The 113,844-nt window shown below is 64.5% G+C and carries 107 protein-coding genes and 3 tRNA genes (2 of these 110 running past the window's edge); 36 read left to right on the top strand and 74 right to left on the bottom strand.

The window, feature by feature from the left end; genetic code table 11:
* A protein-coding gene (locus ACIPY3_RS04125) for an acetolactate synthase large subunit (protein ID WP_400330389.1) crosses the window boundary here: on the bottom strand, positions 1–1,679 show its 5' portion. It extends 223 nt beyond the left edge of the window; the window shows 1,679 of its 1,902 coding nt (coding positions 1–1,679); the start codon lies at positions 1,677–1,679; its stop codon lies off the left edge, out of view.
* A 284-nt stretch (positions 1,680–1,963) separates the two neighbouring features.
* Positions 1,964–3,682 (bottom strand): dihydroxy-acid dehydratase, encoded by a 1,719-nt coding sequence (gene ilvD / locus ACIPY3_RS04120; RefSeq protein WP_400330387.1) that lies wholly within the window; start codon positions 3,680–3,682, stop codon positions 1,964–1,966.
* A gap of 185 nt (positions 3,683–3,867) precedes the next feature.
* On the opposite strand from ilvD, the gene ACIPY3_RS04115 reads away from it, so the two are divergent.
* From ACIPY3_RS04115 to ACIPY3_RS04100, 4 genes are all read left to right on the top strand, one after another.
* Positions 3,868–4,827 carry a hypothetical protein gene (locus ACIPY3_RS04115; RefSeq protein WP_400330384.1) on the top strand — a complete coding sequence of 320 codons (960 nt, stop codon included), beginning with the start codon at positions 3,868–3,870 and terminating at the stop codon, positions 4,825–4,827.
* Positions 4,828–4,864: 37 nt separating this feature from the next.
* Positions 4,865–6,007: a PQQ-dependent sugar dehydrogenase gene (locus tag ACIPY3_RS04110; RefSeq protein ID WP_400330381.1), complete on the top strand. Its 1,143-nt coding sequence runs from the start codon at positions 4,865–4,867 to the stop codon at positions 6,005–6,007.
* 117 nt (positions 6,008–6,124) lie between these two features.
* Positions 6,125–6,200, top strand: a tRNA-Lys gene (locus tag ACIPY3_RS04105).
* Positions 6,201–6,393: 193 nt separating this feature from the next.
* A tRNA-Lys gene (locus tag ACIPY3_RS04100) sits at positions 6,394–6,469 on the top strand.
* Positions 6,470–6,551: 82 nt separating this feature from the next.
* On the opposite strand, the gene ACIPY3_RS04095 is transcribed toward ACIPY3_RS04100, so the two are convergent.
* Positions 6,552–7,004 (bottom strand): MarR family winged helix-turn-helix transcriptional regulator, encoded by a 453-nt coding sequence (locus ACIPY3_RS04095; RefSeq protein WP_400330379.1) that lies wholly within the window; start codon positions 7,002–7,004, stop codon positions 6,552–6,554.
* An 85-nt stretch (positions 7,005–7,089) separates the two neighbouring features.
* Here ACIPY3_RS04095 and bcp point away from each other — a divergent pair, with 85 nt between their 5' ends.
* The 7 genes from bcp (at position 7,090) to ACIPY3_RS04060 (ending at position 16,120) form a co-directional block, all read left to right on the top strand.
* Positions 7,090–7,563, top strand: a complete 474-nt coding sequence (bcp, locus tag ACIPY3_RS04090) for a thioredoxin-dependent thiol peroxidase (RefSeq protein ID WP_400330376.1) — start codon at positions 7,090–7,092, stop codon at positions 7,561–7,563.
* A gap of 60 nt (positions 7,564–7,623) precedes the next feature.
* A tRNA-Leu gene (locus tag ACIPY3_RS04085) sits at positions 7,624–7,705 on the top strand.
* 132 nt (positions 7,706–7,837) lie between these two features.
* Complete coding sequence (locus tag ACIPY3_RS04080) at positions 7,838–9,505, top strand: ABC transporter substrate-binding protein (protein ID WP_400330373.1); 1,668 nt, start codon at positions 7,838–7,840, stop codon at positions 9,503–9,505.
* Positions 9,506–9,584: 79 nt separating this feature from the next.
* Positions 9,585–11,090 (top strand): malate:quinone oxidoreductase, encoded by a 1,506-nt coding sequence (locus ACIPY3_RS04075; protein WP_400330370.1) that lies wholly within the window; start codon positions 9,585–9,587, stop codon positions 11,088–11,090.
* A gap of 64 nt (positions 11,091–11,154) precedes the next feature.
* Positions 11,155–14,361, top strand: a complete 3,207-nt coding sequence (locus ACIPY3_RS04070) for an efflux RND transporter permease subunit (RefSeq protein ID WP_400330368.1) — start codon at positions 11,155–11,157, stop codon at positions 14,359–14,361.
* Positions 14,362–14,510: 149 nt separating this feature from the next.
* A complete protein-coding gene (locus ACIPY3_RS04065; RefSeq protein ID WP_400330366.1) occupies positions 14,511–15,635 on the top strand; it encodes an LLM class flavin-dependent oxidoreductase in 1,125 nt (374 codons plus the stop codon).
* Positions 15,635–16,120: a MarR family winged helix-turn-helix transcriptional regulator gene (locus ACIPY3_RS04060; RefSeq protein ID WP_400330363.1), complete on the top strand. Its 486-nt coding sequence runs from the start codon at positions 15,635–15,637 to the stop codon at positions 16,118–16,120. The genes ACIPY3_RS04065 and ACIPY3_RS04060 overlap by 1 nt, the downstream gene beginning before the upstream one ends.
* Here the strand turns inward: ACIPY3_RS04060 and ACIPY3_RS04055 are convergent, their stop codons facing one another.
* Entirely contained in the window at positions 16,121–16,927 is an 807-nt protein-coding gene (locus ACIPY3_RS04055) for a transglutaminase family protein (protein ID WP_400330360.1), read from the bottom strand.
* 65 nt (positions 16,928–16,992) lie between these two features.
* Positions 16,993–17,844, bottom strand: coding sequence for a hypothetical protein (locus ACIPY3_RS04050; protein WP_400330359.1), 852 nt, complete (start codon positions 17,842–17,844; stop codon positions 16,993–16,995).
* Between the two features lie 55 nt (positions 17,845–17,899).
* On the opposite strand from ACIPY3_RS04050, the gene ACIPY3_RS04045 reads away from it, so the two are divergent.
* Positions 17,900–18,580 carry a DUF1684 domain-containing protein gene (locus ACIPY3_RS04045; protein ID WP_400330356.1) on the top strand — a complete coding sequence of 227 codons (681 nt, stop codon included), beginning with the start codon at positions 17,900–17,902 and terminating at the stop codon, positions 18,578–18,580.
* Here ACIPY3_RS04045 and ACIPY3_RS04040 read toward each other — a convergent pair.
* Together ACIPY3_RS04040 and ACIPY3_RS04035 are read right to left on the bottom strand one after the other, a co-directional pair.
* A complete protein-coding gene (locus ACIPY3_RS04040; RefSeq protein WP_400330353.1) occupies positions 18,577–19,203 on the bottom strand; it encodes a PRC-barrel domain-containing protein in 627 nt (208 codons plus the stop codon). The genes ACIPY3_RS04045 and ACIPY3_RS04040 overlap by 4 nt on opposite strands.
* 3 nt (positions 19,204–19,206) lie before the next feature.
* Positions 19,207–20,421, bottom strand: a complete 1,215-nt coding sequence (locus tag ACIPY3_RS04035) for an SLC13 family permease (RefSeq protein ID WP_400330351.1) — start codon at positions 20,419–20,421, stop codon at positions 19,207–19,209.
* A gap of 116 nt (positions 20,422–20,537) precedes the next feature.
* On the opposite strand from ACIPY3_RS04035, the gene ACIPY3_RS04030 reads away from it, so the two are divergent.
* The 3 genes from ACIPY3_RS04030 (at position 20,538) to ACIPY3_RS04020 (ending at position 22,553) form a co-directional block, all read left to right on the top strand.
* Positions 20,538–21,101 (top strand): DM13 domain-containing protein, encoded by a 564-nt coding sequence (locus ACIPY3_RS04030; protein WP_400330348.1) that lies wholly within the window; start codon positions 20,538–20,540, stop codon positions 21,099–21,101.
* A 100-nt stretch (positions 21,102–21,201) separates the two neighbouring features.
* A complete protein-coding gene (locus ACIPY3_RS04025) occupies positions 21,202–22,050 on the top strand; it encodes a fumarylacetoacetate hydrolase family protein (protein ID WP_400330345.1) in 849 nt (282 codons plus the stop codon).
* A 17-nt stretch (positions 22,051–22,067) separates the two neighbouring features.
* On the top strand, positions 22,068–22,553 hold the full coding sequence (locus tag ACIPY3_RS04020) for a GtrA family protein (RefSeq protein ID WP_400330343.1): 486 nt from the start codon (positions 22,068–22,070) through the stop codon (positions 22,551–22,553).
* Between the two features lie 21 nt (positions 22,554–22,574).
* On the opposite strand, the gene ACIPY3_RS04015 is transcribed toward ACIPY3_RS04020, so the two are convergent.
* The 6 genes from ACIPY3_RS04015 to ACIPY3_RS03990 form a co-directional block, all read right to left on the bottom strand.
* The gene (locus tag ACIPY3_RS04015; protein ID WP_400330340.1) at positions 22,575–23,732 is read right to left on the bottom strand and encodes a cysteine desulfurase family protein; all 1,158 of its coding nucleotides are present in this window, start codon (positions 23,730–23,732) and stop codon (positions 22,575–22,577) included.
* On the bottom strand, positions 23,729–24,607 hold the full coding sequence (gene nadC / locus ACIPY3_RS04010; RefSeq protein WP_400330338.1) for a carboxylating nicotinate-nucleotide diphosphorylase: 879 nt from the start codon (positions 24,605–24,607) through the stop codon (positions 23,729–23,731). The genes ACIPY3_RS04015 and nadC overlap by 4 nt, the downstream gene beginning before the upstream one ends.
* The gene (gene nadB / locus ACIPY3_RS04005; protein ID WP_400330335.1) at positions 24,600–26,465 is read right to left on the bottom strand and encodes an L-aspartate oxidase; all 1,866 of its coding nucleotides are present in this window, start codon (positions 26,463–26,465) and stop codon (positions 24,600–24,602) included. The genes nadC and nadB overlap by 8 nt, the downstream gene beginning before the upstream one ends.
* Before the next feature lie 63 nt (positions 26,466–26,528).
* Positions 26,529–27,836, bottom strand: coding sequence for a quinolinate synthase NadA (gene nadA / locus ACIPY3_RS04000; RefSeq protein ID WP_400330332.1), 1,308 nt, complete (start codon positions 27,834–27,836; stop codon positions 26,529–26,531).
* The gene (locus ACIPY3_RS03995) at positions 27,833–28,543 is read right to left on the bottom strand and encodes an NrtR DNA-binding winged helix domain-containing protein (RefSeq protein ID WP_400330330.1); all 711 of its coding nucleotides are present in this window, start codon (positions 28,541–28,543) and stop codon (positions 27,833–27,835) included. The genes nadA and ACIPY3_RS03995 overlap by 4 nt, the downstream gene beginning before the upstream one ends.
* Before the next feature lie 110 nt (positions 28,544–28,653).
* A complete protein-coding gene (locus ACIPY3_RS03990) occupies positions 28,654–29,127 on the bottom strand; it encodes an Lrp/AsnC family transcriptional regulator (RefSeq protein WP_397322473.1) in 474 nt (157 codons plus the stop codon).
* Positions 29,128–29,303: 176 nt separating this feature from the next.
* Between ACIPY3_RS03990 and ACIPY3_RS03985 the strand changes: the two genes are divergently transcribed.
* The 5 genes from ACIPY3_RS03985 (at position 29,304) to ACIPY3_RS03965 (ending at position 34,052) form a co-directional block, all read left to right on the top strand.
* On the top strand, positions 29,304–30,689 hold the full coding sequence (locus ACIPY3_RS03985; protein WP_400330327.1) for an amino acid permease: 1,386 nt from the start codon (positions 29,304–29,306) through the stop codon (positions 30,687–30,689).
* Positions 30,690–30,827: 138 nt separating this feature from the next.
* Complete coding sequence (locus ACIPY3_RS03980) at positions 30,828–31,868, top strand: thiamine pyrophosphate-dependent dehydrogenase E1 component subunit alpha (protein WP_400330324.1); 1,041 nt, start codon at positions 30,828–30,830, stop codon at positions 31,866–31,868.
* On the top strand, positions 31,861–32,901 hold the full coding sequence (locus ACIPY3_RS03975; protein ID WP_400330321.1) for an alpha-ketoacid dehydrogenase subunit beta: 1,041 nt from the start codon (positions 31,861–31,863) through the stop codon (positions 32,899–32,901). Before ACIPY3_RS03980 ends, ACIPY3_RS03975 begins: the two co-directional genes overlap by 8 nt.
* On the top strand, positions 32,894–33,223 hold the full coding sequence (locus ACIPY3_RS03970) for a biotin/lipoyl-containing protein (protein ID WP_400269037.1): 330 nt from the start codon (positions 32,894–32,896) through the stop codon (positions 33,221–33,223). The genes ACIPY3_RS03975 and ACIPY3_RS03970 overlap by 8 nt, the downstream gene beginning before the upstream one ends.
* A gap of 4 nt (positions 33,224–33,227) precedes the next feature.
* The gene (locus ACIPY3_RS03965; protein ID WP_400330635.1) at positions 33,228–34,052 is read left to right on the top strand and encodes an alpha/beta fold hydrolase; all 825 of its coding nucleotides are present in this window, start codon (positions 33,228–33,230) and stop codon (positions 34,050–34,052) included.
* 19 nt (positions 34,053–34,071) lie between these two features.
* On the opposite strand, the gene ACIPY3_RS03960 is transcribed toward ACIPY3_RS03965, so the two are convergent.
* Entirely contained in the window at positions 34,072–34,485 is a 414-nt protein-coding gene (locus ACIPY3_RS03960) for a MarR family transcriptional regulator (RefSeq protein WP_400330318.1), read from the bottom strand.
* 86 nt (positions 34,486–34,571) lie between these two features.
* Between ACIPY3_RS03960 and ACIPY3_RS03955 the strand changes: the two genes are divergently transcribed.
* Positions 34,572–35,234 carry a phosphoribosyltransferase gene (locus ACIPY3_RS03955; RefSeq protein ID WP_400330632.1) on the top strand — a complete coding sequence of 221 codons (663 nt, stop codon included), beginning with the start codon at positions 34,572–34,574 and terminating at the stop codon, positions 35,232–35,234.
* 57 nt (positions 35,235–35,291) lie between these two features.
* Here the strand turns inward: ACIPY3_RS03955 and ACIPY3_RS03950 are convergent, their stop codons facing one another.
* Positions 35,292–36,626: an MFS transporter gene (locus ACIPY3_RS03950; RefSeq protein WP_400330316.1), complete on the bottom strand. Its 1,335-nt coding sequence runs from the start codon at positions 36,624–36,626 to the stop codon at positions 35,292–35,294.
* Positions 36,627–36,755: 129 nt separating this feature from the next.
* Here ACIPY3_RS03950 and ACIPY3_RS03945 point away from each other — a divergent pair, with 129 nt between their 5' ends.
* Both ACIPY3_RS03945 and ACIPY3_RS03940 read left to right on the top strand, forming a co-directional pair.
* The gene (locus tag ACIPY3_RS03945; RefSeq protein ID WP_400330314.1) at positions 36,756–37,493 is read left to right on the top strand and encodes an IclR family transcriptional regulator; all 738 of its coding nucleotides are present in this window, start codon (positions 36,756–36,758) and stop codon (positions 37,491–37,493) included.
* A gap of 123 nt (positions 37,494–37,616) precedes the next feature.
* Positions 37,617–38,411: a MoaF C-terminal domain-containing protein gene (locus tag ACIPY3_RS03940; protein ID WP_400330312.1), complete on the top strand. Its 795-nt coding sequence runs from the start codon at positions 37,617–37,619 to the stop codon at positions 38,409–38,411.
* Positions 38,412–38,484: 73 nt separating this feature from the next.
* On the opposite strand, the gene ACIPY3_RS03935 is transcribed toward ACIPY3_RS03940, so the two are convergent.
* Positions 38,485–39,960 (bottom strand): APC family permease, encoded by a 1,476-nt coding sequence (locus tag ACIPY3_RS03935; protein WP_400330310.1) that lies wholly within the window; start codon positions 39,958–39,960, stop codon positions 38,485–38,487.
* A 233-nt stretch (positions 39,961–40,193) separates the two neighbouring features.
* Here ACIPY3_RS03935 and ACIPY3_RS03930 point away from each other — a divergent pair, with 233 nt between their 5' ends.
* Positions 40,194–41,153, top strand: coding sequence for a helix-turn-helix domain-containing protein (locus tag ACIPY3_RS03930; protein ID WP_400330308.1), 960 nt, complete (start codon positions 40,194–40,196; stop codon positions 41,151–41,153).
* Positions 41,154–41,193: 40 nt separating this feature from the next.
* Here the strand turns inward: ACIPY3_RS03930 and ACIPY3_RS03925 are convergent, their stop codons facing one another.
* The 6 genes from ACIPY3_RS03925 to ACIPY3_RS03900 are packed head-to-tail and all read right to left on the bottom strand — an operon-like array spanning position 41,194 to position 47,995.
* Positions 41,194–42,804 (bottom strand): sulfatase-like hydrolase/transferase, encoded by a 1,611-nt coding sequence (locus tag ACIPY3_RS03925; RefSeq protein WP_400330306.1) that lies wholly within the window; start codon positions 42,802–42,804, stop codon positions 41,194–41,196.
* Complete coding sequence (locus ACIPY3_RS03920) at positions 42,801–43,682, bottom strand: ABC transporter ATP-binding protein (RefSeq protein ID WP_400330304.1); 882 nt, start codon at positions 43,680–43,682, stop codon at positions 42,801–42,803. The genes ACIPY3_RS03925 and ACIPY3_RS03920 overlap by 4 nt, the downstream gene beginning before the upstream one ends.
* Positions 43,679–44,458 carry an ABC transporter permease gene (locus ACIPY3_RS03915; RefSeq protein WP_400330302.1) on the bottom strand — a complete coding sequence of 260 codons (780 nt, stop codon included), beginning with the start codon at positions 44,456–44,458 and terminating at the stop codon, positions 43,679–43,681. Before ACIPY3_RS03915 ends, ACIPY3_RS03920 begins: the two co-directional genes overlap by 4 nt.
* The gene (locus tag ACIPY3_RS03910) at positions 44,458–45,231 is read right to left on the bottom strand and encodes an ABC transporter permease (RefSeq protein ID WP_400330300.1); all 774 of its coding nucleotides are present in this window, start codon (positions 45,229–45,231) and stop codon (positions 44,458–44,460) included. The genes ACIPY3_RS03915 and ACIPY3_RS03910 overlap by 1 nt, the downstream gene beginning before the upstream one ends.
* A 27-nt stretch (positions 45,232–45,258) precedes the next feature.
* Positions 45,259–46,251 carry an ABC transporter substrate-binding protein gene (locus tag ACIPY3_RS03905; RefSeq protein ID WP_400330298.1) on the bottom strand — a complete coding sequence of 331 codons (993 nt, stop codon included), beginning with the start codon at positions 46,249–46,251 and terminating at the stop codon, positions 45,259–45,261.
* Positions 46,252–46,267: 16 nt separating this feature from the next.
* Entirely contained in the window at positions 46,268–47,995 is a 1,728-nt protein-coding gene (locus tag ACIPY3_RS03900; RefSeq protein ID WP_400330296.1) for an amidohydrolase, read from the bottom strand.
* A gap of 228 nt (positions 47,996–48,223) precedes the next feature.
* On the opposite strand from ACIPY3_RS03900, the gene ACIPY3_RS03895 reads away from it, so the two are divergent.
* Complete coding sequence (locus ACIPY3_RS03895) at positions 48,224–48,835, top strand: TetR/AcrR family transcriptional regulator (RefSeq protein ID WP_400330293.1); 612 nt, start codon at positions 48,224–48,226, stop codon at positions 48,833–48,835.
* A gap of 1 nt (position 48,836) precedes the next feature.
* Here the strand turns inward: ACIPY3_RS03895 and ACIPY3_RS03890 are convergent, their stop codons facing one another.
* From ACIPY3_RS03890 to ACIPY3_RS03865, 6 genes are all read right to left on the bottom strand, one after another.
* Complete coding sequence (locus tag ACIPY3_RS03890) at positions 48,837–50,186, bottom strand: MFS transporter (protein WP_400330629.1); 1,350 nt, start codon at positions 50,184–50,186, stop codon at positions 48,837–48,839.
* Between the two features lie 87 nt (positions 50,187–50,273).
* Complete coding sequence (locus ACIPY3_RS03885; RefSeq protein ID WP_400330290.1) at positions 50,274–53,309, bottom strand: AAA family ATPase; 3,036 nt, start codon at positions 53,307–53,309, stop codon at positions 50,274–50,276.
* On the bottom strand, positions 53,306–54,481 hold the full coding sequence (locus ACIPY3_RS03880) for an exonuclease SbcCD subunit D (protein WP_400330288.1): 1,176 nt from the start codon (positions 54,479–54,481) through the stop codon (positions 53,306–53,308). The genes ACIPY3_RS03885 and ACIPY3_RS03880 overlap by 4 nt, the downstream gene beginning before the upstream one ends.
* 68 nt (positions 54,482–54,549) lie before the next feature.
* The gene (locus ACIPY3_RS03875; protein WP_400330626.1) at positions 54,550–55,455 is read right to left on the bottom strand and encodes an MIP/aquaporin family protein; all 906 of its coding nucleotides are present in this window, start codon (positions 55,453–55,455) and stop codon (positions 54,550–54,552) included.
* Positions 55,456–55,566: 111 nt separating this feature from the next.
* Positions 55,567–55,911, bottom strand: coding sequence for a DUF202 domain-containing protein (locus ACIPY3_RS03870; RefSeq protein WP_397322448.1), 345 nt, complete (start codon positions 55,909–55,911; stop codon positions 55,567–55,569).
* Positions 55,912–55,936: 25 nt separating this feature from the next.
* Entirely contained in the window at positions 55,937–56,293 is a 357-nt protein-coding gene (locus ACIPY3_RS03865; protein ID WP_400330286.1) for a YidH family protein, read from the bottom strand.
* An 80-nt stretch (positions 56,294–56,373) separates the two neighbouring features.
* Between ACIPY3_RS03865 and ACIPY3_RS03860 the strand changes: the two genes are divergently transcribed.
* Positions 56,374–57,429, top strand: coding sequence for an ADP-ribosylglycohydrolase family protein (locus ACIPY3_RS03860; protein WP_400330283.1), 1,056 nt, complete (start codon positions 56,374–56,376; stop codon positions 57,427–57,429).
* On the opposite strand, the gene ACIPY3_RS03855 is transcribed toward ACIPY3_RS03860, so the two are convergent.
* The 5 genes from ACIPY3_RS03855 to ACIPY3_RS03835 all read right to left on the bottom strand — a co-directional run bounded on the left by ACIPY3_RS03855 (position 57,419) and on the right by ACIPY3_RS03835 (position 61,176).
* The gene (locus tag ACIPY3_RS03855; RefSeq protein ID WP_400330280.1) at positions 57,419–57,958 is read right to left on the bottom strand and encodes a DUF4395 domain-containing protein; all 540 of its coding nucleotides are present in this window, start codon (positions 57,956–57,958) and stop codon (positions 57,419–57,421) included. The genes ACIPY3_RS03860 and ACIPY3_RS03855 overlap by 11 nt on opposite strands.
* Positions 57,959–58,024: 66 nt before the next feature.
* Positions 58,025–59,044: an exonuclease domain-containing protein gene (locus ACIPY3_RS03850; RefSeq protein WP_400330277.1), complete on the bottom strand. Its 1,020-nt coding sequence runs from the start codon at positions 59,042–59,044 to the stop codon at positions 58,025–58,027.
* Positions 59,045–59,156: 112 nt separating this feature from the next.
* Positions 59,157–59,843: a hypothetical protein gene (locus ACIPY3_RS03845; RefSeq protein WP_400269015.1), complete on the bottom strand. Its 687-nt coding sequence runs from the start codon at positions 59,841–59,843 to the stop codon at positions 59,157–59,159.
* Positions 59,840–60,778 carry an ABC transporter ATP-binding protein gene (locus tag ACIPY3_RS03840; protein ID WP_400330275.1) on the bottom strand — a complete coding sequence of 313 codons (939 nt, stop codon included), beginning with the start codon at positions 60,776–60,778 and terminating at the stop codon, positions 59,840–59,842. The genes ACIPY3_RS03845 and ACIPY3_RS03840 overlap by 4 nt, the downstream gene beginning before the upstream one ends.
* Positions 60,775–61,176 (bottom strand): GntR family transcriptional regulator, encoded by a 402-nt coding sequence (locus ACIPY3_RS03835; RefSeq protein ID WP_400330272.1) that lies wholly within the window; start codon positions 61,174–61,176, stop codon positions 60,775–60,777. The genes ACIPY3_RS03840 and ACIPY3_RS03835 overlap by 4 nt, the downstream gene beginning before the upstream one ends.
* A gap of 129 nt (positions 61,177–61,305) precedes the next feature.
* On the opposite strand from ACIPY3_RS03835, the gene ACIPY3_RS03830 reads away from it, so the two are divergent.
* On the top strand, positions 61,306–62,070 hold the full coding sequence (locus ACIPY3_RS03830) for a DedA family protein (RefSeq protein ID WP_400330623.1): 765 nt from the start codon (positions 61,306–61,308) through the stop codon (positions 62,068–62,070).
* A gap of 78 nt (positions 62,071–62,148) precedes the next feature.
* On the opposite strand, the gene rdgB is transcribed toward ACIPY3_RS03830, so the two are convergent.
* The 6 genes from rdgB to clpS form a co-directional block, all read right to left on the bottom strand.
* Entirely contained in the window at positions 62,149–62,808 is a 660-nt protein-coding gene (gene rdgB / locus ACIPY3_RS03825; RefSeq protein WP_400330270.1) for an RdgB/HAM1 family non-canonical purine NTP pyrophosphatase, read from the bottom strand.
* Positions 62,805–63,563 (bottom strand): ribonuclease PH, encoded by a 759-nt coding sequence (gene rph / locus ACIPY3_RS03820; RefSeq protein WP_400330267.1) that lies wholly within the window; start codon positions 63,561–63,563, stop codon positions 62,805–62,807. Before rph ends, rdgB begins: the two co-directional genes overlap by 4 nt.
* 41 nt (positions 63,564–63,604) lie before the next feature.
* A complete protein-coding gene (locus ACIPY3_RS03815; RefSeq protein WP_400330265.1) occupies positions 63,605–64,402 on the bottom strand; it encodes an MBL fold metallo-hydrolase in 798 nt (265 codons plus the stop codon).
* The gene (murI, locus tag ACIPY3_RS03810) at positions 64,399–65,394 is read right to left on the bottom strand and encodes a glutamate racemase (RefSeq protein ID WP_400330262.1); all 996 of its coding nucleotides are present in this window, start codon (positions 65,392–65,394) and stop codon (positions 64,399–64,401) included. Before murI ends, ACIPY3_RS03815 begins: the two co-directional genes overlap by 4 nt.
* A 103-nt stretch (positions 65,395–65,497) precedes the next feature.
* Positions 65,498–66,067: a DUF2017 domain-containing protein gene (locus tag ACIPY3_RS03805; protein WP_400330259.1), complete on the bottom strand. Its 570-nt coding sequence runs from the start codon at positions 66,065–66,067 to the stop codon at positions 65,498–65,500.
* Positions 66,060–66,422 (bottom strand): ATP-dependent Clp protease adapter ClpS, encoded by a 363-nt coding sequence (gene clpS, locus ACIPY3_RS03800; RefSeq protein WP_400330257.1) that lies wholly within the window; start codon positions 66,420–66,422, stop codon positions 66,060–66,062. The genes ACIPY3_RS03805 and clpS overlap by 8 nt, the downstream gene beginning before the upstream one ends.
* A 37-nt stretch (positions 66,423–66,459) precedes the next feature.
* Between clpS and ACIPY3_RS03795 the strand changes: the two genes are divergently transcribed.
* Together ACIPY3_RS03795 and ACIPY3_RS03790 are read left to right on the top strand one after the other, a co-directional pair.
* On the top strand, positions 66,460–67,788 hold the full coding sequence (locus tag ACIPY3_RS03795) for a nicotinate phosphoribosyltransferase (protein ID WP_400330254.1): 1,329 nt from the start codon (positions 66,460–66,462) through the stop codon (positions 67,786–67,788).
* Positions 67,788–68,414 carry an isochorismatase family protein gene (locus tag ACIPY3_RS03790; RefSeq protein WP_400330252.1) on the top strand — a complete coding sequence of 209 codons (627 nt, stop codon included), beginning with the start codon at positions 67,788–67,790 and terminating at the stop codon, positions 68,412–68,414. The genes ACIPY3_RS03795 and ACIPY3_RS03790 overlap by 1 nt, the downstream gene beginning before the upstream one ends.
* A 74-nt stretch (positions 68,415–68,488) precedes the next feature.
* Here ACIPY3_RS03790 and ACIPY3_RS03785 read toward each other — a convergent pair whose 3' ends face one another.
* From ACIPY3_RS03785 to ACIPY3_RS03750, 8 genes are all read right to left on the bottom strand, one after another.
* Positions 68,489–70,261: a DEAD/DEAH box helicase gene (locus ACIPY3_RS03785; protein ID WP_397322431.1), complete on the bottom strand. Its 1,773-nt coding sequence runs from the start codon at positions 70,259–70,261 to the stop codon at positions 68,489–68,491.
* A 26-nt stretch (positions 70,262–70,287) separates the two neighbouring features.
* Positions 70,288–70,626, bottom strand: a complete 339-nt coding sequence (locus ACIPY3_RS03780) for a DUF3039 domain-containing protein (RefSeq protein ID WP_387435896.1) — start codon at positions 70,624–70,626, stop codon at positions 70,288–70,290.
* Positions 70,627–70,634: 8 nt separating this feature from the next.
* Positions 70,635–71,417, bottom strand: coding sequence for a glucosamine-6-phosphate deaminase (gene nagB / locus ACIPY3_RS03775; protein ID WP_397322429.1), 783 nt, complete (start codon positions 71,415–71,417; stop codon positions 70,635–70,637).
* A gap of 82 nt (positions 71,418–71,499) precedes the next feature.
* Positions 71,500–73,071, bottom strand: coding sequence for a transporter (locus ACIPY3_RS03770; protein WP_400330248.1), 1,572 nt, complete (start codon positions 73,069–73,071; stop codon positions 71,500–71,502).
* The gene (locus ACIPY3_RS03765; protein ID WP_400330245.1) at positions 73,053–73,904 is read right to left on the bottom strand and encodes an ABC transporter ATP-binding protein; all 852 of its coding nucleotides are present in this window, start codon (positions 73,902–73,904) and stop codon (positions 73,053–73,055) included. The genes ACIPY3_RS03770 and ACIPY3_RS03765 overlap by 19 nt, the downstream gene beginning before the upstream one ends.
* A 41-nt stretch (positions 73,905–73,945) precedes the next feature.
* Complete coding sequence (locus tag ACIPY3_RS03760) at positions 73,946–75,046, bottom strand: NADH:flavin oxidoreductase/NADH oxidase (RefSeq protein WP_400330243.1); 1,101 nt, start codon at positions 75,044–75,046, stop codon at positions 73,946–73,948.
* Positions 75,046–76,032: a co-chaperone YbbN gene (locus ACIPY3_RS03755; protein WP_400330241.1), complete on the bottom strand. Its 987-nt coding sequence runs from the start codon at positions 76,030–76,032 to the stop codon at positions 75,046–75,048. Before ACIPY3_RS03755 ends, ACIPY3_RS03760 begins: the two co-directional genes overlap by 1 nt.
* Before the next feature lie 38 nt (positions 76,033–76,070).
* Positions 76,071–77,825, bottom strand: coding sequence for a hypothetical protein (locus tag ACIPY3_RS03750; RefSeq protein ID WP_400330240.1), 1,755 nt, complete (start codon positions 77,823–77,825; stop codon positions 76,071–76,073).
* A gap of 224 nt (positions 77,826–78,049) precedes the next feature.
* Between ACIPY3_RS03750 and ACIPY3_RS03745 the strand changes: the two genes are divergently transcribed.
* Positions 78,050–79,342, top strand: coding sequence for an AI-2E family transporter (locus ACIPY3_RS03745; protein ID WP_400330238.1), 1,293 nt, complete (start codon positions 78,050–78,052; stop codon positions 79,340–79,342).
* A gap of 111 nt (positions 79,343–79,453) precedes the next feature.
* On the opposite strand, the gene ACIPY3_RS03740 is transcribed toward ACIPY3_RS03745, so the two are convergent.
* Positions 79,454–80,248 carry an alpha/beta hydrolase gene (locus ACIPY3_RS03740; RefSeq protein WP_400330236.1) on the bottom strand — a complete coding sequence of 265 codons (795 nt, stop codon included), beginning with the start codon at positions 80,246–80,248 and terminating at the stop codon, positions 79,454–79,456.
* A gap of 19 nt (positions 80,249–80,267) precedes the next feature.
* Positions 80,268–80,600, bottom strand: a complete 333-nt coding sequence (locus ACIPY3_RS03735; RefSeq protein ID WP_400330233.1) for an ATP/GTP-binding protein — start codon at positions 80,598–80,600, stop codon at positions 80,268–80,270.
* A gap of 49 nt (positions 80,601–80,649) precedes the next feature.
* On the opposite strand from ACIPY3_RS03735, the gene nucS reads away from it, so the two are divergent.
* The 3 genes from nucS (at position 80,650) to ACIPY3_RS03720 (ending at position 83,117) form a co-directional block, all read left to right on the top strand.
* Positions 80,650–81,345, top strand: coding sequence for an endonuclease NucS (gene nucS, locus ACIPY3_RS03730; protein WP_400330231.1), 696 nt, complete (start codon positions 80,650–80,652; stop codon positions 81,343–81,345).
* Between the two features lie 44 nt (positions 81,346–81,389).
* A complete protein-coding gene (locus tag ACIPY3_RS03725) occupies positions 81,390–82,637 on the top strand; it encodes an N-acetylglucosamine-6-phosphate deacetylase (protein ID WP_400330228.1) in 1,248 nt (415 codons plus the stop codon).
* Positions 82,638–82,913: 276 nt separating this feature from the next.
* Entirely contained in the window at positions 82,914–83,117 is a 204-nt protein-coding gene (locus tag ACIPY3_RS03720) for a cold-shock protein (RefSeq protein WP_018776337.1), read from the top strand.
* Between the two features lie 176 nt (positions 83,118–83,293).
* Here ACIPY3_RS03720 and ACIPY3_RS03715 read toward each other — a convergent pair whose 3' ends face one another.
* The 25 genes from ACIPY3_RS03715 to argS all read right to left on the bottom strand — a co-directional run bounded on the left by ACIPY3_RS03715 (position 83,294) and on the right by argS (position 110,816).
* Positions 83,294–85,810: a bifunctional lysylphosphatidylglycerol flippase/synthetase MprF gene (locus ACIPY3_RS03715; protein ID WP_400330225.1), complete on the bottom strand. Its 2,517-nt coding sequence runs from the start codon at positions 85,808–85,810 to the stop codon at positions 83,294–83,296.
* Complete coding sequence (locus ACIPY3_RS03710; protein WP_400330223.1) at positions 85,792–87,090, bottom strand: alpha/beta hydrolase; 1,299 nt, start codon at positions 87,088–87,090, stop codon at positions 85,792–85,794. The genes ACIPY3_RS03715 and ACIPY3_RS03710 overlap by 19 nt, the downstream gene beginning before the upstream one ends.
* Before the next feature lie 5 nt (positions 87,091–87,095).
* Positions 87,096–87,527 (bottom strand): DUF2550 domain-containing protein, encoded by a 432-nt coding sequence (locus ACIPY3_RS03705; protein WP_400330220.1) that lies wholly within the window; start codon positions 87,525–87,527, stop codon positions 87,096–87,098.
* Between the two features lie 10 nt (positions 87,528–87,537).
* Positions 87,538–87,822, bottom strand: a complete 285-nt coding sequence (locus ACIPY3_RS03700) for a F0F1 ATP synthase subunit epsilon (protein ID WP_216923952.1) — start codon at positions 87,820–87,822, stop codon at positions 87,538–87,540.
* A gap of 1 nt (position 87,823) precedes the next feature.
* The gene (gene atpD / locus ACIPY3_RS03695) at positions 87,824–89,275 is read right to left on the bottom strand and encodes a F0F1 ATP synthase subunit beta (RefSeq protein WP_264962128.1); all 1,452 of its coding nucleotides are present in this window, start codon (positions 89,273–89,275) and stop codon (positions 87,824–87,826) included.
* Positions 89,276–89,358: 83 nt separating this feature from the next.
* Positions 89,359–90,249, bottom strand: coding sequence for a F0F1 ATP synthase subunit gamma (locus tag ACIPY3_RS03690; RefSeq protein WP_397322409.1), 891 nt, complete (start codon positions 90,247–90,249; stop codon positions 89,359–89,361).
* 76 nt (positions 90,250–90,325) lie between these two features.
* The gene (atpA, locus tag ACIPY3_RS03685; RefSeq protein ID WP_397322526.1) at positions 90,326–91,963 is read right to left on the bottom strand and encodes a F0F1 ATP synthase subunit alpha; all 1,638 of its coding nucleotides are present in this window, start codon (positions 91,961–91,963) and stop codon (positions 90,326–90,328) included.
* 83 nt (positions 91,964–92,046) lie between these two features.
* The gene (locus ACIPY3_RS03680; protein ID WP_397322408.1) at positions 92,047–92,874 is read right to left on the bottom strand and encodes a F0F1 ATP synthase subunit delta; all 828 of its coding nucleotides are present in this window, start codon (positions 92,872–92,874) and stop codon (positions 92,047–92,049) included.
* A complete protein-coding gene (locus tag ACIPY3_RS03675) occupies positions 92,874–93,422 on the bottom strand; it encodes a F0F1 ATP synthase subunit B (RefSeq protein WP_387435864.1) in 549 nt (182 codons plus the stop codon). Before ACIPY3_RS03675 ends, ACIPY3_RS03680 begins: the two co-directional genes overlap by 1 nt.
* A 55-nt stretch (positions 93,423–93,477) precedes the next feature.
* Positions 93,478–93,681 (bottom strand): ATP synthase F0 subunit C, encoded by a 204-nt coding sequence (gene atpE / locus ACIPY3_RS03670; RefSeq protein WP_009356484.1) that lies wholly within the window; start codon positions 93,679–93,681, stop codon positions 93,478–93,480.
* A gap of 78 nt (positions 93,682–93,759) precedes the next feature.
* Positions 93,760–94,560 carry a F0F1 ATP synthase subunit A gene (gene atpB / locus ACIPY3_RS03665; protein ID WP_397322406.1) on the bottom strand — a complete coding sequence of 267 codons (801 nt, stop codon included), beginning with the start codon at positions 94,558–94,560 and terminating at the stop codon, positions 93,760–93,762.
* 81 nt (positions 94,561–94,641) lie between these two features.
* Complete coding sequence (locus ACIPY3_RS03660) at positions 94,642–94,977, bottom strand: hypothetical protein (protein ID WP_400330217.1); 336 nt, start codon at positions 94,975–94,977, stop codon at positions 94,642–94,644.
* Positions 94,964–95,455 (bottom strand): hypothetical protein, encoded by a 492-nt coding sequence (locus tag ACIPY3_RS03655; protein ID WP_400330214.1) that lies wholly within the window; start codon positions 95,453–95,455, stop codon positions 94,964–94,966. The genes ACIPY3_RS03660 and ACIPY3_RS03655 overlap by 14 nt, the downstream gene beginning before the upstream one ends.
* A 120-nt stretch (positions 95,456–95,575) precedes the next feature.
* Positions 95,576–96,688, bottom strand: a complete 1,113-nt coding sequence (locus tag ACIPY3_RS03650; RefSeq protein WP_400330212.1) for an MraY family glycosyltransferase — start codon at positions 96,686–96,688, stop codon at positions 95,576–95,578.
* A gap of 243 nt (positions 96,689–96,931) precedes the next feature.
* Entirely contained in the window at positions 96,932–97,885 is a 954-nt protein-coding gene (locus tag ACIPY3_RS03645) for a glycosyltransferase (protein ID WP_400330209.1), read from the bottom strand.
* Complete coding sequence (locus ACIPY3_RS03640; protein WP_400330206.1) at positions 97,885–98,670, bottom strand: WecB/TagA/CpsF family glycosyltransferase; 786 nt, start codon at positions 98,668–98,670, stop codon at positions 97,885–97,887. Before ACIPY3_RS03640 ends, ACIPY3_RS03645 begins: the two co-directional genes overlap by 1 nt.
* The gene (locus tag ACIPY3_RS03635) at positions 98,667–99,548 is read right to left on the bottom strand and encodes an L-threonylcarbamoyladenylate synthase (RefSeq protein WP_400330204.1); all 882 of its coding nucleotides are present in this window, start codon (positions 99,546–99,548) and stop codon (positions 98,667–98,669) included. Before ACIPY3_RS03635 ends, ACIPY3_RS03640 begins: the two co-directional genes overlap by 4 nt.
* A gap of 12 nt (positions 99,549–99,560) precedes the next feature.
* Positions 99,561–100,433, bottom strand: a complete 873-nt coding sequence (gene prmC / locus ACIPY3_RS03630; RefSeq protein ID WP_400330201.1) for a peptide chain release factor N(5)-glutamine methyltransferase — start codon at positions 100,431–100,433, stop codon at positions 99,561–99,563.
* A gap of 17 nt (positions 100,434–100,450) precedes the next feature.
* On the bottom strand, positions 100,451–101,524 hold the full coding sequence (gene prfA / locus ACIPY3_RS03625) for a peptide chain release factor 1 (protein WP_400268983.1): 1,074 nt from the start codon (positions 101,522–101,524) through the stop codon (positions 100,451–100,453).
* Between the two features lie 322 nt (positions 101,525–101,846).
* Positions 101,847–104,000, bottom strand: a complete 2,154-nt coding sequence (gene rho, locus ACIPY3_RS03620; RefSeq protein WP_400330198.1) for a transcription termination factor Rho — start codon at positions 103,998–104,000, stop codon at positions 101,847–101,849.
* Between the two features lie 307 nt (positions 104,001–104,307).
* Positions 104,308–105,282, bottom strand: a complete 975-nt coding sequence (thrB, locus tag ACIPY3_RS03615; RefSeq protein WP_400330195.1) for a homoserine kinase — start codon at positions 105,280–105,282, stop codon at positions 104,308–104,310.
* Positions 105,283–105,284: 2 nt separating this feature from the next.
* A complete protein-coding gene (thrC, locus tag ACIPY3_RS03610) occupies positions 105,285–106,388 on the bottom strand; it encodes a threonine synthase (RefSeq protein ID WP_400330192.1) in 1,104 nt (367 codons plus the stop codon).
* Positions 106,389–107,705, bottom strand: a complete 1,317-nt coding sequence (locus ACIPY3_RS03605) for a homoserine dehydrogenase (protein ID WP_400330190.1) — start codon at positions 107,703–107,705, stop codon at positions 106,389–106,391.
* Positions 107,698–109,161 carry a diaminopimelate decarboxylase gene (gene lysA / locus ACIPY3_RS03600; protein WP_400330188.1) on the bottom strand — a complete coding sequence of 488 codons (1,464 nt, stop codon included), beginning with the start codon at positions 109,159–109,161 and terminating at the stop codon, positions 107,698–107,700. The genes ACIPY3_RS03605 and lysA overlap by 8 nt, the downstream gene beginning before the upstream one ends.
* 5 nt (positions 109,162–109,166) lie before the next feature.
* A complete protein-coding gene (gene argS, locus ACIPY3_RS03595) occupies positions 109,167–110,816 on the bottom strand; it encodes an arginine--tRNA ligase (protein ID WP_400330185.1) in 1,650 nt (549 codons plus the stop codon).
* Positions 110,817–111,061: 245 nt separating this feature from the next.
* Here argS and ACIPY3_RS03590 point away from each other — a divergent pair, with 245 nt between their 5' ends.
* The 3 genes in view from ACIPY3_RS03590 to ACIPY3_RS03580 are tightly spaced (at most 5 nt apart) and all read left to right on the top strand, a layout consistent with a single transcriptional unit that may run on beyond the window.
* Positions 111,062–111,544, top strand: coding sequence for a hypothetical protein (locus ACIPY3_RS03590; RefSeq protein WP_400330182.1), 483 nt, complete (start codon positions 111,062–111,064; stop codon positions 111,542–111,544).
* A gap of 5 nt (positions 111,545–111,549) precedes the next feature.
* Positions 111,550–112,422 carry an FAD:protein FMN transferase gene (locus ACIPY3_RS03585; protein ID WP_400330179.1) on the top strand — a complete coding sequence of 291 codons (873 nt, stop codon included), beginning with the start codon at positions 111,550–111,552 and terminating at the stop codon, positions 112,420–112,422.
* Positions 112,419–113,844 carry the 5' portion of an FAD-dependent oxidoreductase gene (locus tag ACIPY3_RS03580; protein ID WP_400330176.1) on the top strand. 74 nt of this gene lie beyond the right edge of the window, so only the first 1,426 of its 1,500 coding nucleotides appear in the window; its start codon is at positions 112,419–112,421; its stop codon lies off the right edge, out of view. Before ACIPY3_RS03585 ends, ACIPY3_RS03580 begins: the two co-directional genes overlap by 4 nt.

The following is a 113,844-nucleotide window of genomic DNA, read 5'->3' as shown; positions in this document are numbered from 1 at the left end:
ACGAAGTCCGGGATGCGGATGGTGTCGTGGCCGGTGTTCAGGTCCGTGTTGGAGTAGCGGCCTTCGTAGAACAGGGTCTGCCATTGGCGGACCATTCCCAGCGAAGAGTTGTTGATGATGGCAACCTTGATGGGAATGTTGTTGATGGCGCACGTGGCCAATTCCTGGTTGGTCATCTGGAAGCAGCCGTCGCCGTCGATGGCCCAGACCACACGGTCCGGCTCGCCCACCTTGGCACCCATGGCTGCCGGAACCGAGTATCCCATGGTTCCTGCGCCGCCGGAGTTCAGCCAGGCATGCGGGCGTTCGTAGTTGATGAACTGGGCTGCCCACATCTGGTGCTGCCCCACGCCGGCAACGTAGATGCCTTCAGGTCCGGTGAGTTCGCCGATGCGCTTGAGCACGCGCTGGGGTGCGCTCAGGCCGTCTTCGGGCTCGGTCCAGCCCAAGGGGTACGTTTCACGCAGGTTGTTCAGGAACGCCCACCACGAGTCCAGGTCCGGGGTCCCGCCCTGCTCGAACTGGGCCTTCACGGCCTCGGTCAGTTCCGGAATGATTTCCTTGACCGAGCCAACGATCGGGACATCCGCGGTGCGGTTCTTGGAGATCTCGGCGGGGTCGATGTCAGCGTGGATCACCTTGGCGAAGGGAGCGAACGTCTTCAGCACGCCCGTCACGCGGTCATCGAAGCGTGCCCCCAGGGTAATCAGGAGGTCTGCCTGCTGCAGCGCAGTGACAGCGGAAACGGAACCGTGCATGCCGGGCATGCCCACGTGCTGCGGGTGCGAGTCCGGGAAGGCGCCCCGGGCCATCAGGGTGGTGACCACAGGGGCACCGGTGGCCAGCGCGAGCTCCATGAGTTCGGCCGAAGCATGGCCCTTGACCACGCCGCCGCCCACGTAGAGGACAGGCTTGCTGGAGGCAGCAATCAGCTTGGCTGCTTCGCGCACCTGCTTGTTGTGGCCGCGCACCACGGGGCGGTAGCCGGGCAGGTCGATCTTCGGCGGCCAGGAGAAGGTCATCTGGCCAACCTGGGCGTCCTTGGCGATGTCCACCAGCACTGGACCGGGACGGCCAGTTGAGGCGAGGTGGAATGCCTCAGCCATGACGTGGGGGATGTCGTTGGGGTCCGTCACCAGGAACGAATGCTTGGTGATGGGCATGGTGATGCCCACAATGTCGGCTTCCTGGAAGGCATCGGTGCCAATGACACCACTGGCCACCTGGCCGGTGATGGCCACCATCGGCACGGAGTCCATGTGGGCATCCATGATGGCGGTGACGAGGTTGGTGGCACCGGGGCCCGAGGTGGCGATGCAAACACCAACCCGTCCGGTAACCATGGCGTAGCCTTGCGCGGCGTGGCCGGCTCCCTGTTCGTGACGGACCAGGATGTGATTCATCCTGGAGGCCATCAAGGGGTCGTAGGTGGGCAGGATCGCGCCACCGGGCAAACCGAAAATATCGTCCACGCCGAGTTCTTCGAGCGAACGGACAATTGCTTGCGAGCCGGTCATCACCGTTGGGGGTACAACGTTGTTCGGCCCAAGTACAGGAGAGAGAGGTGCAGCAGCGTCGACGACGGTGTCAGCCGTACGGTCGACCTTTTCCGGAGCTTTGGGGGCTCCAGTGGACTTTGCAGCCATCAGCGAGGGGCTGATCGGCGATCCTTTGCTCATCGGACTCTTCCTTAGTGGATCTTTGATGGGTCTTTGGGAATAAAAAAACCCCTCAGCCTTCCGGCTCTTCGAGGGGTTTGCGCGTGACAGTTCGTTACCAGTCGGGCTAAGCCACGCGCTTGGTAAGGACGACGACGCCGACGGTAACGAATGAGATCATGCGTTCAGTGTTCCCTCTAAGTGAGATGCGTGTCAATCGAGCACCATCGTATCCCACTATTTGGACAGCGGTGTCCAAGTGCCGGACTCCGCCACGGCTGGACGGGCGAAGTCCAGGCTTGCCGCTAGCCGCAGTAGGCGCCAGTGGAGGCGCTGTGCACCAGCTTGGCGTACTTGGCGAGGACGCCCTTGGTGAACTTCGCCGGCAGCGGCTCCCAGCCCACTTTTCGGGCCTCAAGCTCGGCCTCGTCCACCAAGAGGTCGAAGGACCTGGCGGCGATGTCCACGCGGATGCGGTCGCCGTCCTTCACGAAGGCGATGGGACCGCCGTCCACCGCTTCCGGCGCGACGTGGCCGATGCACAAGCCGGTTGTACCACCGGAGAAGCGGCCGTCGGTGAGGAGCAGGACATCCTTGCCCAGGCCTGCACCCTTGATCGCTCCGGTGATCGCGAGCATCTCGCGCATGCCGGGCCCACCCTTGGGTCCTTCGTAGCGGATCACCACCACGTCGCCCTTGTGGATCTCCCCATTGTCCAAAGCATCCAGGGCGCCTTGCTCACGTTCGAAGACGCGGGCAGTCCCTTCGAAGACATCCGCATCGAAGCCTGCAGTCTTCACCACGGCACCCTCTGGAGCCATGGAACCGTGGAGGATGGTGATGCCGCCGGTCTTGTGGATGGGGTTGTCCAGAGCGCGGATGATCTTGCCGTCGAGGTCCGGCGGATTGATGGACGCGAGGTTCTCCGCGAGGGTCTTGCCCGTCACGGTGAGGCAGTCACCGTGCAGCAGGCCGGCGTCGAGCAGTGCCTTCATGATGACCGGCACGCCGCCAATCCTGTCCACATCGGTCATGACGTACCGGCCGAAGGGCTTGAGGTCGCCCAGGTGCGGGATCTTGTCCCCGATCCTGTTGAAATCGGCCAGGGTCAACTCCACGTTGGCTTCCCGGGCGATGGCCAACAGATGGAGGACGGCGTTGGTGGAGCCACCGAAGGCCATGGTGACGGCAATGGCATTCTCGAAGGCTTCCTTGGTCATGATGTCGCGGGCTGTGATGCCGAGGCGGAGCAGGTTGACCACGGCCTCGCCGGACTTGCGCGCGAACTCATCACGACGACGGTCTGCCGAAGGAGGCGCCGCGGACCCGGGAAGAGACATTCCAAGGGCCTCCCCGATGCATGCCATGGTGTTGGCCGTGTACATGCCGCCGCAGGCGCCCTCGCCGGGACAGATGGCTTTCTCGATGCGGTTGAGGTCCTCGCGGCTCATCTTCCCCGCGGCGCAGGCCCCTACGGCTTCGAAGGCATCAATGAGGGTGACTTCCTTCTCGGAACCGTCCTCCAGTTTGACCCAGCCGGGCATGATCGATCCTGCATAAAGGAAGACGCTGGCAAGGTCCAGGCGGGCAGCGGCCATCAACATGCCCGGCAGCGACTTGTCACACCCTGCAAGGAGCACCGAACCGTCAATCCGTTCGGCCTGCATGACGGTTTCCACGGAATCCGCAATGACTTCGCGGGACACCAGGGAAAAGTGCATGCCCTCGTGTCCCATGGAAATACCGTCCGAGACGGAGATAGTGCCGAATTGCATGGGGAACCCTCCACCGGCGTGGACGCCTTCCTTGGCGCCCTGGGCAAGCCGGTTCAGGGAGAGGTTGCAAGGGGTGATTTCGTTCCAGGAACTGGCGACGCCGATTTGGGGCTTTTCGAAATCGTCGTCGCCCATGCCCACGGCGCGGAACATTCCGCGTGCGGGAGCGGCGTGAATGCCGTCAGTAACAACCCGGCTGCGGGGCTTGATGTCCGGCGCGGTATCTGCAATCTGGCTGGTCTCACTCATGCCCCAAAGTCTATGTGTCCACGCCCTCCCGGGAACCGGCCCAAGCCGGGAAAAACGCAAAAAGAAGAATATTTCCGGTAATCCCCCGGACACCCGAAGTGCTGGACAGTCAATAGGCAGCCACGTAACGTCGGAATCACGACTCACTGGAACGCTGCAAACCCCGGAAGCAGAAGGGCATCACCATGGATTGGTTGATTTGGGTCATTGTCATTGTGCTGGTTGTCGCCATTGTTTGGTGGCTTACAAGCCGGAACAACGCAAGGAATTCGGCGCCTGCCGCGAACGGCTCCGGAACCGGAACACCGGGGCAGCCCGGAACTACCCCGCCGGCCGCGATGGAACCCAGCAATGTTTCCACCATGCCTGACACCGCAGCCGCTGTTTCCGGCGTCGCAGGCATTGCGGGCGTCACCAATCTTGGGAAGGCTGCCGCCGAAGGCAGTGGACCCACCGAACCCGTCGCCGAGGAAGAGCCGGATTCGGCGTCAGCAGCAGATACCGGGGCCGGGACGGATACGGTCCCGGCCGGGCCTTCCGGAGCTGCCCGTGTCGATTCCACGCCGGAAACCGGGCAGACCGTTCCGAACGAGCCGGTGGTGGAAACTCCGGTGCTCGATGAGCCTGTAGTGGACGAACCGGTGGTGGACACCCATGCCACGGTGGCAACAGCCGATGCCGGAGACGTCGACGATTGGCAGTCAGGACCTACCGCGGACGACGTTGCACGCGCCGATGATGCCACGGTCAAAGACACCGCCGGCGAGGATGCAGCCGACAAGGACGAATGGGAATCCTCCTGGACCGACGCGGCCGGGGCTCCCCTCCACCACCACGAATACACGGATCCCCACTCCCCCACGCTTCCCGGGGCGGAAACGGCTGCTGCGGAAGAGTCCGATCAACCGCTTGCTTCCGCATCAGGACACCTTGCCGCCGACCATCCCTACGGCGTCGGCTCGGCGGGAGCAGCCGCGGATGGAACCGGCCCGGAGGGATACCCCGTCAAGGGCGATGCCACCACCATGACCTACCACGAAGAAGATGCCGCCAGCTACGCCGAGGCTCCGGCCGACGTCTGGTTCGAATCGGCCGCCCACGCAGAAGCGGCCGGGTTCCGCGCGCCCCGGCGCAACCGGCACTAGCCGGACAGCGGACCGTGAACTGTGCCCGGCACCTGAGATGAACGGGTCCAAGCCATCGCCTGCGCAACGCCTTTCCCTGAGGGTGCGTGCGCTGGCTTTGGCTTGCTCCCTGATGCCGGCCCTGGCCGCCTGCACGGGCAGCCCATCGTCTCCCGGAACTGCCGCGACACCCGGTGGTACGCAGCAACAAGGCGGTACGGCGTCGACGGCTACGCCGGCCAGCCCGCAGCTCAGGGACAAGCTCGACGTCGGGCTGCGGCTTCCGTGGTCGGTGGTGTTCCTGCCGGACGGCGCAGCCGTCATATCCGAACGCGATTCGGCCCTCCTCAAGGAAATCCGCGACGGCCGCGCCACAACCATCGGCGAGGTCCCCGGCGTCGAACCCGGTGGAGAAGGCGGTTTGCTGGGACTTGCCGTGTCGCCGGACTTCGCCTCCGACCGGTGGCTGTACGCCTACTTCACCTCAGAGGCAGACAATCGCATCGCCCGGATGAAGCTGACCCGGGACGCCGCTGGCCGACTGTCGCTGGGCGAAGCCGACGTTGTCTTCTCCGGAATTCCCAAGGCCTCCACGCACAACGGGGGCCGGATCCGGTTCGGCCCCGACGGATTCCTCTACGTTGGCACGGGAGACTCGCAGCGCCGGGACCAACCGCAGGACATCAAGGCCCTGGGCGGAAAGATCCTGCGGCTGACCCCCGATGGCAACCCGGCCCCGGGCAACCCGTTCGGCGACAACCCCGTGTACAGCTACGGGCACCGGAACGTCCAAGGACTCGCCTGGGACGCTGACGGACGGCTCTGGGCCAGCGAGTTCGGCCCTGACGTGGACGACGAGTTGAACCTGATCACCCCGGGCGGCGACTACGGCTGGCCCACCGTCACGGGAGCACCGGGCCGAAGCGGTCTCCTGGATGCCAAGGTGGTGTGGCCGTCGACGGCGGACGCCTCGCCCAGCGGACTGGAAATCGTCGAAGGCGTCGCCTATACCGGCGCCCTTCGGGGACAGCGCTTATGGGCGGTCCCGCTCAACGGTGAAACCGCAGGCACTCCTGTGGCTTTCTTCACAGCGGAATATGGACGGCTCAGGGATGTGGCGAAGGCCCCTGACGGCTCCCTTTGGGTGCTGAGCAACAACAGAAACCCTGACTTCGTGCTGGTTTTGGAGCCTCAGCCCTGACCAGCCATGCCATCCCACGGACGATTTCACAGTTCCGGGGAAGTCGTGTAGAGTTACTTGTCGTTGCGGAGATCGCCAAGGAACTAAAAGCCCCAAGGCCGATCGAAATCAACAGTTGCACCTCTAGCTCAACTGGCAGAGCAATTGACTCTTAATCAATGGGTTCCGGGTTCGAGTCCCGGGGGGTGCACCAAAGAAAAAGCCCCGAAGTGAATTTCACTTCGGGGCTTTTTGCTGTCCACTTTGGATCCTGGGAATGGAAGACTGTGCGGTCCGTCACTGTTTGTACAAAGTGGTCATCACCGCCGAAAAAGTAGTGTAGAGTTGTCTGTCGTTGCGGCGGTCAACGAGGAAAACAATTCCTCGAAGAAACCGAAACAACAGCTGCACCTCTAGCTCAACTGGCAGAGCAATTGACTCTTAATCAATGGGTTCCGGGTTCGAGTCCCGGGGGGTGCACCAAAAAGAAAAGGCTTCGACCGTCACAGACGGTCGAAGCCTTTTCTTTATGCCCAAAGCGCTCCTGGCCGAAGCCAGGAACCGCCTAGAGGTTGATGTCGTCAGTAGGTTCTTCTTTGATGGGGGCTCCAATGAGTCCGCGCACAACGATCCGCAGTTCGTCACGGAGCCTGGCAGTATCCACGGCCACCGGGGCCAGCACGTCCTGCTCGAGCTTCACGGCTTCCGAGAGGGCTTCCCTTCCGGCCTCGGTCAAAGTGACCACATGGCTGCGGCGGTCCGAGTCGCTACGGTGCCGGGTCACATGCCCGTGGAGTTCGAGCCGCGCCAGGGTGGTGCCCATGGTCTGGGCCTTCACGCGCGCTACTTCGGCCAGGGCGGCCTGGGTGATAGGGCCTTTGACCGCGAGTACCTGCATGGCAATAACGCCTGCATGGGTCAGTCCAATAGCTTTTAATTTTTCGTTCCACGAGATTTCCACGAGCCGCGCAGCGGTCGAAAGCAGTCGCGTCGTGGGCCATCTCTCCATATCAGGCATGCCGCCAGTATATGCGGCGGGCACCCGGTGCCGTGGCTTCCGCACACTAAACTGGGGAATCGCGAACGTTATCTAGGAGCAAATTGTGGCGGAACGACTCATTCCCGGGGACCCAGCCCCGGACTTCACACTGACTGACAAAGACGGCAGCAGGATCAGCCTCTCGGACTTTCGAGGCAAGAAAACAATCGTCTACTTCTATCCGGCGGCCTCCACACCCGGATGTACCAAACAGGCGTGCGACTTCCGGGACTCGCTGGCATCGCTCAAGGGTGCAGGCTACGAGGTCCTCGGAATCTCGCCCGACTCCTCCGCAGCCCTGGCCAAGTTCGCCACGGAAGAACACCTGACCTTTCCACTGCTCTCCGACGAGGACCACGCTGTCGCCGACGCGTACGCAGCCTGGGGAGAGAAGAAGAACTACGGCAAGACCTACATGGGCCTCATCCGGTCCACCGTGGTGATCGATCCCCAGGGGAAAGTGGAACTGGCCCAGTACAACGTCCGGGCAACCGGCCACGTTGCCAAGCTGCGCCGGGACCTCAAGCTCGATAAGTAGCGGGTAGACTGTAGCCCGATACACCGCCATGGCCTTCCCCGGGTTGGTCATGGCCACCCAGCGCGAGTGGTGAAATTGGCAGACACGCAGGATTTAGGTTCCTGTGCCTTCGGGCGTGGGGGTTCAAGTCCCCCCTTGCGCACAGTGGCACCCCCGGCACTTGCCGGGGGTGCCTTCTTCGTGGACCGGTGGCTCACAGGACGTTCAATTACACTGGAATGCGGTCTGGCCGAAGCCGGTCAGGACCACTTCCAACCGGCTTGAGGGGACAAGAGTGGCAAGCAGCAAGATACGGCGACTGGGCAAGCAGTGCGGTGCCGTCATCCTGGCCCTTGGATTGGCCGCCTGCACGGGAACGCCCGGGCCCCCGCCGTCTTCTTCCACGGGAAGTTCAGCCCCGGCAGCCCCCACCGCTACCTTCAACTTTGGCACGGCTTCCATGCCGCTGGGACTGGATCCCGCCATGACGTCCGATTCCGAGGCCTACAGGGTGACCCGGCAGGTCCTCGAAGGCCTCGTCGGCGTGGACGGCTCCACCGGGCAGACCACTCCGCTGCTTGCCACGGAATGGAAGGACAGCAACAACGGGCTGAGCTATGACTTCACGCTTCGCGAAAAGGTCGCGTTCCACGACGGCACGCCCTTCGACGCGACGGCCGTTTGCGCCAATTTCAACCGTTGGTTCACCTTCTCCGCGGACCTCCGCAAGCAAGCACCGGGAATCTCCTTCCAGGGCGTCTTCAAGGCCTACTCGGATGAGCCGGTGTTCTCAATCTTCAAGGACTGCAAAGTTGTTGCGCCCACCAAGGTGCAGATCAACCTGACACGTCCTTTCACGGGTTTCCTGCAGGCTTTGACACTTCCCGCCTTCGCGATCTCCTCCCCCAAGGCGCTGGAAGCCCAGAAGGCCAACGTCCTGGACACGACAAGGAACGGCCAGGCGATCTCCGCCTACGCGACCCACCCGGTTGGCACCGGCCCGTACACGTTCAGTGCATGGGACGAGCAGAAGGTCACCTTGACCAGCAATGAGTCCTATTGGGGCAACAGGGGCCAGATCGCCACGATCAACTTCATTCCTTATGACCGCGCCGAAACGAGGCAGCAGGCCTTGCTCGACGGCAAGATCGATGCCTACGACCTCGTGACGTCCGGCACCTTCGACCAACTGGTTAAGAAGGGCGTCCAGATCATCCAGCGTGATCCCTTTTCCGTGATGTACCTGGGCATCAACCAGGCCGTGGCCCCGCTGGACAAGCTTGAGGTGCGGCAGGCCATTGAGATGTCCATCGACAAGGAAACGCTGATCCGCCGCTTCTTCATCGACAACACGGCCCAAGCCTCCCAGTTCGTACCCCCGAAGCTCAGTGGCTTCAATAACAACGCTCCGTCGCTGGGCTACAACCCGGACAAGGCCAAGGAACTCCTGAAGAAGGCCGGCTATAACGGCGAAGAACTCAAGTTCTACTACCCCCTCAACGCCACGCGGGCCTACCTCCCGACGCCGGAGAAGGTCTACGCGGAGATCAGCCGTCAGCTGGTCGCCGTAGGGATCAACGTCAAGCCCGTTCCCATCAACTGGGAGGACGGCTACCTGCAAAAGGTCCAGTCCCCTGGTGACCACGCTTTGCACCTGTTGGGCTGGAACGGCTCCTATGCGGATGCCGACAACTTCCTGGGACCACTGTTCGGCGAGGCGCGGCCCGAGTTCGGCTACTCGGACGCGGAGGTGTTCCACAAGATCGAACGTGCCCGCGCGCTTCCCAACGGTGACGCCAGGAACACCGAGTACCAGTCCATCAACGCAGAGATCGCAGCGTCCGTACCCGCCGTGCCGATAGCCTTCCCGATCTCCGCCCTGGCGCTCTCCAACAAGGTGGAAAGCTACCCTGCATCCCCGGTCTTGAACGAAGTTTTCACAAACGTCCGCTTAAAGCCTTGACGATTCCCGGCAATTTCAGTATTGGGTGCGCACGGGGATATTCTGTGACAGCCAGTGCCGCCGCTATCGGAGATTGATTGTGACCTTCATTTCCAAGACTCAACATGCCGACGTCGTCCTTATTGGCGGCGGAATCATGAGTGCCACCCTGGGTGCGTTCATCAAGCAGCTTGAACCCACCTGGACCATCTCCCTGTTCGAACGCCTCGACGAAGCCGGGCTGGAAAGCTCCGGCCCCTGGAACAACGCCGGTACCGGCCATGCCGCGCTGTGTGAGCTCAACTACTCCCCCGCGGCCAAGGACGGCTCGGTGGATCCCGCCAAGGCCATCCACATCAATGAGCAGTTCCAGCTTTCGCGCCAGTTCTGGTCCCACCTGGTGGACAGCAACGTGATCGGCTCCCCCAAGGGCTTCATCAACACCGTTCCGCACATGAGCTTCGTCATTGGCGACGACCACGCGAACTTCCTCAAGACCCGCTACGAGGCCCTCAAGCCCAACACCCTGTTCCGGAGCATGGAATACACCGAGGACCAGGCGCAGATCGCCAAGTGGGCACCGTTGATCGTCAAGGGCCGCGACCGCAAGCAGCGGGTCGCTGCAACGCGCGCAGCTGAAGGCACCGACGTCGATTTTGGCGCCCTGACCCGCGAGCTGACCAGCTACCTGCGCAGCAGCGGTGCAGAGGTCAACTACGGCCATGACGTGACCAACATCAACCGCGCCGCCGGCGGCGGCTGGGACCTGTCCCTCAAGCACGCAAAGTCCGGCGAGCACGGCAGGATCCACGCCAAGTTCGTCTTCGTCGGGGCCGGCGGCGGCGCCCTCCACTTGCTGCAGGCCTCCGGCATTCCGGAGAGCAAGGGCTACGGCGGCTTCCCCGTCTCCGGACAGTTCTTCCGTTGCACCGATGAGGCCATCACGTCCCAGCACAGCGCCAAGGTCTATGGCCAGGCTTCCGTGGGGGCTCCGCCCATGTCCGTCCCCCACCTGGATACCCGCTTCGTGGACGGCAAGCGTTCGCTCCTCTTCGGCCCCTACGCAGGTTTCTCCACCAACTTCCTGAAGACCTCCAGCTACCTGGACCTTCCCTTGTCCATCCGCCCTGGAAACATCATTCCCATGCTGGCAGTGGCCAAGGACAACATGGACCTCACGGCCTATCTCATCAAGGAAGTGGCCAAGCGCCACGAAGCCAAGGTGGAATCCCTGCGCGAGTACTACCCCGAGGCCACCGGTGGCGACTGGGAACTCATTACCGCCGGACAGCGCGTACAGATCATCAAGAAGCACCCGCAAAAGGGTGGCATCCTGCAGTTCGGCACCGAGGTGATCGCTTCCCGCGATGGCTCGATCGGCGCCTTGCTTGGCGCTTCCCCGGGAGCCTCCACTGCCGTGCCGATCATGATCGAACTGCTGCAGAAGTCCTTCCCGAAGAACTTCAAGGGCTGGCAGTCCAAGCTCAAGGACATGATGCCGGGCTACGGCGTCAAGCTCAACGAGAACCCGGAGCTTGCCGCGGAACTCGAAGCCAGCACTGCGCGTTCCCTGCAATTGGACACCGCACCCGCGCTCCAGAGCTAGTATCCAGGGGCTGCGGCCGGTTCCCGTCAGCCGAACACTTCCGTAGACCTCAGGAGACAATGCAATGTTCCGCCTGGCCACGCTGTCCCTGGGAAACCGGGCCCTGATCGCGCTGATCACCGTCTTTGCGGCGGTGTTCGGCGTGATCACCATGGGTTCGCTCAAGCAGGAGCTCATCCCGTCCATTGAGTTCCCCCAGATCACCGTGGTCACCTCCATGCCGGGCGCGTCCCCTGAAGTGGTGGACAAGCAACTCAGCCGGCCCCTCGAAACGGCGCTGAACAGCGTGGAGGGGCTCGAGTCCACCACTTCCACCTCGCGCAACGGCGTTTCGCAGATCACCATGGTGTTCACCTATGGGTCCAACCTGGACAGGGCCAGGAACCAGATCGACCGGGCCATCTCCAACGCCAAGCGGGTGCTGCCCGCCGACGTCGAACCCCAGTCCATTGCCGGGAACATCAGCGATTTCCCGATCGTTTTCCTGGCGGTGTCCTCGGACAAGCCGTTGAGCGAACTGAACGCCGACCTCCAGCGCCTGAGTGTTCCGCGCCTCCAAAAGATCGACGGCGTCCGTGGCGCCGACGTGACGGGCGGCGCCACGCAGCACATCCTGGTCCAACCGCGGCCCGCGGACCTGGCAAGCTCCGGGGCCTCCGTCCAGTCCATCAGCGCTGCTTTGAAGAACAACGGCGCACTGGTTCCGGTGGGCACCATCGAGGACCAGGGCAAGACGCTCTCCCTCCAGCTCGGCAGCCCTGTCGACTCGCTGGACGTCATCAAGGGCCTTCCGCTGACAGGAGCCAAGGGCGCAGCAACCATTGGGGCAGTGGCCGATGTCAGCATCGAGGACGACGCAGCCACGTCCATCACGCGGACCAACGGCAAACCGACCCTTGCGTTGTCCGTCACCAAGAAACCCGAAGGCGATACTGTCGCCATCTCGCATGCCGTTCGCGACGCCATCGGCCCGATGCAGGACGAGCTCGGCAACAACGCGGTCTTCACCCCGGTCTTCGACCAAGCGCCGTTCATCGAAAAGTCCATCAAGGACCTCACCACAGAGGGCCTCCTGGGCCTGGGCTTTGCCGTGGCCGTGATCCTGGTGTTCCTGATGTCGGTCCGGTCCACCTTGGTCACTGCCGTTTCCATCCCGCTGTCCCTCCTGATCACCTTCATCGGGATCTCGGCCACGGGCTACTCGTTGAACATCCTGACGCTGGGTGCGTTGACCATTGCGATTGGCCGCGTGGTGGACGACTCGATCGTGGTCATTGAGAACATCAAGCGACACTTGAGCTACGGCGAGCCCAAGCTGACGGCGATCGTCACCTCCATCCGGGAAGTCGCCGGCGCAATTACCGCCTCCACCCTCACCACTGTGGCGGTCTTCCTGCCCATCGCCTTCGTGGGCGATCTCGCCGGCGAACTGTTCCGGCCGTTTGCCTTGACGGTCACCATCGCCCTGCTGTCCTCTCTGCTCGTTTCGCTGACGATCGTTCCCGTGCTCGCCTATTGGTTCCTCGCTGCGCCGGCCCGGGAAGCCGCGGAGCCAACCGCCACCACTGCCGAGCAGGCCAGGGAAGCCGAGCAGCGGACCCGGCTCCAGCGTGGGTACCTGCCCATACTTGCCAAGACGCAGAAGCACCCGGTCATCACCCTTACCGCCGCCGTCCTGATCCTCGTGGCCACCGCGGCGGCGTCTCCCCTGCTGGCCACGGACCTGCTGGGCCGGTCCGGAGAGAACAGCATGACGGTGCGCCAGGTCCTCCCGGCCGGCACCAGCCTTGAGGCGACCAGCCAGGAAGCCGGCAAAGTGGAGGACATCCTGCGGGGCACGGAGGGCATCAAGGACGTCCAGGTGACCTCCGGCAACGCGCAAACAGGCTTTGCGGCCCTGACATCCACCGGCGCTTCGAATTCGACCTTCACCATCGTCACCGACGAGAAGGCCAACCAGAAGAAGCTCCAGGACGACGTCCGGGCCAAGCTGGCCGATGCAGCGGGCAAGATCACCGTTGGCTCACAGCAGGGTGGCTTCGGCACGTCCTCCACGGTGGACATCACCATCAAGGCGGCCAATTCCGCCGATCTGCAAACAGCCAGCGACGCGATGGTGAAAGCAATGGACGGGGTGCCGGGAAGTACGGAAGTCTCCACCAACCTCGCAGCCAGCCAACCCGTGGTCCAGGTCCGGGTGGACCGGGCCAAAACCGTGGCCGCAGGACTGACCGAGGAACAGGTGGGAGCCTTCCTCGCCTCGACGGTCAGCCCCCTTCCGGCCGGTACGGTCCGGATCAGCACCAACGATTTCCCGGTCCAGATCGGCAAGGGCACCCGCTTTACGAGCATTGCCGCGGTCAAGGCGGTCCAGCTGCCCACGGCGCGGGGTCCGGTGGCGCTCGACTCCATTGCCGCCGTCGAGCAGGTGGACACTCCGGTGTCCATCACCAGCAGCAACGGCCAGCGCACCGCGAAGGTGACCGTGACGCCGTCGGGCTCCAACCTGGGCAGCGTCAGCGCCGCGGTGCAGGAGCGGCTGGCCTCCGTACAGCTGCCGGCCGGTGTCACGGCCGCCATCGGCGGGGCCACGACACAGCAGGCCGAGTCGTTCAGACAGCTGGGCATGGCCCTCCTGGCGGCAATCGCGATTGTCTACGTCATTATGGTGGCGGCCTTCAAGTCGCTCATCCAGCCCCTGATCCTGCTGGTCTCGGTGCCCTTCGCCGCAACAGGGGCCGTGGGGCTCCTGCTGTTGACGGGCGTTCCGCTGGGCCTCCCCTCGCTGATCGGCATGCTGATGCTGGTGGGGATCGTGGTGACAAACGCCATCGTGCTGATCGACCTCATTAACCAATACCGGAAACCGCACGATGGAAGGCCGGGGATGAGCGTCGCGGACGCCATCACCCACGGTGCCCGGCAGCGCCTGCGTCCCATCCTCATGACTGCCCTGGCCACGGTGTTTGCCCTGACTCCCATGGCCCTGGGCCTGACGGGCGGCGGGGGGTTCATTTCACAGCCGTTGGCCATTGTGGTGATCGGCGGCCTGGTTTCGTCCACGGCGCTGACGCTGGTCCTGGTGCCGGTCCTCTACAAACTGGTGGAAGGCCGACGGGAGAAGAAGGAGCTCCAGAAAGCCCTCCACCAGAAGCCTGAACCGGCAAAGGGCAACGGCGGAGACGGCGACTTCGGCGACTTCGGCGACTGGACCACGGGTGCCGTACCGCGGGTCACCGGCAGGCGGGCCGCCCACAACCCCGCGGAATAGCCGCATTCTCCAAGCAGGAAACAACAGGACAGGGCCGGGAACATTTCCCGGCCCTGTCCTGTTACAGGCAGTAATAGATGCAAATGCATCTAGTTTCAGGTACACTGTTGAGCAGGGCCCGGGACTTCGGGCAGGGAGAAAGGCACATCATGCAGATCGGCGTTTTCAGCGTCAGCGACATCACCACCGACCCCACCACGGGCCGCACGCCCACGGAGAACGAGCGCATCAAGGCCTCCGTGGCCATCGCCAAGAAGGTCGAAGAAATCGGCATGGATGTCTACGCCATCGGCGAGCACCACAACCGGCCGTTCTTCTCCTCCTCCCCCACCACCACGCTGGCCTACATCGCAGCACAGACCGAGCGGATTACGCTCTCCACGGCAACCACGCTGATCACCACCAATGATCCCGTGAAGATCGCCGAGGACTTCGCCATGCTGCAGCACCTGTCCGATGGCAGGGTGGACCTGGTCCTTGGCCGCGGCAACACCGCCCCGGTCTACCCTTGGTTCGGCAAGAACATCCAGGACGGGATCGAGCTTGCGATCGAGAACTACAGCCTGCTCCGCAAGCTGTGGGACGAGGACACGGTCAACTGGTCCGGCAAGTTCCGCACGCCGCTGCAGAACTTCACGTCCACCCCGCGTCCGCTCGACGGCGTGGCCCCCTTCGTGTGGCACGGTTCCATCCGCACGCCGCAGATCGCCGAAGTGGCCGCCTACTACGGTGACGGTTTCTTCGCCAACAACATCTTCTGGCCCAAGGAGCACTACCAGCAGCTGATTGGCCTCTACCGTGAGCGCTACGAACACTACGGCCACGGCAAGGCAGACCAGGCGATTGTCGGGTTGGGTGGCCAGTTCTTCATGAGGAAGAACTCGCAGGACGCCGTGAAGGAATTCCGCCCGTACTTCGACAACGCACCGGTCTACGGCCACGGTCCGTCACTGGAGGACTTCACCTCGCAGACGCCCCTGACCGTGGGCAGCCCGCAGGAAGTGATCGAGAAGACCCTCACGTTCCGGGAATTCTTCGGCGACTACCAGCGGCAGCTGTTCCTGATCGACCACGCCGGTCTCCCGCTGAAGACGGTCCTGGAGCAACTGGACCTCTTTGGCGAGGAAGTCCTTCCGGTGCTGCGCAAGGAGTACGCTGACTCGAAGCCGGCACATGTGCCCGACGCTCCAACCCACGCCTCGCGAGTGGCCGCCGCCTTGGAGGCCAGCGTCAGCGAATCCGCCCAGGCCGGAACCGCGGGACGGGAATCCTGATGTCCGGCCCAACAGCCACTGCTTCTTCGGCCGTCCGCCTCGCCGCCGAAACCTGGGAGTCCTTGTTCCGCTCCCAGGTGGCGGTGATGCGCAAGCTGCAATCGGGGCCTGCCTTCAAGGCGCTGCCCGTCAAGGAGTACGACGTCCTGTTCACCCTCTCGCGCTGCCCTTCGGGCCAGCTGCGCCAGAACGAGATCAACGACAAGGTCCTCTTGAGCCAATCCAGCCTCAGCCGGCTGATCGACCGGCTGGAGAAGCGCGGCCTGGTGGAGCGGACAGCAGCGCCCGACGACGGCCGGGGAGTCCTGCTCTCCCTCACCGAAGCGGGCAGGGAGTTGCAAAAAAGCATCGGCCGCGAGCACGTGCGGGACATTGCCCACCTGGTGGCCCCTGCCTTGACTGCCGAGGAACAGCGGGAGCTGCTCCGACTGACGGAGAAGCTGCGGGCGTCCGTGGCCGGCCATCCTGTGGCAGGCGGGAAGTAGTCAGCCCAAGGTGACGTGCTGCCCGGGGTCTTCCCCGGGCAGTTCGCCGTTAACCTCTGCACTGACCTTCAGCGTCTTGAGGGAGAGGCTGCCCCCTACCGTGGACAGGAACGCCGTGTCCGAGGAGTCCCTTCCGGCCGTAATCCGCACCATGGCTTCGCGCGGCGCCAGCCCTGTGGGATCGATGACCTGCCAGCCACCATCGATGTAGGCCTCGGCAACGGCGTGGAAATCCATGGGACTCAGGCCCGGGGCGTACACGGCCGCCAGACGCGCGGGCACGTCCTTGGACCGCAGGAGGGCGATGGCCAGGTGCGCGAAGTCGCGGCACACGCCGCGGCGGTGCAGGAGCGTCTCCACCGCACCGTCCGTGCCACGCGACGAGCCGCTGACGTAGCGCAGCTCCCCGTGGACCCAGTTGCGCACGGCTGAGAGGAGTTCCGTCCCGTGCAGGCCGCCAAACTCGGCATAGGAGGTAGGAAGCAGCCTGTCCGACTCCGCGTACCGGCTCGGGCGGACATAGCGGATCAGTTCCATCGGCCCGGAGGCATCGGGTTCCCCCCTGCCCACCACGGTGGCTTGGTAGTCCACAGTAACTTCGCTCGGCTCCGCGAACTCCATGTAGTGGAAGCGTCCGCCGTGATGGTCCGCAAGCTCGGCGAACGGGACATCATTGCCGTCGCTGGTGATGGAGAGCGTTTCGCTCAGGGATTCGTAGCCGGGGTTGCGGGCCACGGCAATGGCCATGGCAACCTTGGTGTTCGCGACGGTCTTGAAAACGAGCTTGGCAGCTACGTTGCGTTCCATTGATCTCCGGGATGGTTGCGGCGGGACACCCCATGCCGCCATGCGTGTATCGGCCAACAGCAGGACTACAGATTGACCTTCAGAGACAGTAGCATCCGCTGGACGTTTGCGAATTCGGCACCATGCGCCACGTACTTTGCGGCCAGGTCCAAGGTGTCGAAGGACTTGGCGGGCGCCACCTTCTCATCCACGGCGAACGCGTGCAGCGCGGTGACGTCCCCAAAAGCAATATCCCCCTTGCCGGCAGGACCCTGCACGCGGTTACGAAGCTCGCAGGACTGACCATCCGCGCCGGCCACCACATTGGTGATGCCGAACGAGCCGAAGAACTTGTACCCCTGGAGGACCCTGAACACCACGCGGGGTTCGATCGTGCCGGAACCCCCGGAGTGCGGCACATCGAGGGGAACGCTGCTGATCACCACATAGGGTTTGGCCTGCCCCACGGGGCAATCCGCGGGAGCAGCGGCGGGCAGACCTGTTTGCAGGGTTGCCACGTACTTTCCGGCGGCATCCTTCACCTCTACTTTCAAAGCACCGGGAAGGGAACCTGCATCCGGAGCCACTGATTGGACGATCCACTCTTGGGGTACCTCGAAGCTGACGCTTTTCGCCGGATCGGTGTAGGTCTTCCAGGACAGTGCTGTGGGTACGGCCTCCGGCGACGCGGAACCCCCGGGAGCAGCGGAAGGCAGGCTCCCTCCGGAAGGAGGTGCCGGCGTCGTGCTTTCGCCCGACGGCGACGCGGGCACGGTACTGGACTCCGAGCTGTTGGGCCGCGCCGTGGCGGTGTCCGAAACCTGGGGACCCTTGTTCTGGGCCGTGCAGGCTGTCGTCCCGGCCACGAGGACCACGACGGCGGCAGCCAGGGCGGCGATCCGGCCGGCGACGGTGATGGGTTTTGTCATCCCCTCCATGGGGAAAGCCTATCCGGCGCAGGTCCCGCGACACGCACAGGACTAGGCTGTGGACATGGCTCCCGAAAGTACCGACGAATTTTCCGAGTTCGACGACGACATCCCCACCCTGTCCGCAGTGGACGTCGCCGACTGGCGCCTGCGGACCTTCGCGCTGTACCACCATGTGCGGCAGTTGGCGGCGCACGATCCCTTCGACGCCCACAACTACTGGCGGCAGGAGCGGGACCGCATGTTCGCCACCCACCCGGCCTCGGCGCTGACGGATGACGTCAAAGCCTCCTTCTCCGGGCTGCGGACCGCCGACTACGATCCCGCCTTCCGTTTGTACGTTCCGTTGTCGCCGGAGGGCGAAGGACAGGAAATGAACGTGTCCACGGGGACGGACGGTGTCGTTCCCTTCGTCCGTATCGGCACATTCGAGCTTCCGGGACTCGGTTCCCTGGCCGCTTGGCGCCTGCGCAGTTACGGCGGCGGAATCTTCGTACCTTTCCGGGACGCCACTGCAGGGAAGGACGGTGGGAGCTACGGAGCGGGGCGGTACCTCCTGGACACCATCAAGGGAGCCTTCCACGGAGTCCGCCGCAGCGGCGAAGAACAGGAGTTCGTTGTGGACTTCAACTTCGCCTACAACCCCTCGTGCGCCTACAACGAAGCGTGGGCGTGTCCACTCGCGGGCCCGGCCAACCGGCTCGCCTCTGAGATCCCCGTCGGGGAGCTTTACGTACCCGCTTAGTGCTCGTGCAGCGGTCCGTGGTCCGGCGGAGGCGGCGGTGGACCGGGAGGTCCACCATGGCCATGCGGTGGTCGCGGCGGGCCGGGCACCGGTGGGGGTGGTGGAACAGCACCCGGCACGTGCTTGCGCAGATGCGGCGGCGGAAACGGGTGGCGCAGGGGTGGCGGCGCAGGGTGTCCTTGCGGCTGTACGGGCAGGCGATCGGCCGATTCCGAACCGTCCTTGTCGACCTCCGGCGCGGCTGCAGGTCCGCCGTCAGCGCCTGATGTCCCGGACGTCGACGCCGTGGCATCCTGGCCCGATCCAATCAAGGCAAAGTACTCGTAGAGTTCCTTCTCCTGGCCCTCAGTGATGACTCCCCGGTCGTTGTCGATCCTGGGTCCCTTTTCCACCTGGTCCTTGACCACGGCCAGCTTGATGGTGGAGTCCTCAACCTCGGCACCGGCCAACGGCGCGAACGATTCTGAGAGGCCGAAGAAACCCGTCCGAACCGTGACGAAGGCCGGGTCGCCCGACTCGCCACTCAGGAAAATCTGTTCCACCGAACCGATCTTCTCTCCGGCGGAGTCCACTACTGTCCCGCCGTTGGCCACAATGTTGTCCAGGTCCTCAAGACTGAGCATGGTTCATTGTGCCGCACCGAAGACCTGTGCCGCACCAACGGCGAGCGCCAAGAGTGCCACAGCTGCCACAACCGTCAACGGCGCCACGATCAAGCCGAACAACGCGTAGCCACGCCAGCTGATGAGGACATTCATCTTGGTGAGGCGGTCGTGCCACAACAAGGTGGCCAGGGAAGCCCACGGCGTGATGAGGGGCCCGGCATTGACGCCGATGAGCAGTGCACCCGTCCGCAACGGGGACCCGGCCAGAGGCTCAGCCAGCAGGTAGGCAGGGAGGTTGTTCACGATGTTGGACCCCAGGGCTCCCGTGGCGGCCAGCCTGAGCAGTTCCACGAAGCCTTCTCCCTGGCCGGAAAACTGTCCGATGAGCGCAGGCAAGCCAAGGTAGCGAGTGGCTTCCACCACCAGGAACAGGCCCGCGGCAAACAGGAGCAAGGACCACGGCACCAGCTGTATGGTGAGTGACCGGCGACGCCGGATGGCAAACATCACGAGCAGCACAGCGGCGGCCGCTGTCGCTGAGAGCCAGAGCGGAAGTCCCGAAACCAAGGCGGGAAGCAGCAGCGCCAGGACGATGGCCGACGCAAGCAGCAGCACCCGGTCCGTCGGCTGCCCGGAGGTCCCGGCGTCGGGCTTGATCTTGTTCACGGGAACCCGCGCATAGGTGCGCCGCAGGTCCCGCCGGAACACGATGGCGATGAAGGCCAGCGGCACCACGATGGCTGCCAGCGAAGGCGCCCACATGAGTGCGGCGAAGCCGGCAGGGCTGATGCCACCCAGGTTGTGCTGTGCAAGGAGGTTTGTCAGGTTGGACACCGGCAACAGCAGGCTCGCGGTGTTCGCCAGCCACACGGTGGCCAAGGCAAACGGCAGGACCGGGAGTCCGGTCCGCCTGGTGACCGTCACGACCACCGGTGTCAGCAGCACGGCCGTGGTGTCGATGGACAGGAAGATGGTGCTCAGGATGGCGAGCACGGCCAGGAGCAGCCATAAGGCGTAGCTCCGACCACGGCCCCAGTGCCGGAGCCTGCCTGCGATCCATTGGAAAACACCGGCCTCGCTGGCCAGTTCCGTGACAACGGTCATCGCGGCAACAAACCCCATGATGGGAGCCACCCGGTCCACGAGCACGCCCACTTGGTCCCATGGCAGAATTCCCGTTGCCGCGGCAACGCCACCGGCAACCAGCAGGACCGCACCAATGATCGCCAGACGCATGGAACGGATTCTAAGCCCGTGTACTGTGCTCAACCTGCCTGCCGCACGGGAACCGCGTCACACTACCGTAAGCAATGGCGCCCCCAGGGCCGTTGCCCGCAGCCTAGCCTTGAACCATGACCAGATTCCGGAGTCTTGTCCGGGCACACAAGACAGCCACTGCCCTGGCGGGAGCTGCCGTGGCCGTGGCCATAGTGGTGGGGGCAGCACTGTTCCAGCCGTGGCGGCTCTTCACCAGCAGCAGCCTGGACGAAGCACTCCCGGCCGCCCCGGTGGCCGCGAGCTCATCGCCGGTGACGCCTGCTTCTGCTGTCCCGACGGGAACGCCCACGCCAAGCGGACCGATGATCGTCAGCTCGGGCGCGTTCCAATCCCAGGAACACGAGACCACGGGCGCTGCCTGGTTGCTGAAGCTCCCGGATGGCAGCCACGTGCTCCGCCTGGAAAATCTGGCCAGCAGCGACGGGCCGGATGTCAAGGTGTGGCTGAGCAGCCTGGAGGCGGGCGGCGATTGGTTCAAGTACCGCTCAGGCCGCTCTGTGGACCTCGGTCCGGTCAAGGCCACGCACGGAAACCACAATTACGACATTCCTGCCGGAACCGATGTGGCCGGGCTGACATCGGTGGTCCTTTGGTGCGATCGATTCAGCGTCGCTTTCGGATCGGCCCCGCTCGCCTGAGACCCGCACGAGTCGTTGTGGGGCCCGCACTGCGTGCCCAGGCTGCGACCTGGGGCGTGAAACGGCCCTGGTAATGCATGGGAGGACGTAGGATGTCTTCATGACCACCTCGCTTCCCCGTCGCATCGCCCGCATCCGGCCCCTTGAACCCCAGACGCCGGATGAACACTTCTTCGCGTCCAACAATGACAAGGACTTCGATTCGGACGCCGGACAGCAGTGGACGCTCATCGAAACTCCATTCCCCGGATCACGCGCCAACGCGGCCAGCCCGGCCCGGCCCGGCTGGGAAACCGGCACGGTGGTGCACCAGGACCTTTTCACCTTCCTGGCTCCTTCGGTTCCGGCCAACGTGTTCGGCATGGCCCACAACACGGGCCAGCCCGGACGCGACCTGCCACCCCAGGCCTTCCACAAGGCGGCCACGAGCGTGATCGGACCGGATGAGGCCATCCAGCTCAGTTCCACCGTGGGCTATGTGGACCCGGAGGCCGAGCTGACCATCGTTGTCGGCCGGATAGCGCGGGGCCTGACCCTCGAGACGGCGAGGTCGGCCGTCCTGGGGTTCACCATTGGTAACGATGTCTCCGCCCGCGACCTCCAGAAAACCGATGAACTCTGGATCAGCGCCAAGAGCCAGGACACCTTCACCCCGGCCGGACCATGGATCGTCACCGATCTGGATGATTCAAACCTCGCGATCCGGATCGTCCACAACGGCAAGGAGCTCCAGGCCGCGAGCACGGCGGACCTTGGGTGGAAGGTGGACGAGATCCTGGCCTACCTGACGTCCTTCATGACCCTGTATCCCGGCGACCTGGTTCTCACGGGCTTTCCCGCCGAGTGCGCGCGGATCCAGCCCGGGGACGTCGTGTCGTGCCGGGTGGAGGGGATCGGAGAACTGCGCAACCCGGTGATAGAGGCCACGTGGGAGAACCAGCCGGCTTAATGTGTCAGGCTTAAGCCATGGAGACAGCCGCGGACGCCACTGGACTGCGCCCGTCTCCCCCGGCCAAACCGCCCCGCAAACGCCACCGCGGCCTCTTCAAGTACCCGGTTGTCCGTCAGCTCATCCGCTTCACGGGCGTGGGAATCATGTGCACGGCGAGCTCACTGGGCATCTACGCCCTGCTCCGTCCGTGGATCGATCCCCAGCTCGCCAACGCCGTGGCCTTGATCCTGACCTCGCTCATGAACACCGCGCTGAACCGCCGGCTGACCTTCAAGATCACCGGTGGCAAGAAGCGTGCACAGGACCACCTGAACGGCGTGATCGTGATTGTCATTGCGCTGTTCATCACCGGTGGCAGTTTGGGCGTCCTGCACCTGTTCCGGCCTGACGCCACGGTCAGCGAGGAACTCTGGACCACCACGCTGTCAGGGTTTGTTGCCACAGCAGTGCGGTTCACGCTCCTGCGGCATTGGATCTTCCGCCGCGCCCGCCACGTGTAGCAGCGGACAGGTAGCAGCGGCTCAGGTTTGGGCGAGCTTCCGGACACGCCCGACGGCGGTTTCCACGGCTTCCGCTGCCTGCTCCAGCTCGGCCGGGGTAATGGCGGACGTGACGCTGAAACGGACGGCTGTCTGGGCTGTCTCGGCGTCGAGTCCCAGGGCCAGCAACACAGGCGAAGGCGCATCCGAACCGGCGGCACAGGCTGAACCGCTGGAGCACACCACCCCAAGCCGTTCGAGTTCCAAAAGCACCGACTCGCCGCTGGTACCGGGGAAGCAGAAGGACGCTACGGACGACAGTCGCTTGCTGGGGTGCCCGGTCAGGACGGCATCCGGAACGGTGGCCAGGACTGCCGCGATGAACCTGTCGCGCAAACCGGAGACCCGCAAGGCAGCATCGTCTTGTTCTGCACTGGCCAACGTCAGCGCCGTGGACAGCGCAACGGCCCCTGCCACGTTTTCGGTTCCCGAGCGCCGCCCGCGTTCCTGCCCGCCACCATGGACCAGCGGCTCAAGACGCAGTCTGCCCTTGGTGAAGAGCACTCCTGAGCCCTTGGGCGCACCGAGTTTGTGCCCGGACATACTCAGCGCGTCCACGCCAAGCCCTTTCACGTCCAGGGGCAGCCATCCTGCCGCCTGGACGGCATCGGTGTGGAACGGGACGCCGAGTTCGTGGGCCGCGGCCGCAAGTTCGGCCACGGGTTGCACCGTGCCGACCTCGTTGTTGGCGTACATGATGCTGACCAAGGCCGTCTCCGGGCGCAGCACGCTCTTCAGGGCATCCACAGTAACCAACCCGTCGCCGTCCACCGGAATGACATCCACGGCAAACCCATGGACGCGTTCAAGGTAGCGGGCCGATTCCTCGACCGCCGGATGCTCGACGCCGCTGATCGCCACCCGGTTCACCGCCGGATCGGCAGCCTGCCGGGCCAACGCGATGCCCTTGACAGCCAGGTTGTCCGCTTCGGTCCCGCCCGAGGTGAACGTCACCTCGCCGGCCCGGCAGTTCAGGACCTTGGCGACGGCGGAACGGGCGCCTGCGAGCGCCGTCGCCGCTGCTTCGCCCAGGCTGTGGTGGCTTGAGGGGTTGCCGAAGTCGCCGCTGAGGTACGGCCACATGGCTTCGAGAACCTCGCGGCGGACGGGGGTGGTGGCAGCGGCATCGAGGAAAATCACGGAAGGTTCAGTTCGAGTTCGACGTCAAGGCCGAGGTCGAGGGCGGCGACACTGTGTGTGAGGGCACCCACGGAGATGACGTCCACTCCGGTCGCTGCGATTTCGGCCACGGTGGCGAGGTTGACGTTGCCGCTGGCCTCGACGATCGCCCGCCCGTCCACCTGCTTCACGCCGGCGCGAAGCTCCTCAGTGGTGAAGTTGTCCAGCATGATGGTGTCCACTCCCGCCGCCAGGACAGGCTCAATCTGCTCAGCCCTGTCTACTTCCACTTCGAAGTGGGTGGTGTGTCCCAGCTGTTCCTTGGCCGCCAGCAGCAACCCGGTGAGCTTGGTGGAGTCTCCACCGGTCATGACCGCCAGGTGGTTGTCCTTGGCCAGGACGGCGTCGGAGAGGCTGTAGCGGTGGTTCGCTCCCCCGCCGCATCGCACGGCGTAGCGTTCCAGCACGCGGAGTCCGGGGGTGGTCTTGCGGGTATCGGTGATCCTTGCGCGGGTGCCTTCAACGAGCCGGACGAACTCTGCGGTCTTGGTGGCGATGGCGCTCATGCGCTGGACCAGGTTGAGCCCCACGCGTTCTGCCAACAGGACCGAACGGGCACTGCCGCTGACCCGGGCGAGGTGCGCACCGGCGTCGAACGCTTCACCGTCGGCGAGCAGCAACTGGACATCGGTATCAGGGTCGATGAGCTTCATGGCATCGTGGAAGACCGTGCCGCCGCTGAGCACACCGGCCACACGGGCATTGAGCACTGCGGTGGCACGGGCATCTGCGGGGATCAGCACTTGCGAGGTGATGTCCCCGTTGGGCGCGTCTTCGGCGAAGGCACGCTCAAGGATGTCCCGCACGGCTGCGGCGGGGAGGGTCAGGTTAGTCATGGACGAGGCTCGCTTTCCGGCTCATGGTGTAACGCTTGTCAGAATCGTCGACGGCGGCAGGTTCGCTCACGCTGTCGCTGCGGTAGTGCGCTCCAAGGGATCCCCGGCGCTCCCGCGCGGCATGCACCAGCAATTGCGCCGCCAACAGCAGGTTGGCATCCTCGTGCTCGCGCACCACCAAGGACCCAGCCCCACCCAAAGGCAGCACCTCCTCAGCCCAGGCCGCAAGCTGCACCGAGGCTTCCCGGAGCAAAGCGCCGCTGCGAAGCACGCCGGCTTTCGCGGTCATCAACAGCCGCAACGCACCCCTCGAAAACGGCTCGCCGGCAAACGAAGCCTCAATCGGCCCAGGCCCGGGGACCGACTCGAACTGCCAGGCGCCGGACACAGCCAGGGATTCACTTGAGTTGTCCAGGACCGCATGATCGCCGGCGCCAACCAGCGGTGCTGGAGGCCCCGAAAGCGCCGTTGTCGCGTGAGCGGCCGGACCGGCCGCCGAGCTTGCGAGGGGATCGCCGGTCCGAGCCGCGAGCGCAGGCGCCGAGGGACCTGCAGCGCCGCGGCCACGCGCGCCAGCCGCCCCTAGGAACGCACTCACAGCCCGCCGCGCAAACACCAGCCCCTCAAGCAGAGAGTTGCTGGCCAAACGATTAGCCCCCTGCACGCCAGTACAAGCAACCTCACCCGCAGCGTACAACCCCGGAACAGTAGTGCGGCCGAACAGGTCCGTCACCACCCCGCCCATCCAGTAGTGCGCCGCCGGTGCCACGGGAACGCGCTCCTTGGTCCAGTCGATGCCGGCCTGGCGGGTCCGTTGGCTGATGGTGGGGAAGCGCTTCTCCAGGAAGCCGGCGCCGCGCGCTTCCTCCACCACGGTGGCATCGAGGAAGACGTGTCCGTTGGGATCTCCGAGGGCCGCCAGGTGGAGGGCGATACTGCGCGACACGACGTCCCGCGGAGCAAGCTCCGCATCGGGGTGGTAGTCGCCCATGAACCGCTGGCCGTGGACGTCCACCAGGACGGCACCTTCGCCGCGGACTGCTTCGGAAATCAACAGCGGATCGGCGCCTGCCCGGGTTCCGGCAGGAGGAACCATGCAGGTGGGGTGGAACTGGAAAAATTCCAGGTCGGTCACCGCAGCACCCGCACGCCAGGCCAAGGCCAACCCGTCGGCAGTGGCTACGGAGGGATTGGTGGTCTGGGAGAAGAGTTGCCCTGCGCCCCCGGTGGCAAGGAGCACGGCGTCGGCCATGAGCCTCGATTCCCGCCCGTCGCGAAGGTAACTGAGGCCCGTAACCGCACGCCCGGATGCACCTTCATCGGTGAGCAGCGCCGTGACCTGCGCGTGGCCCATCACCGTCAGCCTGCCCTCGGCTTGGAACGCAAGCACGGCACGGATGAGTGCGTCCGCTACCCGGGCACCGGTGGCGTCGCCGCCGGCGTGCAGGATGCGCGGTGCGGAATGGGCGGCTTCGAGCCCCAGGGCGGGGTCGCCGTCGTCGTCCAGGTCGAAACGCACGCCGAAGCGCACCAGGCCGGCCATATCCAGCCGCGCCTCGGTGCACAGCACCCGGACCGCTTCCGGGTCACAGTGACCCGCGCCGGCCTTGAGCGTATCGGCGATGTGGGCCGCCACGGTGTCTCCCGGGGCGGGTTCGTCCAGGACGGCGGAGATGCCGCCCTGGGCGAACCAGGTGTTGCTGTCCTCCAGGGCACCTTTGGTGAGCAGGACGACGTCGGTCCCCGCCTCGGCAGCGAGCAACGCGGCGTACAGTCCCGCAATACCACTGCCAACGACAACCAGTCGCCGTGGAGCGGAGGGGCCGGAGAGGCTCGACGTTCGGGGTGTCGAGATCATGGGGGGCTCGATTCGGCTAGTCCGGTGAACCGGTGTTCCTGTGCCTTGCTGAAGGCAGCATGTTTAGGCGGGCTTGGCGGCCAACATGCGCTCCAGCGCAACCTTGGCGTTGTCCTGCACGGTGTCGTCCACGGTGATGCGGTTGACGATGCGTCCCGCCACGAGTTCCTCAAGCACCCAGGCGAGGTAGCCGGGGTGGATGCGGTACATCGTGGAGCACGGGCAAATAACGGGGTCCAGGCAGAAGATGGTGTGCTGCGGGTTTTCCGCTGCCAGCCGGTTCACCATGTTGATCTCGGTGCCGATGGCGAACGTGGTGGGTTCGGTGGCGGCCGCGATGGCCTTCTTGATGAAGTCGGTGGACCCTGCGGAGTCTGCCGCGTCCACTACTTCCATAGGGCACTCGGGGTGCACGATCACGTTGACGCCCGGGTAATCCTGGCGCGCCTTCTCGATCTGGCCCACGTTGAAGCGCTTGTGGACGGAGCAGAATCCATGCCAGAGGATCACGCGGGAATCCAGCAGGGTCTGTTCGTCGTTACCGCCCAGTTCCTTGCGGGGGTTCCACATGGGCATCTGCTCCAGCGGCACGCCCAGGGCCTTCGCGGTGTTCCGGCCCAAGTGCTGGTCGGGGAAAAACAGGACGCGCTGGCCACGTTCGAACGCCCATTCCAGCACCACCTTGGCGTTCGAGGACGTGCAGACGATCCCGCCGTTGCGTCCGCAAAATGCCTTGAGGGCGGCAGAGGAGTTCATGTAGGTGACGGGAATGACCGGCACGCGTCCATCGGCATCGGTTTCCGTGCCGAAGATTTCCTCGAGTTGTTCCCAGCATTCCTCCACGGAATCCTCGTCGGCCATGTCCGCCATGGAGCAACCTGCTGCGAGGTTGGGCAGGATGACTGCCTGTTCGGGCGTGGAGAGGATGTCCGCGGTCTCTGCCATGAAGTGCACGCCGCAGAAGATGATGGCTTCGGCGTCAGGTTTGGTGAGGGCGGCGTTGGCGAGCTGGAAGGAGTCGCCCACGAAGTCCGCGTACTGGACCACTTCGTCGCGCTGGTAGAAGTGTCCCAGGATCACGGCGCGCTCCCCCAGGGCCTCCTTGGCCGCGCGGATTCGCTGGTCGAGTTCAGCCTCTGAGGCCCGCTTGTACTCCTCGGGAAGCTGCCCCTGTCGCGGCGTTGTCTTGGGGGCGACATCACTGCTGGAGGCGCCCGGACCGTAGGCGGGCATGCCCGCGAGGGACTCGGCGAGGTCGTACTCCCAGGGGCCCTTGGCAAGGGCCGGGCTGCAGGTTGCGCCCGCGCGGGACAGACCGTTCTCGGCTTCTTCGCGCGTGATCAGCTGGACGGCAGTGTTGACGCTGCTCATGGTGTACTCCTGTTATCTGGCCCGAGGCCGGGCGTGCCGGTGAAGCGGTAGAGGCGTGGCGGACGGTGTTTTCCGCCTTGCAGGTATTCACCGGTTTCTTCGATGTCCGGTGTGGCTTTGATTTGCCGGCGGAAGTTCGCCGGATCAAGCTGGCGGTCCAGGACGGCCTCGTAGACCTCGCGGACCTGCGCCAGGGTGAAGAATTCGCCCAGCAGGTGGTAGGCGATGGAACCGTAGGCCATTTTGTTGCGGAGACGCCACAGGGCGTAGTCCACAATCGCGTTGTGGTCGAAGGCGAGTTCCCCCAATCGGTCCGCCCGGAACCATTTCACGTTCTCCGATTCGTCGGCGAGCGCGGCCTGGGTGGGCTGCACCAGGGCCCAGTAAACGATCGAGACCACGCGCTGGCTGGGCGAGCGGTGCAAGCCCCCAAAGGCGTACAGCTGCTCAAGGTATTCGGGCACCAGGCCAGTGGTGTCGCGGAGGTTGCGGGACGCGGCATCCTGGAGGGATTCGTCATGGGCCAACGGTCCGCCGGGCAGGGCCCACTGGTCCTTGTACGGCTCGCGGATCCGCCGCACCAACGGCAGCCACAGCGTCGGGCGGCCTGTCTTTTCGCTGGGCCTCAGGGCGAAGATCACCGTGGATATGGCCAACGACGGCGGTGCGAGCCGCCGCTCGGCGACGTTGGCTGAGTTGACGTTCACGGCTTCACCTCGCTTCGTCGCCGCTGGAACCTTCCGTTCCGGATTAGTTAAAGTCAGATTGACTAGAACTAATGGTACGACTCGAAGGGCGAAGGGCAAAATGCTTTTCGTCACACAGGCTTCGCAGCAGACTCCATGAGCGGGAGGGTGCGTCCCTGGATGTGGCTGTTCAGCACGATCACCGAAGAACACCTGACCACGGATTTGGTGGCGATCATGGCGTCGAGGACCCGCTGCATATCCGGATTGGAGCGCGCGGCGATCCGCACCATGAGATCCGAGTTACCGGTGACGGTATGGACTTCGATGATCTCCGGGATGGCACTGAGGCCTTCGATGATGGCGTCATGGCCGATCTCCTGCGTAATGGTGACCGAGCAAAACGCCACCACCGGGAATCCGAAGTTTGCCGGGTCCGGCTGCGGCACCCACGAGCCGATGACGCCGTTCTCGATCATGCGGTCAATGCGGGATTGCACCGTTGCCCGCGCCACCTTCAGGACCCGCGACGCCTCCAGGACGGAGGATCGCGGCGAATCCGTGAAGAAACGTACAATTTTTGCATCAAGAGCATCGACCAGCATCAAAGTTCCTATCCCCGGGGAGCCTTACCCATCACATCGCCACAGCAAAAAGTGATGTATCTTACAAACTGCGAGAATTATTCCACGGCTCTTGCTGCGTCGTCGACGCCCCGCGCGCCCAGCCCACAAAGCAGGCACGCCAACACCCGTATGAAATCCATAGAAGGTAGACACGTATGACAACGAAGTCCATCGCGGCTCCTGCATCGACATCCGGCCTCGGCCACTCCCTGAAGCCACGCCAGCTCACCATGATGGGCCTGGGCAGCGCGATTGGAGCAGGACTTTTCCTCGGATCGGGCGCAGGTGTCCAAGCGGCCGGTCCGGCGGTCCTGGTTTCCTATCTCGTGGCCGGGACCCTGATCATCCTGGTGATGTGGGCCCTTGGCGAGATGGCGGCGGCCAACCCGAACAGCGGTGCCTTCTCCGTCTACGCCGAGAAGGCCATGGGCAAGACCGCCGGCGGCACCATCGGTTGGCTGTGGTGGCTGCAGTTGGTGGTGGTGATTGCGGCCGAAGCCCTAGGGGCCGCGGGACTCCTCTTCTCCGTCTGGCCGGTCATCCCGGTGTGGGTCCTCGCGCTGGTGTTCATGGTGGTCTTCACGGGCATCAACCTGGTGGGCGTGCGCAACTTCGGAGAGTTCGAGTTCTGGTTCGCCATCCTCAAGGTGGCCGCAATCGTCATCTTCCTGCTCATTGGCGCAGCGCTCCTCTTCGGTTGGCTGCCGAATGTCACCTCTCCGGGCCTCGCAAACTTCGGAAACTTCGCACCCCACGGCCTGGACGGCATCGCGGCAGCGCTCTTCGTGGTCATCTTCGCCTTCGGCGGCACCGAAATCGTCAGCGTCGCCGCAGCGGAAACGGAGAACCCCGCGCACAGTGTCGGCAAGGCCATCCGGACCGTCGTGTGGCGGATCCTGGTTTTCTACATCGGCTCGGTTTTCGTTATCGCAGCGATCCTGCCAGTGGGATCCGAAGGCCTGAAGTCTCCGTTTGCCGGTGTCCTGGACCTCGCGGGCATCCCCGGTGCCGGCGCAGCCATCACCCTCGTTGCGGTTGTTGCCCTGCTGTCAGCGCTGAACGCCAACCTTTACGGTGCGTCCCGCATGGTGTTCTCGCTCTCCGAGCGCGGCGAAGCGCCGCGCTTCCTGTCGCGGATCAACGGCTCCAAGGTGCCGGTTGCCGCCGTCGGGATTTCGGTTGCCTTCGGCTTCGTCGCCACGGTGCTGGAACTGCTGTTCCCGGACAAGGTTCTCCCGGCCCTCCTGAACCTGGTGGGCTCCACGTGCCTGGTGGTCTGGGGCACCGCGTTGGTTTCCCAGCTCATTCTTCGCCGCCGGGCAGACCGTGACGGCACGGAACTCCCCCTGCGCATGAAGGGCTTCCCGGCCCTGACCATCCTTGGTCTCGTCCTTCTGGGCATCATCTTCGCCGTTGGCTTCGCCAATCCGGAGAGCGCCGGCCAACTGTTCGGCACAGCGGTGTTGATCCTCGTGATCGCGCTCGGCTGCTACCTCAACGCCCGCGCCAAAGCGGGCCGGGTGGGTCATTCCGTCGAGTAGCCACTTGTCCAGCGAATAAAAGAGGCTCTTTGCAGTTTGTCCTGCAAAGGGCCTCTTTTTGTAGCCATTTTGTACAAACTGTTTGACCAAAACATAGCTGATTGCGCACCCATTGTTCTGGTGACTAGTGTCACAGCCATGACAACCACACCAGTGCTTGCCGCCGTCGAAGGAGACGAGGCACCGCTCACGCACCAGCAGTTGCGGGAGCTGTACACGCTCATGGCCGCTGTCCGCCACCTGGATACCGCTGCCGTCGCCTGGCAACGCCAGGGAATCATCCCTGGGTATGCGCCGGAACTGGGCCAGGAAGCCGCCCAGGTTGGCAGCGGCTACGCCGTGGACCGCTCCCGGGACTTCGTCTTCCCCACGTACCGCGAGATGGGCGTTGCCCGTGCCATGGGGTTGGACATGGTGGGCTACATGTCCACCCACAAAGCGACGTGGCACGGCGGAATGTACAACCCGCTCGAATCGCGCTTCGCCCCCATCCAGGCAGTCGTCGCAGGCTCTGTCCTCCACGCCGTGGGGTGGGCCCATGGCCAGACGTTGTCCGGGGAAAAGGGCGTGGCGCTGACCTACTTCGGCGACGGCGCCTCGTCCCAGGGCGACGTCCACGAGGCCATGAACTTTGCCGCGGTCATGAAGGCCCCGGTGGTGTTCTTCATCCAGAACAACGGCTGGGCCATTTCCGTGCCGACGGAGCGCCAGGTTGCCGGTGGTTCCGTGGCCGCACGCGCTGCCGGATACGGCATCCCCGCATTGCAGGTGGACGGGAACGACGTGGTGGCGGTCCACGAGGCCACTCGTTCGGCCTTGGCCCACTGCCGCGCGGGCAATGGCCCTGTGGTGATCGAAGCCATGACCTACCGCCGCGGTCCGCACTCCACGGCTGACGATCCCGGCCGCTACCGCACGCTGGACGAGGAACGGCTGGATGCCGGGGAAGACCCGCTTGCACGCTTCCGGCAGCAGCTGCTGGCCGACGGCGTGGCAGATCAATCCTTCTTCGACCTGGCCCAGCGCCAGGCAGACGAAGAAGAAGAGGCCATCCGAGCTGGCATCGAAGCCCTCGGACCCCGCCCCGGCGCTGAAATGTTCAGCCTGGTCTTCCAGGAACCCACCCCCGCCCTGCAATCCCAGGCCACCGCGTGGCGGAAGGAGTCCGACCATGTCTGAGACGCTCATGGAAACCAAAACCCGTGTTGAGCACTTGTCCATGCAGCAGGCCCTCAACCGGGCCTTGGACGACGTCCTCGCGGAAGATCCGAAGGCCGTCATCTTCGGCGAAGACTGCGGCAAACTGGGCGGCGTCTTCCGGATCACCGACGGCCTCCAGGCCAAGCACGGCGAAGACCGCGTGTTCGACACCCCCTTGGCCGAGTCCGGCATCCTCGGAATGTCCGTAGGCTTGGCCATGGCCGGCTTCCACCCCATCCCCGAGGTCCAATTCGACGGCTTCGCCTACCCGGCCATCAACCAAATCGTCTGCCAGATCGCCCGGATGAACTACCGCAGCCGTGGCGCGCTGCCCATGCCCATCACGCTCCGCGTTCCCAGCTTCGGCGGCATCCGCGCTCCCGAGCACCACGGCGAAAGCCTCGAAGCCCTGTTCGCGCATGTTCCGGGCCTCAAGGTTGTCTCACCGTCCACCCCGCACGACGCCTACCACCTCCTTAAGTACGCCGCTTCCCGGCCGGACCCGGTGATCTTCATGGAACCGAAGTCCCGCTACTGGCAGAAAGGACCCGTCGACGTCGCCACAGCGGTTCCCGCCGAAGAAACGAACGACGGCGGCAGCCTTACCGGGGCACGCGCAGCGCGGAGGGGACGGCACGTGACGCTCGTGGCCTGGGGCGCCATGGTGGCACGTTGCCTGCAGGTGGCCGAACTGGCCGCCGAAGACGGAATCGACGTCGAAGTCCTGGACCTGCGCTGGCTCAAACCCATCGATGCCGAAGCACTGGCTACCTCCGTTGCGAAGACGCGTCGCGCCGTCGTCGTCCATGAAGCGCCGCTGACCTCGGGCCTTGGCGCCGAAGTCGCCCAACTTATCACCCAGCAATGCTTCAACAGCCTGAAGGCGCCCGTGGAGCGCATCACCGGCTTTGATGTGCCCTACCCCTCCGGCGACCTGGAGGACGAATACCTGCCCACCATCGACCGCATCCTCTATGGGATCCAACGCGTACTGGAGTACCGCCGTGGCTGAAATTTCCTTCCCCCTCCCCGACCTCGGTGAGGGCCTCATCGAAGCAACCGTCCTGGAATGGCTCGTGGAGCCGGGCCAGCAGGTGGAACGGAACCAACCCCTGGTGGAGGTGGAAACCAGCAAGTCAGCCCTCGAGTTGCCCAGCCCCCAGGCGGGTAAAGTGGTGCGTATTCACGGCGAGCCGGGTGGGACCATCAACGTCGGCGAGCCGCTGATCGTGTTCGAGGTACCGGATGACACCGCCGGGATCGTGGGCACTGTTCCGAAGGACGAAGCACCCAAGCGCCGGGTCCGCCTGAGCGCCGTACTCGATGAGGACTGACATGATGACCGGCAGGCACACAGTGGAACAGCGGCACACCGTTGAAGGCACTGATCCCGAATTGTTCGTCGAAGTCCACGAACCTGCCACGGATGCCGGGTTGCGGCCCGTGCTGTTGATCCACGGATTCTCCTCCTCCAGCAAGCTGAACTGGGGCGACAGCGGCTGGATCACCACCCTCCAGGAAGCGGGCCGGCGGGTCATCACCGTAGATCTGCCCGGCCACGGCCGCAGCCACTCCCCCGAGGACCTGGACTCGTACACGCCCAGCCGGATCCGTGCCGACCTCCTCCAGATAGTGTTCGACGCCGGAGCGCGGCCGCTGCGGGACGGGAACCCTGCCAGCGGTTTGGACATCATCGGATACTCGCTGGGTTCGCGGTTGGCGTGGGAATTCGCCGCCACGCAGCCGGACCTGGTGCACCGTGTGGTGCTGGGCGGGCCCAGCGCCGCCGACCCGCTCGCCGCTTTCGACCTCCCGGCGGCCCAGCGGTACCTGGCCGACGGCACACCAATTGCAGACGAGTCCACAGATGGGCTGCTGAAAATGGCCCGGCTCCTGCCCAGCAACGACCTCTTCGCCATGTTGTCCCTCATCGAAGCCATCAAGGGAGAACCGTTCGACCCGGCAGAAGCCGCTCCCCACATCCCGCTCCTGCTGGTTGCCGGCGAAAAGGACGAGCGCGCGGCCAGTATGCCTCAACTGGCAGAACTGGCGGGGAAGCGCGGCGCCGCAGTGGAAACCCTGGTGGTTCCGGGCCGGACCCACACCAACGTCATCACCAGCCGCGCGTTCAAGGAAGCCGCCGTCCGGTTCCTGGGGGCCTGAGCGGTCTTGGCTGACAGGCCTACCGGGCCAGCCGCTCAGCGTTCAGGCTCATCCGCTCCAGGACACTGACGGCCATGGCGTATTCATCAATACCGATGCCCATGGACAAATCCAGGCGCGCCTCCTCCACCAGGCGTTGGGCTTGATGGAAGGTCTCCCGGCCGCGATCGCTGAGGGTAAGCCTGTCATCGATCATGGTGATCAGCCCCCGGCCAACCAGCGAGGCGAGCTCCCGTTCCCGCAACCGGACGTCCGTGCCCCAGAACGGGCTCAGGACCTCGTGCAGTTCGTCCGGCTTCATGGTCGTCTCGGACAGGGCGTTGAGCGTTTGCCACTGGCGTCGGCTCAGCTTGACCCGCGCAAGCGTACTGTCCAACTGCACTTCAAGGGCGGCATCGAGCCGCTTGATCCAATAACCGATGGGCTTGTTCACAAGGCCATGCTTCCAGTGTGACAATCCCCGGGCAAGGATGAACTGTAGGCTTGAACCAGCGCCGGACAACATGGGAATGGGAGCAAATGGGCATGCGTTTCAGGGACCGGGCTGAGGCCGGGCAACGCCTGGCCCAGGGACTCCCCCAGTTCAGGGAACGGCCGGACACCGTGGTGCTGGGCCTGGCCCGCGGCGGCGTGCCCATCGCCGCGGCGGCAGCAGCAGAACTGTATTTGCCCTTTGGCGCCGTCCTGGTGCGGAAGCTCGGCATCCCCGGCCGGGATGAGACGGCCTTTGGAGCCCTCGCCTGGTGCCAGGGAGATGTTGTCCGGATCGTCAACAGGCAGCTGAAATCGCTGCTCCTGACGCGAGGCATGTCCGAGTCCGCCCTCGATGCGGTGGAGGCCGCCGAACGCGCTGAACTCAGCCGTCGTGCCGCAGGATACCCAGGCATCAACCACCATCTGCGTGGCAAGAACGTCATCCTGGTGGACGACGGCCTGGCCACGGGCGCCACCATGCGGGCCGCCGTCGAATCCGTCCGCGCGGCAGGTGCCGCCGCTGTCGTCGCCGCAGTCCCTGTCGCATCCCTCGAAGCATCAACGTCGCTGTCCCGGGTGTGCGACGCCGTGTTCAGCCTGCACATCCCGGGCAAGTTCCACGCCGTGGGCGCCTTTTACCGGCACTTCGAGCAATTGACGGACGAGGATGTCATGGAATTGCTGAAGGGCACGGAAGGGCATTCCTAGCAACGCAGGAAGGGGCGCAGCTGGTGTGTCGGCTGCGCCCCCTGTTGCTGGTTTCGGCTAGTGGTGCGTGCTGAAGCCGAGCGGACGGCCCTTGGTTTCCTTGGCCAGGATCACTCCCACGGCGGAGATGACGCAGAGGGCCATGATGTAGATGCCTACCGAACCGGACCACTTGGTCTGGTCAAGGAGCAGTTGCGCAATGAAGGGCGCGAAGGCGCCGCCCAGGATCGCGCCCAGGGCGTAGCCGATGGAGATCCCGGAATAGCGGACCTGCGCCGGGAACATTTCGGCATACATCGCGGACATGGGTCCATAGGAGAGTCCGAGGCCGATCGTCAAAACGAACAGCCCCGTCCCGTAAAGCAGGATGTCTTTACTGTCGATCAACGCAAACATGGGAATCATCCAGACGAACACCAGGGCGTATCCCAGCAGGAACGTCTTGACGCGGCCAATCTTGTCCGAGAGCCAACCGCCCACCATGGTGAAGATGAGCCAACCGAAGGAAGCGATGGTGGTGGCCAGCAGGACTTGCGGCGCGGGCATCTTCAAGGCCTTGGTGGCGTAGGAGATGAAGAATGCGATCAGCAAATAGCCCGCGGCATTGTTGGCGATGAAGATCAGTGCGGCGAGGATTACTTCCTTCTTGTTCGAGCGGAACAAATCACCCAACGGCGCTTTGCTCTCCGCCTTGCGCTGGGCGATCTCCTTGAACACCGGGCTTTCACCGACCGCTCGCCGGATAAGGTAACCCACCACGATCAGCACCACGGAGAGCAGGAACGGAACGCGCCAGCCCCACGCGTTGAAGTCTTCCTTGGACATGCCCGACTGGAGGAAGAACAGCAGCCCGGTGGCGAGGATCATGCCGATCGGCACGCCGATCTGGGGATAGGCACCGAACAATCCCCGCTTTGGGACTGGCGCGTGCTCCACGGCCATCAGGGCCGCTCCGCCCCATTCACCACCGGCGGAGAACCCCTGGACGACGCGCAGGAAGATCAGGAGCACGGGAGCCCACAAGCCGATGGTTTCGTACGTCGGCAGCAGGCCGATCAGGGCGGTCGCAGCGCCCATCATCACCAGCGTCATGACCAGGACAGCCTTGCGGCCCATCCGGTCCCCCATATGGCCGGCCACGAATGCCCCCAGCGGCCGGAAGAGGAAACTGATGCCGATGGTGGCGAAGGAAAGGAGTTGCGCGACTCCGGGGTTGGACTTTTCCAGCGGCGTCAGGAACAGCGGCGACAACAGGGTGGCCGTGAGCTGGGCAAAGATGAAGAAGTCGTACCACTCGATAGTGGTTCCTACCAGGGTCCCGGCCAGGACGCGACGCTCTTCGCGCTTACTGCTGGGACCTGACAGGGAGTCGACAGAGGAAGTTGCGGTCATTGGAACTCCAGTGGGTGTGAGTGACTCGTCGGCGTGTGACTTGCATTAACCGACAGAACGGTCAGTTAGGAAACTGTACTACATACTGTGACCGAAAGCACAGAGCTTCCGGGACATAGGATTGGTGGCATGAGTTCCCGCAGCGACGTCAAAGGACCGACGGAGGCACCTACCCAGGCTCCGCCGTCGCAAACCCTCTCGCGGGGAATCCGCGCACTGGAGATCCTGGCGGCCGCCGATCGCCCCCTGACCATTGCCGAACTTGCCGAAGCACTGGGCGTGCACCGCTCCATCGCTTACCGCATCCTTCGCACCTTGGAGGACCACTCGCTCGTGTTCCGTGACGACTCCGGCCGGGTGCAGCCCGGGGCCGGACTCGCTGTCCTGGCCCGCGGCGTGTCGCGCAACCTACAGGCCGCAGCCCTCCCCGAACTCACGCAACTGGCCAACACGCTGCACATGACAGCCTTCGTTGCCGTGTGGGACCACCAGGAATGCGTCACCCTGGTCACGGTGGAACCCCGCCAATCCGGCGCGGCACTCGCCCAACACCCCGGAACCCGCCACCCCATCAGCACCGGCGCGCCGGGCATCGCCATCCAGTCGACCATGACCGAGGAGCGCTGGCAGCAGGTAGGACCAGGCCTGCCGTACCGGGCTGAAGCACACGAGGCCAAGCGCGTCGGCTACGCCACCAGCCACGACGAAGTCATTGCCGGGTTGTCTTCGCTGGCCGCCCCCATCCACGTTCCCGGCGGACGGCCGGCCGCGATCGCCGTCGTCTATATCCGGATGGACCAGGACGCGGACCACGTGGGGCAGGCACTCGCGGCAAGCGCTGCGCGGATCGAAAGCCAGCTCGCCTGAAGTCATTCCCTCCAGGCCAAGGAGTGTGCCCCAGCACACAAGACCGCGGCCCAAAGGATTTCGAATACTCATAAGAGGACAGGACCGCTTGGCCTGCCCTTGCAGAGTTTCGGAAGGAACCCCATGAGCGTGAATCTCCTTGACACGTCCAACTGGCTGCCGCTGGACGGCCTGGCCCCTGGCTTCGACGCCAACAAGGCACCGACAGTCCAGGACCTTGCAGGCCGCCACTTCACCGTCAATGGCGACGGCGGTCCCATGACGTTCAGCTTCGACGACGAAGAGGTGAACTGGGCAGCCGCAGGACAAGCCGGCACTGCGCAGTACGAAGCCTTCCTTGTGGCCGAACAGCTCTACTACGCACAGTGGCACAGCAGCGTGGAAACAGGGCTGGCGGTGTCCCTCATCCTGGACCTGTCCAACGGCCGGGCCCTCTACATCGGCGCCCTGCTGGGGCAAGCAACTCCCGGTACCACTGCGGTGGAGCACGATTTCCGGGCCGGCGTCCTTGAGGGTTACTCGACCGGCGGCGAACCGATCCAGGAAAGCACCGGCCTGATCGGTCGCCGCGTGGAATGGGTCTACAGCCCCGTCCACGCGTACGAACACGTCTATCTCAGCCCCACCTGGTACACGTGGCAGTGCCTGGCGGGTCCCGAACGCGGCCTGGCGGACACCGACTCCAACACCGTCTTCCAGGTCAGGCCGGGCATCTTCGTCTTCACGTGGCGCGAGAAGGTAATTCCGTGCGGTTCGGTGACCATCGCCGATCACCGCGATGTCAACGCCATCCGCTCCCACGGGAGCCTCTTCGGCTGGGACGAGTCCGGAGTGGCACCCGTCCACTTCACGTTCGGCGCCCATGGCCGGCTGGTCAGCGTCAGCCACCACAGCCCCGGGCTAAACCCCGCGCTCTAAAGCAGAAGGCGTCCCGGCAGGATCTGCCGGGACGCCTTCTTGTTGCGTTTTCAGCTCTCCGGGCTGCGTTATTTCAGCTTTCCGAACCGTGGCCGATCCGGGCGTAGAGCGCCGGCCGCGAGCGCCGCAGCCGCAAGCCCCAGATAATGCCAACCACACCCGGGAGCAGCACCACCAGCGGCAGGACAAAGGTGGCCGCCGTGGACTCCGTTTGTCCCAGAAGGACGTTGAAGTTGGCCAGGATCAGCACGAACACCACCGCCAGCAGGATGAACCCGAGTGTCGGTGCCACCACGCGGACCCACAGGCTGGCGCCGTGTGATTCCTTGCGGAAGAAGCCAATCACGGCGAGGGAGACGACCGTCATAAGCAGCACCAGCCCCATCGCTCCGCTGTTGGTCAACCAGGTGAACATGGTGAGCACGGGGTACAGTTCCCCGAGTTCGGAACCGCTCCCGGCGATGGCGAACGCAACGGTCACGACGACGGCGATCAGTGTCTGGGCCAGCGAACCGGCAAAGGGCGCTCCACTGCCGGGACGGACCGCAGCGAGGGCTGTGGGAATAACCTGCTCGCGGCCCAGGGAGAAGAAGTAGCGGGCGACGGCGTTGTGGAAGCTGACCAGGGCGGCGAAAAGGCTCGTGACGAAGAGGACCTGCGCGATGTCGCTGAGGAGGACGCCACCATTGGCGCCCAGGAAGGAGAAGATCATGTCCGGTCCGTTGGCAGTGGCGGTCTCAATCACGGCAGACGGCCCCGCGCCTACGGTCATGGCCCACGCGGACACGGCGTAGAAGAGGGCAATGATGGCGACGGCGGCAAACGTGGCCCGGGCTACGGTGCGCTTGGGGTCCTTGGATTCCTCGCCGTAGATGGCTGCCGATTCGAAGCCCATGAACGCCGCAATGCCGAAGGAAAGCACCGCTCCGATCCCCGGGACGAAGAGGCTCTCCGGAGTGAACGTCGCGGCGCTGACACCTTCCGGCGCAACGGCCAGGCTCATGATGTCGTACACAATGACCACCAGGAATTCGAGTGCCACGAGGATGCCCAGGACCTTCGCGGACAGGTCCACGCGGTTGACTCCGAGCCACCCAACGATGGCGATGCAGACAAGCACGGGAATCCACCACGGAACGCTGACGCCCAGCCGCGCGGAGAGCAACGAGGACACCGTGAAGCCGAAGAGCCCATAAATGCCCACCTGCATCAGGTTGTAGGCCATCAGCGCCACGAGCGAGGCGCCTACTCCGGCAGGCCGGGAGATGCCTTGGGCAATATAGGCGTAGAAGGCCCCGGCGTTGGTGACGTAGCGGCTCATGGCGGCGTACCCCACGGCGAAGAGGGCCAGGATCCCGCCGAGGATGAGGAAGGACAACGGCACGCCGGTGACGCCCGTTACCGCGAACGTGGTGGTCACGCCACCGGCCAGGACGGTGAGCGGCGCCGAGGCCGCGATGATCATGAACGTCACGGCCGGAACGCCCAGACGCCTCTTGGTGGTGACGGACCCGGCGGTCCGGCCTTTCACGGGGTTGTCCACGCTCATAAGTGTGCTCCTGCCTCGATACCGCGGGAGATGGCGCGGTAGGTGTGGGTCATCCCGCAATCTTCCACTGGACAGGCACTGCGTGACTTGTCTCACACGGCAAGGTGGTTGTCTGTCCACGCACGCCGCAGTGGCGCAGGGCCGCGGTGTAGAATCGTGGGCAAGCTCACGTCCGGTCTGCGGCATCCCTTGCCGGTACCCAGCGGCACGGCGGGCCATTGAAAGGGAGCTTGATGACCGTCGCGGCTGATACCGGGCCAGCTACCGTGCAAACCATCGTCGCGGATTCGTTCCAGGAATGGAGCCGGGCCATTTCGGCCTCCTTTGTGCCCTTGCTGGCCAAGGGACCGCGCGGGGCCACGTTCCATGGAGCCATGCGCGCCAGGGTCCTTGGCCAGATCTCCGTCGTGGAGGTCACTGCCGGACCCCACACCGTCCTGCGGACCCCCGAACTGATCGCCGGTTCCACCGGACGCTACTTCAAGCTCAGCATCCAACTCGCCGGTACCGGCCGTTTGGTCCAGGATGAGCGCGAGGCCGTGCTCAACCCGGGCGACCTTTCCATCTACGACACCTCCCGCCCGTACCAATTAACGTTCGACGACGACTTCCGCACGTTGGTGCTGATGTTCCCGCATGTGCTGCTGGACCTGCCGGCCGAAGCCATGGGCCATGTGACCGCCTTGCGGATCCCCGGCGACGAAGGCCTGGGCGAGCTGATCAGTCCCTTCCTGGTCCGCTTGGCCGACAATCTCGAGGCACTGTCCGGGACCAACGGACTTCGCCTGGTCCACAACGCCCTTGACCTGGTGACCACCCTCTTCAATGGCGAGTTGGACCACCTGATTGAAACGGGCCGCGATCCGCACCTGCTCCTGCTCGGCAGGATCCACGACTACATCGAAGCCAACCTCGGCGACCCGGAGCTTTCCCCTGGAACCATCGCTGCAGCCCACTACATCTCCACGCGGCACCTGCATGACCTGTTCCAGGAAATCGGGACCACCGTTGCTGCCTCCATCCGGCAGCGGCGCCTGGAACGCTGCCGGAGGGACCTGCTGGACCCGGTGCTGGCAGACCGGGCCGTGACCGCCATCGCAGCGCGGTGGGGGTTCACCGATGCAGCCCACTTCAGCCGGATCTTCCGGGCCGCTTTCGGGAACTCCCCCACCGGCTACCGCAGCAGCCACTGAGGTTCCGCCACCGCCGTCGAACCTTTCCGGCGGTTTCCCGCTAGGCAGCTGCGGTAGGCGCCGTCCCTTCATCGGCCAGTGCCGCCATCTCCTCCACCATGATTTTCAGCAGCCGGGCCTCCAACTCCGCGGCGGAAGGATCACCGGCGAGGTTCACCAGCTCACCGGGATCGGAATGGTGATCGTAAAGTTCCACCACGTCCGTGCCGAAGTAGCGCGTGAGGCGGCCCTGTTCGGTGATCACGGTCCGCATCCGCACGGGGCCCGGCAATCCCTCCAGGCCGAAGGGCTGCTCTTCCTCCACCAGCACAGCGTTCCGGTGCCGGTGGAGGCTGCCGTCCAGCAAGGGCACCAGGGACCTGCCCTGAATCCCCCGAAAGCCCGTTGACCCCGCGAGTTCGAGCAGGGTGGGTGCAAGGTCCGTACTGGAAACCAGGGCGTCCGTGCGTCCGGTGGCACCTCCTGGAACGTGCACCACCAGGGGAACATTGGTCACTGCCCGGTAGTGGACAAAGTGCTTCAGCATCAGCCCGTGGTCGCCGAACAGATCGCCGTGGTCGCTCGTGAAGACGATGACCGTGTCCTCCGCCAGGCCCTGCCGTTCGAGTTCGTCCAGGATCCGGCCAATGTGCTCGTCCATCATGGTGATCAGGCCGTACTGGGCGGCCGCGGCGTGCCTGTACTGTTCGGCAGTGGCGGCCCAGGTCATGGTGGGATCGGGATTCGGCGTGCCCCGGTGTTCGATCATGGTCCGGACATGGCCCGGTGAGCGCGCGTGGTCCTGATCGAAGCCCAAGGGCAACGGCACGTCGTCGGGATCGTACAGGTCCGAGTACCCCGCCGGCGGAGAGAACGGGTGGTGCGGGTCCGGAAAGGAAACGAACATGAAGAAGGGCTGGTCCTGGCCGGCAGCGTCCTTGAGGTGTTCAATGGCCTTCTCGCTGACGTAGCTTGTGGCATGGGCTTCGGCCGGGATGGCCGTTTGGTACACCTGGTCCCAGCCGGTGAAGGTGCTGGCGGACTGTTCCGGCCCGCCCAGAGCCTCCGGGTCCACACCACGCTCGCGGGCCCAGTGCACGTAATGGCCACCCGGACGGTCGCCATGGCCGATCACCAGGTCAACATGCTGGTACCCGTAGTAGTCGGCGGGCAGCGCGATGAAGCGCTCATCATGGGCTGCGCGGTTCTCCCATTGATCCCAGCCCGGCACCATGTTGCGGGTGTGGGCGTCACCCACCGCCTTGTCCAGGAGCAATGGATCCGTCCGGCGGATTTCCTCCGCCTGGTGCGGTTCAAACTCCCAGCCCATGTTCTGGTGGTGCAGTTTGCCAACTCCAATGGTCCGGTATCCGCCAGAGGCCAGGGACCCCGGCACGGTTTGCGTCAGGGGGTCCAGGGTAATGCCGTTGCAGCGGGTTCCGTGGGCCGATGGCCAGCGCCCGGTCATGAGGCTGGCCCGGTTGGGCATGCACGTGGGGTTGGCCACTGTGGCATGGGTGAACACCATGCTCTTGGCTGCGAGCGCATCAAGGTTGGGCGTTCGGACCGTGCCGTTTCCGCCGAAGCCGAGGTGGTCCGCCCTGAGCTGGTCCGCAATGAAGAACAGCACGTTGGGCCGGCGCCGGGATCCATCCGGTGTGCCGGCACTCATGCGGGCCTCTTGATCATGGACAGCACCTCGGTGCGCTGCTGGGCAAACGCCGGCAGCGAGCGCGTGGTGATCTGCTCCCGCGGAGCCGGCAGGTCGACGTCGACAATTTTATGCACCCGCGCCGGACGGGATCCGAGGACCACTACGCGGTCGGCCAAGTACACGGCCTCGTCGATGTCGTGTGTGACCACCAGGATGGTCATCCCGAAGTCGCGCCGGATTTTCAGGCACAGGTCTTCCAGGTCGAACCTGGTTTGCGCGTCAACCGAGGCGAACGGTTCATCCATGATGAGGATTTCCGGGCGGTAAGCCAGGGCCCTGGCAATCGCCACGCGCTGCTGCATGCCACCGGACAGCTGCCACGGGTACTGGTTGTGGGCATGGGAAAGCCCGACGGCGGCCAGCGCACTGTCACAGCGCTCCTTCAGTTCCGCTGCGGGCAATTTGAGGTGCTTCAGCGGCAGCACGATGTTCTTGCGGACGGTCAACCATGGCATCAGCGAGCGGTTGTAGTCCTGGAACACCAGTGCCATCTCCGGCGGTGGTCCGTCAATGGTCCGCCCGTCGATGGCGGCGCGGCCGCTGCTGGCAGGGTGGAGGCCGGCCAGGCACTTGAGCAGCGTTGTTTTGCCGACGCCCGAGGGCCCGACGATGCAGACGATCTCGCCGGCATCCACCGTGAAGGTGAGGTCTTCGATGACCGTGCGGGCCTTCTCGCCGCTGCCGTAGGTTTTGGCGAGGTGGGAAACATCCAGCCGCGGTACAGCAGAAGCATTCTGCTGCTGGCTGGCTTCTGGCTGCCGGGTGGCTTCTGGTTGCTGCTGCATGGCTGACTTTCTGTTCTGGAGGGGAAGCGTAAGTGACTGCCGGTTGCTCATGCGGCACGCGCCATGGCCCGGGAACCGATGTACCAGGACAGGACCCGGCGCTTGATGAGCGCAAACACCACATTGACCAGGAACCCGATAACGCCAAGGAGCAGGATTCCGGCCCACATATCGGCGGTCATGAAGCTTTGCTGGGCGAGGAGGGTCATGGCACCGATGCCTTGGGAGCTGCCCAGCATTTCGCTGGCGATCATGACGATGAACGCCACTTGCAGGCTCACCTGGAGTCCGGAGAAGATCTGCGGCGCGGCTGCGGGCAGGAGGACGTTGACCAGTCGCTCCTTGCGGGTCAACCTGTAGACGCGGGCCACATCCTTCAGGTCGCTCCCCACTCCACGGATGCCGTCCACAGTGGCGATCATGGTGGGGAACAGTGCGGCCAACGCGATGCTGGTGACGCGCATCTGGGTACCGAAGCCGATCAGCGAAATGAAAATCGGTACCAGGGCGACGGGCGGGATGCCCCGCAGGAAGTGGATCAGGGGATCCACCATCCAGCGCACCTGCGGGACCAGCGCCGTGGCAAATCCCAAGGCAACCCCGCCTGCGGCTGCAATCAGGAAACCGATAAACAGGTTGCCCAGGCTCAGCAGGACATCCGACTGGAAGTGGTCGAAGAGCCACAATTGCTGGAACCGCACCAGGATGTCCTGCAGGGGCGGAAAGAACGGGTCGATCGAGCCGGCGGACAGGAACCACCATGCCAGCAGCAGGAGCACCGGAGTGCCCGCTCCGATCAACCAGTTTCGAAGCGTCAGGGATTTCATCAGGGCACCACTTCCCGGTAGGACTCATGCCAGTGCAGGACCCGGCGTTCCGCCAGCCTGGTGGCACCTTGGAACAACAAACCGAGGATGCCCAGGACGATCACCAGCGCGTACAACGTGGCGTAGTCCCCGGCGGCCTGGGCCTGGTAGATGCTCTGGCCCAGTCCCGGGCCGCCGCCAAGAAGCCCTGCGACCACCGTGACCACCAGGGCTGCGGGAGCCGCCACGCGCATGGCCGTTCCTATGTAGGGCAAGGCGCTGGGCAGGACCACGCGGAAAAGGATTTCGGTTCCGGACATTCCGTAACTGCGGGCAGTATCGCGGGCCACCGGATCGGTGCCCTGCACCCCATCGACGGTCTGCATGACGATCGGCAGGAAGCAGCCGAACACCACCAGGAACAGGGACATTTGGGCTGTGGGGCCCAGGACCAGCACAGCCAGCGGCAAGACCACGATCGGTGGCACGGGCTTGAGGAACTCAAGGACCGCCAGGGTGGCGTAGCGGATGGTCTCGAAACTGCCCACGAGCAGTCCGAGGATGACGCCGGCTACGGCTGAGACGGCAAGGGCGAAGAGTGCTATCCCCACCGTTGATCCAAGGGCGGACCAGAAGGTTCCCGTGCCGAGTATCCCTGCCAGCATTCCGAAGACCGTCGTGGCCTGCGGCAAAGCGCTGCCGGCCACCTTGGCCGTTGCCAGGACTTGCCACACAACCAACGCTGCGGCAATACCGGCCGCGCTGTAGGCCAAGGGGCGCATTGACGTTTTCATGGTGAGTCTCCCGTTGCCACGCCGGACCTACTTACCAAAGATGAGGTCGCCCGGCAGCTTTACCGGGGCGCTGAGGAAGCCGAGGTCGGCAAGGTTGGTGTTGGCACGCTCGATGTCCTCCATGCGGACCTCTTCCGGCCAGTAGTTGACGGCACCGGACTTCACCACGTCCAAGGGAGTCTTGGTGATCTCTGCGCTGAGCTGCTGGGCTTCGTCTGTGTGGCCGTTGGCGTAGGCGTTGGCCTTGTAGATGGCGGCCTTGAAGCCTTCCAGGGCTTTTTGCTTGCCCTTGACGGTGTTCGCCCCGGAAACCCAGAGGCCGATAGCCCCTTCCTCGAAGAACTTGACGCCGGGCGATGCCAGGAGGCGGTTGCCCTCGGAGACGGCCTTGGACGTAAAGGGCGCCACGAGCGAGGCTGCGTCAACCCGGCCGGAGTTCAGGGACTGAAGCGCGGAGGAAGGATCAAGGACCATCCAGTTCACTTTGGCGGGGTCGCCGCCGTCGTCCTTGATGAGCTTGCTGACCGTGACCTCAAGCTGCGCCTTGCGGGCCGGAACGCTGACGTTCTTGCCTTCCAGGTCCTTGGGCCGGGAAATGCCGGAGGCCTTCTGCACCAGGAGACCGGTGTCATCCACCCGGTTCAGCTCGGCGCCCTCGCTGGCTCCGTCCTTGTATCCATCGGCGGCAGCCACCACCTTGAGGGGCACATTCTGGCTCAGGGCGTTGAGCATCGGGATTGACGGCGTGTAGGTGAGGTCGAGCTGGCCGCTTTGGGCAGCAGCGATGCCGGCGGGTGGGTTGGCAATGACAGAGAGCTCCACGTTGAGCCCCTGTTCCTTGAAGTAGCCCTTGTCGATGGCGAGCTTGATCCCGGCGTCGGAACCAATGCCTATGGTCCCCACCTTGAGCGTGGTGGTGCCATCGGCCGCAGCGGTTGCCGACGGACCGGACGAGGTGCCACAGGCAGCCAGGGACATGGAGAGCAGGGCGGCCAAAGCCAACGGAAGAGTGCGTTTCATGGGGATGCTCCTTGGGTTACGAACGGTTGGAAGAACTGGAGAATTGCTCAGAACCGGTGTCTGAAGAGGTGGACTGGTGAACGATGCGCCCGCCCGCCACGGTGAGCCTGGTCCCGGAGTGGAGGAGCGCTTCGATCTCCTCGTCCTCCGGCCAGGGACGGGACAAGAGGCAAAGGTCTGCCGCCATTCCCGGCAACAGCGAGCCTTTGAAATGTTCCGCGTGGTCCTGCCAGGCCGCTTTGCCGGTCATGGAGGCAAGGGCCTGCAGTCCGGTGATCCGTTCGGGGTCGGCAGGATCGCCGGGGGTGGACGCCGTTCCCCTTCGAACGGCGGCCACGATGGTGCGCCGCCAGTCGGGGCTGGTCACGGGCGCATCCGAGGCCAGGTTGAACTGCACGCCGGCATGGAGGGCAGAGCGGAGGGGTTGGTGGCGGGTAAAGCGCTCCTCGCCCAGGACGGTGCGCATGATGTCCCCCGCCTCGGACCGGATCAGCGGGTTGGTGCTGTAGCCAATGCCGTGGTCCGCCATGGTGGAGAGGACGCCGGAGTCGCTGAAGGACCCGTGGATGACGTAGTGCCTGGCACCCCCGGCACGGTTTCCTGCAGCGAGGATGGCTTCCACTGCGGCGCCGGTAGCGGCGTCGCCCGTGGCATGGATACCGGCTTGAAGGCCTGCCGTGTCGATCAGCCGCAGGATCCGGTGGAGTTCGGCCACCCTCTCGGCGTCAGTGCCGCCCTGGATCACCAGGCGTCCGTGGGTGCAGGCCTTTCCGTAGGGTTCGGTCATCCAGGCCGTGCCGCTGCGCGGAATACCGTCGGCGAAGACTTTGACGCCGGCTATCCGCAACTGGCGGGGGTCGATTCCCCTGGCCGAGTAGGCATCGGCAAGGCCGCTGCCCAAGCCCTCTTCCACCGCGTGGGCGGTAGCACCGCCCGTCCCCGCGAACAGCATGAGGACGTTGATCCGCAAAGTGAGCAGGTCCTCCCCGGCGAGGTCGCCCAGCAAGCCGAGGGCCGCCGTCGAGCCGGCCCCGTCCATGAGTCCGGCACTGGCGGGACCGAGTCCGGGATCCGTGAGGGACGTAATGCCCAGGGAGTGCAGGTGTTCCTGCAGGCGCAGCAACGCGGGCCGGAGGGTTTCCTCGGGAACAGGTGGCAGGGCGCGGGAGATGAGTTCCATGGCCCCGTCCTGAAACAGTCCGGTGGGGTTACCGTCCCGACCGCGAACCACCACGCCGCCGTCGACGTCCGCAGTGGCGGCGGTGACTCCGGCCAGTTGCATTGCTTCGTGGTTGGCCAGCAGTTGGTGGCCGGTTTGGTCGAACGCCACCACGGGCGTCCCGGGCCGGGATTCAAGCAACTGCCCGACGGCGGGTCCCAGCGCCACTTCATCCCACCCGTGGGCGCGGATCCAGCCGTCGGCACCCACGGGTGCAGACTCGATGACCTTGACGACGGCGGACCAGTCGGGTGCCGCCGCTGCGTCCAGGCGGACGTAACCATAGGAGGCCATGGCCGCGGAGACGAAGTGGAGGTGTGCGTCGTTGATGCCGGGAATCACTGCTCCGCCGGCAGCATCGACCGTCACTGTGCCAGGACCGGTCATGGCATCGACGTCTTCGCGTCCCAGCGCTGCCACCAGGCCGTTTCTGACGGCAACAGAGTCGGTCAGGCTTCCGGGATCGCTGGGGTCCATGGTGTGGACCTCCGCATTGATGATCACCAGATCGGCGAATTCTTGCATCGGGTCTCCTCAGGTTTCTGCAGCCACGAAATGTGATGCAGGCAACGTTCCTGAAAGAAGTATGTCGCTTGACTAGGTCATTTGACTAGGTTTTCGGCTAAAGTTTCTTTTGGAGGTCATTTCCACCCTCCCCGGCGGCGCCGAAAGCGGGCCCGGGCGGACACCGCCTAGGATCGATGGGACCGGCTGTTGGCATGACCGGTCAGAACATGAGGAGAGGGGCCGAGCATGGCCAGGGTTCCCGCCGAGGAACGGCGACTGCAGTTCGTGGAGGCAGCGGCACGGGTCATCGCCCAGGACGGGCTCGCGTCAGCGACCACGCGGCGGATTGCCAGTGAGGCAGATGCCCCACTGGCAGCGCTCCACTATTGCTTCCGCAACAAGGACGAACTCCTCGAAGAGGTCTACAACTTCCTGAGCAGGGACTACGCCAAGGCCCTGGAACCCGTGGCAGACCCCGGCCTGGGACTGCGCCCCATGATCGCCGCCCATGCCAGGCGCATCTGGAGCCGCATGCTGGAAAACCCGCATGAGCAGGTGACTACCTTCGAACTGCTCCTCAGGCGGTACCGCGTAGAGGCTGTGGACCAGCCCCAGGCACTGCTCATGAACCGTTCAATGTACGACGGCTGGGTCAACTCCACCCTGGAGCTGTTCCGCAACGCAGCGCAGGCGTCCGGCGAGCCGCTCCCCCACAACCTGGAAGACGTCACCCGGTTGTTCATCTCAGGCATCGACGGCATCAGCATGCAACACCTGGCGGACCCCGATGAGGACCGTTCGCTGCGGCTGGTGGAACTCATGGCCCGGTCGTTGGCGGCCGGCCTGGACTACAGCTGAGTCAGGCTGCGCTCTTGCGGCGCAGGACCAGCCACGTCACCAGCCCCAGCACCAGCAACCCCAGTGCCGCGGCCATGGACACCAGGAACGCTCCCCCCGGTCCCTGGTCCTGGGCCAACTGCCCACCCAGGTAGGCGCCCAAGGCTGTTCCGGCCACGATGCCGCTCGCAAGGGCCGTCATCACCGTGGCCATGCGGCCGTGCGGCGCAACCAGTCCACCAATGCTGAAGACGGTCACCATTACCGGCCCCACCGGAATGCCGAGCACCAGCAGCACCACGACCATCGACCACATTCCCGCGGGCAGAAGCAGCAGGACTGACAGCGCAGACATCGCCAACGCGGCAGCCACCCACCGCGCGGGGAGTCCGAAACGCTGCGGCCAGAAGGCCACGGACAACGCGGCCACGGCGGAACTGAGACCCATCACGGCATACAGGAGTCCGGCGACCTCCGCCGTGGCAAACTCCGCCCCGAAGGCGCTCAAACCGTTCTGGGTTGCCCCGAAGAACGTGCCCATGCACACCATGGCCAGCACCGGAACCGCCACCACGGCGGTGGCCCGCCGGCCTCGGTTCTGCCGTTCGGAACTTACGACGCCGGAACCCGGCTTCCGTGGGTGCGGGACCACGGCTTGGTGGCTGGGGTGGACGGCAAACGCCGGGACCAGGGTGATGGTCATGATGGCCGCAAGTGCCAGCGGCAACCACGGAGCCACCAAGCTCGCGAGGAGACCCACGAGCGCCGGCCCCAGGACAAAGGTGATTTCGTCGGCGGTTCCTTCATAGGACAGTGCGGTGTCCAGATCCGCGCGGTTGGCAGCGACGCTTCGGTGGCCGGTAACCGGCGCGGCGAGGTTGCGCGTCGTGAGGGCCATCCACCGCACACGTGCCATGGGACCCACCTGGGGACAGCTCGCACCGGCAAGGAAGGCCGTCACCAGCACAGCCAGGGCATCCATCGGTGAGGCGTAGGCGGGAGTGAGGTAGGCGGCGCCCAGGAGTCCTGCAACCGCCAGGGTGTTGATCACGGCGGCAACAAGCAACACGGTTCGCTGGCCTGCCCGGTCAGCGAGGGTACCCAGCACGGGGGCTCCTATGGCGGAGCCAATCCCCACCGCTCCCGCAGCCATGCCGCCAATGGCATAGGAGTGGCTCACCGCCGTGACCAGCGTCAGGGTACCCACCGTCAGCATCGCCAGGGGCAGCCTCGCAAAGAGGCCAAGCGGCAGGAACCCGGGGCCCGCGAGCTCGGGCAGCCGGGCGAAACGGCCGGGCAAGCGGGAAGGCCGTGGTGTGGGCGTGGTGTGTGGAGCGGGCATCGGCTGGGAGGCCAAAGAAGATTTTTCCATCATTCCGGGTTCGCTAAAGTTTGCGCATCGTCCCTCCTCCCGATGCGCGCGACCCGGTGTAACGAATCAAGTCTATCGGATACTGCCTCAGACGGGCATGGCCTCGACGATCTTCACGGTGGAGCCGTGCCGGCCTTTGACTACGTGGAGTTGGCTGGTGATCCGCTGCTTCATGTCCGCGACGTGGCTGACCAGGCCCACAACCCTGCCGCCGTCACGCAGTCCCTCCAGCGCATCCATCACCTGCTCCAGTGCCTGCTCGTCCAGGCTTCCGAAGCCCTCGTCCACGAAGAGCGTCTCAATGTCCACTCCCCCGGCTTCCTGCTGCACCACATCGGCCAGACCCAGTGCCAGGGACAGGGAAGCCATGAAGGATTCGCCCCCGGACAACGTGGACGTATCGCGTCGTTGGCCGGTCCACTCGTCCACCACTTCCAAGCCCAGCCCGGACTTTTGGTTGCGGGCGGCCCTGGCATCGGTGTGGTGGAGGGTGTACCGGCCATCGCTCATGGTCACCAGGCGCTCCGATGCCGCAAGGGCCACTTGCTCCAGGCGGGCGGCCAGCACGTAGCTGTTCAAGCTCATGCGGTAGGTATTCTCCCCGGCGCCACGCAGCGTGTCCGCCAAGCCCGCCAGCAGGCGGGCGCGTTCACGGGGCTCCTGTCCGGTGAGGGTCAGTTGCCGGTACTCGTCCCTGATCCGTCCGAGGGTCTGCACAGCCTTCCCCGCGAGCCGGGCTGACAAGGCAAGCTCCCTGGCGGTGGTGGCCGCCTCCGCGGCTTCCCGGGCAGCACCGGCAAGCTCCGCCTCCGCTTGGGGCAATTCGCCAATACTCGCCTCCTTGCCTGCCAGGACAAGGTCTTCTGCCGCGAACAATTCCTCCAGGCGGGCGGTTTCATTCTCGAAATCGGAGAGCGCCGTTTCGAGGGCAAGGACGTCGGATGGCGTGAGCAGTTCCCGCCGGGCGTCGTCCGCTGAGCCGAACCCGGCCTCGGGCAAAGCCTTGTCCAGGACGGCGAGGGCGTCGGCGCTGGCGCGCTGTGCCTGTTCCACTTCCTGCCCGGCGGCCACCGCTGACTGCAGGAGGCTCCGTTGTTCCGTGAGGGCCTCAAGCCGGGCCTGCAGGCTCGGAAAGCCTTGTTTGAGGCCCGCCAATTCAGTCTGGATGGCGGTGTGCTGTTCCTGGAGGAGCCCGGCAAGCGAGGCAGCCTGCTCAGCGGCTGCCACTGATGAGCCATGTTCTTCGCGGTGCGCATCCGCCCGGCGGTGCAACTGCTCCAGCCGGCCCTTCAGGGACTCCAACTGCTGGGCAGCGTCCCGCGTGGCTGATGCCTCTGCCTTGGCCGACTGGGCAAGGGATGCTGCTTCAGCGGCATCCACGGCTCCACCCCGGGCGGCCAATGCGGCAAGCTCCTGCTCAGTGGAAGACAACTCGGAGGCCAGCCGGGCAAGGACCTTCTCGCTGGCCTCGAAGCGTTTGCGGGACTCGTCCTCGTCCTGGGCGAGGGACAGGGCTGACTGCGCAGCCGAGGCAGGATGGGGGTGTTCCGCGCTGCCGCACACCGCGCAGGCCTCCCCGTCCACCAGGGCTGCGGCGAGTTCGCCCGCTGCGTTGGCCAGCCGGGCCTCCCGGAGGTCCAGCCATCCTTGACGGAGATCCTGCGATACCGTCCGTGCTTGGGCGTGCCGTCCTTCGGCAGCATCACGTTCCGCTGTTGCCCGGGCATAGCGGTCCACCACGTCCAGCACTTCCATGGCAGCAGCGGCCGCGCGGTCCGCGTCACCGGCCTTCGCGGCCACGGGCTCCAGCCGGGCGATGTCCGCAAGAACCGCGGACTCCTGGATCGCCAGGGCCTTCAGCGCTTCCTGCGCTTGTGCGGCCGCGGCGTCGGACGTGGTCCGTTCGGCGTGTTTGGCTTCTATCCTTCCGGCGATGGCCTCCATGCGCTGTTCATCGGACACTCGGGCCTCCACCAGGGCAATGGTGGTCTTGGTCGATTCGAGGGCGACCTCGGGGATTTCCTCGGCGAGGCCCGCTTCCTGGAGCAGTCCATGGATTTCATCGGACCTGGCGCCGGCCGCCAGGCAGGCGCGGTCGGCGTTCTCCGCAGCGTCGAGCTGACCCTTGAGGACTGCAGCCCGGCGGTGCCTGCCGAGTCGTTCCTTGTCTTCCAGCGCCCTGGGCGCTGCAAGCTCGAGCAAGACGCGTCGTTGCATGGCCGCGGCCAGCCTTCCGTGGCGCCGGGCCTTGTCCTGGTCCTCGTGGAGCTTCTCCGTTAATCGGGCCGCATGGGCCTCGGCTGCGTCGGCTTGGAGCTCGCGGCGGTCCCGTTCTGCGGCGGCTTTGGTGCCGAGGGCACCGAGCCATGCCTCGGGAGAGGTGTCAGCCAGGGAATCCTCCGGGGACGCTGCGGCACCGGTTCCTTCCGGGACGTCCTGCTCCAAACCAAGCGCTTCGCGTTCGGCGGCGGCCCTGCCGAGCAGCAGTTTCAAGTCCGCCGTATTATCCTCAACGGCCTTGGCAGCCTCGGCAGCCATGCGGGCAAGCTGCTTTTCGACGGCTTCGAAACGCTCCGTGCCAAAAAGCTTTTGCAGCAGGTCCAGGCGGTCCGAGGCCTTGGAACGGAGGAAAGCAGCGAAGTCCCCTTGGGGAAGCATCACTACCCGGGTGAACTGTTCCCTGTCCATACCCAGTACGTCGGAGAGCTCGGCGCCCACTTCATCATTGCGTGAGGACTTTTCCTGCCACGCTCCGCCTGTGCGCTCCCGGAGGAGGGTCTTCGCCTGTTGCGTCGTGTAGCCGTTGCGGCCGCGCGCGCTGGGCCGGTCCCACGAGGGCGAACGGGTTACTTCGAACCGACGCCCACGTGCGGTGAACTCGCAGACTACCCGTGGCTCCGCCGCCGGAGCAGCGTGATCGCTACGGAGCCGCTTGCCTTCCTGGCGGGCGCCGGGCACCGCACCGTACAGGGCGAAGCAAACGGCATCCAGAATGCTGGTCTTGCCCGCACCTGTGGCGCCGTTGAGCAGGAACAGTCCTTGGGCACCCAAATGATCGAAATCGATGCGCTGGGGTTCGGCGAATGGTCCGAAGGCTTCAATCTCCAGGCGGTGGATTCTCACAGTTCTGCCTCCCCCACTCGCACCGCTTCAAGCGCTTCCCGCAAGGCCGCGTCCTCGACGGTCCCGGGACCGTGTCCGCGGACGTGCTCCAGGAAACCGCAGCAGACGCCAAGATCGTCCTCCGCAGCGGCCAAACGGCTGCTGTAGGTGACCTCGGCAGTTGCCTCCACGCCCTGGGGATCGAAGGCCAGGACCAGCGTGTCCGGGAAGCGTGCGCGGAGCTGCTCCATGGCCTGGACCGGACGCTTGGCGTCGGTCAGGGTGATCTGGCAGAACGCCTCTTCGGCCCACTGGTGGTCCGGCGATTCGAGCAGTTCGGCCAGCGTTCCGCGAAGGACGGCCAGGGTGCGTGGAGCGTCCCAGACCACCTCCCGGACATCCACAAGGCCACCGGCATCCACGTCAACAAGCCAGGCGCCCTTCCGGTGCCTGGCCTCGGAAAACGAATACGCCAACGGAGAGCCGGAGTAGCGCACATGCGGCGCCAGCTCCTGCCGGCCGTGCAAATGGCCCAGCGCGGTGTACCCGAAGTCCTCGAACAGGTCCAACGGCACGGCTCCGAGACCACCGATGCTGAGGTCCCGTTCGCTGTCCGAGGTAATGCCCCCGCTGGCAAAGGTGTGCGCCAGAACCACAGGAAACACGGAGCCGGCCTTCCGACGCCGCGCAACATCCTGGCGGATCCGGTCCGTTGCAGCCTTGGTGACGTCGAAGTGGTTGGCATCTTCAACGCCGAGGCGTTCGGCCACCAGTCGCGGCTCGAGATACGGGATGCCGTACAGGGCGACGATCCCCTCCCCTTCTCGGCCTGGACCGCCGGGCAGCACCACTGGAGTGTCCAGGTCCTCGATGCGTGTCCTCAAATGCACTCCCCCGCGTTCCAGCAAACGGGAAGCGAAACCGAGCCGGATGGCGGAGTCATGGTTGCCGCTGGTCAGCATCACGCTGGCGCCGGCCTCCGTGATCCGGACCAAGGCTTCGTCCAACAAGGTCACCACATCAAGCCCGGGCAGTGCGCGATCGTAGACGTCACCGGCAATCAACACGACGTCCACTGACTCCGCCGCCACACAGGCCACCAGTTGGTCCACGAAGCTGCGCTGGGACTCAAGCATGCCGACGCCGTGGAAGGACCGCCCGAGATGCCAGTCCGAGGTATGAAGTAACCGCATATTTTCAAGCTAACGGTGGGCACCGACAATAAAGCGAAGGCTGGCCGCCCGCCGTCGAACCCGTCCTGTTACTGGCCTTTCCTGCCGTCGAAGAAATCGCGGGCGTCGTCCGTGGACTGCGACGCGCCCGCCGGCTTGGCCGGAACGTCAGAGGGCGCAGCCACGGGAGTTGCAGGTTCCTCGACGCCCAGGTCATCGTCACCGTCTTCCGCCTCCGGTGCCTCATCCACGGCCGGCTTGGTTGCGGCGGCGTCACTGAAGCCACGGAAGACGAAGCCTGCAAGCGCGGCACCGAGCAGCGGGGCCACCCAGAAGAGCCACAGGCCCTCAAGGGCCCAGGAGGGGCTGAAGAACGCCTGGCCGGTGGCGCGGGCCGGGTTGAACGGGAGGTTGCCTACAACCTCGCCGAACTGCAGCAGCACGGCAGTGGCGAGGCCCACGGCGAACGGGGCAAGCGCCGGAACCGCCCGGCGTCCTGCGGTGGCGCCCAGGAAAACGCCCACCAGGAGAGCCGAACCGATGACCTCCACCAGCAGCACGCCCGCCAACTGGGTCTGAGCAGCGGAGTGCTCGCCGAAGCCTGCCGCAACCGTTCCAAGGGCCGCCCGGGGATCGGACAGGACGGGGGTAGCCAACACCACGAAGTAGACCAGTGCGGCACCGATCACGGCTCCCACCACCTGGGCCACCACATAGGCAAGGGCCGCGACGGCGCGGATGCGTCCGGCGATGAGGTTTCCCAACGTGATGGCGGGGTTGAAATGCCCGCCCGAAACATAACCGAAGGCGATCATCGCGGCTGCGACCGCGAGGCCCGTAGCCAAGCTGGCCGGCATGGGCCCGGACTGCGGGTTCAGGAAGATCTTTACGCCGGCCGCCACGAGCACCAGGAACAGGCTTCCCAGGGCTTCGGCACCCAGCCGGGCAATCAATCCGGGTGAATGCTCTGCGGGGGCCGGGACGGAGGAGGACATGGCGAAGGATTCCTTACGGTTGGGGGCAAAAACCTTGAGTATCTTGCCAATGAAGTCTGGGGAGATGCTGGATCCCGGCTGGGTGGTCCGGGCCATGGCGCCGTTTTGAGCCTACCCGCCCAAGGCGATGGCCGCGATGGCCGAAGCGCCGAGTCCCACCACGGCGGCGGTGCTGAGCAGCATCAACCACGCGGGCGGGGCGGTGTTGCCGGCGTGCAACTCCCGTGAGCGGATCCACACCGCACACCCCCAGACGATGGTCGCAGCGGCGGCCATCAGCGCACAAATACCCTCGTAATCAAGCCCCGGGACTCCAGGAACATGCGGACCCGGCGCCGCGGACAACCACCGGCGCCAGATGAACAGGTCCACCACCACCAGCGAAATCAGCGTTCGGCGCCACGCCAGGGTGGTACGTTCCGGCTGCAGGCCGGGATCGCGGGTTTCCAGGCTCACCACTTCACCCTGGGAGCAGCAGCAATCACCGGGCAACCAGGATCAAGACGGCAAAGGCGAAGGCGGCCACGGCAACCACGATCGTCATGAAGAGCATCACGCGTGAGAACGGCAGCGCCTGGTCGTTGCGCATGGCCGCTTCCATCTGGCCCCAGCGGCGGTAGGAAAGGATGGCGAGCCCGGCACCGATGACGGACAACACCACGCAGAGGACCAGGCGGACGGGCTGCGGGGCAATGTTCGGGGCAAGCTGGTCGATCGCCACGGCGCCGGCGAGCAGGGCCAGGGAGGTCCTGATCCAGGCAAGGAACGTGCGCTCGTTGGCAAGGGAGAATCTGTAGTCAGGCGTTTTGCCGGTCCGTCGCCAAGCGGGTTCACGCACGTTCTTTCTCCAGCTTCCCTAGGCCTGCACAGCTTCCCCACCATATCAGCGGCGCTTGGCGGGCACGGTAAGTTACTGGCATGAGTGTTGAAGCCCCCTCCTTCGAATCCCGCGTCCACGCCACCTTGTTGGGAGGCGCTTTGGGCGATTCCCTCGGATACGCCGTGGAGTTCGACGCCATACGCGCCATACGCGCCAGGTTCGGCGATGCGGGCCTCACCTCTTTTAACCAGCTCGACGGCGGCAGCCACTTTTCGGACGACACCCAAATGACCCTCTACACCGTGGATGGCCTGGTGGAAGCGCTCGAATGGGCCAACGACGGCGTGGCCGCCGACGAGATCGCGTGCCTCTGGCTGGCGTACCTGCGCTGGCTGGCCACCCAGGACGTTGCGGCTTCCCCGGCCGCGCCGGTCCCCCAACCCCGGTGGATCGATGGACAGGAAGTCCTGAAGCACCGCCGGGCACCCGGCAACGCCTGCCTGAGTGGCCTCGCTTCCGGGGAAATGGGAACGGCAGCCAGGCCGGTCAACGCCGATTCCAAGGGCTGTGGCACGGTGATGCGTTCAGCCCCCTTCGGCTTGATCCCGCACATCTCTCCCGAGGCCGTGGCCAAGCTCAGCATGGACGCCGCCTCCCTGACGCACGGGCACCCTGCAGCCCGGTTGGGGGCTGCCGCGTTCAGCCTCCTGATCCACCACATCGTGGCCGGCAGCAGTGTGCGCACGGCCACCACGGCGGCGTTGGAGTACATCGACGCCCTCCCGGCGACGGCCCCCGAGTTGGGCGGGCGGATCACCGAAGCACTGCGGCTGTCCGCCGAAGGCACCACCCTCGGTCCCGAAGAGTTGACCACGGCGCTGGGTGAGGGCTGGGTCGCCGAAGAAGCCCTCGCCGTCGGGCTTTACTCGGTACTCTCGACCTCGGGCAGCACGCCGGCGGAGCATTTCAGCGCGGCCATCGCCGTGGCCATCAACCACAGCGGCGACAGCGACTCCACGGGGTCCATCGCGGGGAACATCCTTGGCGCCCTCTATGGCGAGGAGTGCCTCCCGGCAGACTGGATGGAAGCGCTGGAAGCACCAGAGGTCATCCGTGGCATGGCCAACCGCCTCCTGGCAGTGACTACCGGCTGACGCTGCGGCTACCGTTGCCCTGCGGCTGGCGGAGGCTGATGTTGTTGCACGCCTCGCACACGTCTTCGGGGATCAGCCCGCGGTTCTGCAGGAAACCGAAAATTACGCATCCCAGGCAGAACCCAGCGAACGATTCCAGCGACGCAGCCACGATCAGCAAGCCAAGCACGATCCAGGCTCCCAGGGGAAGGCCAACGAAGAAAAGCACGACGGCGGCACTCGTCAAGGCGGCGCCCATCCCTTGGGCGAAACGCTTGGGTGGACCCGCCACGAGCTTGGCATGGCCTATGCGCGGGGCCAGGACCTTGACGGACAGGAGGGCGAAAGGGGAAATCCTCGGGCCGAAGAGCACGCGAAGCCAAAAGCCGATGGCCAAAGCCACCAGTCCCAGGCCCGAGCCGGTGAGCAAGGTCACCACGGCGAGCACCACCACCAGCCCGGCAGTTATCCTGGCCGCGTACTCGTTGACGGGGTTCGGGAAAGCGAAGACGGACCGCCAGTCGATGCCCGTGGACTGTTCCTTGGTCATGCCCCAAGGCTAGGAGCGGGCTTGGCGCAGCCGGAAGCATTGTTGCGCACTATGACCCCCGGGGAGCTAGCGGCCGCCCACCATCTGGAGGAATTCGCCTTCGGACACCACTTCGATCTGCTGGCCCTTGGCATGCAGTTCCAGCACCCGTTTGGCCTTGCCGGTCAGGCGCCCTGCCCGCAGGTCGCCGGCGTCGAATCCGTCTCCCACCACCAGGACCGTGGTGCGGGCGGTCACCCGGCTTTCGGGACGGGCACCCATGTCCGCGGCCCGTGACTTGGCCTCGGGCCTGGTCATGGCAAGGTCTCCGGTGAACACCACGGTCTGGCCGAACAGCGGATGTCCCGGCTCGGCGCTGGGATTGGGCAGCGGGTTGGGGCCCTCCTCCGGCCATGCAGACCAGCCCCGGACAACCGCCCCACCCAGTGTTTGTTCCGCGGGGCTCATGGTTCCAGGCGCCGCCACCTTTGCCGCAAGCGCGGCCACGGTGGCCTTGGACAGGCTCTGGGCGGGATCGAAAGCCGGCTGCCTGGGCACGGCAAGCCCCAGCGACAAGTACAGCTCGGCAATGCTGTTGGCATTGTTGCGCCGGGCAATATCGATCAGGATTCCGGCACAGGCGCGGGCGTCCTCCGTGGCGTCGTGGTGGTTGACCAGCGGCACTCCGGCCTCTTCCGCAGCGTAGGGCAGCGAGTTGGACACCAGCGAGTAGCAGCGGCGGGACAACATGACGGTACACACGTACTCGTAGGCCGGGCCGGGCAGGCCCGAGACTTCCAGCCCCGAACGGATGACGCCCAAATCGAAGGCGGCGTTGTGGGCAGCGAGGACATCATTCCCAATGAACGCGCCGATTTCGGGGAACAGCTCACCGAACCGCGGCTTGCCGGCAACGTCTTCGGCACGGATGCCGTGGATGCGGGTGTTGTGGAATTCGAAATGGTCGTGGTTTTCCGGGGGGCGCATGAGCCAGGAGGCCTCTTCCACCACCACACCGTTGCGGACTTTGCTCAGTCCCACCGAGCAGGGCGACCCCCTGAAGCCGTTGGCCGTTTCAAAGTCGATCGCCGTAAAGTCCAATGCCACTGGTCAAGGGTACAGGCGGAAAGAGCCGCCCCTTGCCGTGTGACCCGGCGGGGGCGGCCCTTTCGGCCACCAATGTGGCGAACGCTACATGGCGGACGCCGCCAGCCGAGCGTCAGGGGGTGGCGTGCCGGAGCGTGGAGTATGAACCCGCGGCGAGCACTACGCACAGGAGGGCAGCCCAGCCACTGAGGCTCAGTGGAGTCTGTTGCGCGAACCACCCGCCGATGCTGCCCCACCATTCAAGGAGGGTGGAGAGCGCGGCGATGCCGATCAGGACCACCACCGAACCGAGGGTGGACACCAGCACTCCCGTGGTTCCCCAGCGCTTGAAGATCGTGGCGAACCAGAAACCGATGATGAACATGAACATCATCACCACGAAGAAGAACGCAGCCGTTGAATACCATGGCCCGTCGGTGACCCACGGAATGGAGAAGAAGAAGCCGTAGACGCCCCAGCCGTTGGTGGCCTTCTCGATGATCCCGCCCACCAGGTAGAGGACGGTCATGCCGAGGGCGATCAGCGAGAACAGGCCCAGGGAGCCGAGGTAGAACGCCCGCCGGCTGATGCTCAGGCCCTGGGAGAAAGGAAACACCAGGGTGAGGCTCTGGATCCCCAGGACCAGAAAGTACCACAGGGGCGCCTGGCTGCCGCCGCCGTACTTGCCTTCATTGACCGGAATCAGGGCGAAGATCGCCAGGGACATCAGGAACGAGGCGCCGAGGATGGTCAGTGGCCACCCAATGAACGTCCATTTGTTGATCAGTTGCATCCTGGCCACTGCAATTGCCCGGCTCATCGTGTTGCCTCCATGCTGCCATCGGCGAAATCTGTGGTGCTGGGCACGGCGCCGGATAGGCCTGCGCCGGCCATGGTCTTCCGGACCACCAGTTGCTGCAGCGAGACCGGCGCCAGTTCCAGCCCGAACTCCTGGGCTTCTGCCCGTTCGCGTGCATCCAATGCTTCGTCCACCGTGACCGAGGCCAGGGAACCGAGGGTCTCGCGGTGGAGGATCCGGCGTCCGGCAAGGAAGGAATCAACCTTGTCCGCGGAACCCGACACGGTGACCGCCGAGCCGCGGATGTCCTCGGCGTCAGCGTCCATGATGATCCGGCCACGGTCGATCACCACGACGTGTTCCAGAAGATTGGCCACCTCATCGATCAGGTGGGAGGACAGGATGATGGTGCGCGGATACTCCGCGTAGTCCTCCACGAGGCGGTCGTAGAAGAGTTGCCGCGCCACGGCGTCGAGCCCCAGGTAGGGTTCGTCGAAGAACGTCAGTTCCGCGCGCGAGGCAAGGCCGATGATGACCCCTACGGCGGACAACTGGCCACGGGACAGCTTCTTGATGCGCCGCTTGACGGGCAGTTGGAAGTCCTCGGCCAGGCGGTCGGCAAAGTCCTGGTCCCAGTTCTTGTAGAACAGCGCCGCCGAGCGGAAGGCATGCCGCGGCTGGAAGTCGTCAGGGTACTTCTGCGACTCCCGGATGAAGCAGAGCCGGGAAAGGACGGCATCGTTCTCGTAGGCACTGGCACCGAACACCAGGGCTTCTCCGGAGGTGGCGAAAGCCTGGGCAGTCAGGATGGACATCAGGGTGGTCTTGCCGGCGCCATTGCGGCCCAGCAGGCCGTAGATGCGATTGGACGTCAGTTTCAGGTCCACGTTGTCCAGGGCGTTGAGGTCTTTGTAGCGCTTGTTCAGGTTACGGGCCTCGACGACGATCTCGTTCACAGGGCCGCGCTCCTTTCCTTGTCGGTTCCGGCGTCAGGAGCGAGGTCCACGCCGCGTTCGATCATGCTGTTGAGCTGCTGCGCGGAGATACCCAGCTTTCGGGCCTCCGCCGTCAGCGGCCTGACGAACTGCTCAAAAAATTCCTCGGTGCGGCGGGCCACCACGTGGGCGCGCGCTCCGGTGGCAACAAACATGCCTATCCCCCTGCGTTTGTAGAGAATCCCGGAATCCACCAGGACATTTACCCCTTTGGCCGCGGTAGCCGGGTTGATCCGGTGGAAAGCGGCGAACTCGTTGGTGGAAGGCACCTGTGACTCCTCAGGCATGCTGCCGTCCACGATGCCGTTCTCGATGAGCTCGGCGATCTGCATGAAGATCGGCTTGCTGTCGTCGATCATGAGCACCACCGCCTCACTGGTTCATTACTCATGTAACTAACCATACAAGCAATCAACGCCGCGTCAAGGTTTTTCCCAGGATTTCCGACGGCGGCGGTCCAGTAGGCTTAACGGGTGATCCTTTCTGCGATGAGCGACTTTGCCGTATCCACCTTTGGGGGCGCGGGACCGGTGCGGCCGCCCATGGCCTCGTTCCTGCCTGACTGGCTGAACCCCCAGATCTTCCTCGCCGACCCCGCCTTGGCGCCGTGGGTGGTCCTGCTGGTCTGCGGCATCGTCTTTGCCGAAACAGGCCTGTTGGTGGGCTTCTTCCTCCCGGGCGACTCCATGCTTTTCACGGCCGGACTCCTCGTGGCCACGGACACCATCAAGTTCAACGTCTGGGGCCTCGCAGGACTCATCATCATTGCGGCCATCATCGGCAACCAGACGGGCTATCTCATCGGCTCGAAGGCCGGCCCGGCCATCTTCAACAGGCCCGATTCCAAGCTCTTCAAGAAGGAAAACGTTGAAAGTGCCCACGCTTTCTTCGAGAAGCACGGAGGCAAGGCCCTGATCCTGGCCCGCTTCGTTCCCATCATCCGCACGTTTGTCCCCGTGATTGTCGGCGTGGCGCAGATGGACAAGCGGAAGTTCTTCCTCTTCAACGTCATTGGGGCCGTCCTCTGGGGTGGCGGCGTGACGCTCCTGGGCTACCTCCTGGGCGACCGCGTTCCGTGGGTCCGCGACAACCTGGACATCATCTTCATTGTGATCGTCCTGATCTCCGTGGTCCCGGTGGGCATCGAGGTGCTCCGCGGCATGGCAGCCAAGCGGAAAGCAGCCGCCCAGGGCACGGACCCGGTGGAAGAATTCATCGACGAACATGAAACGGAAAAGCACGGCGAACACTGAGTTCCCGCTTGTCCAGGCAAGGAAAAGGCGCCCCGCGTGATCACGTGGGGCGCCTTTTCCTTGTCTGCTTGTCCGGCCCTAGGCAGTGGCCTCGGAGAGAGCCGCGACGACTGCCGGGAGCAAGGCTCGGAAGGCCTGGCCGCGGTGGCTGATCGCGTTCTTTTCCTCGAAGCTGAGCTCGGCGCAGCTGCGGTCCATGCCCTTGGGCTGCAGGATGGGGTCGTACCCGAAGCCGCCTTCACCGCGCGGCTCGCGCAACAGGGTTCCTTCAAGCTCGCCGTACTCCACCGTTTCCCGTGCAATGCCGCCGTCGCCGGGAATGGCCAAGGCAGCAGCACACACGAAGGCAGCTCCGCGCGAGGCATCCGGAACATCGGAAAGCTGCGCCAGCAACAACTGCAGGTTCGCCTCGTCATCGCCGTGCCGTCCGGACCACCGGGCGGAAAAGATGCCGGGAGCGCCACCAAGGACGTCCACGGCCAGTCCGGAATCATCTGCAATCGCAATCAGCCCGGTTGCCTCCGCAACGGCGCGTGCCTTCAGGAGCGAGTTCTCGGCGAACGTCACTCCGGTCTCCGCAACATCCGGGGCACCCGCCGCAGCAGCGTCCACCACCTGGGTGTCGACGTCGAGCCCTGGAACCTGGCCGCGGAGCAGTTCCCGAAGCTCCTTCAACTTGCCTTTGTTATGCGTAGCGAGAACCAGTCGCGGTGTTACGCCGGCAGCGCCGCCGCTCACGGAGCCTCCGCCAGTGTCTCGCGCTGGATGGCTGCCAATTGGCCCGTGCCGAGGAGCGCCAAATCCAGCAGCGCGTTGAGTTCGTCGCGGTCGAAGGGAGCGCCTTCGGCCGTGCCCTGGACCTCCACGAACTTGCCCGAACCCGTCACCACCACGTTCATGTCCGTCTCCGCCCGCACGTCCTCGACGTACGGCAGGTCCAGCATGGGAACGCCGTCAATGATGCCAACGGAAACCGCGGCGATGGTATCCACCAGCGGCTCCGCGTTACGGGAAATCAGCTTGTTCTCCCGGGCGAAGCGGATCGCCTCGGCGAGCGCCACGTAGGCTCCGGTGATGGCAGCGGTGCGCGTACCGCCGTCGGCCTGCAGCACGTCGCAGTCCAGGACGATCGTGTTCTCGCCGAGTGCTTTGGTGTCAATGATGGAACGCAGCGAACGGCCGATCAGTCGGGAAATCTCATGCGTGCGTCCGCCGATCTTGCCCTTGACGGATTCGCGGTCGGAGCGGGTGTTGGTGGCGCGGGGCAGCATGGCGTACTCAGCTGTGACCCAGCCTCGGCCTTCGCCTTTGAGCCAGCGGGGAACGCCCTCGGTCAGGGAAGCGGTGCACAGGACCCGGGTGTTGCCGAACTCGATGAGGGCCGACCCTTCGGCCTGCTTGGACCAGCCGCGGGTGATGCTGATGGGCCTCAGTTGATCGGGGGTGCGGCCGTCGGCGCGGATCACGGGTGTTGCGGTTGCTTCTGAAGTCATGCCCCCAGCTTATCGAGGAACACCGCTTGTCCGTCCCCGGGCTAAATCGTGTAGTGGACTCCGGCGACCGCCACGGCCACGTCGCCGGCGAAGACGGGCTTCGCCTCGGACATCACCTTGGTCTGGGAGGTCCATACCGGGATGTGCGTCAGGAGCAGCCGTTTGGCTCCCGCATTGGTGGCCGCCTCGCCCGCGCGCTTGCCGGTCAGGTGGACGTCCTTGATGGCGTCGTCGCGGCCTTCCTCGAAAGCTGCTTCACACAGGAACAGGTCGGCACCCTCGGCGGCGTCTTCGAGTCCTTGGCACGAGTCCGTGTCACCGGAGTAGGTCAGGACGCGGGTCACGGGTGTGCCGTCTTTGCCGGGCTCCGTGGCCGTGACGCGCAAGGCGTAGGCCTCTTCAACAGGGTGGTTGACGCCATACGGGGTCACCGTGAACGGACCCACGGTGACGGGCTTCTGCTCCGCCCAGTTGGTGAAGTCGAATTCCTCGTGCATGCCCGGATCCAGGTCCAGCCCGTAGGCGGTGGCCATCCTGTCCGCCGTTGCCGCGGGACCCCACACCGGGAGCCGGTCGCGGCCCCACCCGCCGGGCTTCCAGCGGACAGCAACGTGGAGGCCGCACAGGTCCATGCAATGGTCCGGGTGCAGGTGCGTGAGGAAGATCGCGTCGATGTCTTCAAGGTCCGTATAGCGCTGGATGGCCCCGAGGGCGCCGCTGCCGAGGTCCATCACGATCTTCCACTCGCGCTCACCATCGTGCGCGGTCACCAGATAGCACGACGCCGGGGAGCCGGGACCGGGAAAAGAGCCAGTACAGCCCACGATGGTCAGCTTCACAGGCCACGCTCCGCATCTGACCGCGTGCCGGCCTCCGGCTGGACGAAATAGGAACGGCGGGAAAGGCCTCCACCGGCACGGGCGGCCGCCAGCATCTCCGGGGTGATCCGGGCGAGGCTGCCGGTGGGATACTGTGCCGAAACGTGGTCCACGTGCTTCACGGACAGGACTTCCGGCCCCAGGAAGCGGCGGGCGAGGGTTTCAAACTGTGCGGCGTCGCCGGTGGCGATGAACTCGTGGCTGGGGGCCGACGTATCCGTGCGCTGGATGCCCCCGTTGGCCAGGGCGCGGTAAACGTCCTTGGCAGTTTCCTCGGCACTGGACACCAGCGTGACGTCCTCGCCCATGACGAAGGAGATCACCCCGGTGAGCAGCGGGTAGTGCGTGCAGCCCAGCACCACGGTGTCCACACCCGCATGCTTGAGCGGTTCCAGGTAGTCATTGGCCGCGGCCAGGAGGTCCGGCCCGGTGGTAATGCCGGCTTCGACGAAGTTCACGAAGGCGGGGCAGGCCACGGACGTGATGGCGAGGTCCGGAGCTGCGGCAAACGTGTCCTCGTAGGCACGCGATCCGACCGTTGCCGAGGTTCCAATGACGCCGATGCGGCCGGACCTTGTGGCGGACACAGCGCGGCGGACGGCAGGCTGGATCACTTCGATCACGGGAATGCCGTACCGGGCAGTATAGCGTTCGCGGGCGTCCCGCAACACGGCCGCTGAGGCCGAGTTGCACGCAATGGTGAGGAGCTTGACGCCCGAATCAACCAATTCGTCCATGACGCCCAGCGCGTTGGCCCGCACTTCGGCGATCGGGAGGGGTCCGTAGGGGCCGTTGGCAGTGTCACCCACGTAGAGGATGGACTCGTTGGGGAGTTGGTCGATGATGGACCGGGCAACAGTGAGGCCCCCCACGCCGGAATCGAAGACCCCAATCGGACGCGCGCCCATGAGCTCATTGGAGACGCCTGTTGAGTTGGCCGTGGCTGTTGTCATGATTATTCGAGAATAAGGCTTCCCTTGGGTTGCGGCCATTAGCTGCGTCTCCCCCATCGTGTCTGATTTGTCACACGGTGCGGGGCAACGGCGGACGGCCGGATCAGGATTTTGCCGCCTGCCGGGCCGCCATGATGGACTGCACCAGGGACTCCTGCAGCCACGTGGTGAAGTTGTACACCAGCGCGAGATAGCTTTCCACGTCCTCCGCCTGGCTCCAGTCCTGCATGCTGTGGATATGGTCGGCATCGGCTTCGTCGCGGATGTCCAGGCGTTCCGAAAGGACCAGCCGAACGTCGTTCAGGGCCATCGCCCAGCGGTTGGCGTCCTCGGACGTGAGGACCAGCTCGTCCTTGTCCAGCCCCATGGCCGTTGCACGCAAGGCGCCGATTTTGCTTTCCCGGACAGAGCGTTCGGTGAGCTGCCGGAACTCCAGCGAGCCGGCGTCGTCGTCCTTCATGACGTTGGGCAGCAACCGCAGAAGCGCGCGGTCCGTGGGCTGCTTCACGTCCATGTCCAGGCCGATCATCGCCGCCAGCGGGTCCTCGTCCTCCCGGGCAGCGGAATCAAGCATGGAGATGACGTCGGCCAGCAGCCCCCGCAGCAGGTCCCGCTCCGCCGGTTCCAGGTAGCCGCTGATTCCCTTGAGTCCGTACTTGAATGCCTTAGCCACTCTGGCGGCCGCCCTTTCCGGGAGTCTGGTTGCCGCTCGCGGCCTTTTCCACCGTTGCCCAGAGCCCAAAACCGTGCATGGCCACGGCGTGCTGCTCCACCTGCTCCTTGCTTCCGTGCGCCACGATGGACCGGCCCTTCCGGTGGACCTCCAACATCAGCTTGTGCGCTTTGGACTCGGAGTAGCCAAAATAGCTCTGGAACACATAGCTGACGTAGCTCATCAGGTTGACGGGATCGTTCCAGATCACAAGGTTCCAGGGGATGTCCGGGGCGGTCAGGACATCGGTGGAGGTCAGCTCTGCAGCTTCCGTCCGTTCATCGATGTCCGTGCCAAACGCAACGCTAGGGGTCATCTGTCCATTCTAGGGCGGCTCGCACTAGAGTGAATTCGTGAGTAGAGCCACGTCTTGGGATCACCCCGCAACTTCCTTGTATACAGACCACTATGAACTGACCATGCTGCAGGCCGCCCTGCATTCGGGCGCCGCGCACCGCCGCTCCGTGTTCGAGGCCTTCGCCCGGAGGTTGCCGGATGGGCGCCGCTACGGCGTGGTGGGCGGTACGGGCCGCTTGCTGGAGGGAATCGCCGACTTCACGTTCGGCGAAGCCGAGCTGGACTACCTGGCGCGGAACAAGGTGGTCAACCAGGAAACCCTTGACTACCTCGCCAACTACAAGTTCAACGGCGACATCTGGGGTTATGCCGAAGGCGATGCCTACTTCCCCAACTCCCCCATCCTCATTGTCGAGTCCACCTTCGCCGAGGCCTGCATCCTTGAGACGTACATCCTGTCCGTCCTGAACCACGACAGCGCCATTGCCTCCGCCGCCTCGAGGATGACGTCCGCGGCCGGGAACCGCCCGTGCATCGAGATGGGCTCCCGGCGCACCCAGGAGGAATCGGCGACGGCGGCCGCCCGCGCCGCCGTCATCGCCGGCTTTGCCAGCACCTCCAACCTTGAGGCCGGCCGCCGCTACGGCATCAAGACGGTGGGCACGGCTGCCCATTCCTTCACCCTCCTCCACGACACTGAACGTGAGGCCTTCGAGGCACAGATTGCCGCGTTCGGGCCCGAGACCTCGCTGCTGGTGGATACCTACGACGTCGAAACCGCGGTGCGCACCGCCGTCGAGCTCGCCGGCAACAAGCTCGGCGCGGTCCGCCTGGACTCCGGCGACCTCATCGCCCAGGCGCAGTGGGTACGCCAACTGCTCGATGACCTCGGCAATGTGGACACCCGGATCGTGGTGACCTCGGACCTCGACGAGTTCGCCATCGCCGCCCTGCAGTCGGCCCCGGTGGATTCCTATGGGGTGGGCACCTCGCTGGTCACCGGTTCCGGCGCGCCTACTGCCAGCATGGTCTACAAGCTGGTGAGCCGGACCAACGATTCCGGTGAGTTCATCTCGGTGGCCAAGGCGGCCAAGAACAAGGCCAGCGTGGGCGGACGCAAATACGCCCTGCGCAAGCTCAACGAACGCGGCAGGGCCACCCACGAGGTAGTGGGAATCGGCCACCGGCCCGAGGACGACGGGAACGACCGCTCCCTCCTCCAGCAATTCATCAAGAACGGCGAACTCCTGCCCGGCTGGACCGGCCCGGAAGGCGTCATCCGCGCCAAGGAACGCCACGCCGCCAGCATGGCCGAGCTGCCCGCCGTCGTGAACCGCCTGCAACGCGGCGAAGCAGCGATCCCTACCATCTACGAGGAGAACTGATGGCCAAGGCCCTGATCATCGTCGACGTCCAGAACGACTTCTGCGAAGGCGGAAAACTCGCCGTCGACGGTGGGGCAGCCGTGGCCGGCGCCATCAGCGAGTACCTCGACGCCAACCAGCAGCATTTCGACCACGTGGTGGCGACGCAGGACTGGCACATCGAACCGGGCAGCCACTTCTCGGACGAGCCGGACATGGTGGACTCGTGGCCGCCGCACTGCAGGGCACGGACCAAGGGCGCCGAACTGCACCAGGACCTGGACCCCGAATACATCGAGGCATACTTCCGGAAGGGACAATACACGGCCGCCTATTCCGGGTTCGAAGGCGTGCTGGCACCGGAGGACGACGTTCCTTCCGGCGACCTGAAGGCAGGCGCCACGGTGACGGAAGTCCTCGACGAGGACGCGATCGGCCTCGACGACTGGCTGCAAAGCCACGACGTCGAAGAAGTAGTGGTGGTGGGCCTCGCCACCGACTACTGCGTCAAGGCAACCGCCCTTGACGCAGTGCAGGCAGGCTATGCCACCACGGTGATCGCCGAATTGACGGCGGGCATATCGGACGACCTCGATGAGGCCTTCGATGACATGGAATCGGCCGGCGTCGAAGTGGAACGCGGCTAGTACATCCGGGCTGCAGGACAACCCGACTGACGACGAAGGGCGCCGCTGATGCGGCGCCCTTCGTTTGCCACCGGTCACTTGCGGCCGATGAACCAATCCTGCAGCTTGCGCAAGCGCGCCTGGAGCTGCTCTTCGTTGGCCTGCGCCACGGCCGGGCCGCCACACACTTCACGGAGCTTGGTATGCACCACTCCGTGTGGTGTCCCCGTCCGCGCAGACCAGGCCGAGACATTCTTGGCCAGCTCGTTGCGCAGGTCCATCAGCATGCGGTGGTCCGGAATGGCCGGAGCCGACTCCGCTGCGGGAGCCTGGCGCTTCTTGCGGGACTGCTGTTCATGCTGCCGTTGCCGCAGCAGCGTTCCCACCTGTTCGGCGTCCAGCAACCCCGGAATACCCAGGAAGTCGAGCTCGTCATCGGAACCGATGTCGGCTCCCGTGCCGAACTCGCCGCCGTCGAACAGGACGCGGTCAAAGGAAGCCTGGGAATCCAAGGCCTCGAACTTGCCTTTGGTGAGCTCGTCCGAGGCTTTGTCCTCGCGGTTCGCCTCGGCCATGAGGTTCTCTTCGGGGCTGAACAGCCCGTCGTCGTCCTTCTCGGGGCGGTCCAGGGCGTGGTCGCGTTCGGCTTCCATGGTGTTTGCCAGGCCCATGAGCGGTGGAACCGACGGCAGGAAGACCGACGCCGTCTCTCCCCTTTTGCGGGCACGCACAAAGCGCCCCACGGCCTGGGCGAAGAACAACGGAGTGGACGTCGATGTTGCGTACACACCCACAGAGAGCCGGGGGACGTCCACGCCTTCGGACACCATGCGGACAGCCACCATCCAGCGCTTGTCCCCGGCCGAGAATTCCTCGATCTTGCTGGAAGCCTTCGAGTCGTCCGAGAGGATCACCGTGGGCGATTCCCCGGTGATCTTCTTCAGCTGGCCGGCGTAGGCCCGGGCGTCCTCGTGGTCGGTTGCGATAACCAGCGCGCCGGCATCCGGAACGGTGCGCCGCACTTCGCTCAGGCGCTTGTCCGCGGCCGCCAGGACCGCCGGAATCCATTCGCCGGCCGGATTGAGCGCCGTCCGCCATGCCTGGGACGTGATGTCCTTCGTGACTGCGGCTTCCCCCAGGGAAGCCGCCATCTCATCGCCTGCGCTGGTTCGCCAGCGCATCTGGCCCGAATAGGCCATGAACAGCACCGGCCGCACCACGTGGTCGCGGAGCGCGTTGCCGTAGCCGTACGTGTAGTCGGCCTTGGAGCGTCGGATGCCGTCCCGGTCCTCGGCGTACTCGACGAACGGAATCGGCGAGGTGTCCGAGCGGAACGGGGTACCCGTGAGTGACAGGCGGCGCGCTGCCGGGTCGAAAGCCTCGCGAAGGCCATCACCCCAGGACAGTGCCTCGCCACCGTGGTGGATCTCATCGAGGATCACCAAGGTCCGGGCCGCTTCCGTCTTGGCGCGGTGCAGCATCGGCTTGCTCGCTACCTGGGCATACGTCACCGCGACGCCGACGAAGCCGCGGCCGTGCTGTCCGTCGGAGTTCTTGAAGTTGGGGTCGATCGCGATGCCCACGCGCGCCGCGGCGTCCGCCCACTGGCGCTTCAAGTGGTCCGTGGGCGCAACGATGGTGACCCTGTTGACCACGCCGCTGTCCAGGAGGGTGGTGGCGATCCGGAGGGCAAAAGTGGTCTTTCCAGCTCCCGGGGTGGCTACCGCCAGGAAGTCCTTCGGACCACGGCTCATGTAGAGGTCAAGGGCCTCCTGCTGCCAGGCACGGAGCTTGGGAGCAGTTCCCCAGGCCGCCCGTTCCGGGTACGCCGGAGGCAGGGAGGGGCCACCAAAAAGTGTTTCCGTCATGTGGGCCTGTGCAGTCTTCCCACTCACTACTTGGAGTTGCCCGGGCCGTCGCCGTTCCCGCCGTCGTTCCCCGGACGGAGGCCATCGTAGATCTCCTTGCATTCCGGGCAAACCGGGAACTTCTGCGGATCCCTTCCCGGGGTCCAGACTTTTCCGCACAAAGCAATGACGGGCTCGCCGGTCATTGCCGATTCCATGATCTTTTCCTTGCGGACATAGTGCGCAAACCGCTCGCGGTCGCCGGGCTCCACTTCCTGGCGCGTTTCCTCGCGCTCAATGGTGGCCGTGGACGTTCCGGCTCCGGAAAGCTCGCGCATGGGGTCGTTTTCGAATGGATCCGGAGGAAGCGTAGTCATGGCATCCATCCTACCGTCTAGAGGCCTTGCCACTCCGGCTTGTTGTCGTACGTGTGGCGGTAATAGTCGGCCAACTTCAGTGAGGAAGCGGCCGCTTCGTCCACCAGGATGGTGGCATGCGGGTGCATCTGGAGCACCGATGCCGCACAGATGGCGGCCACGGGTCCTTCCACGAAATCCCGGACCGCCTGGGCCTTCTGCGCACCTGTGGCCACCAGGATCACGTGCTTGGCGTCCATGATGGTGCCCAGGCCCTGCGTCACCACGTGGTGGGGAACGTCGTCGATGCTGTCGAAGAACCTGGCGTTGTCCTTGCGCGTCTGCTCGATCAACGTCTTGATGCGCGTGCGCGAAGCCAGCGATGATCCGGGCTCATTGAAGCCGATGTGCCCGTCGGTGCCCACTCCCAGGATTTGGAGGTCCACGCCGCCGACGCCCCTGATGGCGTCCTCGTAGGCCTGGCATGCGGCTTCGAGGTCTTGAGCCGCCCCATCAGGACCATGGACATTCTCCGGCTTGATGTTGACCCTGTTGGTGAATTCCCGCCGGATCACCTCACGGTACGACTCCGGGTGGCCGGCTTCCAGCCCTACGTATTCGTCAAGCGCAAAACCGTGCGCTTCACTGAAATCCAGGCCACCTGCCTCGTAACGACGCGCCAGTTCATCGTAGATGGGCAGCGGCGAGGAGCCGGTAGCCAATCCGAGCACGGCATTCGGTTTGCGCCGGACGAGTGCCTCGATGGCGTCGGCAGCCAGGGCGCCGATCTGCTTGGTGCCCGGGAGGATGACAACTTCCATTGTCACGGCCTTTCTACGATGATGGTGCTTGTTTGAGTCGAGGATATCCCATGTCCCACAACCGGGGGTGGGTGTTACGTCGTTATTTATTCACGCTCAGCTGGGCGAACAGCTCGGGGCCACGGGCGTCCAGCCACTTTCCGCCCAGGCGAACACCCACCACCAGGAGCACGACACCGAGCAATGGACCCACCGCGAGGTTGATCCAGCCTGCCTCAGGTCCGCCGCTGACCATTTGCACAACCACCAGGGCCAGCTCGGGCAGGAGCAGGAGCGCCAGGAGTCCCATGCCCACGGCCTGGACAGCGAGCGTCTGGGCAACGTTTCCTGGCGGTTTCTTAAACGGGCTGTCCCCAGGCAACGGAACGGCAATGTTGTAGCGGGCGGAAATGACGGAGGACAGACCCAGCCCCGTGAACAATGTTCCCAGCGAGAGGCCCAGCAGGTTCGGCAGCCACGCCCAGTCCCCCGTGATGAAGAGTGGGCCGGCAGTGAACACCAACACCACCGGCAAGGAAATCGCCAGGCAAGCCATCGCGCGGCCCAAGCGATCATCCACGCCGCGGACACCGGAGGCGAGATGGAGGGCGAAGGCTGTGTTGTCATAGGAGACGTCAGCCGAGATCGACCAAGCCATCATGAACGCGGTCAGTGGGCCAAGGATCATCAGCAACCCCTGGCCGCCGTTTTGGTTGCCGGCGAAGAAGAGGATCACCGGCATGAGCGGAATGATCACCAAGGAGCCCGCGTACCGGGGATCCTTCAGCCAGTAGATCAATGCCCTGGCGGCAACGGCTCCGGCCGGAGTTCCGGGCAGCACACCGAACAAGCCCAGCTTGCCGCCCTTCCGGGTTGGACCGCCCGAGTACGCGGGCGTCACCAGGGCGCGCTGCAACAGGACGTGCCAGCACCACAGGAGGACGCCGATCGTGGCCACGGCGATGAGGGCCTTGAGGCCGGCAGCGCCCGGATTGCCCGCGTCCAGTTCGCCGCCGAGCGACCACGCAGCTCCAAGAGGGGTCCAGGAAACTGTCCGGGCCAGTACCGGAAGATAGTCGGCGCTGCCCCGGATGCCGTCAACGATGCCCACCATGATCGGCCCCAGGAGTACCAAGGGGACAAACACCACGATGCTGCTGACGTCCTTGAATCGACGCGAGGAAGCCAGGCCCGCCGTCGCGGTGGTCACAACCTTGGACAACACCACACAGGTCATGGCACCAAGGACTGCCCCCACCAAGGCACCGGTCGCCGTGGGAACACTCCGCCACCACGTCCCAACCGTTCCCAAGGCGGCCAGCAAGGTTGCCAATCCCGGAATCCCAATGAAGCCGGCCAGTGCCAGGCCGGCCAACAGTTGCCGGGGCGGGATCGCGAACGTCGTGAACCGCGCAGGATCGAGCGTCATGTCCCCCGCCGAGGCAACCAGGGGTATGACCCCCCATCCGATGATGGTTGCCGCCCCGCCCAGCACCACCACCGTGTGGGCGATTGCGGGGTCGGCCCAGCGGAGCGCCACCAACCCGCCCACCAGCATGGTGAGCATGCCGAGTGCATAAAGCAGCCCCAGGCCGATGCCCACCAACTGCCACGGACTGCGTTTGAAGCCATTGAGGAGCAGGCGCCACTTGAGCCTTAGAAGGTGCGCAACCATTCGAGCCCCTCTGTCCGGTGGCCGCCGCCCACCAACTGCACAAAGCGCTCTTCGAGCGTGGAGCCTGCCCGGACCTCATCCACGGAACCGGCAGCCAGGACGCGTCCGCCCGCCACCACGGCCACGTGGCTGCACATGCGTTGTACCAGGTCCATGACATGGCTGGAGACAATCACCGTTCCCCCGGAAGAAACGTAGCCCTCGAGGATCCCCCGGATATTTGCCGCGGAAACAGGATCCACAGACTCGAACGGCTCGTCCAGCACCAGGAGGCGCGGCGCGTGGATCAGCGCTGATGCCAGGGCAATCTTCTTGGTCATGCCGGCTGAGTAGTCGACTACCAACGAGCCCGCGTCAGCCTGGAGGTCGAAAGCCGCCAGCAACTCCGAGACCCGGGACAGGACCACGTCGCGGTCCATCCCACGGAGCAGTCCGGCATACGTGACCAGTTGCTCTCCGGTAAGCCTGTCGAACAAGCGCACGCCATCGGGCAGCACGCCCATCAGTTTCTTTGCTTCGAGGGGACGGGCCCACACGTCCACGCCGTGCACGGTGGCGGTTCCGAAGTCCGGCCTCAGCAAACCTGTTGCCATGGACAGCGTGGTGGTCTTGCCGGCGCCGTTCGGGCCAACCATTCCGTAGAACGAACCGGCCGGCACATCCAGGCTCACGCCGTCGACGGCGATTTTCTCGCCAAAACGCTTGGCAAGTCCCCGGATGGCCAAAGCCGGGATGGCCTGGCCGTTCGCTGGTTCCGGTGGTTGTGCCGGCGGAACAGGCACCTGGGGCAGGTGGGATGACTGGGGGTTGGCCTGATGGTCTGGTTCCGTCATGGCAACAGCCTAGCGTTGCCAAGGCACGCCCGCGGCGGTCCCTAGAAGCCGTGGCGTGGCACGGCCCGCTCGTACTGCGGGACCCAGGGAATATCGTGGCCCAATTCGTACGCCGCCCGGAGCCACCAGTGCGGATCGCGCAGGGCTGCCCGAGCCATGAACACGGCATCGGCACGGCCATTGGCCACAATGTCCTCGGCCTGGGCCGGGCTGGTCAGGAGGCCGACAGCTCCGGTGGGGACACCGGCGTCGTGCTTGACCCGTTCGGCGAAACCGGCCTGGTAGCCAGGCGCCGCCTGGATCGCCTGGTGGGCCACGGCACCGCCGCTCGAGACGTCCACCAGGTCCACGCCCCGCTCCGCCGCTGCGCGCGCGAGCCTTACCGATGCCTCAACGTCCACTCCCCCGTCCGCCCAATCGGAAGCGGATATGCGCAGCAGCAGCGGCATGGAATCCGGAATGGCGTTGCGCACTGCATCCACGACTTCCAGCATGAGGCGGTTGCGTCCGGCTTCATCACCGCCCCAATTGTCCGTGCGGGTGTTGATCAACGGGCTTTGGAACTGGTGCAACAGATAGCCGTGGGCGCCGTGGATCTCCACGACGTCAAAGCCTGCCGCAACAGCCCGTCCTGCAGCCGCCGCGAAGTCCTGGATCACCGCGAGGATCTCCGTTTCGGACATGGCCACCGGGGAGGCATAACCGTCAAAGGGTGACGTGCTGGGCCCCACGGTCTGCCATCCGCCGTCGGACTCCGGAACTGAACCCGACTGCCCGGAGAACGGCCAGTAGGTGGATGCCTTGCGTCCGGCGTGGGCCAGCTGCGCACCGATCCTGCAGTCCACCGCACCATGGCGGTGGACAAAATCCACCATGCGCTCCCAACCGGCTGCCTGCGCCTCCGAATACATGCCGGCGTCCCGCGGGCTGATCCGTCCGGCGGCATTAACAGCGGCTGCCTCGGTCATGATGAGGGCTGCACCACCGGCGGCGAAGGATCCCAGGTGCATCAGATGCCAGTCGTTGGGCACGCCCTCGCCGGTCTCCGGGAGGCAGCTGTATTGGCACATCGGCGACACCCAGCCCCTGTGCGGAATGGTCAGCGAACGCAGCTGAAGCGGGCTGAACAGCGCAGACGGCACTAGAAGAGGACCCTCGCGAGCCCCTGGCGGGCCTTGGCAACACGCTCGTCGGACGTGCCCACTACCTCGAACAATTCAAGGAGCCGCACCCGGGCCGCTTCCCGTTCCGGGCCAAAGTTCCGTCCAATGAAGGAAATGATGCGGTTGAAGCCGTCTTCGATGTGTCCTCCGGAGACATCCAAGTCAGCCACGCCGAGCTGGGCCTCCACATTGTCCGGTTCCTGCGCAGCCAACTGCCGCAGGCTGTCGGCCTCCGGTGCGGAAAGTTTTTCCAGCCGGGCCATCAGTTCCACCTGCGCCAATCCTGCCTTGGCATCGGCGTCAGCCGGCTGCTCCAGGAGGGCTTGCTTGTACGCGGCCGCGGCCGCGGCGTAGTCACCGGACTCGATGGCGTCAATCGCTGCCTGGTGAAGCGGGGGCAGCGGGGCCGGTTCGGCGTCGCCGTCCTGCGGAGCGTCGCCGATGCTTCCGGTCACTCCGTTGGCAGCGGCCACCTGGAGGAGTTCCTCCACGAGGCTGCGGATCTGCGCGTCGTCGGCAGGGCCTTGGAAGAGGGGCACTGGTTGGCCCTTGACCACGGCGACGGCCGTGGGCACGGCCTGGACCTGGAAGGCCTGGGCCAGTTGCGGGAACGAGTCGACGTCGGCGGCGGCCAGGACGAGGCGGCCACCGAAGCCCTCAACAACCCGCTGTGCAGCATCAAGGACGCCCGGAGACTCGGCTGCATAGCGGGACCAGAGAAGGAAAAGGACCGGAATCTGCGCCGACAATTGGACGAGGTCCTGGAAGTTGCTTTCCGTAGCATCCACGCGCAGCGAAGGGCTGCCCGCTTCCGGGCTACCGGAGGCTGCCGGATCACCAGCCGGCGCGGCCGGTGGCGACTGCGGCGGAGCCGGAGGGCGGCGCAACGACGAGAGGTCGACGGCGCCGCGAAGGTTGAGCTGGCTGGCAGCGGCTGGAGTGGGTCGGTATCCGGGCGAACTCATACCGTCCACTCTAGCCGCTGCCCTGCCAGGGCCACGCCCTACTTGAAGCTGGCGCCGACCAGTCCGCGGGTAGCGGCCACGAGCTTCATGGGATCAGAGGAACCTGCCGGCGGGATGTAGACCGCCACGGATTCGGCGAAGTTGAGCGACATGCCCGTGGTGGTTTCCTTGCCACCGGCAAACACGGCCGAATCGTCTTCAAGGATCAGCTTGTCACCGGAGGCCTTGGGCGTTCCCTCGAAGGCGAAATCGAGGCGGCCAACCACCAGCGCACCACCGTCGGCGGTGTGCAGCACCACGGTCTGGTTGGTCACCGGGGTGTGCGCGAACTTGAAGTTGGCGCTGGTGCCGTTCTTGACGGTGTCCGCCTGGTAGGCCAGGGCGCCGGCGATGTAAGGCGAGGACTGGCCATCGGCAAGCTTGCTGCGGTTCGGGGAATCCGGTGTGGTGAGCATTTCGCCGAGGATGCTCAACGCTTCGTTGCCACTGTAGGCCAAGCCGTTCTTGTCGTCCGCGGCCACGGGGGCCGTGCCGTCACGGGGAACCGGGAAGGACGGGAAGTTGGTGCCCGGCTGCAGCGGAGCGGTGCCCCACAGCTTGTAGTTCTCGCGCGGCGAGAGCTGGACCAGCGTCAGGACCTGCGGGACCACGTTGCCGTCACCCTGGGTCAGGGCGAACACCGTGCGCGGCCAGTCACGCTTGGTGCTGATCACGCTGCTTTGCAGCTTGGTGGCACGCACCGGCATCCGGGCATCGTATGCAGAGACGGCAGTCCGGATCTTGTAGTTGGCGGTACGGACCTGCAGTTCCATCTTGTCCACGCGCGGCGCGAGCTTCGCGGCGTCCTTGGCGGCGTCTGCGGCATCCACGGTGCTGGCTACCTGCTCCAGGACACGCTGCAGCTGGGACTCGAGGAGTACCGGCGTTCCGCCCTTCTCCGCGGATGCGGACGGGCTCGGGTTGCCGCTGTTGGACTCCGGCGCCGGGCTGGCCTGGGCCGCGACCGCGGTGCCACCAACCAACGCGGCAACCAGGGCTGCGGCGATGGCGGAGATACGCAAGGTTGAACCCTCGGCGCCGGGGGCGCGTCGACCGGCGTCGCCGGCGGACGGCTGCACACGCAGGGCAGACGTTTCTCCGCCACCCTTCGGACCCTCATCGCCGCCGTCCTTGCGGCGGTTGCCGAGTGCCTTGGCGACGAACGGCAGGGCTGCGCCAACCAGGATGATGATGATGCCCAGCACGATGAGCGGAATGGCCCACGGCGTGGTTGCGCTGTTGGGGAACGTCATGGAGATCGACGACGGCGCCGGCTTGGTTCCGTCGCTGGCTACCAGCAGGGACCACTCGCCACTGGCGGGCGGGTTCCACGTGTAGTCCAGCTCGCCGCTGCCGTCTTCGGTGTTGACCCAGAGGTCGGAACCGGCCGGACTCGGCGCGGTTGCCTCACCGTCAGTGGTGGAAACCTCCAGCGCCTTCTGGTCCTGGGAAACGCCGGTGAGGGTATTGTGGGCAGTCTTGCCTACCCAGGCGTCGACGTCGTCCGGGCGTCCCGTGGCGACGACGAAGTTGCCTTCGCCCTGGATCTTGATCTTCACCGGCCCTTCGTGGAGGGCGATCAACTTCTGGTCGATCACCGTCAACGGGGCAGCTTTAGTGTCGCTGGGCACCGAGGCCGTCACGGTCTCGGCAGGAGCCCAGAAAGTCAGCTGGCCAATGCCGGCCAGCATCGTCAGCAGGCCCAGCAGCACCAGCAAGGCTGCAGTCTTCAAACGCACAGGATCACCTATCATCAGCGGTCGTTGAACTTCAAGGGTAACCGTTTTGTTATCAAAGAGTCAGATCGGCCGACCGGCCATGACACGCCGGAAACCCCGCCGTGGTGCCGCCAAAGGGCCATGACGGGGTGCTGATAGTGTGGCGATGATCATGCTATTGGGGGCGAAAACCACCTGTATCCAGAGTGTCACATCCCGGTAGAGACAGTGCGAGAACAACCAGAAGGCAGCAAAACCGCGTGAAAGACCACTTGGAACCCAGCACCAACGACGAGTCCGGCTCGCCCGCGGTGGATGCCCCGTCCGACGGGACCTCCGTGACGGTTCCGGTACGCACCGGGCGGCTCGCAGCTGTGGCCAGGCGCCTTCGGCAACCCATTCCCGGCGCCAGGACGCGCGTCCGCTTCGAAATGCCGCCTGAGGACGAGTCGGAGGTGGCCGTCAAGAGCGCCTCCGGGGACGAGGACCACGACTTCGGATCACCGGGCCCCAGAATGTCTTCGCAGCACCCTCTGTACGTTGGTTTCATGGGCACCGCCGGAGTGGGGGTCGCCCTGCTGGTGTTCTATATCGCCAGCAATACCAGCCAGCTCCTGCTGTGGATCCTGACCGCACTGTTCATCGCCCTCGGCCTGGACCCCGTGGTTCGTTGGCTTGAGTCCCGGAAAATCCCCCGACCGGCGGGCATCCTGATTTCGGTATCTGTCCTGGTCCTGGCCGTGGCGGGCTTCTTCGCCACGCTGATCCCCACCATCGTCAACCAGGTCACGGACATCGTGCGGCAAGCTCCTGACTGGATCCGGGACTTCCTCAATTCCGATTTCTTCCGGAACGTGGACAGCCAGTTCGGCCTCCGGGACCGGATTACCCAGGAGCTGGACAAGTTCGGGCAGAACTCCGAGGCCGTCGGAGGCATCTTCGGCGGAGTGGTTGGCTTCGGCTCCTCGGTGGCCAACGGACTGTTCGGCACACTGATCGTGCTGGTACTCAGCCTTTACTTCCTGGCGGCCCTGCCCTCCATGAAGAAATGGGCCTACCGCCTGGCGCCGCGGTCGCGCCGGCCCCGCGTCGAGGCACTCTCCGAGGCCATTACGGATTCGGTAGGCAATTACGTGATCGGCCAGGCCTGCGTTGCACTGCTGAACGCGGTCTTCGCCTTCATCGTCATGACCATCCTGGGCGTGCCGTTCAGCGTCTTGCTCGCCTTCGTGGTGGCCTTGCTCGCCTTCATCCCCCTGGTGGGTGGCATGATCGCAGCCATCGTCGTGATCCTGGTGGCCCTCACCGCGGGCTGGCAGACAGCCCTCATCTACGCGATCGCCTACTTCGCCTACCTGCAGTTCGAGGCGTACTTCATTTCGCCTCGCATCATGCAGCGGGCAGTGGCCGTACCGGGCGCGGTGGCGGTAATTTCCGTGATCGCGGGCGGCAGCCTCCTGGGTGTCCTCGGAGCACTCATCGCCATTCCCACGGCAGCGGCCATCATGCTGCTGATCAAGGAAGTGTTTATCGTCCGCCAGGACCGGCACTAGCCGACCACAGCCGGACCAGCCGTTGACGACCGGCCTAGCCGCTGGCGACCGGCACTAGCCGCTGGCGACCGGACTAGCCATTGGCGACCGGACTAGCCGTTGGCGACCGGACTAGCCGTTGGCGACCGGCCCCGCCCAGACGCGCGGCAGGCCGTCCACGCCGGCTCCCGCTTCCGTGACGTCGTCGACGATTTCATCCAGGACCCGCGCGGCGTATTTTTCGCCAACCCACAAGTGCTTGGCGCCATCCACCCCCACCAGCCGGGCCTGCGGGACCAGGCTGAAGCGGGCGGCGGCCTCGGCCGGCTGAAGGTAGTCGTCGTGCTCGGGGACGAGCACGGTCAACGGTTTGCCGGAGGCAGCCCACTCCTTCAGGTGCACGTCGGTGGCACGGTGCAGCGGCGGCGAGAGGAGGACCGCTCCCTCCACTTGCGAGACAACGGGTTCAACGGCCCCGTACATGAGCGCCAGTTCGGTGCCGAAGGACCAGCCCACCAGCCACCGGTTGGGCAGGCCGCGGTCCACGGCGAACCGGACCGCTGCCTCGACGTCGTACCGCTCGCCGATGCCTTCCTCGAACCTGCCCTCGCTGGTTCCGCGCGGCGACGCAGTCCCGCGGGTATTGAATCGCAGCACTGCCACCCCGGCCAGCGCCGGCAGCCGGTAGGAAGCCTTGCGGTAGACGTGTGAATCCATGAATCCGCCGTGGGTGGGCAGTGGGTGGAGCATGATGAGCGTCGCCGCCACATCACCGGACTCCGGAAGGGCCAACTCGCCCACCAGCACCTTGCCGTCCTCCGTGGTGAACTCCACGTTTTCGCGACGGGCAGGCAACACAGTGGAGGCCCGGATCTCCGACGGAGCGTCCTGGGGCACAAAAACGAGCGTGGCGGGATCGAAAGTCATGCCTTCAAGCCTAAGCGACTCAGCGGTAACGGTACGTCCGCGATGTCCAGCAGTTGGTGTGCCAGTGGCGGCGTTCCGCCAGCCCCGCGGCCTCGCCGAAAAGGTGGCTGTCAGACCACACCACCAAGTGGGCGATGCCAGGCATGATGGCCGTGGAACAACCCGGGCAAATGTACTGCTTCTCCGCTTTCCGGGCGGTCATGGTGCGGACCATCCAGTCCCCGTCCGGGGCGCTCTCCCGGCGGGCGATTCCGGCACGGGACCGTTCCAGGTCCAGCTCCGGGACCGCATCGGCCCACTTGTTGGAACGCGCTGCGGACGCGTTTCGGCGGGGACGGTTGGAGCGGGGCATGAGTCCATTCTGCCCCAGCCCCAGGTCTCCACGCGGTAATGTTGGGCGGGTGCGACTCGTCATAGCCCGTTGTTCTGTTGATTATGTTGGCCGCCTCAAGGCCCACCTCCCGCTCGCCACACGGCTCCTCCTGGTCAAAGCGGACGGCTCGGTGCTGGTGCATTCGGACGGTGGCTCCTACAAGCCCCTGAACTGGATGAGTCCGCCAGCCACGCTGCGTGTCACCTCTCCCGAGGAGACAGACGTGGAAGAGGGCGTCGTGGAGCAATGGACGGTCCAGTCCGCCAAGACGGACGACCGGCTCATCATCAACATCTACGAGCAACTCCATGACACGTCCCACGAGCTCGGCATCGATCCGGGACTGATCAAGGACGGTGTGGAGGCCGATCTGCAGCGGCTGCTCGCCGAACAGATCGAGACCCTGGGAACCGGCTACTCCCTCATCCGCCGCGAATACTTCACGGCGATCGGGCCCGTGGACATCCTCGCCCGGGATGCCAACGGGGCAACCGTTGCCGTTGAGCTCAAGCGGCGGGGCGACATCGATGGCGTGGAGCAACTGACGCGGTATCTGGAACTCCTCAACCGCGATCCCCTCCTGGCACCGGTCCGGGGGATTTTCGCAGCGCAGCAGATCAAGCCGCAGGCCAAGGTACTGGCCAATGACCGCGGCATCGACTGCGTGACCCTGGATTATGACGCAATGCGGGGCGTGGATGACAGCGAGTCACGACTCTTCTGACCCCGTACCCGGGGCGTGTGCGGCAGGCCACTAGAATCAGAACCATGACTGCCGCAGACTCTTCTGTCCGTCCTTCCGCGCCCAGCCACCAGATCCTCGTGGGAACGCTCGTCACCGACGGAACGGTGGTGGAAGACGGTCTGCTGGCCATTGAGGGTGACCGGATCGCCTACGCCGGGCAGGCCTCGGCCTTCGTCCCCGAAGACTTTCCCGGTTTCCAGAGCGCCATCCGGCATGGCGTCCCGGCCGGCCACTACATCCTCCCCGGCCTGGTGGACGTGCACTGCCACGGCGGCAACGGCGGCGATTTCCCCGGCGGGGAGGAATCTTCGGCCCGCAAGGCCCTGGACTTCCTGCACCGCTCCGGTACCACCACTTTGCTGGCCAGCATGGTCACGGCACCACGGGAGGATTTGCTTCGCGGCATCGAACTGTACGTGAAGCTCGCCGACGAAGGCCTGGTCGCAGGAATCCACCTGGAAGGCCCGTTCCTCTCCCACGCACGGTGTGGCGCACAAAACCCTGACTACTTGCTGGAACCTGACCTGGACCTCATGGACGAGCTCGTTGCGGCTGCGGAAGGCAAGCTTGCCACCATGACGTACGCACCCGAACTTCCGGGTGCTGCCGCCCTGGTGGATTTGATGACGTCCCACGGGGTAACTCCCTCCTTGGGCCACACGGATTGCGACGACGCCACGGCGGCAGCGTCGTTGGCCGCCGCACGTGAGGGGCTGGAGTCGGCAGGGTTCGACGGCGTCAGCTCGCTCCCGACCGTGACGCACCTTTTCAATGGGATGCCTCCCCTGCACCACCGTGCGCCCGGGCCGGTGGCCGCCTGTTTGCGGACCGCCCAGGCTGGCAAGGCTGTGGTGGAGCTGATCGCCGACGATACCCACCTCGATCCGAGCACCGTGGCCACGGTCTTCCAGCTTGTGGGGGCAAACAACATCGTTTTGGTCACCGATTCCATGGCGGCCGCCGGACTCTCCGACGGCCACTACATGCTGGGCCCCTCCCCGGTAACCGTCAGCAAGGGCGTAGCCACCCTTGATGCCACCGGTTCCATCGCCGGCGGCACCGCCACCCTGCTGGACGTGGTCCGCAAGACTGTCTCGGCCGGCGTCGACCTTCCCGACGCCATTTGTTCGGCCACGGCGGTTCCGGCCGGCGTCCTGGGCCTCTCGGATGAAGTTGGAGGGTTGCGCCGGGGTCTTCGGGCGGACGTCGTGACCGCGGACCAGGAACTGGGACTCACAGGCGTCATGCGAAATGGTGAATGGTTGTCATAGGCCTAAGGTCCAAGTGGAATTCCTTTGGGCGTCGTAACCGGCTTTTAACCGAAAATTTTCCCGAATTACCAAAAAGACCGTTGACCTCCGGCACCGCGCATGAAAGTGTTGTAGCAGTCTTTGTGTAGGTGGTTTTCATGCTCGCAAGACCAGTTGCGAGCGTGAGGCTCCTGCGAAACCAACCGGGCCAGCCCGGAGGGAATCCGGATCTTCTCGCGGAGTAACAAAGCCGGTACGCGGTGTATCGGACTGATGTTCCATATTGAGGAGAAATACATGGCACTCGGAACCGTCAAGTGGTTCAACGCTGAAAAGGGCTTCGGCTTCATCACCCCGGACGACTCGGATGGCGACGTCTTCGTTCACTACTCGGAGATCCAGACCGGCGGCTTCAAGACCCTCGATGAGAACCAACGCGTTCAGTTCGAGATCGGCCAGGGCGCCAAGGGTCCCCAGGCTACCGGCGTCACCGTCGTCTAGTTTGATCCGTTGAACCTGCCCATGGCAGATTCACCAACAGCTTGGCCCCGGCATTTAGCCGGGGCCAAGCTGTTTAAGCGCCATTCATTGCGGACGGAAATGTCTGATATTTCTGACAACCCTGTTACTAACGGTGAAGAATTGCGAAAAGACTCCCCGAATGGAGCGTTGACAATTCAACCAACCAAGGTACGCAACAACCGGGCCGAATGCCTAACCGATAAACCAGGGAGGTAAGCGCGGCTCAAGGCCCGGCCCATTGCCGGAAGGTGCAGGGGATCCTGGTAATACATGTACAGCGTTCTGTAGTCGGGCTGGAAGCGCGATTTAAAGGAGGCCAGGGAACGGAAGCCATAAACCGGTTCCAAGGCCTGCCCCACGAGGTCCAGAATTCCTGCCAGGCCCTCCGGCCTTTGGTCCGGCTCATCCTTGTCCCTGGCCAGCGGTGAACCGGACAACGAGATCATTTCCACTGACTCGCGCAGATGCAGCGCGGCCGAGGCGATCAGGAACTCCATCACTCCTGGGAATGCGTCACCACTGCGCCTCATGAAGTCCAGGGTCCAACTGACAACTGTGCCGTTGTCGTAGACCGGCAACCAACTGGTGACACCGTAGACCGTGCCGGCTTCGTCGACTGCAACGCAGCACAGGACATCCGGGTCCTCAAGCTCATCCATGCCGCCCAAGGTGAAACCCATTTCGGGGACGCGTTTCTGCGCTGCCCATTCCTCGGAAACCTCACCCACCTTTGCCCGCAAGGAGTGCGGCAGTTCTCCGAAGGCACCCCACACGGCGGTAATACCCATCTTGTTGGCCCTGTTGAGGGCAGTCCGGACGTTCTGCCACTCCTTGCCACGGAATTCCAGGCCACGGATCCTGAGCCGGGTTTCCTGCGCAACGGCAACCCTCCGGAAACCCCTTGCCTGCAGCTCCGGCCACAACTCGTCCGTACACGAATACAGGCAGGGGATCAGGGCGTTGCGCGAACAGTGCTGCAGGAAACCCAGGGCAGTGGCCCGGTGCCCCTCCGCCGCACCAATGGGTCCGGCCAACGTCAGCGCAACGTGGCCATGCTGTTGGTAGGCCACTCCCCCGGTCCCCTGCGAAGTGAACCAGTACTTGTTGGGTTCCCACAACGCCATCCAGGACAAGGAGTCGCCGCCGGCTTTTACCAGCGAACGGGCATGTTCCCGGGACTGGTGGTCAAGGCCACCGGCGTGGTGTCCGCGGACCAGCAGCACCCAGACGCCGATGAGGGCCACCAGCCAAAAGGCGGTGCCGGAGTAGGAGAAAAGGAACACTTCGAGGGCATCGCGCTCGGCGAATACCTTGCGGTAAACGCCGGGCAAAGGAACCGGCAGGTATTGGCGGGCGAGTTCGGTACCCAAACCCAGCAGGCCGCCGTCGCGCGCCATGCCACCGGAGGCCAGCCACACAATGGTGTAAGCCAGCGCGAGGGCGACACCGCTGAGGCCGACAAACCAGAAAACCCTGCGACGCATCCGCGTCGAAGACTCAACCCGGAAATGCCCCCGGTACGCGAAGAGGAGGATCGCCAGTATCAGAGGAACCATGACCAGTGGGATCAGGTGCGCCACAGCCGAGTTCATCATGCCCACCCGCGGACGGCCCGGCAGTTGCGGCATGCCCGCGAACAGGCCGAGATAGAGCGTGGACAAGGCCACCACCACCACCTGGACGCCGATAGCGATGCCCAGGGCCAGCCGGCGTCCACGGCGCATCCCGTCAACGCAGATGAGCAACAGCACCACGGGAACCACGGCCAGTGCCAGGCCGAAGGGCCCCGTGTACCCCTGCCGGCCCAGTTCCAGGCACGCCACATCGATAGTCCCTCCGCAGTTCCCCTCCAACTGGCTGAGCGTAGGCAGGGGGTTGAGGATCACATCGCGAAGCAAGGCAAGCGGCCCCGATGGGCTCTTGGCTACGGCAGTAAGGATGGGGCCTACGGCAAAGATGGCCATGGTCAGCGACAGGAGGTTCCGCACCTCGCGGCCCGTAGACCTGTGCAAGTGGAGATGTCCCTGGTTGCTTTGCATCCACCACGCCGCCGCCAACCCGATCAGGGCGCCCAACAAGCCCATGAGCGTCTCAGGGTGTCCAACAAAAAGCACCAGCAGCAAGGTGATGGACAACGCCACCGTGCGGAACCTCCGCTGCCAAAGCGTTGGCAGCTTGGCGCTGGCAGCCAGGGCCGTGGCCAGCAAGGCGCCGTAGGGACCGATGAGCCGGGTGTCCACCATGCGGGAGATCCAGCCATCGTCCGCATACCGCGCTATTTGGGTCACCAGGAAGAAGGCCGTGACGCACGCGAACTGGCAGGCGATAAGTACCAGGGACGTTTTCAGGAACCCGAAATGCCGCTCCGCCAGGCCCAGGAGGAAAAGGATCATCAGCACAACGACGACAAAGGCAGGCACGTTGGTGGTGAAAAAGAGGGACGTCCAGATGGACCACCATTCGCCGGCACGCAGTCCGCGCAGCGTCACACCAGCAACGGGCAGCCAGGACTCGGGCGGACCGGCGACGATGCTTCCGGAAACGATTGAGACAAGGACGAACACTCCGACGACGGCCAGCGTCAAGGGCGTAGCCCGCAAATGCCGCCCCGCCTGCCGCATGGCCGGCTGGATGAAACCCTTCAGGGCGAGACTCACTGCGGCAACCCCCATCTGGCCGACAAGAAGTCCAGGGCGCCGGGCATGCCGCGAACCACCGAGTCCCACGAGTGTCCGGAGTGGTCTATGACGTGGTCCTCAACCGTGAAACCCGCAGACCGGGCAGCGTCTGCCAAAGTGTGCATGTAAGCGATGAACTCATTGTCCGTAGCCCCGGCCGTCAAGTACATGCCACTGCCCGGATACTGCCTCTGGTGCATCAGGACCAAAGGGGTCCTTGACTCGAAAGCCGCTACGTCGCCGTCGAACGAGTCAGCGATCGTCTTGTTCCTGTCCTTGGCGAGGGCAGGCTCCTGCTCGGCCGAGAACCCAATCACGGAAGGAAACAGCTCCGGGTGGGCGGTTCCCATCTGGACCGCGCACGTTCCCCCAAAGGAAAACCCTCCGACGGCCCATTGCCGGTGGTCTGTGGAGACAGCCAGGGTCTTGCTGATCCACGTGGGGACATCCTGGGAGAGATAGGCGTCCGCGGGAGCGATCCTGCTGTCCATGCACATGGTGTTTGCATTGGCTGAGCCGTTGGGATCTACCACCACGGTGACGGGTGCAATACCGCCATGTGCTTCGGCGAATTTGTCCAGCTGCGAGCGGAGCTGCCCGCCCGTGAGCCAATCGGCAGGACCGCCTGGTTGACCAGAGAACAGGATGAGGACGGGAAGGCTGGGGCGGTTTTCGGTGAGGTACGCCGGCGGGAGGTAAACGTACGCTTCCCGCGCGGTAAAGCCGGAAACAGTACCGGGAATGTCCGCCCGGCGCAGCGTACCGCCGCGGGGCATGGTTTCGGGCGCCTTCCAAGCGGACGGCGACGGGCCGGGCTTACTGTCCGGAGCACGTTGCAGTCCTGCTTCCAACGGCTGGATACGCGCTACGGCGGTGCCCAGGAGGTCGGCCACGGTGTTGTTGAGGCCAAAGTAGGAGTTGACCTGGACCACGGACAGCAGGACAACACCCAGCATTGCGGCGATGCTCGCGGAGCGGCCCTTCCAGGCAGCGCGGGGAAACCGGGCAACGCAAAGAAGAAGTGCAGCCACCGCAGCGGTGGACCACACCAACGTCTCGAAAGGCAGGTTCTCAGAGAACGTGGCCATCACGTCGATGAGCAGCCAGTGCGTCAATGCCACCACGCCGGCAGCCAACGCAATGGAAGCAACCACCACCAACGGCCACCAGCGCCTGCGTCGCCAAAGCAACCAGGATGCGCCAACCACTCCACAGACAAGGGAGAACCAGAAGAACGGCCCGTCAACGAGGCTGACGTCGGACAGGAAATCCATGACGCCTAACGCCAGGTTCCAACACCGATGACCGGCCCGGCTTCAAGCCAGGATGAAAGCCCGGCGTAGGCTTCGAACTTCATGGCCAGCATGAAGGTGCGGCCTTCGTATTGAAGCTCAACAACCACCACGCCGGGTTGGACCCGGACGAGCTCGTCCTCGGTGGGTTTACGCCGTCCAAGGAGTTCCAGGGAACTGCGTTTGAAACGGTATTTGGGTATCACGCTGAGGGACATCAAGCGGAACCACTCGAGTTCATTGTCCTGATAACGACAAACCCCCATCTGCCAGCTGTTTCCAGCCATGCAAATGGAGGCGTCTACCGTGCCCAGGGCGCGCCGCAGATTGAAGCGGCGCACCCCAAACAGGCACAGTGTAAAAATCAGCAACGCAAACGCCGTTGCCAGGGCGATGAACGGAATAAGGGAATCGTCCATCAAGGTCGTGCTATCGGATCCCCGCTGTAGCCGCTTCGCCCAATTGGGCGTTGTCAGCAACAATGACCACGCGGTCGTTGTCGACGGAGAAGAATCCGCCGTCCACCACTACCGCAATGCGGTCACCGGAAACCGGCTGGATTGCCAGCTCGCCCTCGGCCAGGATGGCCAGGAGGGGCGAGTGGCCCGGCAGGATTCCGATTTCACCATCGCTGGTGCGGGCCTTCACCATCTTGGCCGCTCCGGACCACACGAAGTGGTCCGCTGCGACAATCTCAACCTCAAGCTCAGCCATACTACTTGGTCTGTTCCTGGATCTTGGCCCAGTTGCGCTCGACGTCATCCAGGCCACCGACGTTGAAGAACGCCTGCTCTGCGATGTGGTCCAGCTCGCCGTCGCAGATGGCGGTGAAGCCTTCAACCGTGTCCTTGATGGAGACGGTGGAGCCTTCGACGCCGGTGAACTGCTTGGCGGTGTAGGTGTTCTGGGACAGGAACTGCTGGATACGACGTGCACGCGACACGACGATCTTGTCCTCTTCGGACAGTTCGTCAACACCGAGGATGGCGATGATGTCCTGGAGTTCCTTGTTCTTCTGCAGGATCTGCTTCACACGGACAGCCGTGTTGTAGTGGTCCTTGCCGATGTACTGGGGGTCCAGGATACGGGAGGTGGACGTCAGCGGATCAACAGCCGGGTACAGACCACGCGAGGCGATTTCACGGGAAAGTTCCGTGGTCGCGTCGAGGTGGGCGAACGTGGTTGCCGGAGCCGGGTCGGTGTAGTCGTCAGCAGGCACGTAAATTGCCTGCATCGAGGTGATCGAGTGGCCCTTGGTGGAGGTGATGCGCTCCTGGAGGAGGCCCATCTCGTCAGCAAGGTTCGGCTGGTAGCCCACGGCGGACGGCATGCGGCCGAGCAGCGTGGAAACTTCGGAACCTGCCTGCGTGAAGCGGAAGATGTTGTCGATGAAGAGCAGCACGTCCTGGTTCTGGACATCGCGGAAGTACTCCGCCATGGTCAGTGCGGACAGTGCCACGCGCAGACGCGTTCCCGGCGGCTCATCCATCTGGCCGAATACAAGGGCGGTGTCCTTGAGGACGCCTGCCTCTTCCATTTCAACCCAGAGGTCGTTGCCTTCACGCGTACGCTCGCCAACGCCGGCGAATACCGAGGTACCACCGAAGTTACGGGCAACACGGGTGATCATTTCCTGGATCAGAACGGTCTTGCCAACACCGGCGCCACCGAACAGACCAATCTTTCCACCCTTGATGTAGGGGGTCAGGAGGTCGATGACCTTGATACCGGTCTCGAGCATCTCCGTGGAGCCCTCAAGGGACGCAAAGCTCGGGGCCTTGCGGTGGATCGGCCAGTAGGCGTCAGCCTTGATCTCCGACTCGTCAACGTCAAGCGGCTTACCGAGGACGTTGAAGATGTGGCCCTTGACGCCGTCGCCGACGGGCACGGAGATCGGAGCGCCGGAGTCCTGCACGGTGGTACCGCGGACCAGGCCGTCGGTTGCCTGCAGGGAGATGGCGCGAACGAGGTTGTCACCCAGGTGCTGGGAGGTCTCGAACGTGATGGTCTTGGTCTGGCCGTTGAGGGTGACCTCAGTGGTCAGAGCGTTGTAGATCTCGGGGATTGCGTCAGCCGGGAATTCGACGTCGACAACCGGACCAATAACACGGGCAATGCGGCCGGTGGCACCGGCCGTTGCTACGTGTTCGGTAGCAGTGGCAGTCATCTCTCTCACTTCACTCAGTAGATGGCGTGGGGTTAAGTTTATCTGTTTGGTGCAGGTGCGGCTTCGAGCCGGATCCGTACCGGCTAGGACGCGAGGGCGTCGGCGCCGGCCACGATCTCGGAAAGCTCCTGCGTAATCTCGGCCTGGCGGGCCGTGTTGCGAAGGCGCGTGTACTTCTTGATGAGTTCCGTTGCGTTGTCACCGGCCGACTTCATGGCCCGCTGGCGGGCGGCGAGCTCGGAAGCTGCTGCCTGCAGCATGGCTGCGAAGATACGGGACTCGATGTAACGCGGGAGGAGGGCGTCGAGGACCTGCTCCGTTTCCGGCTCAAATTCGTAAAGCGGCAACAGCTCGGACTCCGAGGCTGCTTCCTCTTCGACGACCTCGAGCGGAAGCAAACGGATAACCGTCGGCTCCTGCGTCACCATCGACTTGAAGCGCGTGTAGACGACGTGGATCTCGTCCACGCCACCCTCGGCGTAGTCAGTGGCGAAGTCTTCGAGAAGTGCAGCACCGATTTCCTGGGCCGTTCCAAATTCCGGAGCATCCGTACCACCCGTCCAAACACGGGAGTAGTCACGGTTGCGGAATTCGAAGTAAGCCTGGGCCTTACGGCCAACCAGGTACGACTTGACTTCCTTGCCTTCTGCGCGAAGAAGCTCGGTGAGGCCTTCGGCCTGCTTGAGCACGCTTGCCGAGTACGATCCTGCAAGGCCACGGTCCGAGGTGATGATCAGGACGGCGGCACGGCGGATCTGCTCCGGCTCGGTGGTCAGCGGGTGGTCGATTTCGCTCTGGGTCGCGACAGCAGAAACGGCACGGGTAATGGCGTTCGCGTAAGGCAGTGAAGCTGCTACGCGGGCGCGGGCCTTACCGATGCGCGAGGTAGCGATCAGTTCCATCGCCTTGAAGATCTTGCGCATCGACGTCGTCGAGCTGATCTTCTGACGGTAGACCCGAATCTGGGCTCCCATACTTATCCTTTCCTAAGTTCCCGACGTACCGCCCTGCCGGGGCCCTTGCGGACCCCGGCAGAGCAGGTCATCGAAACTAGCGCTTCTGCTTGACGATCTTTTCCTGGTCGACGTCGCCGCCCGAGATCGCTTCGTGCTCTTCGTGTCCGGCACCAACTAGTCGGTTGTCGCCCTCTCCGAAGAAGCCCTTCTTGAAGGAAACGACTGCTTCCTTCAGCGCTGCGGCGGTGTCGTCATCCAGGACGTTGGTCTGGGCCAGCGTGGTCAGGATGGAGGACTGGTGCTTCAGGTGCTCCAGGAACTCGGACTCGAAGCGGCTGATGTCCTCAACCGGAACGTCGTCCAGATAGCCGTTGGTACCGGCCCAGATGGAAACAACCTGGTTCTCAACCGGGAACGGCGAGTACTGGCCCTGCTTCAAGAGCTCCATAAGGCGAGCACCACGGGTCAGCTGCTGGCGGGAAGCAGCGTCCAGGTCCGAGGCGAACATGGCGAAAGCCTGCATGTCGCGGTACTGGGCCAGGTCCAGCTTCAAGGTACCGGAGACCTTCTTCATGGACTTGACCTGTGCGGCGCCACCAACGCGGGAGACGGACACACCAACGTCAACAGCAGGACGCTGGTTGGCGTTGAAGAGATCCGACTGGAGGAAGATCTGGCCATCGGTAATGGAGATCACGTTGGTGGGGATGTAGGCGGAAACGTCGTTTGCCTTGGTCTCGACAATCGGCAGACCGGTCATGGAACCCGCACCGAGCTCGTCGGAGAGCTTTGCACAACGCTCCAGGAGACGGGAGTGCAAGTAGAAGACGTCACCCGGGTATGCTTCACGTCCCGGCGGGCGGCGGAGCAGCAGGGACACGGCGCGGTAGGCTTCGGCCTGCTTGGACAGGTCGTCGAAGATCACCAGGACGTGCTTGCCGCCGTACATCCAGTGCTGGCCGATGGCCGAGCCTGCGTACGGTGCGAGGTACTTGAAGCCGGCGGGGTCCGAAGCCGGGGAAGCCACGATGGTGGTGTACTCCAGTGCACCGTGGTCCTCGAGGGTCTGACGGACGGCTGCGATGGTGGAAGCCTTCTGGCCAACACCAACGTAAACGCAACGAACCTGCTTGCTGACATCGCCCGAAGCCCAGTTGGCCTTCTGGTTGATGATGGTGTCAACCGCGATGGCGGTCTTGCCGGTCTGGCGGTCGCCAATGATCAGCTGACGCTGGCCACGGCCGATCGGAATCATGGCGTCGATGGCCTTGAGGCCGGTCTGCATGGGTTCGTGAACGGACTTGCGCTCGGTCACGCCCGGAGCCTGGAGTTCCAGTGCACGGGTGGCCTCGGCCTTGATCTCGCCGAGGTCGTCGATCGGCTGGCCCAGGGGGTCAACCACGCGGCCCAGGAAGGCGTCGCCAACGGGCACGGACAGGATCTCACCGGTGCGGTGAACTTCCTGGCCTTCTTCGATTCCGGTGAAGTCACCGAGGATAATGACACCGATTTCGCGGACGTCAAGGTTCTGGGCGAGGCCCAGCGTGCCATCTTCGAAGCGAAGCAGCTCGTTCGCCATGACCGAGGGAAGACCCTCAACACGGGCGATGCCGTCACTTGCGGTGGTCACGCGACCAACCTCTACGCGCTCTGCGTTACCGGGTTCGTAGGACGCCGCGAACTCGTTCAACGCATTACGGACGTCGTCGGCGTTGATGGTCAATTCGGCCATCTGCAGTCCCTGCTCTCCTGTTTTCGTGATCATCGTTGCTCACGATGACCGGGTTTATATCAGTTAGTTGTGCTTTGTCTTCACTAGCCAGCGAGCTGACGGCGGAGTTCGGTCAAGCGGGCGATGACCGAAGCGTCAAGCACTTCGTCGCCTACCTGGACACGGACTCCACCGATCAGTGCAGGATCAACAGTGATGTTGACCTTCAGTTCGCGGCCGTAGAGGGCGTTGAGCCCGGCCTGCAGTCGGCTGGCCTGCGTTTCCGTCAACGGACGGGTAACGCTGACAGTTGCAATCCAGCGCTGCTGGCGCTTGGCTGCAAGCTTGGCGAAGGATTCGACGAGCTTGCTCGGCTTGACACCGCGCGGCTCCGAAACTGCCTGGCCAATAAGAACCTTGGCTTCCTCGCTGATGCCAGGAACAAGCTTCTCGGCAAGGGCAGTCTTGGCGGCACCCGATGCCTGCGGCTCAGACAAAGCCCGCTGTACTTCGTGGCTGGAAGCGACAACCTGGTTGAAGGCAAACAGATCGTTTTCCAGCTCTTCCAGCCCCGTAATACCGGAGGCAGAAACGGCCGACTTGTTTTCAGCTACCGCAATGACGACCGTGGCGGCAAGCGTCTCGAGTGCATCGCCGATATCGCGTGCGGATGCCCAGCGCGAGCTGGCCAGTCCGCCTGCAATCTCAGCAGCATCAGCGGACACTTTTCCGCCAACCAGCTGCTTGACCAGCGCCGACTTCTCGTCCCCGCTGCGGGAAGGGTCAGTCAGGGCGCGGCGCAAGCCAGCCGAGCTGTCCACCGTTCCCAGGATTCCGAAGAGGTCCTTTGCCAACTGCAGCGAGGCCAAAGGAAGCTTGGCTTCCAGGTCTGCCAGTGCTGTGGTCAGCGATTCGCTCGATATTCCTGCCATTACTTAGCTGCACCTGCGTTCTGGGTCTCCAGATCAGCCAGGAAGCGATCCACGACGCGTGCCGAACGCTCGTCGTCGTTGAGTGCTTCGCCGACGATGCGGCCTGCCAGCGTGGTAGCAAGCGTGCCAACCTCGGAGCGGAGCGAGACAACAGCTGCCTGGCGCTCGGACTCGATGGCGGCGTGTGCCTGCTCGGTGATGCGTGCAGACTCGGCAGCTGCCTTGGCCTTCAGGTCCGCGAGGATCTGGGCGCCTTCGGCACGTGCTTCTTCGCGGATGCGGTTGGCCTCGGCACGGGCATCGGTGAGCTGCTGCTTGTACTCTTCAAGAGCTGCAGAAGCTTCTGCCTGGGCCTGTTCGGCCTTCGCAATGCCACCTTCAATTGCTTCGGCGCGCTCTGCGAACGTCTTCTCGAACATCGGGACAACAAACTTGACCACGATGAACAGGAGGACAGCAAAGCCGACCAGGACAACGCCCATTTCCCAAACGTTGGGAACGAGCGGGTTTGCCCCTTCAGTGGCGGCTGAGATGATCAGCTGATTCATGTTTCACCCGTCCTATCTACTCGGTTGCGGAATTCGCTGTGTTCTGAAGTTGTAACTAGAGAACGAAAGCGAAGACGAGGCCGAGGATGGCAAGAGCTTCGGTCAGGGCCAGACCAAGGAACGCGATCGGCTGCAGCACGCGCTGAGCTTCCGGCTGACGAGCAACACCGTTGATGTAAGCCGCGAACACGAGACCAACACCGATACCACCGCCGATTGCGGACAGACCGTAACCTACGAGGTTGAGATTGCCTTCCATTTTTTTCCTTTCAAGATGCCACCCATGTGGCAGGTTGTTTGGTTTACTTCAATCCCCTACAGGGGAAGTGTGGGTGCCTTAGTGGCTGTCGGCGTGCAGGGCGCCTTCGATGTAGATCGCGGTCAGCAGCGTGAACACGTAAGCCTGCAGCGCCATGATCAGGGCTTCGAGCATGTACATGGCGATGGCGCCGACCAGCACCAGGACGGAGGTTCCCTTGAGCAGGACGTTCTCCTGCATGACCAGGAACTCAATGCCGGACCCGGCGAGCATGACGATCAAGTGGCCGGCCAGCATGGTCGCAAACAGACGGAGGCTGTGCGTTACCGGGCGGACCAGGAAGTTGGAAATGATTTCGATCGGAACGACGATCGGGAGGATGTACCACGGAACACCGGAGGGAACGGTTGCGAGCTTGAAGTACTTCAAGCCGTTCTTCTTGATGCCGATGATGATCCAGGTGAAGTACACGATGCCTGCCAGCACGTAGGCGCCGCCCACGTGGGAGAAGCTCGGGAGCTGGATCACCGGAATGGCGCCGTAGATGTTGTTCACCAGGATGAAGAAGAACAGGCTGAACAGCAGGGGGACGTACTTGATGAAGTCCTTGCCGCCGATGATGTCCTTGGCGATGCTGTTACGGACAAAGCCGTAGGCCATCTCGCCGGCGAACTGCAGCTTGCCGGGAACCAACTGCTGCTTCCGGGCGGCGGCCACAAAGAAGGCGGCGATAATGACGACCGACAGGATCACCAGCAGCATTTGCTTGGAGAAGCCGTCCGCAGCACCCCAGGGCAGGATTGCCGGCAGGTGCATTTCTTCGATTCCGGGTGGGGTGAAGGACCCCGAATCCTGGGCTGGGAGCGCAAGCGCGATCAACGCGTTTCCTCTCTGCTGTGTCCATCATTGGGCATTGGGCGGAACGCGGACACGTTCATCGCATCCCCATTCCATGTGAAATTATTTGGCATTACTGTCCCCGTCCTTGGACGGGCCGCTGTCTGCGTTGTTCTCTCCGGCAGAAGTGCTTTGCTTGGTGAGGCCGTGCATATGGGAAAGATAGAACCCTCCTGCGGCTCCCAGCAGAGCGCCAAGGAGCACAATCCAGCGGGTCCCCCACAGATTATCCAGTCCCCAGCCTATCAAACTCCAGACAATGATCCCGCCAATGATGTAGCTGAAGACCGCGAGGCCGGCGTTGTATCCGCCGTCATTCCGGACTTCGGCATCATCGGCTGCGTGGGTCGATCCGGAAGCGGGAGTTGCCGGAGAAGACTTGCGCTTACGCAGTGCCACCAGGGCCCCCCTTCCGGTCCGCAGGATCGTTGAAGATCTGGAGGCGGGCTTTGCTGAAACCGTAGAGTTCGGCTGCCTGCCAAGCCACGACGCTGACCACGGCGCCGATCAGGAACCACCGGCCGTTGAGCCAGTCAGGCCTGCCGAGCGCAAAAAGCACGACTGCGAACCCGACGACTTTGACGAAATACGTCGCAACAAAGAGACCGATAGCCCCGGAAGGATTGTTCCGGCCGACGAAATGGCCAATCAGCAGGCTGATGGCAAAGAAGAGCATGACCAGCAGGGCGCCGGCCGCCGTCGAAAGCGAAGCCGGTCCGCCGTCGAGCGCGGCGGCGATCACCGAAGTGACCGCAGCGGCGATAGCCGCGACGGAGGTACTAAGCAGGAGCAGCCTCAACCACAAAGATGAGACGCGCCCGAATACCCCAACACCACGTTTGCCGGACGGACGTCCGGTTTCGGCGTTGGATGTCATGGGGATACCAATCCTCGTGGCAGGGGAGCCATATTCTCAAAGTGGGGTTACGGGCGAGTGACTGTCCGCACCAAGAATTCTACACGAGATAGAACTGTGACCCTAACCGGGGGCTTCCGGCTACTCCCCTGGTTGCGCCGTGTTTCGGGTGAAGTAAGGCCAGGCTGTGACAGCTGCCATCACCAGGGCCGCGGCAACATCCACGATCAGGACGATCTGCCAGGGAAAGACAGCGAACGCGACGCCGCCAAAGGCAAGGATGCAGGTCCACACGTACAGCATCACGACGGCGGTACGGTGCGAGTACCCGAGGTCCACGAGCTTGTGGTGGAGGTGCCCGCGGTCCGCTGACCACGGCGATTGTCCACGTGCAGTCCTGCGGACCACGGCCATGCCGAAGTCGAGCAGAGGCAGCGACAAAACGGCAAAGGGCAGGAGGATCGGAATGATGGTGGGAATACCGTTGGCGCGGTCGTAGAGGCCGGAACCAATCTGTCCGGTGGCCACGACGCCGGCCGCGGCCATGAGGAGGCCAATCAGCATGGCCCCGGAATCACCCATGAAGATCTTGGCAGGAAACCAGTTGTGCGGCAGGAACCCGATGCAGCCACCCACCAGGATGGCCATCAGGAGCGTGGCCAGGTCCGAGTTGTCCGTTGAGGGATTGTTCCGGTGCACCCAGTACGCCGTCAGGAAGAACGCTCCCCCGCCGATGGTCGCCACGCCGGCAGCCAAGCCGTCCAGGCCGTCGATGAAGTTCACCGCGTTCATGGTGGTGACGATCAACCCTGCCGTGAGGACGATCTGGACCAGCTCGGACTGGATGAAGATCGGCTCGGGGATGAAGGGAACCACGGACATCCGGACGCCCCAGATCGCCACAATGAAGGCGGCTCCGGCCTGGCCAAGGAGCTTGATCCACCACCGGATGTCCAGGATGTCGTCCGCCACGCCCACCGCGACGATCACCACGGCGCCGGCGAGAATCCCCCACGGGGCATCGTTATGCCTGAAGATGTCCTTGACGAAGAACGAGTTGCTGGCCACCACGAGCGCAACGAAAAAGCCCGCGAAGATGCCAAGGCCCCCAAGCTTGGAAATCAGGGACGAGTGCATGTCCCTGCTGCGGATGGGGCGGTAGAGCCGGAGCTTGTTGCCCAGGACCCGGGCACCCCATGTTCCCGCATAGGACACCACGGCAGCCGTGAGCGCCATCAGCAGATACATGATCATGATGCGGCTCCGGAACGCAGCGCGGTGGCCGCTGAAAAATCGAATGGTTCGGGGCAGCTTGGTGTGTGGAACGCTGTCTGTGGATAAATGGAACTACTCCGTCGCCATGCCTGCACCGGCCGTGCCGAATGTTGCTGGTTTTCTGTGGACTCTAGTCACGATACTAATGCCAACCGCCGTGACCACCGGCGCGACGCAGCCGCCGGCGGCCCTGCTTTTGGCCGCCTTTTAGCTGCGTTCCCGCTACTTTTGCGGACCCGTGACGTCCCGCAAGGCGTAGATCCCCTCCAGGACTTTTTCATTGGACCGCGGCGGCCGGTAGCTGTCGCGCAGGCCCTTCAGGAACCCTGCCACCAGGACTTTCCGGTTGGATGAGGACGCAATGGTCCGCGTCCAATTCCGCAGCGATGCACCAGTGAAAAGAATCTTCTCCCACGGGGCCAGGGCGTTGGACCGCGTGTAGACCCACAGTTTGTTGCGGACCTCGTAATAGAAGCGGGGACCGGGATCCGCGCATGCGTCGCCGAATACCTTCGTGTGGTGGTTGGCGACGGACGCGTCGGTTGTCAGCGCCACACCGCGCCGGGATACCCGGGCCGTGAACTCGAGGTCGTCATTCCAGATGAAATAGTCGGCAATCGGCAAACCGTGGCGCCTGATCTCCTCCGCATGGACCAGCACGGAGACAAACGAGGCACTGCGGATCTGGGTCGCACCCACGCGAGTGGCCGCAACCCGCGCCGATTCAGCGGCGCCGATCCTCGGCCGCATGCGGTTCATCGGATGGTCGCGGCCATCGGTCCACACCACCCGGCTGGCAATGAAGGCCGGAGTCTCCCCCGTTTGCCGGGCGTAGCCCTCGGACACCTCCAGGGCTTCACGGAGGGCACCGGGTTGCGGCTCGGTGTCATCGTCCATGATCCACACATGGTGGGCGCCATGGTCCAAAACGGCGCGTTCCATCCCCACCACAAACCCACCGGCGCCGCCCACGTTGGTGTTCAAGGTGACTACATCGGTGGGCACCGGACCCGCGTAACTGCGCAGGAAGGCGGCAGTTCCGTCGGTGGAGGCGTTGTCCACAACGACGACGGCGTCCGGCACCTGCGTGCCGGCGGCGATGCCCGCCAAGGTTGTCTCAAGGAGTTCGCGCCGGTTATAGGTCACCACGACGGCGACCACCACGGGTTTTGACATTACTTCCCTTTGGTCTGGGATGGCTGGAAACGCCTGCGGATCAAAAGGCCCGCCAGCTTCCACGGTTCAACGAATACTCTGTAGGCCACCCGGCCCGGGTGCAGCACCAGGCGCCAGGCCCATTCGAGGCCCAGCCGTCCCAGCCAGCGGGGTGCAAGCTTCTGGACACCGGCAACTTGTTCGATCGCTCCACCCACAGCGCAATAGACGGCAGGTGGCAGCTGTTGGATCCTCCGTTGCAGGACCATTTCCTGCAACGGCATGCCGAGGCCCAGCAAAACCAGTTGGGGGCGATAGGACGCGAGCCAGTCAGCCACGGCGTCCTCAAGTTTTCCGTCCCAGCCTTCGCCGGGCATGCCGTCCACCGTAGCACCCGGGATGATCGTGCGGAGCTTGGCGACTGCCTTGGTATTGGCGTCACGTCCGGCGCCGATCACTGCCACGCGTTCCAGTCCTGCCACGCGGCCCAATTCCGGAATCCAGTCCATGGATCCCATCCGGAAAGCCATGGTTCCCTGGCCCAGGGGTTTCAACTGCTCCCTGTGGGCAAGGCCCCACAGCATGGCTACCGGAGCACCATCCAGAAGCACAATCTCGCTGTTGTCATAGAGCCCACGGAAGTCCGGACGGGAATGGAACAATGTGACGCTGTGCAGGTTGTGCCCCAGGACGGTGCTGGTTTTGCCATCGGCGATGAGGCGTCCGAGCGCTGCAACCACCCCGTCGGCGCGCAGCGGAGTGGCGTCGACGTCAAGGACGGGGACGCGCTGGCGTTCGGGAATCATTCGGGGGTGGCTTCGCGCGCGGCCCCGGACGATGGTCCTGTTTCCCCGTCCGCCGCAGCCGTTGTGGGCGTGGTTTCAGAGGGAGCCCCAAGGTCGCTTTCGGACGGTGTTTCCGCAACGCTTTCGGGCAGTGTTTCCGCAACGCCGTCGGGCGCTGCCTCGGTGACGCTCCCGGCGTCGGCCTCGCTCTGGTCCGCGGATGCTTCCGGAGCCGCCACTTCGCCCACGCCCAACACGGAGGGCACTATGTCCCGCAAGCGGTCCAGGGAAATGGCTCCTTGGCGCACCACCTTGAAGGGGGTGGAGGTCGCGTCCACGATCGTCGAAGGGACGGCGGCCGTGCCTTGGACCGGCCGGAAGCCACCCTCAAGGTACACCTCCACCGATTCCGCCAATTGCAGGCGTGCTTCGGAAGCGGTTTGCGCGGCTTCCTGGCCAGTGCGGTTGGCCGAGGAGACGGCGAGCGGACCGGTGAGGCCAAGCAGTTCCAGGGCGAGCTCGTCATCGGGCATACGCAGGGCCACGGTGCCCTTCGTGTCTCCGAGGTCCCAGTCCAGCGAAGGCTGCGCATGGAGGATGAGCGTCAGGCCACCCGGCCAAAAAGCCTGAGCCAGGGCCCGGGCATCAGCCGGAACATCGGTGGCCAGTCCATCCAAGGCGTTGATCCGCGGGATCAGAACAGGAGGAGGCATTTGGCGGCTGCGGCCCTTCGATGCCAGCAGCATGGTCACTGCGAGCGGAGAGAAGGCATCTGCCGCGATGCCATAGACGGTGTCCGTAGGCATCACGATGCACTTCTTTTCGCTGATGGCACGCTGAGCGTGCTGCAGCCCTTCAGCCCGCTGGTCATCGGAAGTGCAATTGTAGGTTGTGGTCACAGCGCTATTCTTTCACTCGTTGGGAGCGGTCTTTGCCAGCACTGCGCTCGTGGCACGTTCCTTGCCATTGAGGTCAAAGTGCGTCGTAATATCCTGCCAGTGGCCGGCGCGCCGCAGCATGCCGGCGATCCATGCCGCCTGGACTTCCGCGTGTTCCATCACAAAGTAGCCCCCGGGCTTCAGGAGGCGGGCCGCAGAGGCGGCTGCCGCCGTCGGAAGTTCCATCCCGTCGGCTCCCCCGCCGTACAACGCTTCGGGGGGATCGTGCAGGGCGACTTCGGGTTCGTTGGGAATGGCTTCGGCCGGAATGTACGGCGGGTTGGAAACGACGGCGTCAAAGGTTCCGTCGTGCTCGGGCAACGCATCCCGGAGATCGCCCGCCACCAAGGTCACACCCAAAGGTTCCAGGTTGCCGGCAGCCCAGGCGTGGGCCAAGGCACTGAATTCAACGGCGTAGACGTCGGCCCCCGGGATCTCATGCGCGATCGAACCGGCGATTGCGCCCGATCCCGTTCCGAGGTCCACCACTTTGGGGGCGGACACCCCTGCCAGCCGGTCGATCACCAACTGCACCACGGATTCGGTTTCGGGCCGGGGAATAAAGACGCCCGGTCCCACGCGCAACTCCAGGTGGCGGAAGTAGGCGACGCCGGTAATGTGCTGCAGCGGCACGCGTCCGGCACGCTCGGCCACCAAGGCGGCGTAACCCTCCGGTGCCGGCGAATCGCCAAGGAGCAACGCACGCAAGCGTCCAAGGCCCACGTTCAGGAGGTGGTCGGCAAGGAGCTCGGCGTCGACCCGCGGGGTGGGAACGCCGGCGTCGGACAAAACAGCCGTGGCCTCACGGACGGCGTCCGCGAGGCTCTGGCCAGGGTAGAACGGCATGGCTTGTGCTACCGGCTTTACTCGCCGATGGCGTCAAGCCGCGATTGCTCGTCCATTTCGATCGCCGACTGGATGACCGGTTCCAGGTCACCGTTCATCACGGCGTCCAGGTTGTATGCCTTGTAGCCGGTGCGGTGGTCCGCGATGCGGTTTTCCGGGAAGTTGTACGTGCGGATGCGCTCGGAGCGGTCCATGGTACGGATCTGCGACTTGCGCTGCTCGGAGTTCGCTGCGTCGATCTGCTCCTGCTGGTGCGCAAGGAGCCTTGCCCGCAGGACGCGCATGCCGGCTTCACGGTTCTGCAGCTGCGACTTCTCGTTCTGCATGGCCACGACGATGCCTGTGGGCAGGTGGGTGATGCGGACCGCGGAGTCGGTGGTGTTCACGGACTGACCGCCAGGACCCGAGGAACGGTACACGTCGATCTTGAGGTCGCTCTGGTTGATCTCAAGTTCTTCGGGTTCATCGACTTCCGGCAGCACCAGGACGCCGGCGGCAGAGGTGTGGATGCGTCCTTGCGATTCGGTCACGGGAACACGCTGCACGCGGTGCACGCCACCTTCGAACTTCAAACGGGCAAAGACGCCTTCGGCGGGATCGTTCGAGTTGCCCTTGATGGCGACGGAAACGTCCTTGTACCCGCCCAGGTCGGACTCGGTGGCGGAGATCATTTCCGTCTTCCAGCCGCGGGATTCCGCGTAGCGCATGTACATGCGCAGCAGGTCGCCGGCGAACAGGGCAGCCTCGTCGCCGCCTTCACCGCCCTTGACTTCAAGGATCACGTTGCGGGCGTCATCCGGGTCACGCGGAATGAGGAGCCGCCGCAGCCGCTCCTGCGCCGCGGGAATCTGCTCCTCGAGCTGCTCCACTTCGGCAGCGAAGTCCGGATCCTCGGCAGCCATCTCCTTGGCGGCTTCCATGTCATCGTTGAGCCCGCGCCACTTGTTGTACGCCTCCACGATGCCCTGGAGCTGGGCAGAACGCCGCCCCAACTTGCGGGCTACGGACTGGTCGGCGTAAACAGCAGGATCGCTCAACTGTGCCTGGATGGCAGCGTGCTCATCAAGCAATCCCTGGACGGACTCAAACATTTTCAAACCTCTTTCGACTCGTACAAGTCTAGTAACTGCGGCGTCGGGCCAATGACACAGGGCTGGAGCCCACATTGATCCTTCAGGAGACCCGTGCCGCCGTCGAGCATTTTGCCAACCCGCGAAGGCGGGCGGAAAGCGGAACGAGCCGCTGATTCTGCTGCCCCGGGAGTGCGTTCGATGACTCCCAACCTTCGCAAGCTCAGGTCGGGGCCCTCGTCATCTCTCTTAGGGCCTGCCGGAGCGTGGTGGCAAAGTCCGAAGGGACTTTGCCACCACGCTAAGGGGCGGGGGCAGCAGAATCAGCGGCTCACCAGAGCAGCTACTTGTCGTTGTCCGACTTTGCTCCAAGCGTCGTCTTCTGGACCTGCATGAGGAACTCGACGTTGCTTTGCGTTTCCCGGATCTTGTTGGTCAGCAGCTCGAGGCTCTGCTGCTGCTCCAGGCCGGAGAGGACGCGGCGCAGCTTCCACATGATCTTGACTTCTTCAGCCGAGAGCAGGTTCTCTTCGCGGCGCGTGCCCGAAGCGTTGACGTCCACGGCCGGGAAGATGCGCTTGTCCGCCAATTGGCGGGACAGGCGAAGTTCCATGTTGCCCGTGCCCTTGAACTCTTCGAAGATGACCTCGTCCATCTTGGAACCGGTCTCGACGAGCGCGGTGGCCAGGATGGTGAGCGAGCCGCCGTTTTCGATGTTGCGGGCAGCACCGAAGAAGCGCTTGGGCGGGTACAGGGCTGCGGAGTCCACACCACCGGACAGGATACGGCCGGAAGCCGGTGCCGCCAGGTTGTAGGCACGGCCCAGGCGGGTCATGGAGTCGAGGAGGACCACCACGTCCATGCCCATTTCCACCAGGCGCTTGGCGCGTTCGATCGACAGTTCGGCAACCGTGGTGTGGTCGTCGGCGGGACGGTCGAAGGTAGAGGCAATGACCTCGCCCTTGACGGTCCGCTGCATGTCCGTGACTTCTTCGGGACGTTCGTCAACCAGCACCATCATGAGGTGGACCTCAGGGTTGTTGGTGGTGATCGCGTTCGCGATGGACTGCAGGATGAGCGTCTTACCGGCCTTCGGCGGGGAGACGATCAAGCCACGCTGGCCCTTGCCGATCGGGGCCACGAGGTCGATGACGCGGGGGCCGATCTTCTTGGGGTCCGTTTCCAGGCGCAGGCGCTCGGACGGGTACAGCGGGACGAGCTTTGCGAACTCGACGCGGTCCTTCAGTTCTTCAGGCGTCTTGCCGTTGACCGAGGTGACGCGGACAAGGGCGTTGAACTTTTGGCGGGAGGACTGCTGGTTGCGGTCTTCACCGTCACGCGGCGCACGGATGGCACCTACAACGGCGTCGCCCTTGCGGAGGTTGTACTTCTTGACCTGCGCCAGGGAGACGTAGACATCGTTGGCACCCGGGAGGTAGCCCGACGTCCGGATGAATGCGTAGTTCTCCAACACGTCCAGGATGCCGGCTACGGGCAGAAGGACGTCGTCATCGGTAACCTCGACGTCGTCCACATCGGGTCCCTGCGCACGTCCGCGGCGACGCTCGTTGCGGTCGCGGAAGCGGTCACTGCGGCTGTTGCCGTCCCGGTTGTCCTGCCCTCCCCGACGATCACCGCGATCGTTCCGGTCGTTCTGGTCATTGCGGTCGCGACGGTTGCGGCGACTCCGGCGGTTGCCGCCGTCTTCGGCGTCGTTACTGTCCTCGCGGCGGTTGCGGGAATTGTCACGGCGTTCACGCTGCTGGTCACCGCTCTCGGCCTGTTCGCGCTGCTCGGAACGCTCACCGCGGGTTTCGCGCTGGGGCTGTTCGGTGCGGGCTTCGCGCTGTTCGGTTCCGCGCTGTTCGGTGGCACGCTGCTCGGTGCTGCGCTGCTCGGTGCCGCGGGCTTCCGGTGCCGGCTGCTCGGCAGCGGGTGCCTCTGCAGTCTCGGCTGCGGGAGCGTCATTACGACGGCGGTTGCGCGTCCGCGGCTGGCGGCGCTCGGTTCCGGCTTCAGCTGCTTCAGGCGCTGCCGGAGCCTCAGCGGCGGGAGCAGAAGCGGCCTCGGCGGTAGCTGCAGCAGCTTCTGCTGCGGCCACGACGCCGTCGCTGGTGGCACGACGGCTGCGGCCACGGCCACGGCGGGGTGCCTCCTGGGCCGCTGCTTCCGGAGCGGCCTCGGTTGCAGGAGCGTTGCTGTCAGCCGGCTTTGCTTCGGCGGCAGGGGTTTCCTTGGGTGCGGCCGACTTTGCGGCAGCAGCCTTGGTGGGCGCCTTTGCCGTGGATGTACCGGCACGGTGGGCGGAAATGGCGTTGACCAGGTCCCCCTTGCGCATACGGGATCCCCCGGAGATGCCCAGCTGGCTGGCAAGAGCCTGGAGCTGGGCGAGCTTAAGGCCGGCAAGGCCGCTGCTCTTGGTGGTTGCTGCCGTTGACGACTCGGCAGCAGAAGATGTGGTGTCCACAGCTGAAGCCAGCTCAGTGGTTTCTGTCACGAAGGATCCTTCCCCCTCGACGGCGCCCGGAACAAGAGCCGGACGCGATGATTTGTTCTAGGCTGCAGTTCAGATCTGCAACCGTTGATTTTGGCCGTGCCTGATGGATTGTGGCCAACAGGGCCGGATACTGATCGTCTTCACTGGATCCAGTTGCCCGGACAGCCGACTGAATTTTCAGGAAACAGAGAGAGTTCTGCGGCACCTGAGACAGGCCGGAAGGAGACGGCACCGCCAGACGTTGGCACAGTTGACGAAAGGTACGGCGAAACCACCGAGATCCAAATTCAGGGAACTGCCCGCGGCTTTACCGCCGGTGCACTTCCACTCTAGCACCTTCAACGTCCACAGCCAGCGTCATCACACGCCAGGCAACCTCGGGTGTGTTGGCCACCGTGAATCCGGTGATGTGTTCGGTGACGGCATCGGCCTCAGCCGGGCCATTGGCCAGCACCATGACGGTGGGTCCTGCGCCCGAAACCACCGCGGCAAAACCTGCCGCACGCAAGGACGCGATCAGGTTGGCGCTGGGGCGCATGGCCTCGGCGCGGTAGCTCTGGTGCAGGTAGTCCTCGGTGCCCGGCAGCAACAACGCCGGTTGTGTGGTCAGGGCGTGGACCAGCAGTGCGGCCCGGCCCGAGTTCATGGCAGCGGCGTGGTGGCCGACGGAGGCCGGCAGGAGGCCACGGGCCGTCTCGGTGGAGAGCTCATAGTCCGGAACGGCCACCACGGGAACCACCGATGGCGCGACGTCCGCGCGGGTGCTGCTGTACTGCTCGCTGTCCTGCCATGACAGCGCCAGTCCGCCGAATATCGCGGGTGCGACGTTGTCCGGGTGCCCTTCGATTTCACTGGTCAGCTGCAGGATCCAGTCGCGGTCCTTGCGGGCCTCTTCGGGAACCAGCCCGTTTGCGGCGGTTACTGCGGCAACAACTGCCGAAGCAGACGATCCCAGGCCCCGGCCGTGCGGATTCACGTTGTCAGCGATGATCCTCAGGCCGCCGCGGACGTACCCGAGGCGTGCCAGGGCCAGGTCGATGGCGCGTACCACCAGGTGCGACGCGTCGCGAGGCAAAGTATCGGCCCCCTCACCGGAGAGCTCGAATTCGAGCTCTCCGGTGGACAGGGTTTCCACCGTCAAGGTGTCGTAAATGGACAGGGCCAAGCCGAGGCTGTCATAGCCGGGACCCAGGTTGGCACTCGTTCCGGGGACCTTGACGGTCAGCCGCTGGCCTGCCGCGACGAGCGCACGATCAGTCGCGGTGGGCTGCGTTGTTTCCACTCTTACTTTTCTTCCAGTCCCAGTTCTGCTGCAACGGTGACGACGTCGTTCGGCACCTTGACCGGCTGGACATCGCTGCCGTCCTCGGTGCGGAGGGCCCACTGCGGGTCCTTGAGGCCGTGGCCGGTAACCGTGATGACAATGGTCTTCCCGGTGGGCACATCGCCCGCGGCGTGCTTCTTGATCAAGCCTGCGACGCCGGCCGCTGAACCAGGTTCGACGAAGACGCCTTCCTTGGAAGAAAGCCAGCGGTGCGCGGCAAGGATTTCCTCGTCCGTCACGGCTTCAATCAGTCCGCCGGATTCGTCCCGGGCTGCCACGGCAGTCTCCCACGAAGCCGGGTTGCCGATGCGGATGGCCGTGGCAATGGTGTCCGGTTCCGTAATGGGGTGGCCGGCAACAAACGGCGCAGCCCCGGCAGCCTGGAAGCCCCACATGACCGGAGTCTTGGTGGAAACCGCAGGCAGCGTGCCATTGGCTGTCTCGAAGGGGGCAGAGTACTCCTTGTACCCCTTCCAGTAGGCGCTGATGTTTCCGGCGTTGCCGACCGGCAGCACGTGGATGTCCGGGGCGTCGCCCAAGGAGTCCACTACCTCGAACGCACCCGTCTTCTGGCCCTGGATACGGGCCGGGTTCACGGAGTTCACCAGGAACACGGGGTAGGACTCGCCGAGCTTGCGGGCGATGTCCAGGCAGTTGTCAAAGTTGCCGTCCACCTGCAGCAGCGTGGCGCCGTGGGCAATGGCCTGGCTCAGCTTGCCCATGGAGATCTTGCCTTCGGGCACCAGCACGGCGCACTTGAGGCCGGCGGCCGTGGCGTAGGCCGCAGCAGAGGCGGAGGTGTTGCCCGTGGATGCGCAAACAACCGCTTTGGCTCCGGCCTCCACGGCGGCCGTCATTGCCATGGTCATGCCGCGGTCCTTGAAGGAACCGGTCGGGTTCATGCCTTCGACCTTGAGGTACACCTGGGAGCCCGTCAGCTCAGAAAGCTTCTGTGCGTGGACAAGAGGAGTGCCGCCCTCGCCGAGGGTGATGACCTTTGTGGCTTCCGTTACCGGCAAACGATCAGCGTATTCGCGGATTACTCCGCGCCATTGGTGAGCCACTTAGACCCCTTCTACCCGCAGTACGGATGTCACAGAATTGATGACGTCAAGGCCCTTCATGGCCTCGACGGTTGCTGCGAGTGCAGCTTCGGATGCCCGGTGCGTCACGATTTTCAGCTCAGCCGACTCAACCTTGGATGCGGAATCCCGGTGGATCGTCTGTCGCATGATTTCGATGGAGACACCGTTCTCCGCGAAAATGTGGGCGATGCGTGCCAGGACACCGGCTTGGTCGGCGACGTCCAGGCCGATGTAGTAACTGGTGTTCGAGGCATCAACCGGGAGAGCCGGAACATGGCCCGTGGTGGTTTCGGTGCGGCCCGGCCCCCCAAGGACCAACCGGCGCGCGGCGGAGACGAGGTCGCCCAGGACGGCAGAAGCCGTGGGAGTTCCGCCTGCGCCCTGGCCGTAGAACATCAGCTCACCGGCGTTCTCGGCCTCGATGAAGACGGCATTGAACGCGCCACGGACTGCTGCGAGCGGGTGCTCGCGCGGCAACAGGGTGGGGTGGACACGAACCGAGATGCCGCTGCCGTTGTCCGAGGCCTCGATCTTCTCCGCGATGGCCAGGAGCTTGATGACGAAACCGGCTTCCTTGGCAGACGCGATGTCCTCGGCGCTGACCTTGGTGATGCCTTCGCAGTAGACGTCATCCAGCGAGAAGCGGGTGTGGAAGGACAGGGAAGCCAGGATTGCGGCCTTGGCAGCAGCATCGTGGCCCTCGACATCGGCGGTGGGATCAGCCTCGGCGTAGCCAAGGCGCTGGGCCTCGGCCAAGGCGTCGGCGAACTGGGCACCCGTGCTGTCCATCTGGTCCAGGATGAAGTTGGTGGTGCCATTGACGATGCCCAGCACGCGCGTGATGCGGTCGCCGGAAAGGCTGTCGCGGATGGGCCGCAGGATGGGGATGGCCCCGGCTACAGCGGCTTCGTAGGACAACTGCACGCCGGCCTTGTCCGCCTCTTCGTAGAGCGTGGGACCGTCCTGCGCCAGGAGGGCCTTGTTGCCGGTGACAACGCAGGCGCCGTTCTGGATGGCCGTGAGGATCAGCGAACGGGCAGGCTCAATGCCACCCATGAGCTCGATCACCAGGTCGGCGTCCTTGACCAAGGTCTCGGCGTCGGTGGTGAAGAGTTCGCGTGGAAGTTCCACATCACGGGGCGCGTCGATGGTGCGCACGGCAATACCGGACAGTTCCAGGCGGGCACCACTGCGGGCGGCGAGGGCGTCGGCGTCGTCAATCAGAATCCGCGCGACCTGGGCCCCAACGTTGCCACAGCCCAGCAGGGCCACCTTCAGGTTTCGCACTTCAGACATTCGCCACTCCCATGTCGCGGTTCAAGAGATCTTCTTCGGTTTCCCCGCGGACAATGAGCCTGGCGGCTCCGTCGCTTACAGCGACAACGCCGGGCCGGGCCAGGTAGTTGTAGTTGCTGGAGAGGGCCCAGCAGTAGGCGCCGGTACCCGGTACTGCGAGCAAATCACCGGCTGCCACATCCGCGGGCAGATATACATCTCTAACAACTATGTCGCCGCTCTCGCAATGTTTGCCCACTACGCGGGACAGCTGCGCAGCCGCCTCGGAGCCGCGGGAAGCCAAAACGGCCGAATAATCCGCGTCGTAAAGCACCGGACGGGCGTTGTCGCTCATGCCACCGTCCACCGACACATAGCGGCGGGGATACGTAACGTTCTCCTGGCCTTCATGCCCTGTTTCGGCATCCACGCGGACCGTCTTAAGGGTTCCCACTTCGTACAGAGTGAACGTGGTGCTGCCCACGATCGCCCGGCCGGGTTCGATGGAAATGCGCGGGGCCTCGATACCAAGTTCCGAGCAGGTGGAACGTACGACGGCGGCCATCGCCTCCGCGATTTCCGCTGCGGGGCGGGGAGTGTCCACCGGCGTGTAGGCAATTCCGTAGCCGCCGCCGAGATCGAGCTCAGGCATGACGATGGCGTACTTGGACTGCATGGCCGACTGGAAAGCAAGGAGCTTCCTGGCTGCGAGGGCGAAGCCATCGGGCTCGAAAATCTGGGATCCAATGTGGCAGTGCAGGCCCAGAAGTTCAATGCTTGCGTACGAGGTTGCTGCTGCCACGGCCTCCTCGGCTGCGGACAGGCCCGCTTCCTCAGTTGAATCACCGGCCATGGACAGCCCGAATTTCTGGTCCTCATGGGCGGTGGCAATGAACTCGTGGGTGTGGGCGTGCACGCCGGGCGTCAGGCGGAGCATGACCTTGGCGGTTTCGCCCCGGCTGGACGCGATCTTGGCCACGCGTTCCAGCTCGTCGAGGCTGTCCACCACAATGCGGCCAAGCTTCATGTCCAGGGCCCTGTTGATTTCGGCATCGGACTTGTTGTTGCCGTGCAGGCTCAGGTTGCCGCCCGGCACCCCGGCACGCGCTGCGACGGCCAACTCGCCGCCTGAGCAGGTGTCCAGGCGCAGGCCCTCGTCGGTAACCCAGCTGGCCACGGAGGTGCAAAGGAAGGACTTTCCGGCGTAGTAGACGTCCACTCCCCCGCAAATGTCGGCGAAGGCGGCGTCGAAAGCGTCTTTGAACGCCCGGGCACGTGACCGGAAGTCCGATTCACTCATGACGAAGAGCGGGGTGCCGAACTGCGCCTTGAGTTCGCTGACGGACAGGCCATCGATGGTGACCTCGCCAGCGTGGTTCCGTTCAACCCCTGCAGCCCACAGGGGTTCCTGCAGGGCATTGAGGTTTTCCGGTACTGCGAGCCACCCGGGGGCGAGCGGGGAGGAGTGTTCAGTCATGGTTCCTACATCCGTTCCGGCGCCGAAACGCCCAGCAGTTCAAGTCCGTTGGCCAAAACCTGGCTGGTGGCGTCATTGAGCCACAAGCGCGTGCGGTTGACGTCCTGGACCGGTTCATCGCCTTGCGGCGACACACGACAGGCGTCGTACCAGCGGTGGTAAGCGCCGGCAATGACCTCCAGGTGGCGTGCCACACGGTGCGGTTCGCGCAGTTCGGCCGCCTTCGCCACGATCGACGGGTAGCTGCCCAGATAGGAGAGCAGCTCATTCTCGGTGGCGTGATCCAGCAATGCCGCGTCAAAGACGGAGCGGTCCACGCCGGCCTCGGCCGCGTTACGGGCCGTGCCGCGTGAGCGCGCGTGGGCGTACTGGACGTAAAACACCGGGTTCTCGTTGCTGTTTTTCTTGAGCAGCTCCGGGTCCAACGTCAGCGGCGAATCGGCGGGGAAGCGTGCCAGGGAGTAGCGCACGGCATCCTTGCCCAGCCAGGAAATGAGGTCCTTGAGCTCAATGATGTTGCCGGCCCGCTTGGACAGTTTGGCACCGTTGACGGAAACCAACTGGCCAATGAGGACCTCGATGTTCACCTCGGGATCGTCACCCGCACAGGCTGCAATGGCCTTGAGGCGGTTGATGTAGCCGTGGTGGTCGGCGCCGAGGAGGTAGATCTTCTCGATGAAGCCGCGGTCCTTCTTTGAAAGGTAGTAGGCGGCATCTGCGGCGAAGTACGTCGGTTCTCCGTTGGCACGGATCATGACCCGGTCCTTGTCATCACCGAAATCTGTGGTGCGCAGCCACACCGCACCGCCGTCGTCGAACACGTGGCCCTGCTCCCGAAGGCGGGCCACGGCAGCCTCGATCGCGCCGGCGTCGTGCAGTTCCTTTTCCGAGAAGAAGACGTCGAAGTCCACGCCGAACTCGCCCAGCGTGTTCTTGATGTCCACCATTTGGGCTTCGTAGGCAGCGGCGCGGATCACCGGAAGCGCGGCCTCGTCGGTCAATTCACGGATGTCCGGGTGGGCCTTCAGGACTTCGTCACCCAGTTCCATGATGTATTCCCCGGGGTAACCACCCTCGGGTACCCCGCGGCCGTGGAGCCGCGACAGCACGGAATTGGCGAAGACGTTCATCTGCGAACCGGCGTCGTTGATGTAGTACTCGGCTGTGACGTCTGCGCCGGAAGCACGCAGCACCCGTGCGATCGCGTCACCCAGGGCAGCCCAGCGCGTATGCCCGATGTGCAGCGGGCCGGTGGGGTTGGCGGACACGAATTCCATGTTGATGATGTGGCCTGCGAGCGCCTGGTTGGTTCCGTAGGACGGACCGGCTTCCACGATCACCTTGGCGAGCGCCCCGGCGGCAGCGGCATCCACCGTGATGTTGAGGAAGCCGGGACCTGCGATTTCCACGCCGGTCACTCCAGGTATTTCCTGCAGGCGGTTGCTGAGGATTCCGGCGAATTCCCGCGGATTGGTGCCTGCCTGCTTGGCCAGTTGCAGGGCGATGTTGGTGGCCCAGTCTCCGTGATCCCTGTTCTTGGGTCGTTCCACTCGGACGTCGTTGGGAAGGGCAGATTCCGCCAGGGCAATTTCACCGGCGGCTACGGCGTCCTTAAGGCAGGTGGATATGGCAGTGGAGAGTTCTTCGGGAGTCACGCATCTAGCCTACCGGGGGCCCGCAAAGACGCGGAATTTGGACGGCCGTATGTGGGTAACCTGCCCACAGCGGGGACACAGGAAAGGACGCCTGCCGGCACAGGGTGAACCATTACGCTGAATCCGACGTTGTTGAAGACGTAAGAGGTGGCCATGAAGTCATCAACGATCAAACCGAATCCAGACCCATCCCAGCAGTTGAATCTTGTCCAGACGAATCTTGTCCAGTTGAAACGAGCAGAACCATGACTACGCCACTCCGCAAGACCCTCTACGCCGGCTTCGCAGGCCTCTCCATTATTGGTACGGCTGCAGCGTGCGCGCCCACCACGCAGGCCCCCTCGCAGACCCCTGCCAGCCAGAACGGCGGCCAGGAATCCACCACCAGCCCCAGCGCGTCGTCGGCTGCGTCCAGCGGCACCACCACCGGCTCCACCTACAAGGACGGCACGTACAGCGCCGACGGAACCTATACGTCTCCGAACGGCCAGGAAACAGTCGGTGTCGAATTGACCCTCGCCGGGGACAAGGTTTCGGCCGTCAACATCACCACGCACCCGTCCAACCCGAACACCAGGAAGTTCCAGGGCGAGTTCGCCAGCGGCATCGCCGCCCAGATCGTGGGCAAGGACATCGATGAACTCAATGTGTCCAAGGTGGCCGGCTCCTCGCTGACCTCGGGCGGCTTCAACGACGCCGTCCAGCAGATCAAGTCCCAGGCCAAGTAGCAGCCATGCCGCACCCGGGCTGGAGTACCTTCGGCTTTGAGGGCATCGGTACCCACTGGGACATTTCGACGCCGGAACAGCTCGCTCCGGAGGTACGGGAGGAACTGCTCGGCACGGTCGCTGATTACGACCATACGTATTCGCGGTTCAGGCCGGACTCCCTCGTCGCTGCATTGGCCAAGGCACCTGGAACCATCACGCTGCCCCGGCATGCCGGGGCGTTGCACCGGGTTTACGCCGATCTGTACCGGCTCAGCCGGGGTGCCATGACGCCCCTCGTGGGCAGCAGCCTGAACCGCTTGGGCTACGACGCGGCGTACACGCTGGTTCCCTCGGGAACGCCCGAGCCCGCGCCGCGTTGGGAGGACGTCCTTGACTGGGACGGCACCACCATCACGGCCAGTGACGCAGTGGTGCTGGACATAGGCGCAGCCGGGAAGGGACAACTCGTGGATTTGCTGGGCGGCGTGCTGCGCGAGGCCGGCCACACGGATTTCCTGGTGGATGGCAGCGGGGACATGCTGCATTCCGGCAGCCAAGCAGTGACCGTGGCGCTGGAACATCCCTACAACCCCAAGCAGGCCATCGGAACGGTCGAACTGGACAATGCCGCATTGTGCGCCTCCGCCGCCAACAGGCGCGCGTGGGGCGATGGCCTGCACCACGTCCTGGACGCGACCACCGGGGAACCCATCCAAACCACGGTTGCCACCTGGACCATGGCGGAGAATGCCCTGGCGGCCGATGCTTTGGCGACGGCACTTTTCATGGTTGAACCGGAAACGTTGGAAACCGTGTTCGACTTTTCCTGGCTCCGGGTTTTTTCGAATGGTGCCGCCACGTTCTCTGGCGGCTTTGAGGGGAGACTGTTCTCATGATTGCCGTTAAGTCGCGACTGGACACGTGGCTGGGCCGCTTCACCATGTACCGCCTGATCCTCTGGGTCCTGGGGATCCTGGTGGTGTACAGCCTGGTGCTGAATGTCCTGGGCTGGTTGACGTTCGGCATTCCCGAAATGCTGGTGCACCTGGCCTTGTGCCTGGGACTGACGTACGCCTCCAACCGCTTGTTGGCGCCGCTGTTCCGCACGCGGCCGCATTCAGAATCCTCGCTCATCACCGGGTTGTTGCTCTACTTCCTGTTCTGGCCGGCGTTCGGCGCCATGGACATGCTCGGGGTTGCCTTGGCCTGTGTGCTCGCCAGTGCATCGAAGTATGCCTTGGCCTTCCGGGGCCGGCACATCTTCAACCCTGCTGCTGCCGGGGCCTTCATCACCGGATTGACCGGGCTCAACATCGCAACATGGTGGGCGGCCACTCCGGCCATGTTGTGGCTGCTGGTTCCGGGAGTGTTCGTCGTGCTTTACCGGACGCGCAAACTCCTGATGGCCTCGGTTTTCCTGGTGGTGGCCACGGGCATCATCTTCACTGAACTGATCAGCCGCGGCATGACGGCAGGCCAGGCCCTGTGGCAGCCGCTGGCGCAACGCCCCCTGCTGTTCTTCGTGGGCTTCATGCTTTCGGAACCGCTGACCCTGCCTCCGCGCCGGTGGCAGCAACTGGCGCTTGCCGCCGTCGTGGGCCTTATCTTTGCTGTTCCATACAACCTGGGCTTCGTTGCCAACTCCCCCGAACTGGCCCTGCTGGTGGGCAACGCGTTGGCGTTCTTCCTCGGCCAGCGCGGTGGCGTGGAACTGACGTTCAAGGACTCGCGGAAGCTCACTCCTGGAACCACGGAGTTCCGTTTCGAACCACGTCGGCCGGTACGGTTTGCGGCCGGGCAGTTCATGGAACTCAACCTCCCCCATTCGGGTTCGGACGGCAAAGGACGGCGCAGGGTATTCAGCATCACCAGCGCCCCTGGCTCGCCGGAGGTGACCTTTGGAGTGGGAACTGCCGAGCCACTGTCTTCGGCGAAGAAATCGCTGCTTGCGTTGAAGCCGGGAGACCGGGTGGCCGGCACGGCCGTGGGCGGCGACTTCCTGCTGCCCCACGACGCCGGCAGGCCGGTCCTGTTGATAGCCGCCGGCATCGGGATCACGCCTTTCCTGTCCCATCTTGCGTCCGAGGCGTCCAGGGACGCTGTGGTGTTGTACCTCGCAAAGAGCCGTGACGAACTGGCTGCCTGCGAACAACTGGAGGCCTCGGGTGCCCACGTGATTGCCCGGTTGGCGGACGGTTCCACTCCTCCGGGGTTCATGCACGACGCCGGCAGCCCAAGGATCGATGCGGCGCGCCTTGCCGAGCTGGTTCCGGACATCAAGGATCGGGAGGTGTACGTCTCCGGGTCTCCGGCGAGCG

Origin of the sequence: Paenarthrobacter sp. NPDC089714 (assembly GCF_044748905.1) — a bacterium.
GTDB lineage: Bacteria > Actinomycetota > Actinomycetes > Actinomycetales > Micrococcaceae > Arthrobacter.
This window is presented reverse-complemented; position numbering and strand designations above follow the sequence as displayed.

Coding starts and splice junctions, on each gene's coding strand:
- ilvD (WP_400330387.1), bottom strand. CDS start 3,682: ATGAGTGAGACCAGCCAGATTGCAGATACCGCGCCGGACATCAAGCCC.
- ACIPY3_RS04115 (WP_400330384.1), top strand. CDS start 3,868: ATGGATTGGTTGATTTGGGTCATTGTCATTGTGCTGGTTGTCGCCATT.
- ACIPY3_RS04110 (WP_400330381.1), top strand. CDS start 4,865: ATGAACGGGTCCAAGCCATCGCCTGCGCAACGCCTTTCCCTGAGGGTG.
- ACIPY3_RS04095 (WP_400330379.1), bottom strand. CDS start 7,004: ATGCCTGATATGGAGAGATGGCCCACGACGCGACTGCTTTCGACCGCT.
- ACIPY3_RS04070 (WP_400330368.1), top strand. CDS start 11,155: ATGTTCCGCCTGGCCACGCTGTCCCTGGGAAACCGGGCCCTGATCGCG.
- ACIPY3_RS04065 (WP_400330366.1), top strand. CDS start 14,511: ATGCAGATCGGCGTTTTCAGCGTCAGCGACATCACCACCGACCCCACC.
- ACIPY3_RS04060 (WP_400330363.1), top strand. CDS start 15,635: ATGTCCGGCCCAACAGCCACTGCTTCTTCGGCCGTCCGCCTCGCCGCC.
- ACIPY3_RS04055 (WP_400330360.1), bottom strand. CDS start 16,927: ATGGAACGCAACGTAGCTGCCAAGCTCGTTTTCAAGACCGTCGCGAAC.
- ACIPY3_RS04050 (WP_400330359.1), bottom strand. CDS start 17,844: ATGGAGGGGATGACAAAACCCATCACCGTCGCCGGCCGGATCGCCGCC.
- ACIPY3_RS04045 (WP_400330356.1), top strand. CDS start 17,900: ATGGCTCCCGAAAGTACCGACGAATTTTCCGAGTTCGACGACGACATC.
- ACIPY3_RS04040 (WP_400330353.1), bottom strand. CDS start 19,203: ATGCTCAGTCTTGAGGACCTGGACAACATTGTGGCCAACGGCGGGACA.
- ACIPY3_RS04035 (WP_400330351.1), bottom strand. CDS start 20,421: ATGCGTCTGGCGATCATTGGTGCGGTCCTGCTGGTTGCCGGTGGCGTT.
- ACIPY3_RS04030 (WP_400330348.1), top strand. CDS start 20,538: ATGACCAGATTCCGGAGTCTTGTCCGGGCACACAAGACAGCCACTGCC.
- ACIPY3_RS04025 (WP_400330345.1), top strand. CDS start 21,202: ATGACCACCTCGCTTCCCCGTCGCATCGCCCGCATCCGGCCCCTTGAA.
- ACIPY3_RS04020 (WP_400330343.1), top strand. CDS start 22,068: ATGGAGACAGCCGCGGACGCCACTGGACTGCGCCCGTCTCCCCCGGCC.
- nadC (WP_400330338.1), bottom strand. CDS start 24,607: ATGACTAACCTGACCCTCCCCGCCGCAGCCGTGCGGGACATCCTTGAG.
- nadB (WP_400330335.1), bottom strand. CDS start 26,465: ATGATCTCGACACCCCGAACGTCGAGCCTCTCCGGCCCCTCCGCTCCA.
- nadA (WP_400330332.1), bottom strand. CDS start 27,836: ATGAGCAGCGTCAACACTGCCGTCCAGCTGATCACGCGCGAAGAAGCC.
- ACIPY3_RS03990 (WP_397322473.1), bottom strand. CDS start 29,127: ATGCTGGTCGATGCTCTTGATGCAAAAATTGTACGTTTCTTCACGGAT.
- ACIPY3_RS03985 (WP_400330327.1), top strand. CDS start 29,304: ATGACAACGAAGTCCATCGCGGCTCCTGCATCGACATCCGGCCTCGGC.
- ACIPY3_RS03980 (WP_400330324.1), top strand. CDS start 30,828: ATGACAACCACACCAGTGCTTGCCGCCGTCGAAGGAGACGAGGCACCG.
- ACIPY3_RS03975 (WP_400330321.1), top strand. CDS start 31,861: ATGTCTGAGACGCTCATGGAAACCAAAACCCGTGTTGAGCACTTGTCC.
- ACIPY3_RS03965 (WP_400330635.1), top strand. CDS start 33,228: ATGACCGGCAGGCACACAGTGGAACAGCGGCACACCGTTGAAGGCACT.
- ACIPY3_RS03955 (WP_400330632.1), top strand. CDS start 34,572: ATGGGCATGCGTTTCAGGGACCGGGCTGAGGCCGGGCAACGCCTGGCC.
- ACIPY3_RS03950 (WP_400330316.1), bottom strand. CDS start 36,626: ATGACCGCAACTTCCTCTGTCGACTCCCTGTCAGGTCCCAGCAGTAAG.
- ACIPY3_RS03945 (WP_400330314.1), top strand. CDS start 36,756: ATGAGTTCCCGCAGCGACGTCAAAGGACCGACGGAGGCACCTACCCAG.
- ACIPY3_RS03940 (WP_400330312.1), top strand. CDS start 37,617: ATGAGCGTGAATCTCCTTGACACGTCCAACTGGCTGCCGCTGGACGGC.
- ACIPY3_RS03935 (WP_400330310.1), bottom strand. CDS start 39,960: ATGAGCGTGGACAACCCCGTGAAAGGCCGGACCGCCGGGTCCGTCACC.
- ACIPY3_RS03930 (WP_400330308.1), top strand. CDS start 40,194: ATGACCGTCGCGGCTGATACCGGGCCAGCTACCGTGCAAACCATCGTC.
- ACIPY3_RS03925 (WP_400330306.1), bottom strand. CDS start 42,804: ATGAGTGCCGGCACACCGGATGGATCCCGGCGCCGGCCCAACGTGCTG.
- ACIPY3_RS03920 (WP_400330304.1), bottom strand. CDS start 43,682: ATGAGCAACCGGCAGTCACTTACGCTTCCCCTCCAGAACAGAAAGTCA.
- ACIPY3_RS03915 (WP_400330302.1), bottom strand. CDS start 44,458: ATGAAATCCCTGACGCTTCGAAACTGGTTGATCGGAGCGGGCACTCCG.
- ACIPY3_RS03910 (WP_400330300.1), bottom strand. CDS start 45,231: ATGAAAACGTCAATGCGCCCCTTGGCCTACAGCGCGGCCGGTATTGCC.
- ACIPY3_RS03905 (WP_400330298.1), bottom strand. CDS start 46,251: ATGAAACGCACTCTTCCGTTGGCTTTGGCCGCCCTGCTCTCCATGTCC.
- ACIPY3_RS03900 (WP_400330296.1), bottom strand. CDS start 47,995: ATGCAAGAATTCGCCGATCTGGTGATCATCAATGCGGAGGTCCACACC.
- ACIPY3_RS03895 (WP_400330293.1), top strand. CDS start 48,224: ATGGCCAGGGTTCCCGCCGAGGAACGGCGACTGCAGTTCGTGGAGGCA.
- ACIPY3_RS03890 (WP_400330629.1), bottom strand. CDS start 50,186: ATGGAAAAATCTTCTTTGGCCTCCCAGCCGATGCCCGCTCCACACACC.
- ACIPY3_RS03880 (WP_400330288.1), bottom strand. CDS start 54,481: ATGCGGTTACTTCATACCTCGGACTGGCATCTCGGGCGGTCCTTCCAC.
- ACIPY3_RS03875 (WP_400330626.1), bottom strand. CDS start 55,455: ATGTCCTCCTCCGTCCCGGCCCCCGCAGAGCATTCACCCGGATTGATT.
- ACIPY3_RS03860 (WP_400330283.1), top strand. CDS start 56,374: ATGAGTGTTGAAGCCCCCTCCTTCGAATCCCGCGTCCACGCCACCTTG.
- ACIPY3_RS03855 (WP_400330280.1), bottom strand. CDS start 57,958: ATGACCAAGGAACAGTCCACGGGCATCGACTGGCGGTCCGTCTTCGCT.
- ACIPY3_RS03845 (WP_400269015.1), bottom strand. CDS start 59,843: ATGAGCCGGGCAATTGCAGTGGCCAGGATGCAACTGATCAACAAATGG.
- ACIPY3_RS03835 (WP_400330272.1), bottom strand. CDS start 61,176: ATGATCGACGACAGCAAGCCGATCTTCATGCAGATCGCCGAGCTCATC.
- ACIPY3_RS03830 (WP_400330623.1), top strand. CDS start 61,306: ATGAGCGACTTTGCCGTATCCACCTTTGGGGGCGCGGGACCGGTGCGG.
- rph (WP_400330267.1), bottom strand. CDS start 63,563: ATGACTTCAGAAGCAACCGCAACACCCGTGATCCGCGCCGACGGCCGC.
- murI (WP_400330262.1), bottom strand. CDS start 65,394: ATGACAACAGCCACGGCCAACTCAACAGGCGTCTCCAATGAGCTCATG.
- clpS (WP_400330257.1), bottom strand. CDS start 66,422: ATGACCCCTAGCGTTGCGTTTGGCACGGACATCGATGAACGGACGGAA.
- ACIPY3_RS03790 (WP_400330252.1), top strand. CDS start 67,788: ATGGCCAAGGCCCTGATCATCGTCGACGTCCAGAACGACTTCTGCGAA.
- ACIPY3_RS03785 (WP_397322431.1), bottom strand. CDS start 70,261: ATGACGGAAACACTTTTTGGTGGCCCCTCCCTGCCTCCGGCGTACCCG.
- ACIPY3_RS03780 (WP_387435896.1), bottom strand. CDS start 70,626: ATGGATGCCATGACTACGCTTCCTCCGGATCCATTCGAAAACGACCCC.
- nagB (WP_397322429.1), bottom strand. CDS start 71,417: ATGGAAGTTGTCATCCTCCCGGGCACCAAGCAGATCGGCGCCCTGGCT.
- ACIPY3_RS03770 (WP_400330248.1), bottom strand. CDS start 73,071: ATGGTTGCGCACCTTCTAAGGCTCAAGTGGCGCCTGCTCCTCAATGGC.
- ACIPY3_RS03765 (WP_400330245.1), bottom strand. CDS start 73,904: ATGACGGAACCAGACCATCAGGCCAACCCCCAGTCATCCCACCTGCCC.
- ACIPY3_RS03755 (WP_400330241.1), bottom strand. CDS start 76,032: ATGAGTTCGCCCGGATACCGACCCACTCCAGCCGCTGCCAGCCAGCTC.
- ACIPY3_RS03750 (WP_400330240.1), bottom strand. CDS start 77,825: ATGATAGGTGATCCTGTGCGTTTGAAGACTGCAGCCTTGCTGGTGCTG.
- ACIPY3_RS03740 (WP_400330236.1), bottom strand. CDS start 80,248: ATGACTTTCGATCCCGCCACGCTCGTTTTTGTGCCCCAGGACGCTCCG.
- ACIPY3_RS03735 (WP_400330233.1), bottom strand. CDS start 80,600: ATGCCCCGCTCCAACCGTCCCCGCCGAAACGCGTCCGCAGCGCGTTCC.
- ACIPY3_RS03725 (WP_400330228.1), top strand. CDS start 81,390: ATGACTGCCGCAGACTCTTCTGTCCGTCCTTCCGCGCCCAGCCACCAG.
- ACIPY3_RS03720 (WP_018776337.1), top strand. CDS start 82,914: ATGGCACTCGGAACCGTCAAGTGGTTCAACGCTGAAAAGGGCTTCGGC.
- ACIPY3_RS03715 (WP_400330225.1), bottom strand. CDS start 85,810: ATGGGGGTTGCCGCAGTGAGTCTCGCCCTGAAGGGTTTCATCCAGCCG.
- ACIPY3_RS03710 (WP_400330223.1), bottom strand. CDS start 87,090: ATGGATTTCCTGTCCGACGTCAGCCTCGTTGACGGGCCGTTCTTCTGG.
- ACIPY3_RS03705 (WP_400330220.1), bottom strand. CDS start 87,527: ATGGACGATTCCCTTATTCCGTTCATCGCCCTGGCAACGGCGTTTGCG.
- ACIPY3_RS03700 (WP_216923952.1), bottom strand. CDS start 87,822: ATGGCTGAGCTTGAGGTTGAGATTGTCGCAGCGGACCACTTCGTGTGG.
- atpD (WP_264962128.1), bottom strand. CDS start 89,275: ATGACTGCCACTGCTACCGAACACGTAGCAACGGCCGGTGCCACCGGC.
- ACIPY3_RS03690 (WP_397322409.1), bottom strand. CDS start 90,249: ATGGGAGCCCAGATTCGGGTCTACCGTCAGAAGATCAGCTCGACGACG.
- atpA (WP_397322526.1), bottom strand. CDS start 91,963: ATGGCCGAATTGACCATCAACGCCGACGACGTCCGTAATGCGTTGAAC.
- ACIPY3_RS03680 (WP_397322408.1), bottom strand. CDS start 92,874: ATGGCAGGAATATCGAGCGAATCGCTGACCACAGCACTGGCAGACCTG.
- ACIPY3_RS03675 (WP_387435864.1), bottom strand. CDS start 93,422: ATGAATCAGCTGATCATCTCAGCCGCCACTGAAGGGGCAAACCCGCTC.
- atpE (WP_009356484.1), bottom strand. CDS start 93,681: ATGGAAGGCAATCTCAACCTCGTAGGTTACGGTCTGTCCGCAATCGGC.
- ACIPY3_RS03655 (WP_400330214.1), bottom strand. CDS start 95,455: ATGACATCCAACGCCGAAACCGGACGTCCGTCCGGCAAACGTGGTGTT.
- ACIPY3_RS03650 (WP_400330212.1), bottom strand. CDS start 96,688: ATGATCATGTATCTGCTGATGGCGCTCACGGCTGCCGTGGTGTCCTAT.
- ACIPY3_RS03645 (WP_400330209.1), bottom strand. CDS start 97,885: ATGTCAAAACCCGTGGTGGTCGCCGTCGTGGTGACCTATAACCGGCGC.
- ACIPY3_RS03640 (WP_400330206.1), bottom strand. CDS start 98,670: ATGATTCCCGAACGCCAGCGCGTCCCCGTCCTTGACGTCGACGCCACT.
- prmC (WP_400330201.1), bottom strand. CDS start 100,433: ATGCCGTTCTACCCTGGCCAGAGCCTCGCGGACGCCGTCCGTGAGGCC.
- prfA (WP_400268983.1), bottom strand. CDS start 101,524: ATGTTTGAGTCCGTCCAGGGATTGCTTGATGAGCACGCTGCCATCCAG.
- ACIPY3_RS03605 (WP_400330190.1), bottom strand. CDS start 107,705: ATGTCTGAAGTGCGAAACCTGAAGGTGGCCCTGCTGGGCTGTGGCAAC.
- lysA (WP_400330188.1), bottom strand. CDS start 109,161: ATGACTGAACACTCCTCCCCGCTCGCCCCCGGGTGGCTCGCAGTACCG.
- ACIPY3_RS03590 (WP_400330182.1), top strand. CDS start 111,062: ATGACTACGCCACTCCGCAAGACCCTCTACGCCGGCTTCGCAGGCCTC.
- ACIPY3_RS03585 (WP_400330179.1), top strand. CDS start 111,550: ATGCCGCACCCGGGCTGGAGTACCTTCGGCTTTGAGGGCATCGGTACC.